We start from the raw sequence: 115343 nt of genomic DNA, 5'->3' as shown, positions 1-115343 counted from the left end.
GATCTCGTTTAGATGGAAAACTTGATTGTACGTTGGAGGAGCACATTTACAAGACTCGTGAAGCGTATATTGAAAAGTTAAAAACAAATGTTATGCAGCATGAGAAAGAAGGGAAAATTCCTTTCTCGGAAAAAATCGATCAGTTAATTACACATAAAATTTTAGGACTTCCAATCTTTTTAGCAGTTATGTTTTTTATTTTTCAGGTTACGTTTACGTGGATTGGTACACCTTTATCTGATATGCTTGATGGATTTTTTGGCGGACAACTTACTGATTGGGTTACAGCTGGGCTCACAAGTGTTGGGGCTTCTGACTTTATTCAAGCACTCGTTACAGAAGGTATTATTGCTGGTGTTGGTGCGGTATTAGTATTCGTTCCACAAATCTTTGCACTATTCTTCTTCATTTCATTATTAGAAGACTCAGGATATATGGCACGAATTGCAGTTGTTATGGATAGAATTATGGAGTTTTTCGGTTTAAACGGAAAAGCATTTATTCCGATGATTATCGGCTTTGGATGTAACGTTCCAGGTATTATGGCAGCGAGAACGATTGAACAAGAAAAAGAAAGGTTACTTACAGTTCTTGTAACACCGTTTATGTCTTGTTCGGCACGTTTACCTGTATATGCATTATTTGCGGGAGTTTTCTTCCCTCATAGTCAGGCGACTGTTGTGTTCTCTTTATATATCGCAGGGATTGTTCTTGCATTACTCGTTACAAAAATTATGTCTCTTACTATTTTAAAAGCAGAAAAATCTATTTTTGTAATTGAGCTACCACCTTACCGTGTGCCGCAAGCGAAAACGTTATGGCTCAGCACGTGGGAGAAAGGTAAAGGATTTGTTCGTAAAGCGGGTACATTCATCTTCGGTGGTTCTGTTGTCATTTGGTTATTAAACTATGCAGGTCCATCAGGATTTGGTGTTGATATGGGAGACAGTTTCTTAGCGATGATTGGTGGATTTATTGCACCACTTTTTGCACCGCTCGGTTTTGGAACGTGGCAAGCTGCGGCATCCCTTTTAACAGGATTTTTAGCGAAAGAAGTTGTCGTTTCTACGATGGCAATTATTTATGCGGTTAAAGAAGATGTGCTAGGAAATGTAATGGGAGCACATTATACTGCGCTATCAGCCTATGCATTTATGTTCTTTATTTTATTATATGTTCCGTGCTTAGCGACAGTAGCTGTTATTAAACGTGAAACAGGATCGATGAAATGGACAGTTTTCTCTGTCGTTTATCCGCTCGTTGTTGCTTATGTATTAACGCTCATTATATACCAAGTTGGGTCCTTACTCGGATTCTAGAAGGAGATGTATCGCGGTGATGGTCAATATTATAATTGGAGCTATCATTTTTGGTTATGCAGCATATACGTTAGTTAATTTTGTAAAGAGAAGTAAAAAGGGAAAATGCGCAGCATGCTCTTTAAGTAAGTCATGTCAGTCGCAAACTTGTAGTCCAGATATGGAGCAAATTGCTCAGAAATAGAAAAAAGCTTTGCGAAATTCGCAAAGCTTTTTTATTATTTCTTAATTTTTACAAGTTGTGCTCCTTCTACACCATTTTTTCCAGGGAATTCTTTACTAGGGTCTTTATCAAATTTTAATACCCCCACAGATTTTTCTTCACCTTTTACATTGCCGTAAGTTGCATCATCAACAATCGCGAACATATCTGCATATGCACGGCCACTACCGATAATTGTGTTGCCTTCATATTTTAATTTCGCGCCATCAATTGTAGCATTTTCTACTTTATTTTTTGCGAATAACACACCTTGTTCTGTTGTTACAGCTGGTAATTTATCAAGTGGTTTCGTGTCGTCTTTTTCATCAACTTTTTGTAGTAATTCTTTCTTAACAAGTTCTTCACCAGTTTTCTTATCCATTACAAGAACCTTTTTATCTTCTAGCGTTGTAAGCTTCATTTTGTATACATCTTTTTCTTTTACTTCTTTTTTATTTTTATCTGCAATTTGCTGAACTTGCTCTTCTGTTCCGTATAATACAAAGCCGTTCGCTTTTTCTCCTAATAAAGAACAACCTGATAATGCTCCGAATGAAATTGCTGCTGCTAACCCGATTCCTACTAATTTTTTCATGATGATGTCTCCTTTTTATATGTTTTATAGTAAATACAGTTTTTGTATTAGTCCTTACAGTATGAGAAGCTTTTTTGCTATTCCGTTGCTTCTGGTATTAGTGTATAAGAAATATTGAAACGTAACTATCGAGTTAGCTTACAGTAACATTACAATTATGTAATTTAGTGAAATCGCGCAAAAATAAGTTGATTTTGGAGGCAGAAATAATAAGGATATAGTAGGAATACAATATTATATCTGGAATGTCATATTATATTAGTTGTATTTTGGAAATAACATGTAAGGACATCTTAGTTTTGTTATAATAAACACATAGGTTGTAAAAATGAATATTCTTACTGAAAAGGGAGATTTTTAATTTTCCAAGTAGTGAATTTGAAATATGAGGTATATCATAGGAGGAATTTGGATGTCTGTATTTAAACGATTAAGAGATTTAACAATGTCGAATGTGTATTCATTAATTGAAAAAGCTGAAGATCCAGTTAAGATGACGGATCAATATTTACGCGATATGCAAGCGGATGTACAAGAAGCTGAGAAAAGTGTAGCAGCTCAAATTGCACTTGAGAAGAAATTCAAAATATTATTTGAAGAGCAAGAAGCACTTGTGAAAAAACGTGAAGAGCAAGCTCATATGGCTGTTCAAGCAAGCAATCTTGACCTTGCGCGTCGAGCTCTTGAAGAAAAACAAAATGCAGAGCAAAAGATGAATGAGTATAAAGCGAGCTATGAGCAAAACAAAGCAGCTGCTGATAACCTTCGTCTTAAGCTAGAAGAAATGCGTAAGCAATTAACAGAGCTGAAAAATAAACGTGAAACACTTGTTGCACGTGTAAATGCAGCGAAAGCACAAAAGAATATTAATCAGGCGATGTCTGGATTTGATTCAAATTCAGCAAAAGCTGGTTTAAGCCGTATGGAAGAGAAAGCACTTCAATTAGAGGCTGAAGCAGAAGCAAGCGGTGAAATTTACAAGAAAGAAAAGTCGTTAGATGATGAATTCGCAAGCTTAAACAAAAATTCTGTTGTTGACGATGAATTAGCTCGTATTATGAAGCAGTACGAGAAATAATATAGAATAGACAAAGAAACCGACATGTCTGAAGAGAATTCATGTCGGTTTTCTATTACTTTTTTAGAGGAGGTTTTGTAATGACGTGGATGAATGTTTTAGCTATGCTTGTATGGACTGGAGCGAGTGCGGTACTTTTATTTGCAATTATGTGGGTTGATTCGATTTTTACAAAATACAATGATTTAAAAGAAATGAAAAATGGAAATACAGCAGTGACAACGCGTTTCGTTATGAAATTATTTGCGCAAGGGTACATTTTATCTCAATCTATAACGAAAGCGAATGACTTATGGCAAGCGCTTCTTGCCTCAGCAGTTTCATTCGTTATTTTATTAATTGTAGAAATGTTCATTGAGTTTGTGTTAAAGAAAATGTCTGGTTTAGATTTAGAAGAAGGAACGAAAGAAGGCAGCTTAGCACATGCGTTGTTAGCTGGTTCATTACATATCGTTGGTGCACTTATTTTAGGTGCTTGTTTATAAAGAGAAAAGGAGGGGTAGATTGTGAGTTTATTTAAACGTATTAAAAATATAATGAAGAGTCCGGAGCCGCCGAAGCCAGAAAAGAGTCTTTTAACGTTGGCTCCTGGCGATATGATTGAAGTCTCGTTAGTCATGTACGAATTAACTGGGAAAACGAGCATGCATTCTCGCAAGGAGATTATTTTAACTTTGCAGGATGGGAAAGATATTCGTTATTTGAAAATTGAAGACCGTGAAAATACGTATTACAAATTGTATACACCGATTGATGGTCGTTTAGATTCAATCGATGAAATTCCGACGACAATCGAAATGGATGATATAGAGTATCATATGGAAGAACAATATAATGGACGTGTTGTTGTAATGGGGAAAACACCATTCGCTGCTTCGGAGGAACAGTACGTATGGGAATTCCAATCTGATAACCGCAAATTATTACGTGTTGAATGGCAAAATGGTCGCACAATGATGTATGAGGGAGAAGTAATTATTCCTGCTGATGTACAAATCATAAGAGCAACATAAGGGGGGCGTAATCATGTCAAACCGATTGTTTACCATGATTAAATCGTTCGTGATCCCTATACTTGCTATCGTTACATTACTTGTTATTGCCGGTTATGCTTTATCGGGCTGTCAAAGTGGTCAGGCGAAGTCAATTCAGGACCGTTACCCACTAGAGTCTGTCGCAAAGGATGGTAAACAAGAATCTTACGTGTATAGGGCCGCCAATCGGTCAGTTCCTGAAGTTGCAAAGGAACTTATAGCCGAAAGGAAACCGAAGCAAGCATCTAAAGAAGACGAAAATCAAATGTTCCTCGTTTATTCTGATAAAATGTATAATTTACAAAAGGATAAAGAGAAACCATCTGATACGTTAATTGAAATAAGCAATGAAGAATTTGTCCGTCAAAATTACCAACCATCCTTCTTACAAGGATATATCATGGGGAGTATATTAAACGATATATTCGGTTCACGCAAATCATCATACGGTGAGTATCGCGGATATAATGACAGACAAAATCATAAACCGGTGATCCCGGAAAGACCACCTACGAAAGAGGAAAAGAAAACCCCGCCTCCAATTACGAAGGAAGGGAAAGGATCTATTATTAAGCGAGGCGATAATGTAGATCCGAAATCATCTGTAGGTGATAAAGGAAGTATTACGGAAAAAGGAAGTAAAACGACGCCACCGCCTTCTACCGGAAGCAAAGGGAAAATTACGAAAAACCCGGGTGGCTCGAGTGGATCTGATGTGAAGCCGAAATCATCCATTAAAACCCCACCAAAGAATACGTCGCCCCCGAAAACAAGGGTTGGCGGTTCAGGGAAAATTATGAAGAGAAGATAGTATAGAGACTGAAAAGTGGAATTTGCTTTTCGGTCTTTTTATTATGGGAATTAATCCCTTATAGCTGGTACAATTAAGTTATAAGGAGGAGATTATTATGAGTATATATAAAAGGTTTAGTTTGATTATGTTCCTCGTCTTATTCCTCAGTTTGTTTATTAGCACAACGATGAAATTTCACTTTATCCCGCATTAACGGGCAGTTGATCTCCCACCTCAAAATTCGGCTGGAGCAAAGAAGTTAGGTGGGAGATCAACTGCCCGTAAACGCCCGATTGGTTCAACTAATAATCAGTGGGGGATGAACAAAACCCCCACTGATTATAGTTTCACTTTATAGTAGGTATTCTATGGATACTGTGTACATGTACTCTCTTTCTATATGTTCTGCTTCGCTTTCAGCATGAAGTGCCCGCCTTTCAAAAGTACGTCGATTGGATTAAAAGCGGGGGAAGATGGGGGGAGTAAAATATATCAACGGTTTTTCGATTATATCTATCGTAGCTCAAAATATATCAACGATTCGAAAAGGAATATCGATTTACCAACTTCATAATAAAAAGAGGCTGCACCAATATTTTGGCACACCCTCTTTTTTCATAATGATTAATGAATATCACGTTTCTTAAAGTTACCGCCTTTTACTTCAGCTACGTCATAAACTGTAATAAAGGCATTAGGATCGATTTCATTAATCAGGTCCTTCATTTTACTTTCTTCTAAACGGTTAATTACACAAGAAATTTCTTTGAATTTCTCTCTTGAATAACCACCGTATACTTCGTTATACGTTGCGCTTCGGCCTAAACGATCGCGAATTGTTTCTACCATTAATTCAGGCTCTTTCGTGATGATTTTAAATGTTTTCGAACCACTTAAACCAACTTCAACGATATGAATCACTTTCGAAGCGATAAAGTAAGCAATTGCCGAAAGGATAGCCCCTTGAAGACCAAATACTGTTGAAACAAAAATAAAGACAAACATATTTAAGAATAAAATAAGGTCACTTGTTCCAAAAGGTAACTTACGAGAAAGTAATACAGCTAGCATATCGATTCCATCTAATGCGCCGCCGTTACGTAAGGCTAGTCCCATACCAAAACCGATAATAATACCACCAACAACTGTAACGAGTAGTGTATCGCCCTCAATAATTGTTGGTACTCCGTGCATGAGAACGGTACCTACTGCTAGCGAAGCAATCCCGATAATAGAATAAATTGCAAAGCTTTTACCGATTTGTTTATATCCTAACCAAACGAAAGGGATGTTAACGACTGCGATTAGAAGTCCTAATGGTAACCCGAATAATCTTGAACTAACGATACTTAAACCAGTTACACCACCGTCTGATACGTTGTTTGGAATTAATACGGCTTCTAATCCGTACGCTGTGATAAATGCCCCAATAATAATCATCAAAGCTTTTGAAGCGATTTTCAGCTTATTGGGCTTGTTTTTCATAATTTTCTCCATATAATTTCCTCGTTTCAAACTAGTTTCGTATTTGTTACATAATTCACATCTAAATTTCATTCTAACATTTTATTTGAAAAAATTCTCCTTTAATGGATGTATGCAGGGAATATTATCACCATATTACCAGTAAAATATTTTTGGAATTCGTATGAAAAATCCCATCCGTTCAAAGGATGGGAGGTTGTTAAGAAAATATAAAACTAACTACTGTTAGCAATAAAGAGAATCCTAAAATAGTTCCGCACACTTTCATATGTCGTTTACGTCCCATAACGACGATTGCAACATATTCGCGAATCATTGCATTAGGCCAGTAATAAAATGCAGTTTTTGATCCAATTCCTTGGCTATTAAGACCAGCTTGTCTTGCATATATACCGGCGCGGAAAAGGTGGAAATTATTCGTTGTAAAAATACTTCTATACTTCCCTTCAGGTTTTAAAGAATCCATAATTTCTTTAGAGAACGACATATTTTGATATGTGTTTACAGAGCGATTTTCTTGCACTGTGTGTTCAAGCGGAATTCCTTTTTCAACCGCATAATTTTGCATCGCTTCTGCTTCAGGAAGCCCTTCATCTGGACCTTGTCCGCCAGAGAAAATGATTGTCGGCGGTATAGTAATAGCTGCTTGTTTCCAATAAAAGTCGATAGCTTTATTAATACGACTTGCAAGTAACGGCGGCACTTTGTCATTAATTAAGCCGCTACCAAGAACGATGATGAAATCTTGATTACGTCTCGGTCTATTGAATTGGTATAGAAAATAAGCGCTTAAGAAGTTAGATAAATGTATAAAGAAATACATAGTTATAAGAGAAATCGCAGCAAAAATAAATTGAAAGTGTGTTGAGACTAAACTTGCTGGATTTATGATAGGGAGTAGCATAAAGAATAAAATCCCTAAAGCTGCAATTAAAGTTAAAGAGTTTGTAAAGCGTCTTCCTTCACGCTGCATCAAGATTCTCGCATTAAGAAATAGCCCAAACATTAAAGCGACTATAGCAAAAGGTATCATTACAATTAGCGCTATCATGGGAATAATAACGATAAAATGTAAAGCGTTATTACCAGATACAAACGAGACGGCTGCACAAAATAATAGAAAAGAACAGAAAAAGGCATTAAATAAAAAGCCATTTATTATTTTCCGTGGATCTTTTAAGTAAGAGATAAGAAAAATAATAAACAATATAAGAGGAATAATTCCAAAATACATAAATATAATACACCTCAATTTTTATAATGTTTTATTGCACCCCTAATACTACATGATTTTGAAGTTATTAATAATAAAAATAACGATTTAGAATTTTCTTAATAAACGATATAGATAAATATAGTAAAATGTATTCAAATCGATATATTAAAAGTAAGATGGTTGAAGAGGCACTCTGTAGAGTGTCTTTTTCTTTGAAATATGTAATTTTGCATATTTTGTTCCTTTTTAATGAAAGAGGATTAAAATATAAATTGTGGATACACGCTATAAAGCAGAATTGTATACAAACATTTACCTCTACTCTTTTTGTATCTAACAATCTTGTAACGATTCATGATTCTGTTTTCTAGTGTGTGTTTACGAAAAGTGGGATGGGCGTCTTATTAAAAGGCGCCTTTTTATTGTTTAGTATAGATAGTTATCACTGTTAATATAGTGGAAAATATCTATACTAAACATTAGCAATCTTCCGTATAAAGATTATCAATTTACTATATATTCCAGCGGTGTTAAGCTACATATGAAAGGCTTTCTTTTTCAAAATATTACCCCTAATAAATTTTGAAAGAGTCAACTGTCTCCAAAATTGCCATTTGTGCTTAGCAAAAAAAGAATCCTTCGGGGTTCTTTTTTTGTATTCGAAAGAATATGACAAAATGAATTTATATAATTTGTTATATTGTTAAATGGTTATTATGGAAAAGAGAAGGAGACTTAAGTATGGGATTTAAAAAATTACTTTTAACAGGTGCAATTGTTGCAACTACAGCATTTACTTCAATTGGGACAGCGCAGGCAAGTATAGAGTTTAAAGATGTTCCAAACAATCATTGGTCGTATAAGGCAATTATGGACTTAGCAAATAAAAACATTGTTGCTGGATATGGAAATGGGATTTTTGGATTTGGTGATGATGTAACTCGTGAGCAAGTTGCAGCCCTTATGTTCCGTCAATTAAAGCCAGCAGTAAAAGAACAGTATAATAATCCTTATAAAGATGTTACTGATCGTTCGACTCAGTTTAAAAAAGAGATTCTTGCTTTAACAGAGATCGGTGTATTCGCTGGAGATGACACAGGGAACTTTAGGCCGAAAGATTCGTTAACTCGCGATGAAATGGCACAAATTTTAACAAAAGGGTTTCAATTGCAAATTAGAGGGGATCATAATTTCCCGGATGTAGATAGAAATGGATGGGCGAATCCTGCGATTACTGCAGTTAAATCAAATTATATTACAGCTGGAACTGGTGATGGTAAATTCGCACCTAGAATGCATGTAAGTCGTGAGCAATACGTTTAGTTCTTATATAACGCGACATTACCGCTTGAAGAAAGACCAGGAGCAAGACAAGAACAACCACAACCAGAGGTGAAGCCGGAACAAAAGCCAGAACCAAAACGCTTTGCTAACTGTAAAGAAGCAAATGATGCTGGAGTTTACGATATTACAAGAGATAGTCCGTATTACGGTAAGCATTTAGATCGTGATGGCGATGGAATTGCTTGTGAGAGAAAGAAGAGCGGTAAATAAGAAAAAAGCACTCAGCCTGAGTGCTTTTTTCTTATTCACACATGCTATTTTTTTAGGCGATTCTCATAGAATGGGAGTAACGAAATGAAAGTAGGTGATAAAATGCCAGCTATTGTGGAAGGGGTTATTATTGAGAACTGTAATGGGACAATTAACTTAGGTGATAAATATAACGTACATCCAATTGAAAAAACGAAAGCTTATAATGGATCGGGATCTTCAAATACCGGATTAAATGTGAGGACATTCAGTGGTATTAGTACGGCAGATGTAACGGATAACGATGTGTATGACCAAGTAATTCAATCTACGTTATAATTTTTATATGTAAAATTGCATAAAATGATGTGCTTGCCCTGTGATACAATTTAGTTGTGAGCTGTTAGTGATTCTTCTTTATCATAGTTGTTAGATTAGAAATGTAACATCTTATCGAAAATCATACGTAAAATAAAAAAGACACTTCGCTCGAAGTGTCTTTTTTATTTTAGTGATATCCTTTAGCAGAGTCTTTATGAATTTTATTTTTAAATATGCTGTAGCTCCAAAGCTGATATCCAATAACGATTGGTACCATGACGATTGCAACGAAGAACATAATTTTTAAGTTTAATTGACTACCAGCTGCGTTGTATAACGTTGTACTATAAGCGTCGTTAATACGAGATGGTAACATTCTTGGGAACATACCTGCAAAACCAGTTGTCATAAACATTGCGATTGTTAAGCAAACGAATGTGAATGCAAGGCCGATTTTATGTTTGTACACCATAATAAGTGTGAGTACACTCATTAACATTGCAAGTACTGGAAGAATGAATAGTACAGGATATTCCGTGAAGTTTTGGAATAAATTTGTACGATTTGCAGTTGCGACATAGAAGATAGCTAAAATGATAGCAGCTGCCATTGAAAATGGTCTTGCAATTTTATAAGCACGATCAGATACTTCGCCAGTTGTTTTAATCATAATCCAAAGGGCACCAGATACGACGAATATAGCAGTGAAGAAAAGACCACCTAAAATACCATAATGGTTTAGTAAGCTAAGTAAAGTTCCTTCATAACCATCTTTTCCGATTTGCAGCCCGTAATACAGGTTAGCGAATGTAACACCGAATAAGAAGGCGATTAGGAAACTACCAATTGTAAATGCCCATTTACAAGTTTTTTGCCAAATTGGTGAATCGTCTTTATGCATAAATTCAAGTCCAGCGGCACGAGCAAATAGTGCAAGTAATACTAAAAATAGTGGTGTATATAGGTAGCTAAACATATTTGCATATGTGACTGGAAAGGCAGCAAATGTTGCACCACCAGCTGTAATTAACCATACTTCATTACCACCCCAGAACGGGCCGATAGCTTCTTGTAATTGATTTCGTTCTTGTCGGTCTTTCGCAACGAATGGGAAAATCATTCCGTTACCGAGTGCGTAGCCATCAAGAATGAAGTACACTGTCCAAATTACGCCCCATAAACCGAACCAGATAATTGCAAGCATATCATGAGACATGAGCTGTACCTCCTTCAGTAGCAGGTTCTTCTAATGCAGCGGGTCCTTTTTTCGCGAACTTCAGCATTAAGTATACGTCTGCAATTAAGAGTAAAGTGTAGAACAATATTAAACTAATTAATGAGAACCAAATTTGTGGAACTGATATAGGTGACACGGATTCTGCTGTACGCATTAGTTTATAAACTGTCCACGGTTGACGACCTACTTCAGCAACAATCCAGCCAGCATTAATCGCAATGTACGGAAGTAAGACAGACCACATTGTAATTTTTAAATAACGTTTTGAGTTTTCTAGTTTTCCTTTTCGGTTTAAATAGAAACCGTACCAAGTTAATGCCATAAAGAGCATGCCAAGTGCAACCATTAAGCGGAAGCTATAATACACGAGGTTAACATTTGGGCGTTCATCTTTCGGAATATCTTTTAAACCAACAATTTCTCCATCAAATGAGTTTGTATAGAAGAAACTTCCGAGCTTTGGAATAGTAAGTAGTTCAAAGTTCTTTTCATTTTTCACATCAGGAATTTGAATGATTGAGAAACCTTGTCCTTTTCCAGTGTCCCAAACAGCTTCCATTGCAGCTCCTTTTGCTGGTTGATACTTAGCCGCTGATACACCAGATTGATGGCCCATAAATGGTGTAATTGTTGCTGCGAATAACCCTAACATTAAGCCAAACTTAAATGATTTTTTGAAGAATTCCACTTCGTTTTTACGTAGTAAGTGATATGCACTAATTGCCATAACGAAGAAAGCACCGACAATATAACAACCAATTACAGTATGGAAGAACATGTTCCACGCATATGGATTTGTAACAAGTGCCCAGAAATCATTTAATTCAGCGCGGCCGTTACGTACGACGTAGCCAACAGGATTTTGCATAAAGCCGTTTGCTGTAATAATCCAAAGGGCGGAAATATTTGTTCCAAGTGCAACCATCCACATACAGAAAGCACGGAACTTTGGTGAGATTTTGTCTTTACCGAATAACCATATTCCCATGAAAGTAGATTCTAAGAAGAAGGCAACGAGTGCTTCGATTGCGAGAGGTGATCCGAAAATATCTCCCATATATTTGGAGTACTCAGACCAGTTTGTTCCAAATTGGAATTCCATCGTAATCCCAGTTATAATCCCCATTACGAAGTTAATTGTAAAAAGTTTTCCCCAGAAATTTGCCATTTTGCGGTATGTTGGATTCAATGTGCGGGCGTATTGAGTTTCCATACATGCTACTAAAATAACAAGTCCGATTGTCAAAGGTACAAATAAAAAGTGATAAAAAATAGTAATTGCAAATTGAAAACGACTTAGTAACAGAACGTCGGACATAATAAATATTCACTCCTTTTTTACATTATCTACAATCAGTTTATAGTGAAAAAACGTTTAAAGTATGTGAGACTTGTTACAAAGGTGTGTGTATATTTTGAAAGAATTATGTCGATTATCTGAAAACATCCTATTTTTACTATAAAGCAATATCCTTTTTGAGTTTTTCAAATTTTGGTACACTATATATGTAGTGTAAATGAGAGAAAAGAGGGTTCTTTACTATGAAGTCATTAGAAGAGATTTTACAATACAATGAAAAATTTGTTGAAGAGAAAAAATACGAAGAGTATGAAACAGGGAAATTTCCAAACAAAAAGATGGTAATTATCTCTTGTATGGATACTCGTCTTGTTGAATTATTACCGAAAGCAATGAATATGCGTAACGGTGATGTGAAAATTATTAAAGTAGCAGGTGCTGTTATTTCACATCCATTCGGAAGTATTATGCGTAGTATTTTAGTCGCTGTATATGAGCTTGGAGCTGACGAAGTATGTGTTGTCGGTCATCATGATTGTGGTATGGCAAAAATTCAAGCAAGCAGTACAATTGAGAAAATGAAAGAGCGCGGCGTAACAGAAGAGAAATTAGATACACTTCGTTATTCTGGAATCGATTTAGAAAGATTCCTACAAGGGTTCTCTAGTGTAGAAGAAAGTGTAGAACATAGTGTGTCAATACTTCGCAACCATCCGTTACTTCCGGAAGAAGTTCCTGTTCACGGTCTTGTTATAGATCCTGACACAGGAAAATTAGATTTAGTTGTAAATGGTTACGACAATTAAGAATTTACTTTGTCATCCTTTTTATCTGGGACAGGATCAAATCCCCCTGGATGGAAAGGGTGGCATTTTAATATACGCTTGCATGTAAGCCAAAATCCTTTCAGAGCACCATGTTTTTGAAATGCTTCTAATCCATAATGAGAGCAAGTTGGGTAAAAGCGGCACGTTGGTGGTGTCATCGGAGAAATGAACTTTTGATAAAAGCGTATAATGCCAATAAAAATCTGTTTCATAATGGTCTCCTTTTCAGCATAGTCTTAAAGTATTATAGCACGACTGTACATAATACTTTACTAATGTCGATTTCCGTTATATCATATTGGATATAACGGAATTAAATTAAAAGCGGGAGAGATGTTGTATGCCATCAGTAGAAAGCTTTGAATTAGATCATACGATTGTAAAGGCGCCTTATGTAAGACATTGCGGAGTTCACAACGTAGGTAGTGACGGTATTGTAAATAAATTCGATATTCGTTTTTGCCAACCGAATAAACAAGCAATGAAACCAGATGTTATTCATACGTTAGAGCATTTATTAGCATTTAATTTACGTAAATATATTGATCGTTATCCGCATTTTGATATTATCGATATTTCACCAATGGGCTGCCAAACAGGGTATTACCTTGTAGTAAGCGGGACACCGACAGTTCGTGAAATCATTGATTTATTAGAACTAACATTAAAAGATGCGGTTCAAATTACAGAAATTCCAGCTGCAAATGAAACACAGTGTGGCCAAGCGAAGCTTCACGACTTAGAAGGAGCACAACGCTTAATGAACTTCTGGCTAAGCCAAGATAAAGATGAACTTGAGAAAGTGTTTGGATAAAGAAAAACTGCCTGTGAAAGGGCAGTTTTTTTATTTTGTTAAGAGAAAACTTGCTCTTCTTTTTATGAAAGTATACTAGACACCCCAACATATAAAATAAAGGCAGAACCGAGAAAATAAACAAATGCTTTTGCTTTTTGCTGCTCTTTTATTTCATCAATTCCAAAAAGGATAAACATAATACTTAAAAGGATAAATACGAATGGTAAAAGCATAGGGAGGTTTGCAAAGAGGTTAAGTAGAGCGAGAACGAGGGCAATAGTAGCTATTATAATTCGAATGTTTTTTAACATATAATCCTCCTTTAAATAGACAAATTAACGAAGTATTTCTGAGATACCTAGATATAAAACTGCTGCACCGACTAAAAAAGCGAGCGTACTACTTACTTTTTTATGTTCCATCATTTCCTCTATACTTACAATGAAAGCCATACCGCCTAAAAAGATAAACATATAAGGCATAATTCCTCTATTTCCAGCAATAAAACCATAGATTGCTATAGTTAAAGCGATAAGTGAAAAAGTAATTCGAACTCCTTTTAGCATAAAGAACCCTCCTTCTATTTTATGTATGTAATGATGAGAACAATCCAAGAGAATGCTCCAGCAACAATACAAATAAATCCGGTTCCTGAATCCTTCTTTTTTATTTGCTCAATTGCGATGAGAAACATTAAAGCTCCTAATAGAAATTGTGAAAGTGGTAGAAAGTTATTTTGACCTGTCAGTAAACTAATAGCGGATATGATGATGACACTGAGTGCGATTAAAATGCGTAGTATATTATGAATGCTCTTTACTGCTTTTTGTATAAGGGGTATCTTCTGGTTTATCAATCGAATGTTTGTAAGAATAGCCTTTATTAATCGTCATAACGGAGAGTACTAATATGATCAGTACGATTATAATGCCGATAATTAATATTTTGAGCATGAAATCCCTCCTTTTCTTTATTTTACATAATTTTGTAATTGATGAAAACAATAGAAATTAAAAGGATGAAAGAAGGGTGTTACATGGAGAATAAAAAAACATATTATATATCAGTTGGAAATGGTCAAATTTCACAAGTGAAGACGGCGGATACGTATAATTTTGAAATTTATGCAAATGACGAAGAGATTACGGAGTTAAGAGAGTATTTTGATAAAGCGTATGAAGAGGACTTAGGTTCGTATGTACGCTCCCACGTTCCATTCGTTGAGTATCATCACGATTCGAATAATGATCGATATGATGAACAACTACAAAAAGCATATAAAATGATTTATGATCTAGGGAATCATGAAACGAAAGAATTAGTCGCACAAATGGGAATAATCAATGGATTGTAATTGGATAATATTATGCAGAAAAGCGAGAATATGCTACAATTTGTGGTAGGAAAAACTTGTAATCATCAATAGGGGAGTAATGGCATGTACAAATTTAAAGATTATTACCACAACACTGTACAATTATCGTTTGAACGTTACCCATTTTCTCCTGAGCCAAAGCATGTTTGGGTTGTATGCCGGTACGGGGATCAATGGTTATTAACGCATCATTTACGCCGTGGTCTTGAATTTCCAGGTGGTAAAGTAGAACTCGGGGAAACACCGGAAGAAGCGGCAGTTCGAGAAGTTCATGAGGAAACCGGCGGCATAGTTTCTGATTTAACTTACTTAGGGCAATACAAAGTATCCGGAAAAGACAAAATAATCATTAAAAACATTTATTTTGCAACAATTAGTGCGGTAGAGCAACATACGCATTACGAAGAAACGAAAGGGTCTGTGTTATTAAAAGACATTCCTGATAATATTAAAACTGATAGAAAATTTAGCTTTATTATGCGCGATGATGTATTAGCGCGTACGATGAAACATATAGAAGAAATCGGCTGTTTTACGAAGTAAAGTGGCCGGTTTCTTTTTTTATGTTCAAAATGTAAATATATCTTTATATTATTTTGGGTATATTATACAATTTTGTAAAGATATATTTACATTTTAGGAGGTGAAAAGGTGGATAACAGAAAAGAAACAACTGTCTCTGTTTCGATGGTTAAATTAAATGTTTATTCATTTTTTATAATATTCGCTCTGGCGATTGGAATTAGTTATTTACATGCGCTTTTTTCAGGCGAGTTTCAAATTGAAATTACATTGCCGATTATGTTTCTTTTGATTATTGGAATGATTATTCTCGTTTGTATTCATGAGGCAATACATTTAATTGGATTTCGTTATATCGGAGGTGTTCCGTGGAGTGAACTAAAATGGGGCGTCAATTGGAAATTAGGTGCTGCATATGCTCATTCTAAACAGGTGATTACAGTAAGGCAAATGAAGACAGTGTTAATGCTTCCGTTTTTACCAACTGGAATTTTACCAATTGTATTGGGATTAGCTATGAATCTGGAGCCACTCTCATTTTTAGGGATTCTACTAACAGCAGGTTGTATCGGTGACATTGCTTTATATCAAAAAGTTTCAAAATTTCCAGATGATGCGCTAGTGATAGATCATCCGAGTAAACCGCAGTTTACAGTTTATGAGTAAAGCAGTCCAAAGAACCTCTCTTCCGTAGAGTGGTTCTTTGGACTGCTTTATGTTTTTTTTATTTCCACCTCTAAAAACGAAAGCACCTCTAATAAATCATCCACGACACGTGAATGTTCAAAGTCACCCCAAAATGAATCTCTCTTCCAAACGCCAAGAATCCCTACTTGTTCAGAACCAAGCACATCATTTTCTGGATGGTCCCCAACGTAAAGGCATTCTTCTGCTTTTACGTTTAGCTTTTGTAAAGCCCGTTCGAAAATCTCAGGGTGAGGCTTTTTAATTCCTTCTGCTTCTGAAACAAGAATCGTGCTTGTATACGTATGTATGTTTAGTGCTCGAAGGTTGCTCATCTGAAATTTAGTAAAGCCGTTTGTAATAATACCAATTTTAATGTTTCGCTGTTTTAATTGTTGAAGTAGTTCATGCATGTTTTGGAAAGGAATACAATGATGTTGGAAGTTTGTAATGTAGTCGTGCAGCAGTTGCTCTTGCGTTAAAGTGGTAATGTTGTATTCGCAAAGGAGAGTGGAATATACTTTATCTTTCCACGTGTAACCATTATTGTCGAGTTCGAGAAAACGAGAGCAATACTCGAATTTTTCTATGTTTATCAAATGAAAGGCGAAGCGATTATATTGATCACGAATAAATTGCTCTAGAGATTGGCGACGATCTAATAGTGTTCCATCTAAGTCAAATAAGATTGCTCGAATCATGGGAAACCTCCATACAGCTTTTATAATTAATTATCGCATATTCGTTAAAAAATGATTATGATATTTTTGTAGAATGGAATAATGGAGGTGCGTATGAAGAAACTGTATGGCAAGTTAATGTGTTTTATGATTTCAACGGGCTTAGTAGCTGGATGTGATATGTCGGAGCAAACTTCGAAAAGAGAGAAAAAAGATGTGTGCGAAACGACAGAAGAATGCATACAAATAGGTGATAAAACACTTCAAAAAGTATATAAAAAGATAGATGGACTTTCAGAACTTGAAGTACTAGAGGATTATGATTTAGAAGGACATTCAAGTAACGATATGAAAGAAGCAGAAATGAAAAAAAAGGATGATGAAAATTATTTCTTTTTAGCTTCTTATTATATCGATGGTGATGAAATTGTAGATCCTTATTTCGATAAACTAGATCGCAAACGATTGAATAAGGCTTTTGCGGAGGATAAGGACGCGAAAGAAGAAGTATTAAAGCAACGTCAAGATAGGGATTATCATGAATCGTTATGGGAGATGTATAGCACGCTTATTCCTGCTAAGTATCGCACTGACATAAAAGAGTTTGATATGGTAACAGATGGATACGATGGAATTGTGGCTCATGTTATGCCGAGTATGGAGTATCCGAAAGAGTGGACCATTAGTTTAGATACGCTTGATTCTGCAGTAAATATCGATCAAGTGATGAAAACATTAATACATGAGACGGCTCACGTATTAACGCTGGGACATAAACAAATACCAGTAAATGAAAAGTACTTAAAGGCTTTTGAAGAAGATAAAGATATTTCATCATACCAAAATAAATGTAAATCTCTTTTCTTACAAGAAGGATGTGCGAAGGAGAGCTCTTATATAAATCAATTTTATAATTCTTTCTGGAAACCAATTGACCAGGAGTGGACAGAAAAGAAAGTGGAAGAAAGCGAAGAAGCTCAAATTGAATTTTTTAAGGAAAAGCATGGTGAGTTTGTTTCACTGTATGGGACGACAAATGTGGCAGAGGATATTGCGGATACATTTACAGCGTTTATTTTACAAGATTCAAAAAAGGTGAAAGAAGGAACAGAATTAAAATATAAAAAAATTATCTTCTTCTATCAATTCCCCGAGCTTGTAAAAATGAGAGCGGAAGTGTTAGCGGGATTATATGATGTTTCGAAAACGATAGAACAACCAAGTGGACACTAATGCGAATTATGTGTTCGATATATTTTAGCCAAGGGAAAACGTGAAGAATTATAGTTCTTTGCGTTTCTTTATGTTGATAAAATTGAAAATTCTGTCTTTTTTTAAAAAAGAAGAAGGAACTGAATCATTAAAATAGAATTAGTATAAAAACGTCACAAATTAGACACAATTATAATGCGCATAGTATAGGGGCTATAAGTTTACTCTCGAGGAGGTAATGAAACGTATGAAAACGATTCTTGCTGTTGCTGGTCTCATTTGGGTAATGTCTCACGGTTTTCCGATTTTTGAAGGAGAGCAAATTCGTAGTGCATTAAATAAAGAGTTTAATGATTATCATATTATTGATCGAAAAGATAATGTCGTTACGGTGCGTGTGAAAGATTGTTTCCATACAGTTACGGTTGCTAATGGGAATATTGCAGACGATTCGAAAATGTGTGATAAAAGGTAAGAGAAAGAAGCTGACTCTAGCATATCGCTCTAAGTCAGCTTTTTTTTCGTTTTCCAATAAGGAGTTTTTCAAATGCCTCGACAAATACATACATAAGAGTTGCGAGGACGCAAGTGAGCATTACACTGAGCAAGACGAGTGTGAAGTTAAAGACTTGGAATCCATAGCTAATTAAATAGCCAAGTCCTTGTTTAGAAACGAGGAGTTCCCCGAAAATAACACCGACCCATGATAAGCCAACATTTACTTTTAACGTTGAAATAATTGCAGGGAAAGATGAAGGGAGAATAACGTGCTTATAGCATTGCCATTTATTTGCGCCAAATGTGTCCATGACCTTAATATAGTTGGAATCGACTTCTTGAAATGCGCTGTAAATAACGAGAATGGTAATGATGATGGAGATGATTACCCCCATTGCGATAGAGGATGAAATATTTGGACCGAAAATAACAATGATGATTGGACCGAGTGCAACTTTTGGCATTGCATTTAGGACGACGAGATAAGGATCAAGTACGCGGGCCAAAAGTGGCATCCACCAAAGGAGAGTAGCAATAATAGCTCCGAGTAAGGTTCCGAGAATGAAGCCTACTCCTGTTTCAAGTAATGTCGTCCATATGTGGACCCAAAGTGAACCGTCAATCCATTTCGTTAAAAAGAGATCCCAAATACTTGAAGGAGAGCTAAAGAGTAAAGGATCAATCCATTCTTTTTTACTAGCTATTTCCCATATTGCAAAGAAAAGAACAAGAAGTACAAGTTGTAAAGAGCGAGCTAACCATGCATGTTGTCTTTCTTTTTTTCGAAACTGTTCATGTAGTTGTTTTATATTATCCAAGTCGTTCCAGCTCCTTCCATATTTCTTGGAAGAGGGATGGGAAGTCATGGTGGTGGCGTGCTTCTAACGGCGATAAGGAACGGATACTTTCTGGGACGATGAATGTTTTTGCGATTTTTCCAGGGTTCGCCTGCAGTAAATAAATACGATCACTCATCGCAATTGCTTCTTCAATATCATGTGTCACAAGTAAGGATGTTTTCTTATAGTTACGTAGTAATGTGAAGACGAGATCTTCTAGTTTTAATTTTGTTTGATAATCAAGAGCGGAAAATGGTTCATCTAACAATAAAATTTTTGGGTCGGTCGCTAATGTTCGAACGAGTGCAGCACGTTGGCGCATACCACCGGATAGTTCACGAGGGTATTGCTGTTCTATATCATATAGGCCGACTTGTTTTAAAAGCTTTAATGTATGTTCTTTCGTATTTTCATCATAAACCTTCCGAATATGAAGTCCGAGCATAATATTTTCTTCAATTGTTTTCCACGGAAACAAGTAATCTTGCTGGAGCATATAGCCCATAGAGGGGGTCTTAGTTGTAATCGGTTCACCATCTAAAAATACGATACCTTCAATTGGATCAAGTAGCCCTGCGATGATGGAGAGGAGCGTTGTTTTTCCGCAACCACTTGGACCAAGGATTGAAATAAATTCGCCTTCTTCTACTTGCAAACTCATATCTTCAAGAATAAGTTTGGCATTTTCTTTTGCAAAAAAGCAGTGAGAAACGTTACGTATTTGTAAAAAGCTCATACACTTCGCCTCTATTTCTTAATAACGCTTTCGGCAATTTTTGTATTGACGAGCGCTTCATGTGGAACTTCTTTTTGTAATTCACCAGATTCTTTCATAATCGTTTGGAGTTGTTTCCATTCTACATCATCTAATAATGGATTTGTCGCATATGAATGTTGTTTTTTGTAGCGTTCAATTACTTTTACTGAAATGTCTTTTGAAGTGTCTTTAAATAGTGGTGAAACGGCATCGGCAATCTCTTCTGGACTATGTGTATCAACCCATTGCTGCGCTTTATATAGTGCGCGCGTGAATTTTTCTGCAGCAGCTTTATCTTTCTTTAAGAAACTTTCTTTTGCCATAAACGTTGTATAAGGGACAGTACCAGATTCAGCTCCGAAAGACGCGACGATATAACCTTTTCCTTCTTTTTCAAGTATACTTGCAGTCGGTTCAAAGAGCTGTACAAATTCTCCCGTACCAGATGCAAAGGCATTTGCAATATTAGCAAACTCGATATTTTGAATTAAGTTCGTATCTTTGCGAGGGTCAATGCCATTTTTCTTTAAAACGTATTCACCAACCATTTGCGGCATGCCGCCTTTACGCTGTCCTAAAAACGTAACGCCTTTTACGTCGTTCCAATTAAAAGAGTCTAATTTTTTACGGGAAACTAAAAATGTACCATCTGTTTGTGTAAGCTGCGCAAAATTAATGACAGGATCTTTTGCTCCTTGTTGATGAACATAAATAGACGTTTCTGAACCAACGAGAGCAATATCAATTCCGCCAGATAAAAGGGTGGTCATCGTTTTATCTCCGCCAGCTGTTGTTTGTAAGTCAATATTTAAGCCTTCATCTTTAAAAAATCCTTTTTCAATTCCAACATATAATGGTGCGTAGAAAAGAGAGTGTGTAACTTCGCCAACGCGAATTTTTTGAGCTTGTTTTTTCGTACTTTCCTTTGTACTACTACAAGCAGCGAATGTGAAAACAGCTAGTAACATGATGCAAAAAACGGTTATTAATTTTTTCACTATATGACACCTCCTAGAAGTCAATCTACAAGCATAATATGTAGGTAAGTGCCCATATGTGAGTATAGATAGCAGGAATTTTTCGGGTAATAAAGAAGTACAAATATAAGGGGTGATAAAATGGATTACGAATACGATGATAGCGTACATTTACATCTTGATTATTTCGGAACTGAATGTGATATGGAATCGATTGCTTATAAAAGGAAGCATGAAGACGTGTGGGATGTGTATTTTAATTTTGGAGTATACGGTCTTCAGAAAGAGGAGATAGAGACAGGTCGGTTTATGGACGAATATGCTGGTTATTACGTTTTTTCTGTACATGCTCGTGATTTGAGCTGGGAGTTTGGAAGTGCTCAGTTTGAGGAATGGGTTTTGAAGAACCATATAGTAGAAAGAACGCTTCAAAAATAGGGAGGAATTTTGTGTTTGAATTTCTCATCTTATTGCTTATTTGTGTAATTGGAATTTACATCATGCAAGTGCTCACTTACCGATTCGCAAAGAAAAATATTCATAAATATAAGGAAATGAAATGGATTCATATGTGGCTAGACATGACTATGAAAAAGGGTCCGAGATTAGATTTGTTTGATTTTGTACTTATAGTAATCGTAAGTATCATATGGAAAATATGGATGCTTCCTCCTGTATAGTAAACATGCTAATCATCGTATCCTAATAAATAACGAAAAGAACCTGTCATATGACAGGTTCTTTTCTATTTGTAGCATGTAGTGTTACATGGAAAATCCAATGTATACGACAAATTACGACAAAGGGGTTTATACATATTTGTTATTCTATTAAAGGTCATTATTTGTAATGTATATATAGGAGGGTTTTTTAATGTTAAAGAAATTATTATTATTTTTGCTTATGAGCTTATGTGTAGTGGTTTTAACAGCTTGTAAAGATGAAGAGGAAAAGCTGAAAGCATCGGAAGAACAGAAAATAGATGAGAAGAAAGTTGAAGAAGATAAGAAGGTAGAAGAGCAGCAAAAAGCAGAGGAAGAAAAACGTAAGCAAGAAGAGCAGCAAAGAGTAGAAGAAAAACGTAAGCAAGAAGAGCAGCAAAGGGTAGAGGAAGAAAAACGTAAGCAAGAAGAGCAGCAAAGAGTAGAAGAAGAAAAACGTAAGCAAGAAGAGCAGCAAAGAGTAGAAGAAGAAAAACGTAAGCAAGAAGAGCAGCAAAGAGTAGAGCAAGAAAAACGTAAGCAAGAAGAGCAGCAAAGAGTAGAGCAAGAAAAACGTAAGCAAGAAGAGCAACAGAAGATTCAGCAACAACAGTCTGCACAACAAGAGAGAACAAAAAAACAAGAAAAAACAACAGAAGCAACAGGTGGGAAACCGACAAGATCACAAATTTCGGTTGGTTCACATGTAGTTATTCAATTGGATAAAGATTATAGTAAAACAGTGAGTGGTGTTGTGAAAGATATTTTAACAAACACAGAAACACATACGTACGGAATTAAAGTTCGATTACAAGATGGACAAATTGGCCGTGTTCAAAGTGTTGGATAAATAAAAAAGAGGTCGTCCATCTTTGGACGACCTCTTTTTTATTATGCTTGGTTAGTGCGGAAAAATGGAAGCTTCTGCACAGCGTAAACTAACCCATATGCAAGAATTAAGCACATAAGAGGGTTAATGAAAAATCCGTAGCGATTAATCGCTAAGAATAAGTTTGAGAAGATGATGTAAATAACAGAACTTGCTACTAGCATCATAACGCGCTTATGCTTAAATGAATTTAGCATGAAGCAGAAACTGCTCAAGAATGTGCCTATGATAAAGACTCTATGACACATTTGCATAAATTTATGAATATGGTATTGGTCTACAGCAGGAGCTGTTTTGAATAATTCAATTGTTTTACCAACAGTGAACCACGAGAACCAATATGTGAAGTCCGTTTTAAATCCATTTTTGATTAAATCTTTTGCGTATGCATTTTTATCCTCTAAGCCCTGGGCTTTCATTTGGTTAACTACATTTTCATAGCCAATTTTGTTAAATGGATCTGCACCGGCAATTAATGGGTCCGCACCTTGGGTTGAGAATAAAATAAATTGATTGAACGCTAAATAGTTACGAACAACCCAGGCACCGATAATAAAGAACGGGCCAATGAGCCATAATAATCCAATTCGAATTGAGTCTTTAAATCCATATGTGAACAAGACGACAAGAACAGGAATGAGCATCATTGGAGCTGGATTTGGGCGGAACATAAGTAAAATGGAAACGACAATTCCAAACCATATATGGAATTTTGCTTTATTGTATTTCCATGCGAGAACAAATACATACACGCTTAACGATAATAAGAATATTGAAGGAACTTCTGTTAGTAATGTACGGAAGTATGTATAGTTACTTGGATACATAGCATATAAAATACTTGCGACAATTCCATAAATATTCTTTTCAAATAACTCTTTCCCTATTAAGAATACTAATAACACTGTGCCGAGGTTCAGTATCATATTAATAACAGTTGCCACGTAATAGTAAGGAAGTGATGTAACATCAGAAATAATCATAGCGCCAGCTAATAATAGCGGCTGACCTGGTGTGATGTATGCATTTTTTCCAGGAACTTCACTAGGCTCCAAATAAACATATCCGAAGACACCGTGTTTTAGTAACTGTTCAGCTGTTAACGAATAGTTGAACGCATCATTTGCACCATATGTTACTTTGACTACCTCTCCATTTAATCCTGGTTGTTTTACTAGACAAAAAACGTGCAACAGGAAAGAAAGCGCCAAAATTACATATACCGCTTTAGGCAAATTTTTAAACTTATTTAACAAAAATGAGCAGCTCCTTTTTTATTAATTCTTTCTTATTTTCATGATAAAACCATATTAGTATTAAGGTTTTCCAAAACATAGTTATTATGTCATAAAGTGGAATTAAGGAATTTGGTTTTTTAAGAATAGATAGTTGGTATTCCAAAATTAAACTGTTGATTAAGGGAGAATTAAGAAACTACAGTTATAGTAGAATCCAGCGTGAAGACGAAATGCATGAAGTATGTTATCTTAATAGAAACTGTTTTTACGGTGCGGGGTGAAATTAATAAACAGAAAAGAGGGAATGAATTGAGGTGTAATTTTTCATTTCATCAGCCAAGAAGAAATATATTAATTTCAGCGATGTTAAGTGGCCTAGTAACCCTATATGTAATACCCACACTTTTCTTGATTTTAAAATATTTTAGTTTAGATACGATGAAAGATATGTTAAATCAAAAAATTGTCTTAAGTATAATGACAATTTTGCTGTGGATTTTACTATTGTATGTTGCGCATTTGAATAAAGATATTGTTAATAAATTCAAACGGATTATTAGGATTTATATTAGAATGTTTTTAGTAGCGCATGTGGTTACTTTGCTTTTTATTTTCACGCAAAATAATATGAATCTCGTAAATACACTGAATTGGGTTTACAATTATAACGCACAGTTTATATTTAGTTTAATTGTAATTTATGCGATATATGTTTTGGTGTATAACGTGCTTGGGAAAGTTTTTTTGAGTACTATTTTGACAAGCATTTTGCTAATCATTTTGGTTATTGTAAATCACTTCAAAATTGTTTTTAGGGGAGACCCACTATATCCTTCTGATTTTACACAGATTGGACATATGCAATCTGTTATACCAATGGTGATGGATTATTTTAGTTGGGGTTATATTCTTCTCGTTATTGTAAGTGTTGTTGTCTGTATTTTGGCGGGTATGTATATAAGGAAATATATTCAAAATGTAAAAGTTCATGCAGGCGTACGAGTTCTATTTATAATAGGATCCGTTTTTGTTTTATATGCGTATGGTAATTTTACGAATACGTTTATGAATAAATGGTTTCAAAAGTCGGGCATAGAGTTCGTTTTGTGGAATCAACATGAAAATTATGCTTTGAATGGTTTTGTGCTAGGCTTTATAAGTAATTTAGATACGACAGTCATTGAAAAGCCGAAAGATTATTCAAAAGAAAATATGCTTCAAATAGCAAACGATATAAAAAAACAATATAGCAGCAATATAGGGGCGCAGAAGCAAAAAGAGAAACCAAATATTATTTTTGTAATGAGCGAGTCGTTTTGGGATCCAACGAAATTAACGAATCTTTCCTTTAGTGAAGATCCTTTACCGAATTTGCATCATTATATAGAAAATTTTCCTGGTGGACAGACTATTTCTCCTACATTTGGAGGAAATACTGCGAACGTTGAATTTGAGGCGTTAACGAGTTATTCAATGAGCTTGTTAAAGCCAGGATCTATACCATATCAGCAAGCCGTTACAAGTAAGATAGAAGTTCCATCTATTCCTCGAGCGCTGAAAAAAGAGGGGTATTACACAAGCGCTATTCATTCGTTCGGTCGCTCATTCTTTAAACGGGATGATGTATATAAAGTGTTAGGGTTTGATAAGTTTAATGCACAAGATACGATGGAAAATGTAGAAGTTGATGGAGATTATATTAGCGATTTATCTATGAGTAAAGAGATAATAGCTGAATTAGAGAAGCAAAAGAAACCTACGTTTGTTCATGCAGTTACGATGCAAAATCATTTTCCATTTACAGAAGGAAGATTTGGTGAAAATCAAATAGAGATTAGTGGATTAGAAAATGAAGAGTCGAAGGCTGAATTAGAGACTTATACAGAAGGGTTAAGACGTTCAGATGAAGCTCTTCAATATTTAATAGAGGAGCTAGATAATTTAGATAGACCTACATTATTAGTATTCTTTGGGGACCATCTCCCATCACTAGGAACAAATAAATCTCTTTATAAAGAGACTGGTTATATAACAAATGAAAAAACGCCAAGTGAACGATTAGCGATGGCGCAAACGCCGTTATTAATGTATGCAAATTTTGATATGCCAAATGACAATTTAGGTTTAGTAAGTCCAATCTATTTTTCAAATCTTGTCTTTGATTATGCTGGATTAAATAAGGTACCGTTCTATCAATTTTTATCGAAGTTATATGAAGAAATTCCCGTACTTCGTGATGAATTGAAGATAGGAAAAGACGGAGAAGCAATAAAAAGTTTAACAGAAAAACAAAAAGAAATGCTAAAGCAATATGAGTTTATTCAATATGACTTACTCATCGGAAAGCAATATAGTAAGGATATATTATTTAAATAGGCGACAAAAAAGAACTTGTATACGATACAAGTTCTTTTTTCATAGTATTTAACGGGATAACCAGACAAGCTAGGTTTAGGGAGTATTACTTGTACATTTAGTATAAATTAAAATAGAGTCGTTTTAATAATTGATTTGTGAGAAGTGTGTGAATTTTTCATCTAGTATATAATTGGACAATTTGTTTAATTTTAATAGAATCAGTTCCAGATTTATTATTAGTTTTTAGTTTACAATTATTTGTTGTGTGGATTTATAAACAAACAGGATTTCGAGTGGTTAGTATTTATGCGTTTAACGATGAGCGTGTTTGTTTTTTACCTATTCTTTGTATGACTATTGTTCCAACTCTTCATTTTTTCCGCATTATCGTTTTATTTTTAATGGAAGAGAAGAATAAGTCATATGTGGAATTTGCTCGTGCAAAAGGTAGTTAAGAAAAAAGAATTTGCCGTAAGGGCAAATTCTTTTTTTACTGTAAAGGAACTATGAATTTAAAAATTTTATCAGTTCCTTATTTAATTCATCCGTTTGATCGATTGGAGAGCCGTGGCCACTATTTGTAAGAGGATATAGTTCAGAGTTTTTAATTCGCTCTTTTGTTAGCTCAGCACTTTTATAAGGGATGAGTTGGTCGTGAACACCGTGGAATATTTTTGTTGGGACGTTAATTTTACTTAAGTCCTTCGTTACGTCTTCGTTTGCAGCGGCTTGCAAAATTTTGATGAGAGCATAAGAAGCGGACTGCATACCGAGATAAGAAAACCATTCTAACGTGGCAGCTCCTAAGTTTCTATTAAAAAATGATAAAGATACATCACTTAGAAACTTAGGTAAATTTACATACATTTGAGCAATCAGAGCATCTGCTTGTTCTTTCGGTACGCCGTAAGGGGATTCTTGGTTTTTCACGAAAGAAGGAGAGACAGCATCCACTAATGCAAGTTTGGAAATACGACGTCCATTATATCGTGACATATACCGAATAGAGAGAGCGCCACCGACTGAGAAGCCGACTAACGTAGCATTTTCTATTTGAAGTGCATCTAATACAATTGCGATATCATCAGCTAAACGATCATAAGTGTAACCAGTCCATGGTTTATCAGACTGTCCGTTTCCTCGTATATCCATGGCGATGCAGCGGAAACCATGTTGTGGTAAGATATTAAATTGATATTGGTACATTTGATGATTTAAAGGCCAGCCATGAACGAAGAAGACAGGTTTACTTCCAGGGCCTGGGTTAATATCCTCAACAAAAATGTGTACATCTTTTTCCACTGTAACGAACATGATGTATCCTCCTCATGCATTTTAGTAGGCTCTCTCCCAAAATCGCTGTTTTGTCATTGCCTGAATAAATTCATTCGCAAGTAAGGTAGGATTTTGTTCTGTTATAACGCCAGGTTTTCCTTCGATGTTTAAAGATTGAACAATAGTAGTTCCATTTTGGAAAGCGCCAATTGGCTTAAAGTGATTATACGATTCTACGACGAATGAACTTGCCTTGTTAAGAAAATGATCATTAATATTTCCGCCAATAAGAAGTAGCCCATCATAAAGAAGTGGTGATCCTGTTAAGAAAGTATCATTCACTTCCCACTGTCCATTTTGAGAGCCTTGCACAAAACCTAATCGTTCGGAAATAATAACGGGCTGAAGACCGGCTTGTTTGAATTGATTTATAATATATTGTGCGTTTTGACCGTCATATCCGTTTGCGACAATGACGCCTACTCGTAATGTATTTGGGCTGAATGTTGTATGTTCCATACTTAGTGCTGGTGAGGATTTTGTAACATTTGATTCTTGAACATTTGGTACTGTTGCCCCGACTGCTTCAGCTACTAAAGTAGCTAATTCCGTACTTATATGACCAATCATACCTACGACTTGTTGGCGAACTGATTTACTTTTTACTTTTCCTAATTCAAAGGAAAAGGCCTGCATAATATGGATTTTTTCGACGTGGCTCATACTATTCCAAAATAAACGGGCTTGTGAGAAATGGTCTTTAAAACTAGCGGCTGTCTCTCTTGTTTTATGTCCAGAAACAGTAGAAGGATATGTAACGAAACCGCCTTTCGTACCAGGTACAGTAAAGGGAGAGTTATTAGCTAAAGAGTTATTATGGTAAGCGACTTTTCCTTTATCAATTATATATTTAGACGCACCATCTCTTTGATTGTTATGAAAAGGACATACCGGACGATTAATCGGTAACTCTTGATAGTTTGTACCGACGCGGGCTAATTGTGTATCTGTATAAGAAAAGAGTCTACCTTGTAAGAGAGGATCATTTGTAAAATCGATACCGCGGACGATGCTTCCAGGGTGCAGTGCGACTTGTTCTGTTTCCGCAAATACGTTATCAACGTTTCGGTTTAACGTCATTTTTCCGATGATCTTAACAGGGAAGTCTTCTTCCGGCCAAATTTTTGTTGCATCTAATATATCGAAATCGTATTTAAATTCATCCTCTTCTTCTAAAATTTGAACGCCAAGTTCGTACTCAGGGTAGTTTCCGGCATTAATATTTTCCCATAAATCACGGCGATGATAATCTGGATCAGCGCCGCCTAGTTTTTGAGCTTCATCCCAAATTAACGAGTGAACGCCAAGCTTTGGCTTCCAGTGGAATTTTACGAATCGTGACTTCCCATGTTTATTAACTAAACGAAATGTATGAACGCCGAACCCTTGCATCATTCGAAAACTTCTCGGAATTGCGCGATCCGACATAATCCACATCATCATCGCAGCTGATTCTTGATTATTGGCGATAAAGTCCCAAAAAGTATCGTGTGCTGTTTGTCCTTGGGGAATCTCATTATGTGGCTCTGGTTTAAGAGCATGAATAAGATCCGGAAATTTAATACCATCTTGAATGAAGAAAATCGGAATGTTATTACCCACTAAATCGAAATTTCCTTCCTCTGTATAAAACTTAACAGCGAATCCTCGTACATCTCGGTTCGTTTCATTTGCACCTTTTGATCCAGCAACTTCAGAAAAACGAATAAAAATAGGTGTCTTTTTAGATGGGTCTTGTAAAAAATGAGCCATTGTTAAGTCTTCTAAAGAATCATATAGCTCAAAAACACCATGTGCTCCGTAACCGCGGGCATGAACGACTCTTTCAGGAATTCGTTCACGGTCAAAATGAGCGAGTTTTTCTCGCATCAGGAAATCTTCTAAAAGTGTAGGACCACGATCGCCGGCGGTTAAAGAGTTTTCATCATTTGAAATTTTGACACCCGTATTCGTTGTCATCTCTTTTCCTTCATTGTTTTTCGTAAAGGATTGTAACTGTTCTATCTTCTTATTTTCACGACCGTCCATATAAAGCACCTCCCATATTATACGTATTATTGTTCATGGTTTTTATGCTTACATATGGTGTGGGAAGTATATTATCTATGGATTGATTTTCCTCATTTGTTCAATTTATCTTTGTTTGTCTATGAAAATCATTTATTATAATAAATGGTATTCTTTTGAAGGGGTGTTGAAGTGGAGGAGAGTTTTCTATCAGCTAAAGAAGAAAAGAAAAACGCTAAGATTTTCTTATGGGTAATACATGTTATTTTAATTGTATACGAGGTTGCATACGCGATTATATTAGAAGATACAATGCCTTTAGGAAATTGGCATAAAGGGATATGGAAGCTTGCATATATTATGGCTATATTAGGTATTAGTGTTTACTTATTTGAGAGAGAAAAAGCATATTTAGTTAAATATACATATTTATTTGCATACATGATCGCAGAGACTTTTAATATTGGATGGTATGCTTTTCATAATAGAATAGCATTTGATGAGGGGAATGTAATTGAATATATTCTTATTTTCTTCGTACCGATCTTTTTGAGTAAAAGATATTTATTTGTCTTAGCGCCATTCCTTATAGGGAAATATATGATATACCTATTTGTATTTGGAGAACTTAACCTGTTTATGTCTCTTGTTATAAATATGGTGTTACTTTTCGTGTCATTTATTATTTTAAATCGATTTTTACAATATCTTTCAGCAGTAAAGGGACGTATTGCAGAGGCAAGTCAGTCACAAAAATTGGCGGTTATCGGAAAAATGGCAGCGACAGTCGGACATGAAATTAAAAACCCACTTGCTTCATTAAAAGGGTTCACGCAATTACAAAAAGAGAAACACGAAAAAGATGCAACATATGAACAAATGATTCTCGAAATCGAAAATATGAATAATATGATTAGTGAATTAATGGAGGTTGCTACATGTAAACCTTCTGTTTATGAAAAACACATTGTAAGTGATGTTTTAGTACAAACGGTAGAAAACATGCGCGGAAAAATGAACGAGTTAAATATAAATTGCACCTTTAATGAAGAACAAAATAGAAGTGAAATTGAATGTGATAAACGCAAATTAAAAGGAGTATTTTTGTATGTTATTAAAAATGCTTTAGAGGCAATGGAACATGGCGGAACATTAAAAATACAAGTTGAAAATAAAAAAAGAGATTATGTAATAGTAAGTATAGTAGATAGTGGTTTTGGGATAAAAAAGGATAATTTAGGACGAGTTAAGGATGCTTTTTATACAACGAAGCAAGATAGAATTGGATTAGGTCTTACGGTAGCAGAGCGAATTGTGACAGATCATCTTGGAGAATTACACATTTCTAGTGAAGTAAAGAAAGGAACGAGAGTAGAAATACTGCTCCCGAAAAAATGTGAGCGCAATGTGACACAAGATTAAGAGGTGTTGTTAAAGGAGTTATCATATGGAAAAAGGCAATATATTTGAAAAAGAAGAGATAAAGGCATTAATAATATTTTTAAGCTTATTCTTCGTTATATTTTTTGCGTATGATTTTGCTGAAAAAGCTATTGTCCTTTTATCAGATAAAAATCAAAAACTAGCAGATGCTTTTGGAGAAGGATTAGGTTTATGGCTATATAGTTTGATGGTTGGATTATTCTTTATAGGACTTTATTTTATGAAATGGAAAAAGCCGTATATTGTGAAGTATATTATTTTAATTGGCTATAATATATTGGATTTTATTAATAACTTCATTATTTATTACGGAAGTGATGCGGAATTTGATGGCGGGAATATAGTAGAAGGATTCTTTATTTTATTTGCACCGATATTTGTGAATAAGAGGTACTTTTGGTTAGTTGCCGGAACTATTGTTGGAAAATATGCACTTATGGGATTCGTTGTTCAATCCTTTATTGTTCTTATCCCAATAGCATTATATAGCGTGTTTGTTATTATATGTTGGATTATATTTTTAAGATTCCAATCTTACGTTCGTACACTTGAAATGATGGATAAAGAAATACGAAATGTAGAGAAATTAGCAATGGTTGGGAAAATGGCGACAGTAATTGGCGATAAGATTAGAAGACCGTTAGAAAAATTGAAAAAACTTGTGAATAAGCAAGCGAAAAAATATCCAGAAGATAAAATTTATAGTGAAATTATGAGACAGGAAGTAGAGCGAATTCATACAATTGCTACAGAACTAAATGGGTTTGAGAAATCTAAATCGGTAGAATCCGAAACGCATAATATTAAAGAAATCATCTCTTATGTTATCAGGGTTATGGAAAAGCCAGCTTTAGAACAAGGGATAAAAATGCATGCTATTTATAGTAAAGATATACCATCAATTACATGTGAGGAAAAACGATTGAAACAAGTATTTTTTAATTTAATAAAAAATGCGATTGAAGCAATGTCAGTTGGCGGAACTATTACTGTAAAAGTTATAGTGGAAGATGTGATCATTGTTCAAATTATAGATGAGGGATGCGGCATTCCGAAAGATAAAATTCCGAAGCTAAATGAAGCTTTTTACACAACGAAAGAAACTGGAACAGGCTTAGGATTAGTAGTTACGGAAAAAATTATTAAAGATCACCACGGTAAATTGAACTTTGAAAGTGAAGTTGGAGTTGGAACGACTGTTGAGATTATGTTGCCGATTTAATTATAGTTGGATATTTTAAAAAGGGGAAATCACTTTCTTTAGAGTGATTTCCCTTTTCTTTTATCGCCTGCAAATATTTTGATGGAATTGGAATAAATCCTCGCCCTGATTTTCCGAGTGGATCACCGCATTCCATCACGAGTGGATGGTGCAATGAATTTTTCAAGAACATCATCTGTTGGGAAGACAGCTAAAAATACTGTATTTACATTTTCAGCACCTCGTATCATAAGACCGTTAAATAGCTCCACAAAATTTGCTTCGAAAAATTGTTGCCATGGAAATTGGATTTGATCATAATTTTTCAATTTGGAATAAATGATTAAGTGATTGTTCTATTTCTTTTAAGACTGGCATGTTTGGTAATCCTCCTTAAGATAGTTCTTACTTTGTTAGTTGTTTTTGTTTTTTTATGGAAAAATAAGAAGCGGATAGGAAACAAATAAAACCTAGAATCCAGCCAATAGAAGGAGAATAGGGAAGTATATGTTGTAATACCATTCCGCTAGAAATAAAAAAGCTACCTAATAGACCTAAGAAAATGAGATATCGTTGTAGTTTGAACATCAGTGATACAACCTCCTTTATCAAATACATTGTATAGTAGTCTTAATTTTCTGTATATAAGTTTTAAGAAAAATGGTGGTACAATATATAAATGATACGAGAAGAGAGGGTGTAGATTCACGCATGTACGTTACTGTAACAGAAGCAGCATATAAAAAGATTATGGATACGATTCCAAGTGAAGCTAAATATATAAAGTTATTTTATGATAATGAAGGTTGCGGTTGTGTCATGAGCGGGATTATTGATTTAGTAGCCGTTTCAGAGAAAGATGAGCGCGATGTAGATGTTGAATCGAGTATACTAAACTTTATTGCAGATCGCACAAAGCTTGTATTTATGGATGATAAGTTAACAGTTGATTGGCATGAAGTTGGAGGGACTTTTCAGTTGAAGAGCCCAAGCCAGTTTTATAACCCGAATATGAAGTTACATGTTCGAGTATAATGAAGAGAGAGGGAGTATATAATATGCTCCTTTTTCTTATGGATTTTTTCACATAATGAAATGTACATCTAATTGAATTTTCTGTATAATTCTCTTTGCGGAGGGGATTGCGCATGAAAAGATGGGGAATTGAGTTATTAATTTTAAGTGTCGTTATTATCTGGGGGATTAACTATACGATTGCGAAATATGGACTTTTAGAATTTACAGCGATTGAGTTTACTGCAGTTCGAATGATGGCAGCAGCACCACTATTATTATTACTTACGTTCTTTATTGAAAAGTCACTTTATATGGAGCGAAAAGATATACCAAGATTAATCATTGTTAGCACGGTAGGTATTGTACTGTATCAAACGCTATTCATGGAAACGGTACAATATACATCGGCTACAAATGCCTCTTTACTCATTTCTATTTCACCTATTTTTACAACTTTATTTTCGATTTTCTTGAAACAAGAAAAATTTTCTTCTCGAAAGTTAGTTGGTTCCATGATTGCCTTTTTTGGTGCTACATTAGTTTTAGTAGCGGGGCATTCACTCGCTAGTTCTTTCTACGGAAATGGGATTGGACTGATTACATCAATATGTTGGGGACTTTATCCTGTATTAGCAGGGCCGCTTATTAAAAAATACTCAGCATTACGTGTTACTGCATGGTCGACATTAGTTGGAGCGGTTCCGCTCTTATTGTTAAGTGGTCCACATGTATTTGTAATGCCATTTCACATTACACAAGGGATGACATGGTTTGCCTTGCTGTATTCTATTTTCTTCGTGACTGTATTCGGTTTAGTGATGTGGTATATTGGTGTTCAAAAAATTGGAGCATCACATACGATGGTATATATGTATATTACGCCGCTCGTTGCTGTCTTATTTGCTGCAGTATGGGCAAATGAATATGTATCGTTACAACAAATTATCGGTGGAATTATCATTTTCTTCGGTCTATGGTTTGTAAAATCAGAGAAAGTAGAAGCTCATTCTATCGTGCAAGAACCTATATCAAAATAGGAAAACAGATCACTTATGATCTGCTTTCCTATTTTTTTATTTTTGGTAAGAAGATGAGAAACAAGATAGCCGTAATAAGTGGAATTAAATTAAGAAAAGGAATGCGGAAGAGTGTAATTAGAATAATTCCTGGAAGAAGAACACCGAGGACAGCATAGAAAATACTATGTTTTTTCGTGTACCAATATAATGAAAGTCCAATAAGTGCAGGAACAATGAGATGAATGAGAGCCATTAAAAAATAAATCATTAGACGCCCCCTTTATTTATGTGCTTATTACATCATATCCGTATGTTCATAGATTGATATCACTTTTTTCATAATTGGACGAAAATGTTTTGAAAAACGTCACATTTATGAGGGATTCTATATTAGAAATCTTGTATAATATTATTTTCTAAAAGCATTTTAACAACATAAACATACAGTTTATGTTGTTTTTAATTTGAATGAAATAGATTCATAAATGAATTTGTAAGTAGTATGGACTCGTTGTTCATTAATGAACAACGAGTTATATAGCTTTTGTTGGATAAATAAAAACCATTGAAGAGGAGTACAGCATGATTAGTATGTCACTGAGGTCGTTTAAAATTCAAATGTATTATTTGCTAGGCGCAATGTTAATAGGCTGGGCAATGACACCTTTTTCAGCACATTTTTTAGGTGCAGGCATTGGACTTATTGTAAGTATGTATTGCGTTTGGATTTTAGGAAGGCGTATCGAAAAGCTTGGAGATAGTATTGTAAAGAAAACGAAGGCACCGACACTTGGTATGTTTAATCGCTACGCAGCGGCGATCCTTGGTGCAATTATTATGTACGAAATTGAGCACCATATGGTTATGTGGGCATTTGCAGTTGGGATTATGGGTGGTTATTTCTTAATCGTTATTAATTTAGGTTATTATAGTATGAAGGATGAAGAAGAATTAACAAAAAGCTAAAAAAGATAAAAAGATAAAAAGCCTCTTTTTAGATGGAATAGAGGATCTGGCTGTGGATTGTATGTGGGTAAATAAAAGAATATATAGAAAGAAGCTTACGCGAAAGACGTAAGCTTCTTTTTTATGTAAGTATGTGTAACCAAGCCGCATTGGGTTTTGTCGGTGAGTACGCGAAACTTTTGGCTACACGATACTTATTCATATGAGTAAAGGGTTATTGCAACAGAAAGTTTATATATTAAGCGATTGGACCGCCTAAGTTAATAATAGCTTCAGAAACGCTATCGAATTTTTTGAAGTTTTCTTTAAATTCGTTTGCAAGCTCAATTGCTTTCGCTTTGTAAGCATCTTTATCAGCCCAAGTTTGTTCAGGCATTAATACTTCATCAGGTACACCTGGAACATGACGAGGTACTTCAAGGCCAAAGATGTCGTGTTTTGCAGTTTCAGCTTTAGCAAGTTCACCGCTTAGTGCTGCTTGAATCATTGCACGAGTGTAACCTAAGTTCATACGTTTACCAACGCCGTATTCGCCACCAGTCCAGCCAGTGTTTACTAAGAATACTTTCGCATCATGTTTCTCGATTTTTTCACCAAGCATTTCAGCATAACGAGATGCATCAAGCGGTAAGAACGGTGAACCGAAGCAAGTAGAGAATGTAGCTTGCGGAGATGTAACACCGCGCTCTGTTCCTGCTAGCTTACTAGTGTAACCGCTTAAGAAATGGTACATAGCTTGCTCTTTTGATAACTTACTGATTGGAGGCAATACGCCAGATGCATCAGCAGTTAAGAAAATAATTGTATTTGGATGTCCTGCAACACTTGGCAGTACGATATTGTCAATCGCATGCATAGGGTATGCAGCACGTGTATTTTCTGTTAAAGTAGTATCGTTATAGTCAGCGATGCGTGTTTGACCATCAATGACAACGTTTTCTAAAACTGAACCAAATTTGATTGCATCGAAGATTTGTGGTTCTTTCTCATGAGAAAGGTTTACACATTTTGCATAGCAACCGCCTTCAATATTGAATACGCCGTTATCAGACCAACCGTGCTCATCGTCACCGATTAATTTACGGTTTGGATCAGCAGATAATGTTGTTTTGCCTGTTCCAGATAAACCGAAGAATAGTGCTACGTCGCCTTCTTCGCCTACGTTTGAAGAGCAGTGCATAGAAAGAATGTCTTGTTCAGGTAGTAAGAAGTTCATAATAGAGAAGATTGATTTTTTCATTTCTCCAGCGTATTCTGTACCACCGATTAGTACGATACGTTTTTCAAATGAAACCATAATGAATGCTTCAGAATTTGTACCGTCAATTGCTGGATCTGCTTTGAAGTTTGGTGCAGAAACAATTGTGAACTCTGATTCGTGAGTTGCTAATTCTTCTTCATTTGGACGAATAAATAATTGATGTACGAACAAATTATGCCATGCATATTCGTTAACAACTTGAATTGGTAGGCGATAGTTGCGATCAGCGCCAGCAAATCCTTTGAAGATGAATAACTCTTCTTTTTCTTTTAAGTATTCTAAAACTTTTATATATAATTTATTAAAATGTTCTTCAGAGATCGGTTGGTTCACGGCTCCCCAAGCAATTTTGTCAGCAACCGATGCTTCCTTCACAATAAATTTATCCTTAGGAGAACGTCCTGTGTATTTTCCTGTTGAAGCAGAAACGGCACCAGTAGAAGTTAATTTCCCTTCGTTTCGCATTAATACTTTTTCCACTAATTGCGGAACACTTAATTGAATCTGTGCATTGCTTCCGTTCAATAATTCATGTAAACCAATTTGGACATTCACAGTACTCATATTTATATACCATCCTTTTCATTTAATGAAATATTTCTCGTAATCCCCATCAATAGTATAACACAATTATATAAATAATGTATACTATTTATTTATTTTTGTTTGTGTGAATGTATCATTTCCCTATTAATATTTCATTCTATGGGTATTGAGAAAAACTTTCAGGAAAATGTGAATATTAATTGACAAATGAATATCATTTCTTTAGTATAGGTTGGGACGGATACTCTCTTATCCCGAGCTGGCGGAGGGACAGGCCCGATGAAGCCCAGCAACCTCACTTGTAGTGGTAAATACAGGTGAATAGGTGCTAAAACCTGTGCGAGGCTAACGGTCTCGAACGATAAGAGCAAAGGGCAAAAAGCAGTATGCAAGTAGCAAATTAAACCTTTCCTCTATGTTAAGTAGGAAAGGTTTTTCTGTATGCTTGTGTGGGAGAATAAATGTATGTCGCAGTTTGTGGCAAATTAAGGATGAGTTCCGTACAATATATACAATTACTGTAGGGAGGTTTACCACATGACAAAAAAACGTCATCTGTTCACATCTGAGTCTGTAACTGAAGGACATCCAGATAAAATTTGTGACCAAATTTCTGATTCAATTTTAGATGCGATCTTAGCAAAGGACGCAAATGCACGTGTAGCTTGTGAAACAACTGTAACAACTGGTTTAGTATTGGTAGCGGGGGAAATTACGACTTCTACTTACGTAGATATTCCAAAAATCGTTCGTGAAACAATTCAAGGCATTGGTTACACACGCGCAAAATACGGATTCGATGCAGAAACTTGTGCAGTTTTAACATCTATCGATGAGCAATCTGCTGACATCGCTATGGGTGTTGACCAAGCATTAGAAGCACGCGAAGGTCAAATGACTGACGCTGAGATTGAGGCAATTGGTGCGGGAGACCAAGGTTTAATGTTTGGCTTCGCATGTAATGAAACACAAGAATTAATGCCACTTCCAATCTCGCTTGCTCACAAATTAGCTCGTCGTTTAACTGAAGTACGTAAAGATGACACATTATCATACTTACGTCCGGATGGAAAAACGCAAGTTACAGTTGAGTATGATGAAAATGGTAAACCTGTACGTGTGGATACAATTGTAATTTCTACACAACATCATCCAGATGTTACGTGGGAAGAAATCGATCGCGATTTAAAAGAGCACGTAATTAAAGCTGTAGTTCCAGCAGAATTAATGGATGGAGAAACGAAATTCTTCATTAACCCAACTGGCCGCTTCGTAATTGGTGGACCACAAGGTGATGCTGGTTTAACAGGACGTAAAATCATCGTTGATACTTACGGTGGATACGCTCGCCATGGCGGCGGTGCATTCTCTGGTAAAGATGCAACGAAAGTTGACCGTTCTGCAGCATATGCAGCTCGTTATGTTGCGAAAAACATCGTAGCAGCTGGTCTTGCTGACAAAGCAGAAGTACAACTTGCATACGCAATTGGCGTAGCACAACCAGTATCAATTTCAGTTGATACATTAGGCACTGGTAAAGTATCTGAAGACGTATTAGTAGAACTAGTTCGTAACAACTTCGATCTTCGCCCAGCTGGTATTATTAAAATGCTAGACTTACGTCGCCCAATTTACAAACAAACAGCAGCTTACGGCCACTTCGGACGTACTGATGTAGATCTTACATGGGAACGTACAGACAAAGCAGCTACTTTAAAAGAGCAAGCTGGTCTATAATATATGAAAAAAAGCTTTGCGCGTGTCGCAAAGCTTTTTTTATTTGGTTTTATCCCGCATTAACGGGCAGTAAGCCTCCCACCTCAAAATTCGGCTGTAAAGCAAAAAAGTTAGGTAGGAGGCTAACTGCCCGTAAAAGCCCGATTGGTGAGGGCTAATAATCAGTGGGGAAGAACAAAATCCCCACTGATTAAAGTTTCACTTTATTTACTACTTGAATGCAAGAACTACAATAAACTTCCCCGTCTAGCTCAATATACTTCTTCATATTTGTCATACCACTTGCCGGAAATGGCATATGAATCCATGATTTTTCATACGTTTGTATTTCCTTTTTACATGATTTACAAAGGATGGGTTTCTTATGGAACATAGACGGTCAGCCTTTCAGTTGACGCGCTTTTCCTGCGCAAAAAGCACTGCTCAGTAAAAATAGCGTTGCGAATATAATACTCACTAATGTAGCGTATGGAATCGCTCCTTTTAGAGAAAAACCGACAGTGATGGAAGCAACAAATAAGAGGATGAATGTTGTTGTTAATTTTTTGTATAGTTCCATAGTGAGTGAACCTCCAAATTATTTTGTAATTTAAAATGAAATCTACTATGTAGAAAATATAAGGGGATTTAAAGAGTAGCTAATGGTGTGTAGTCCAGGCGTATAAGAAAGTATATTTTCCTTTTTGTGGTCGTATATACTTATATTGTATCACGGTGCATCATTGGCTTCATACATAATTGTGTAAAGATATGTATGATAAAATGAAGAAAAGTCTTTAGGAAAGGAAAGATGAAAAATGAGTGTAACTGAACATAAAAAACAAGCTCCAAAAGAAGTACGCTGTAAGATTGTAACGATTTCCGATACACGTACGGAAGAGACGGATAAGAGCGGACAACTATTACATGAATTATTAAAAGAAGCAGGACATAAAGTGACCTCTTATGAAATTGTGAAAGATGATAAAGAAAGTATTCAGCAGGCTGTGTTAGCTGGTTATCATAGGGAAGATGTTGATGTCGTGCTAACGAATGGCGGAACTGGTATTACGAAACGTGATGTAACGATTGAGGCAGTGTCAGTGTTATTAGATAAAGAAATTGTTGGATTTGGTGAGTTGTTCCGTATGATAAGTTACTTAGAAGATATCGGAAGTAGTGCGATGTTAAGTAGAGCAATCGGTGGTACAATCGGGCGTAAAGTTGTCTTTTCGATGCCAGGGTCTAGCGGAGCGGTTCGTCTTGCGATGAACAAGTTAATTTTACCGGAATTAGGTCATATTACATTTGAGTTGCATCGTCAATGAAAATTGCAGGAATTGTATTAGCTGGCGGACAGTCTAGTCGTTTCGGAGAACCGAAAGCATTGGCGATTTGGAAGGGAACTACTTTTGTTGAGCATATTGTGCAAGTAATGGAAAGTATTTTGCAAGATGTTGTTGTTATTAGTCATACTGATATAAAAGAGAGAGTAGAGCAATTAGTACAAGTTCCAGTTATAGAAGATATGTCGCACTATAAAGGAAATGGGCCACTTGCTGGAATAGTGTCAGGAATGGAATACATAGATTCAGATTGGTATATTATCATGCCTTGTGATGCACCGAACGTTTCAAATGAATGGATTACCATTTTATTAGAGCAAACGAGCGATGAATATGATGCTGTTGTCCCTATTATTAATGGAAGAAAACAACCGTTACTTGCAGCGTATAATAACCGCGTGAAAGAAAAGATTTATGCTTTGCTTCAAGAAGAAAAAAGAAGTATGGGCCAGCTTTTATCACAATGTAATGTGAAATATATTGCTGGTGAAGATGTACAAGCGAATGTAGATTGGTTTATAAATGTGAATACGAAAGAAGAATATGTGCAGGCTCAAAAAGACCTTTCAAATGAATGAAAGGTTTTTTGATATACAGAAATTGGAGAACAATTGCTGTATAAAGGTATGTGAGTAAGTTGATTTTAAGGGGATTTCGTGAACTAACCGCCACTTAACGTCCTAAAGGAGTGTTTGAAGTGAGGGCTTCTCGGTTAATCATTACTTCTGATAGCTAACGAATTCGTCCTAAGACAGCCGAGCTAACTCCCTTGTTCCAAAGGTTATTTTATTACAATTTATGCTGACGCTAAAAGACGTATTGCTTCATTTTTGATATTGATGGCTGAGTTATAATCTCTATCGAGATTTACACCGCATATACAAGAATAGATTCTTTCAGACAATGTCAGACTTTTCACATTTCCACAGCTACTACATGTTTTTGTTGATGGAAACCATTTGTCTATTTTCACAAGTTGTTTTCCTTGTTCGTTTAGTTTATAAGTTAAGAAAGAAGTGAACATACCCCACCCATTATCAGCGACACTTTTTCCAAAATGAAGTGCTTGCGATATTCCTTTCATGTTTAGATCTTCAATAGCTACAACATCAAAATTGGCAGCTAACTTTTTAGACTCATGATGAAGAAAATTCTTACGTTGGTTAGCTACTTTCTCATGTAACGTAGCTACACGAATACGTTGTTTATTCCAACGTTCAGAACCTTTATTGCGTCTTGATAATACTCGTTGCGCCTTTGTTAATCGGTCTAACATGTTACGATAGAACTTAGGATAATTGGCTTTCTCATCCTCAGAACTGACGTATAATCCATCCATTGCAAAGTCTAATCCAACAACTGTTTCTACTTCTTTTTGTACAATCTCTTTTTCGTATTCAGTCAAGATTGACACATAGTATTTACCAGTAGGTGTCATAGAAATCGTACAAGACTTGATCATATAATCTTGTGGTATCTCTCTATGTTTTTTGATACGTACCATTTTCAGTTTTGGCAATTTGATATGACCATTAAGCAACAGAATATTACCGTTTACTACATTCGTTGTATAAGACTTTCTGTCCTTTTTACTTTTGAATGTTGGGAAGTTATTTTGACCACTAAAGAAATTCTTATATGCAGTTTGCAAGTGTAGTTGAGCATTTGCCAAAGCTAATGAATCAACTTCTTTTAACCACTCAAATTCTGCTTTATATTTCGCAGGGGTTGGAGGCTTTTGTTTCTTTAGTTGTTCCTTATCATCTTTGTATTTTTCGTACGCTTCTTTTCGCTCAGCTAACATTCTATTGTACACGAAACGTACACAACCGAAGGTTTTACGTATAAGATTTGCTTGTTCTTCTGTTGGATACAACCGGAATTTATATGCTTTATTCTGCTTTGTCATATCATTTCACCTCACTTTTTACCTTGATTTTCAATATGTTTCTTTACTACGTCTATTGGCGAACTACCAGTAGTTAGTAAGCAAAAACTTCTTGACCAAAACATTTCTTTCTAAAGTTTTTTTCACTTGTGGAAAGTCTTTCTTGATTAGTTGAGAACTTGCACTTTTATAAGCATTAATAAATTTTGTCATTTCTTTTTAAGCGAGTAATTCTGATGCGGTGTGCTGAAGGACTGTTTCATATTGGTCAAGTAAGCCACGAAGGATCTCATCCCAGCTTTTTGATTTAGCATAAGACGAAGCTGCTATGCCCATTTGCATAAGTTGATCTTCATTTTGCAATAAAAAATGGATGGAGGATAGAAAGGAATCTATATCTTTTGGTGGACAAAGAATTCCCGTTTTTCCATCTGTAATAATATTTTTAACCCCGCCACTATTTGCTCCGATGACAGGTGTACCGCATGCAAATGATTCAAGTACGACATTTCCGAACGTTTCAGTAGCTGATGGAAATACCATCATATGAGAACAAGCATATGCTTCAGCTAAATCCTTACCTTGTAAATATCCAGTAAAAGTGACATTTGTTTTCGGAACAGCTTCACGCAAATTTGTTGCTAGAGGACCGTCTCCTGCGATGAGCCAATGAATGTCGTTTCGAGTATGCGCTGTTTGCACGATAAGGTGTTGCAACGTATCAATATCTTTTTCAGGGGCAATCCGTCCAACATAGGAAAGGACATACTTTGCTGTAATATTATATTTTTTTCGGAATAGGTCTGTATTGTAAGATGGATGAAAGAGTGTGCAATCTACACCCCGTCCCCATATGGAGAGGGCCTGAAAGCCTTTATTTTTTAGTTGGTGTAACGTTTCAAAAGAAGGAACGAAATTTTTTTGCATATGACTATGAAACCATTTTAAATAGTTCCAAAGCATATTAGAGAGAAATTCAATTTTGTAATAGCGTAAATAAGCATCGAAATCAGTATGATAAGAACCGACAACTGGGATGTTTAACTTTTTTGCATAATACAATCCACAAAGTCCCATGTTGAAAGGTGTGGCAATGTGAATAATGTCAGGTTTAAAGGAAAGAAGTTCTCGTTTAATGCGCGGAGTAGGAAAAGAAAAGCGGCATTCTGGATATAATATTGTTAACGGGATACTTCTCATCTTGTTCACATTAGCTACGAAATTATCTTCAGCTGTATGCTGAGGGGCGAAAACAGAATAGGCGATCTTTTCTTTCTGAAAGTAACGTGTTAATCGTTCTAGTGTTTTCGCAACCCCGTTGACTTGTGGCGTAAAAGTATCGGTAAAAATGGCGACTCTCATCATATCACTCCTTTATGTGAAAAGTGGGATGAATTGATAAAAAGAGATGATGCCAGAGCAAGTGCCGAGGCACATGCCTACAAATACATCTGACGGATAATGAAGCCCTAAATAAATACGGGAAATACCGACGCATAATGCTAACGGTAATAGAAAAGCAAGCAAGTTTGGATTATAGCAAATAAATGGAATGAGGACAGAGAAAACAGCCGTTGTATGTCCGGATGGAAAAGAATGATCTTTTAATGGATGAACTGGATATTTCGCATCCTGAATTGTTAAATAAGGGCGTTTTCGTGGATACCATCTTTTTAATATTTGCACAGGAATATGGCTAATTGTTAAAGAAATAGCAGTTGCAATTGCAGCTTGATGCAAATTCCCTGTTGCGAAAATTAAAAAGAATAGGGTAAGTGCAATGGAAAAACTTGCACCACCGATATGGGTAATATTGCTGAAAAAGATGTTTAATGTTTTTTGATCAAAGTAGCGATTAATTCCTTTGAAGATGTAACATTCTATTTTATATAGTCCACTGACCTTCATGAGATTTTTCCTCCCTCTACATATATATGGAGTTATTAACTTCTATTTTAATAAGATTTTATTGAGGGGATAATAAGGTTTTGTAAAGAAAAAGTTAGATTTTTTCATAAAAAAAGCTGCCAGTCTTATGGCAGCGATAAAATCACTTTTGTAACGATTTATAATATTGTCCTTTTTCAACGTATTGTGTGCGGATACGTTCCATATCTTTACGGTCTTCTTCTGTTAATTCGCGAATGACCTTCGCAGGGCGACCGAAAGCTAACGTATTAGGAGGGATTTTCTTTCCTTGTGAAACGAGACTACCAGCACCGATAAAGGCTCCTTCACCAATTTCAGCACCATCTAATATAATAGATCCCATTCCAATTAAAGCATCGTTTTTAATATGACAGCTATGTAAAATAACTTGATGCCCAACTGTAACATCGTTTTCTAAAATAAGAGGGTACTGCGGGCTTTGATGAAGTGTACATTGGTCTTGTACATTTACTCGGTCTCCAATGATTGTTGGTGACACATCGCCGCGTATGACTGTATTAAACCAAATACTTGATTCCTCACCAATGGAAACATCGCCTGTAATGGTAACATAGTCAGCGATAAAAGCACTACTCGCAATTTTCGGATTTTTTTCTTTGTAAGGGTATATCATGTAAAGCCTTCCTTTCCTAGAGACTAGTTTTAGTGTATCAAATTATGAGAAAGAGTGAAATGGAGGAGGTCCGTATGTGGAATTATGAAGCAGAGGAAGCGAAAGCTGTAGTCGTTATCGTGCACGGCGCAATGGAATATCACGGACGTTACGAAGCTATAGCGGAAATGTGGAATCATATCGGCTACCACGTTGTGATGGGAGACCTTCCATCACATGGAACGACTTCGAGAAATAGAGGACATATTGATTCATTTGATGAATACATAGAGGAAGTTAAATTATGGGTGAAAGAGGCAAGGAAGTATCGATTACCTATTTTTATATTTGGTCATAGTATGGGTGGTCTTATTGTCATTCGTATGATGCAAGAAACGAAGAGAGAAGATGTAGATGGTATTATTTTAAGTTCACCATGTTTAGGTGTATTAACTGGACCTTCTGCTCCGCTTCGAGCTGCCTCAAAAATATTAAATGTTGTTACTCCAAAATTGCAATTTGCAACGAATCTTACAGTGGAAATGTCAACTCGTAATCATGAAGTGAGAGATGCGATGGAGAATGATTCATTGTTCTTGCGCAAAGTATCAGTACGTTGGTATAGTGAATTGATTAAGTCTATCGAAATTGCGCATAAAAAAATAGGCGATTTTCCAGACGTTCCACTCTTGCTAATGCAGGCTTGTGAGGATAAACTTGTAGATAAAACACGTGTCCGTACTTGGTTTGATAATGTTAAAATAAGTGATAAGGCTTTTAAAGAATGGCCGAATTGTTATCATGAGTTATTAAATGAGTATGAGCGTGATGAAATTTTGAATTATATTCAGTCATTTACTGAAATACGCATCAATAACATAATAGAAACAAATAAGTAAATTATTTGTACATTGAATAGAGGAGATGAAGGAAGAAGTGAACGTACCGAGTAATCCCATAACGCTCATGGCGAAAGTATACCGTGATGTGTTTCCGGTAGTACACCATGAGCTAGCGATGTGGAAAGAGCGTGCCTACCATATTCCGAATGACGAGCTTCATAGTCAGGCAATCGCAAGTATTGAGAATAAAACGTTTCATTGCGAGGGCGGTGGCATTTTAGCGCTACTAGCAAATGAACACCGAGAGGAATGTATTCGTTTTATCGTAGCTTATCAAACGATTAGCGACTATTTAGATAATTTATGTGATCGTAGTACATCACTTGACCCGAAAGACTTTGCGGCTCTTCATGAGTCGATGGTAATGGCATTAAGCCCTGAAGTTGAAGGGGGCGGTAACTATTATCGTTATCGTGATGATCAAGATGATGGTGGTTATTTAGATGAGCTTGTTGAAACATGTCAGGATGTTTTAAAGAAAACGAAGCATTATGATAAAATTGCTCCAATTCTTCATGAACTTGCTTGTTATTATTGTGATTTGCAAATTCATAAACACGTGAAGTTAGAAGAAAGAGAACCACGCTTAAAAACATGGTTTGAAGCACATAAAGAAAACTTACCAGAGATGAGTTGGTTTGAATTTTCAGCATGTGCCGGTTCGACGCTTGGAATTTTCTGTCTTGTCGCATATGCATTTCATGATGAATTACATGATGAAGATATTGCGAAAATTAGACAAGGGTATTTTCCATACGTACAAGGACTTCACATTTTACTTGATTATTTCATCGATCAAGAAGAAGACCGTATCGGCGGGGATTTGAATTTCTGTAGTTATTATGAAAACGAGCAAGCTATATTAGATCGTATGAAACATTTTGTAGAAGAAGCAGAGAAGAGCATTGGTGATTTACCTCATGCGAAGTTTCATCGTCTCATAAGCCGAGGGTTACTTGGTATTTATTTATCAGATCAAAAAGTATCAGCACAAAAGAATATGCACAAAATGGCACGGCGCATTGTAAAATACGGAGGGCTCACTTCACGATTCTTCTACTGGAACGGGAAGATGTACCGAAAGAAAATGGCGCAGTGATGAAAAAAACCACTCATGTTGAGTGGTTTTTTTATTATGATCGTATTTGTGAAAATATGTATATGAGAAGTTCAATCGCGAAAATAACTAAAACAGATAGTCCGAATAAAGGCATGACAGCGCCTAGTATAACCATCATGATAAAGAAAACGAATGTGCTTTTCTTATCTCTTTGCTTAGGAGGTGCTGCTAATTTTCCTTTCGGTTTTCTCGCTAACCACATTTTTACTCCGTAATAAATAAGAAGTAATAAAGATAACGTCGTTAGTAAGCATAATATTTTATTTGGCCATCCGAATAAATGTCCTTCGTGAAGCGGGATACCGTAAGTAAACCATTGTGCAAATAATCCATAATCACGATAGTCCGTTTTCGAAATGAGTTCTCCGCTATATTGATCAAAGTAAGCTGTTATTTCTTCATTTGGTGCCACATCCATACCCGTAATACCAGAACCACTTGATTTCGAAATAGTGAATACACCTTTCGGATCAGTCGGTAGTGAGATAACGTATGGCTTCTTTATTTCAATTCCTTTTTGTAATTCATCAACTGAAATTGCTTTTGGTTCATTTGAGTTTGATTCCGGAGGAGCTTCTTTTCTTGTTGCCCAGGGTAATTCTTTTACCTTTGATTCAGGTGGTGCCATATACAATTTCGGATATCCGATTGATTCATTCGACGCTGCGATTTTATAAATTTGGTTACCCATAAATCCTGACCAAGGTAAACCTGATGCAACTAAAAGAACGAGAGGAATTGTAAATATAATACCGATAATAGAATGACGTCGTTTTGCCTTTTCTCGCTTATTGGATGCTGGTGTGTTTTTGAATTGGCGTATACTCATATACAACCCAGTTACAATTAAAAAGATTGTCCAGCACGCTGCAAGTTCTACAATATAATTGACGACAGTGCCACCGACTAAAAGGGAACTATGTAATTCCCGCATTATATTGGCAAACGTTTCAGCTGCATTTTGATCCCCAACAATTTGATTATTGCTATCTAAATACACAAATTTTTGCTTTCCTGTATATTCATTTGCAATAGTGAGCCTCGTATTATAATCCCCATTAAACTCACTAATTTTCGCCACACTATAATGTGGATATTTTTTCTCTGTTAAGAAAAGCGAATCAGACATCGAAATAGACTCTGTTTGGGCGCTCTTCCCAAAATATAAATCTTTATAGATGAAATCTTCAACTTCTTCCCGAAATAAATACCCAATTCCGCTCAATGACAAAGTAATAAGAAGCGGCGTAATAAAAAGCCCGGCGTAAAAATGCCACCTCCAAAAAATATAATGAAGCGAACGATTTACTTTCATACTTCAGTTCCCCTAACCTTCCCTATATGAATAGATTACTCATCTAATATAGCGAGATTAAGTGTGATTACTTTGAAAGAATTGTGAAAAAAGTTAAAAGTTTTGGTTGTTTTTATCAAACATAAAACACATTTTAAAAAGGATGTGTTCTATGTTTATGAAGACTTTTTTATATTTGATGCATAGATCCTAACAACTGCTTTCGCAAGACATTGAGCGGAATCAACAAAGTCCTCACTCACCACCACATTCAAATCGGTACATGCGATAATAGCGGTATCTACTTCGTCTTTTAACTGTAAAACGAGCAGACTCCATAATTTACGAGCTTCCTCAATTTCTCCGCCTTTAATATAAGTAATAATTTGATTAATCATTTCTTGCCATTGTTCATTATGAATGTACTCTATATCACGTTTTGTAATTCCATCTTGGTAAATACTTGCTTGAACAGTCGCTTCTGTTGCAAGAAGAGCGACTCTTTTTGTATTTTCAGGAATTGCTTTTAACGTCTCATCGACTATATTCAAAATAGGAATGGTAATAGAACGTTGTAATTCCTCGAAATAAAGATGCGCTGTATTACATGGCATTGCGATGAAATCTACACCAGTACTTTCAAGTTTTTGCGCTCCTTCAATAATCGCTTTTTTCATCGCCGCATGATCAATAGGGCGATCCATATAAAACGGTGTTGGGCACGAATAAATCATCATATGAGGAAAGTCTATATCATGCTTTGCTCCATATATTGTTTGGCACTCTGCTACAACTGTATCGACGAATGGTCCGGTTGATTTTGGACCCATTCCTGCTAGTATTCCAATCATTGTTTAGTCCCCTTTAATAGTCTATACATTGATTATATAGGAGAATAAGAAAAAGACGTGCAGTGAGTGCACGTCTTTTTCTGTCATGTTGTGTCGAATAATAGATATATCGATAAAATCGTCGATATATTTGAACTTATGACCAATATAATTGAAAAATCGTTGATATATTATCGCTTCTCAATCGCCACAATAAATGGTGGGTTATTTTGCTGGTTAATGAAGCCGTATCGCAAAACGTGAGCTTGTTTTTGGTCGAGTTCTTCTGCAAATTTGAGAACAGCGTCGCGTTCTACTTGTCCTTCTGGATGTCCGTGGTAAATGACAAGGACGATGATACCTTCAGGTGCCATTACTTCTAATAATTGCTCGATCGCCGAGATTGTTGAGTTCGGTTTTGTAACGATATGCTTGTCACCACCAGGAAGGTAACCTAAGTTGAAAATAGCGCCTGTTACTTTTCCTTTTGCGTCTTCTGGTAATACGGGTAAGAGTGTGTCGTGACTGTCGTGAACTAAAACAGTACGTTCGAAAAGTTCCTTTTCTTTTAGGTGGATAGTAGAGCTTTCAATTGCCTCTTTTTGAATATCAAATCCAAATACTTTTCCACTATCTCCAACGATTTCAGCTAGGAAGCAAGTATCATGTCCATTGCCGAGCGTTGCATCTACAGCGTAATCGCCTTCTTTTACTGCTGTTTGCAGCAGCGAGCGAGCAAACGGTAATACACGTTCTAATTTCATTTTTGTTTCTCCTCATTTGCATATTTTCCTTGCCAGCTTCCGCGGCGTACAAATTCTGCATCGATGGAATTTAATACTTCCCATTTATTTAAGCTCCACATTGGGCCAATCATTAAATCAGGCGGACCGTCACCTGTGATGCGGTGCACAATTACATCTTCTGGAATAATTTCAAGTTGGTCAACAACGAGACTTACGTAATCTTCAAGAGAAAGGAACTCGAGTTGTCCTTTTTCATATTGCTTCACCATTGGCGTTCCTTTTAATAAATGAAGTAAATGAATTTTAATTCCTTGTACGTCAAGCTTCGCTACTTCACGAGTTGTTTCCATCATCATGTCGTAATCTTCAAGTGGAAGACCGTTAATAATATGAGAGCAAACTCTAATGCCATGTTTGCGTAATTTATTTACGCCTTCCACATAAGATGGATAATCGTGAGCACGGTTAATAAGATTTGCAGTGCGTTCATGAACAGTTTGTAGTCCGAGTTCAACCCAAAGGTACGTACGTTTATTTAAGTCCGCTAAATATTCAACGACATCGTCTGGTAAACAATCTGGACGAGTTGCGATAGAAAGACCGACAACGTCTTTTTCTGCTAGAAGCGGTTCGAATTTTTCTTTTAACACTTCAAGTGGTGCATGTGTATTTGTGTAAGCCTGAAAATAAGCGATACATTTTCCGTCTTTCCACTTTGAGTGCATTTTTTCTTTCATTTCATGATATTGCGTTATAACATCATCGCGGCGATCGCCAGCGAAGTCACCAGATCCAGCAGCACTACAAAACGTGCAACCACCGTAAGCAACCGTACCGTCACGGTTCGGGCAATCGAAGCCAGCATCTAATGAAACTTTAAAGATTTTTTCACCAAATTCATTTCGTAAGTGGTAATTCCATGTATGATAACGTTTATTGTCGTTTGTATATGGAAAAGGGTTTTGAACCTTCATTACTTTCCCTCCTAAGACGAGTCAAAATAAAGTGAAACTTTAATCAGTGGGGGATGTTCCCCCCACTGATTATTAGCCCTCACGAATCGGGCGTTTACGGGCAGTTGAGCTCCCACCTACCTTTTTTATTTCATCCAAATTTTGAGGTAGAGGTCTTACTGCCCGTTAATGCGGGATGAAACAAAATCCATTATAACATACTCATAAGGTTCATATGGAAGGGACACACTAAAAGGGAATTGAAGCAAGGAGGGACAATTATGGCAGAGCGTCAATCACTTGAAGAGTATATTACACAGGCAGAACAAGCGGTGGAATATGCGAAAGAACAATTAGACCAAGGCATGAGACAGGAGCATTACAATACGATGGAGTATTCGGATGCTCAGTTGCAATTAGAACAAGCATATAATGAATTACAAACGATGCAGCAACATGCGAATGATGAGCAGCGTGAGCAGTTAAATAGAGCACGTATGGCAATTCGCCAATTGCAACATCAAATGATTATTACACCGCACTAATAAGGAGTGAATGTAATGGCGAAACGTTCAGATCAAAACAATCCAGAGCAAAAAACGCAAAACGGACATAACGCTGAATTTTCGAATGAACTTGATCCAGTTGTTCAAGTGAAACAGCGTAATAGTAAAAAAGGACAACCTCAAAGATCAAAGCAATCAGAGTAAACCAGGTCGCATTATGACCTGGTTTTATTTTGCCTCGTGATTGGTGCGGGCTAATCAAGGGGCAAAATAATACTGATTAAAGCTTCAATTCATTATATGACAATAATGTAAGATTCCTGTAAGGTTTGCCGATAGTTACGATTGTCTTTTTCCAGTAGAGTAAGGGAGGATTTAATTTTGGACAAGGAGTTGTATTATGGGGAACAATATTACAAACAAACGAATTGATGAGTTAGATTACATTCGTGGCTTCGCATTACTGGGTATTATTTTAGTAAATATTCTTGCACTACTGAATATTAAAGTTCCAGATCCTAGTACAGTGGATGCAAGTTATCAAAGGTTTCTATACTTATTTGTAGAAGGTCGTTTCTTCTCAATCTTTTCATTCTTATTTGGAGTAGGATTCTATATCTTCATTACAAGAGCAATTGCGAAAGGGAAGAATGGATATGTTCTATTTCTACGCCGCTTAGTTGCACTATTTATTTTTGGTTTGATTCATCAAATGTTTCAGCCTGGGGAAGCACTAGCGTTATACGCAATTTGTGGATTAGTCACTTTACCATTTTATAAAGTGAAGAAGCAAATAAATTTAGTAATCGGTCTTATTCTTACGATAGTTTTTAGTATTATGGCAGCTAAGGAATTATTACCATTAGGTTTAATTTTATTAGGTCTTGCTGCAGGACAGTACAAAGTATTTGAAAATCTTTCAGCGAAAATAAAGCAAGTCGCTATTTTTACAGGAGTTATGTTTGTTTTAAGTGTGATAGCTTTATGGTATCAATATGGGCACGTTCCTGCTAATCCATTTGTAAATATGATACTTATGAATGAGGATGGGACAATGGATACTGCAAGCCAATTTTTAAAAATTGGTGTTACAGTTGGACCAGTAATTTCAGCTTTCTATGTTGGAGCATTAATTTTATTACTTCAACTAAAAACAGTTCAAACATTGTTAGCGCCGCTGAAATACTACGGTCGTATGGCTTTAACAAATTATATCGGACAAACTGCAATGATTTTAATTGCAGGCAGTGTATTTAACTTTGCAGGAAACTTAACGTACATGCAGACGCTATATGTGTGTATCGCAATTTATGCAATTCAAATTATTTTCAGTGTGATTTGGATGAAAATCTTTAAAATGGGTCCATTAGAATGGATTTGGCGTGTTATTACGTATTGGACGGTAACGCCTTTAAAGAAATAAAGACAGAAATGGGCTGTTCCGCTTGTGGAACAGTCTATTTTTTTGTCAGTTTTTTGCGGTAAATCGCTAATGAAATTTTACCTACTAATGAAGAAAATGAATTTGTTTTTAAAAGGATAAAAGCTAAGCTTACACGCTCACCTTTTTTATATTACAAAAGTGTAAGGTAATTGTAATGTTAATAAATAGCAGTTCACCTCCAAAAGGCGCAAAATAGGTAATGGAAAAACAAGCGTAGGAGGATATATATGACGAAACCAGTTGTAGACGTGAAAAATGTTCAAAAAGTGTACGGTAAAAAAGGTGAGAACCAATCACATGCGTTAAAAGGTGTTTCATTCTCAATTCAAGAGGGTGAATTTGTTGGTATTATGGGACCATCTGGTTCTGGTAAAACGACATTATTAAATGTAATTTCAACGCTTGATAAGGCGACAGGCGGCGTTGTTGAAATTGCGGGTACGGACATTACGAAAATGAAGCAAGGTGAGCTTTCTGATTTCCGTTCGCAAAAGTTAGGATTCATTTTCCAAGACTTCAACTTATTAGAGAACTTATCTATTTATGAGAACATTGCACTTCCACTTTCACTTCAAGGTGTTTCATCACGTAATATTGGACCGAAAGTAGAGAAAGTAGCGGATATGTTAGGGATTACAGAAATTCTTCAAAAGTATCCAACTGAAGTATCCGGTGGACAGAAACAGCGTTCAGCAGCAGCACGCGCACTAGTGCATGAGCCGGCAATTATTTTAGGAGACGAGCCAACAGGAGCTCTTGATTCGAAAAATGCAGCAAGTTTACTTGATGCGATGACAAACTTAAATGAAGAACAAGGCGTATCTATTATGATGGTTACGCATGATCCATATAGTGCAAGTTACTGTCAGCGTATTTTATTCATTCAAGATGGTGAGCTATATAAAGAAATTCATCGCGGTGGTACGCGTGAAGAGTTCTACAAAGAAATTTTAGATGTACTTGCAGATTTAGGTACACAAAAAGCGTAAGAAAGGAGGTTCCAGTATGTTATTTAAACTTTCCATGTCGGGGCTGAAGAGTAAGCTGAAAGATTATATCGTCTTACTTGTTGGTCTTGTCATGTCTATCTCAATTTTTTATATGTTCCAAACGTTAGCGCTGAATAAAGCGTTTATCGAATCCAATTCTGTTATTAAGTCTATTGGTTTCGTATTCCAAGCAGGTTCATTTTTATTAGCAATTATAACGTTCTTCTACATTTTATATGCAAACTCTTTCTTATTATCTCTTCGTCAAAAAGAGTTTGGTATGTACATGATGTTAGGTGCAAAAAAGCATAAAGTTACATTACTTATGTTTATTGAAACGATTGTATTAGGTGCTGCGTCTCTTGCGATTGGACTTACAGTTGGTGTAGGACTTGCAGAAGGTATCGGACAGTTATTAATGAAACAATTAGAATTTGCTGGTGAAGGCTATAAGGCATTTTATCTACCATCTATGACTGTTACTTGCATTTTCTTCTTTGCATTATTTGTATTATCAGCAATTATGAACAGTATTAAGTTATCACGTATTTCAGTACTGCAACTTGTACATGCAGATGCACAAACAGAACGTGTTGCGGTAAAAGGAAAAATGACAGGTGTCGTTGCAATCCTTGCTGTTATTTTATTAGGAATTGGCTATGCATCAATGATTTACATGGAAAAACTAAGAGAAATGGGAATCCTTATTGCATTAATTACAACAACAACTGGTACTTACATGCTATTTGGATCACTTCTCCCAGTTATCATTAGAAAGTTAAAGAGTAATAAAAAGCGTAGTGAAAAAGGACTTAATGCTTTTACGTTTGCACAATTAAATTTCCGTATTAATAGCTTAACGAAAGTACTTGCAACGGTAGCGATGTTAGTTGCTCTTGGAGCGGGTGCAATTTCAGGTGGTATGGCGTTTAAAAATAACGTTATAAAAATGGTTGATGGTTTAGTAATATATGATTCAGTTATTCATAACCCAACAGCTGAAGAAAAGAAAATTTTAGATGGTATTACATTTAAAGAGAAAAATGAATATCGTTACAAAGTTGATAATAAATACGTTTATTATGTAAAAGAAGATTTAGAGAAAAAACCTCCTTTCGTACAAGATACAAAACAGATGGAAAGTATGAAGGATTTAGGAAAAACAAAGAAAGTTTCCGAGGAACTACCAGTAGGTGCAGTTTCTAGAGAAATGAATGAAAAAGATGCGAGTGCTAAAGAACTTCCAGAAGAATGGAACGAGGCTTTCAGAACAATTCAGCCATTTTATCTATATGAAGATCATGCAATTAAAATTGTAGATCAGAAAATGTACGATACTGTAAATGGTAAAGAAGGAATCGTAGTTACTGGAAAAACAGACGATTTTGTAGCATACACAAAAGAATGGAAAAAACTTGACGAGTTGCAGCTAGTTAAATATAAAAATGTAAAAGCTGAAAGATTAGATAGTAAATATCAATCTTACAATGGATTCTACGGCATTGCGAGTGGAACAGTATTTATGGGATTCTTCCTTGGAATTGCGTTCTTAGCAATGATGGCAAGTTGTTTAATGTTTAAAATTCTTTCAGGTGCATCAAAAGATATTACGCGTTATCAAATGCTTCGCAAAATCGGTGTGCGCCGTGAGTTATTAACGAAATCGATTTATAAAGAATTATTCTTAGTATTCTTATTCCCAGCAATTGTGGGGATCGCTCACGTATTAGTTGGTATGAATATTTTCGGATTTATTTTAATGGATCCTTACTTCCGTATTTGGGTACCAATCGTAATTTTCGTAGTTATTTATGCGATTTATTACTTCATTACAGTTCAATTGTATAAAGGAATTGTTCTTCCAAAAGAAGATTAATAGGTAAAAAGCCGAGTGAAAGTGCTCGGCTTTTTGTATTCTCAGAAAAAACACTTTTATGTTACTAAAATATATAATATAATGCAAGTAAGTAACATAATATAAAAGTATCAGCAGCTAAAAAATGAAAGGAGGAATCCAATCTGTAGAAAGAAGCTGAATCTGTATCCCCCTATTTCTTTTCTAACCACAACGTATTTGTACAATCATAAATTTCCAAATGAAAAATTGTCGTAAGAGTATATTGTGAAAATAATGGATAATACATGGAAATCTCATAGCATGATAAGGTAAAATGGACAGGATAATGAGAAAATTACCGTTCATAAGATGAGGAGATACATGTATGGAAGTTGTAGAGGCATTAAAAGATATAAACCAAATTGAGGCTATGAAAAAGTATTTAAAAGAGCACTCGCAGCGAGATTATCTTTTATTCGTTATTGGAATTAACACTGGATTAAAAATTACAGAACTACTGAACATTAAATTTGAAGATGTATTAAATGAAGATGGAACTGTTAAAGAATTTTATTCTCTTCCTGTGAAAGATGAAAAGTTTAAACAAGATATTTATGTAAATTCAAAAGTAAAAGAGGCGCTTTTAGCGTACGTACAATCTTTTGACATTCAAAGAGAAAACTACGTATTTCAATCTAATAAAACGACAAATTCAATCTCACGCCAACAAGCATATCGTGTTATCCATAGCGCAGCTGAAGCGGTTGGGATTGTTGGAAAGATTGGAACGAATTCAATGCGAAAAACATTTGGATTTCATGCGTACAAAAGAGGAATAGCGATTGCGCTATTGCAAAAGCATTTTCATCACGCAACTCCATCAGAGACGCTCAAGTATTTAGGAATCTCAAAAGATGAGAAGTTTAAAACAGAGATTGATGTAGATTTGTAAAAGCCGTAACTAAAAACTTTAGGAGGCGGAAAATATGAATATTAGAGAGAGTGAACTACCGGGCATTGGATGTAAATTCGAAGTGATAACAAAAGGTAATGAAAAAATGGTTATCGTTATTCATGATGATGGCCGAAGAGAAATGTATCATTTTGATGCGGATCACGATGAGAGTATTTCAAGCATTTCTCTTCGTGATTCTGAAGCGAGACAAATTGCGGCTATATTAGGCGGAATGGTATATAGGCCGCAAGCGCTAGACACAATTGAGATGGCTTTTGAAGGATTATCAATTGAATGGTTTAAGGTGGAGAATAATGCACCAGTAGTACAACAAACAATTGGTAGCTTACATGTCAGAAAAACGTATAACGTAACGATTATTGCTATTTTGAAAAAGAATATGAAGAAGTTCTTTAATCCAGGCCCAGATTCTATCATTGAAGCTGGCGATATGCTCGTATTATCGGGCGAAAGACATGAAGTGAAAAGAATCATTAAGGAATTACTTTCGGCAGGAGGTGATTCCTAATCGATGGATACTTTAATTTTGGAAGTTGGAACTGCGTTAGTATTAGTAGCTTTTGCAGCTATCCTCGCTGCAAAGTTAAAGTTTTCGATTATTCCGTTTCTCATTATACTCGGTATGCTAGTGGGGCCTCATGCCCCAGATTTAGGACTTATCGATTTAAGGTTTATTGAAAGCGGAGAAGTTATTTCCTTCCTCGGCCGTGTAGGCGTCATATTCCTCCTATTTTATTTAGGCTTAGAATTCTCAATAAAAAAATTAATTAAATCAGGAAAGTCGATTGCTTTTGGGGGTAGTGTTCATATATCGCTTAATTTCATATTAGGTTTACTTTATGGATATATAATGGGTTTCCCCTTATTAGAAACATTAATTATTGCTGGAATCATTACAATCTCATCGAGTGCAATTGTTGCAAAAGTAATTGTTGATGTAAGAAGATCTGGTAATAAAGAGACAGAACTCATTTTAGGGATCATTATGTTTGATGATATCTTTTTAGCTGTATATTTATCAGTCGTTTCAGGATTAGTACTCGGAGGTGCAACATCATTTGTAGGTGCTCTTACATCCGTACTAATCGCAGTAGGATATATGTTACTATTCTTTGTAATCGCTAGAAAAGCTACGCCGTTCCTAAATAAAGTATTAGATATTTCGTCAAACGAAATTTTTATTATCGTAATATTCGCTATTTTATTCTTTGTAGCAGGATTTTCAGAAACAATTCATGTTGCTGAGGCAATTGGAGCATTATTGTTAGGACTCGTCTTTTCTGAAACAGAGCATAGTGATCGGATTGAGCATCTCGTCGTTCCATTTCGTGACTTCTTTGGAGCCATATTCTTTTTCAGTTTCGGTTTAAGTATAGATCCGTTTTCACTTGGAGGAGCAGTGTGGTTGGCATTAGGAGCAGTTTTCATTACGCTCATCGGTAATTTTACAGCTGGAATGATTGCAGGGCGTAAAGCCGGGTTATCGCATAAGGCTTCTGCGAATATCGGTTTAACACTTATATCACGTGGGGAATTCTCCATTATTGTCGCGAATCTCGGAATAGCGGGTGGCTTAATGGCAACGATTAAACCATTCTCAGCTTTATATGTTTTAATATTGGCGTCGTTAGGGCCATTATTAACGAAGGAGTCTGGGAGAATATACTCTCTACTAGACAAAATATTTAAATGGAGTGCGAAAGAAAGTGCAAAACGTAAAAAGGAAGTTGGATAACCTTCCGCGAGGGAACGATTCCATTATTTATAGATTAATATTTTACAAAGACGATTAGAATACATTCTAATCGTCTTTGTGCTATTATCTGAATTTCATCAACTATTAATCAGTTGCCTTCCTATTTAAAAACGACTACAATTTTACTGTTATATATATGAACGAAAAAAAGAGAATAGGAGGGGAGACTATGCCAAGGAAAGTATGGCTATTAGTAGCTGGGATGATTATTAATGTCACGGGTGCTTCTTTTTTATGGCCTTTTAATACAATTTACTTACATGATAGTTTAGGGAAATCTTTATCAGTAGCCGGAATGGTATTAATGATCAACTCGCTTACTGGTGTAATCGGAAACTTGCTCGGCGGTGTTTTATTTGATAAATGGGGCGGTTATAAATCAATTTTAGTAGGGATTGTCATTACACTTGTATCGATTTTAGGTCTTGTATTTTTCCATGGTTGGCCATTATATGTTGTGTGGCTAGCATTAATCGGATTCGGTTCTGGAATGGTGTTTCCATCGATGTATGCGATGGTCGGTACGGTTTGGCCAGAAGGCGGGAGACGAGCGTTCAATGCAATGTATGTTGGACAAAACGTTGGGATTGCAATTGGAACAGCGTGCGGTGGATTAGTTGCGTCTTATCGTTTTGATTATATTTTCTTAGCGAACTTTATTTTATATTTTATTTTCTTCTTAATTGCGTTTATTGGATTTCGTGGTATGGAAGCAAAAAAAGAGCAAGAGGTACAAAAAGAAGCCGAAACGAAAAAAGGTTGGTCACTTACACCTGGCTTCAAAGCGCTTCTAATCGTATGTGTAGCATATGCTTTATGCTGGGTTACATACGTACAGTGGCAAGGGGCAATTGCGACTCATATGCGAGAATTAGATATTAGCCTCCGCCATTATAGTTTATTATGGACGATAAACGGAGCGATGATTGTTTGTGCGCAGCCACTTGTTAGTATGTTAATTCGCTGGATGAAGCGTTCTTTAAAACAACAAATTATGATTGGAATCGTCATTTTTGCGGCGTCGTTTATTGTTTTAAGCCAAGCGCAGCAATTTACGATGTTTCTCATTGCGATGGTGACATTAACAATTGGTGAATTATTCGTATGGCCGGCAGTTCCGACCATCGCAAATATACTTGCACCGAAAGATAAGCTAGGATTTTATCAAGGTGTTGTAAATAGCGCAGCGACTGTAGGGAAAATGTTCGGACCGGTCGTTGGCGGAGCGATTGTTGACTTATACAATATGGAAGTATTGTTTATTGCGATCATGGTAATGCTTGTAGTAGCGCTTATAGCAACGAGTATTTATGATAGACGAGTAAAAGTAGAAGAAACAGTTGAAGAAAAAATTGCAGTTTAGTTTGACGGAACATGCAACATGTTTTAGAATATATTTAAATAAATAGTAATAAAATATCCTTTGGAACAAGGGAGTTAGCTCGGCTGTCCTAAGACGAATTCGTTAGTTAGCAAGAGTAACGATTAACCGAGAAGCCCTCGCTTCAAGTAAGCTCTTAAGAGATACTAAGTGGTGGGTAGTTCACATTAACTCATATTTGTAATAACAGTGAGAAGGAGTAGTAGTAATAGAAGCTGGTTTAGAGAGTTGACGGTCGGTGCAAGTCAATCCACGTTTCGTTATGAACTCGCCTTTGAGTTGCAGTTGTGAAATCATTAGTAGCAATTGCCGTTAATCCACGTTACGGATCTAAGCGAATGTATTTATTACATTAATTTAGGGTGGTACCGCGGGAATCTATAACCTCTCGTCCCTTTCTAGGGATGAGAGGTTTTTTGTATTTTGGGCGGTGAAAATAAATAGAATTTCAAGGAGGGTATCTCATGAGCTTTAATCATCAAGAAATTGAGAAGAAGTGGCAAGGGCATTGGGAAGAGAATAAAACATTCCGTACGCCAGATGAAACAGAAAAACCAAAATTTTATGCACTAGATATGTTCCCATATCCATCAGGTGCAGGCTTACACGTAGGTCATCCAGAAGGTTATACAGCGACAGATATTTTATCTCGTATGAAGCGTATGCAAGGATATAACGTTCTTCATCCAATGGGATGGGATGCATTCGGTCTTCCAGCAGAGCAATATGCACTTGATACTGGGAACAGCCCGGCTGAATTTACAGAGCTTAATATTAATACGTTCCGTAATCAAATTAAAGCATTAGGCTTCTCTTACGATTGGGATCGTGAAGTAAATACAACAGATCCAACCTACTACAAGTGGACACAATGGATCTTCCTAAAACTATTTGAAAAAGGTTTAGCTTACGTTGATGAAGTACCTGTAAACTGGTGCCCAGCACTTGGTACAGTACTTGCAAACGAAGAAATCATTGACGGTAAGAGTGAGCGCGGTGGACATCCAGTTGAGCGTCGTCCGATGAGACAGTGGATGTTAAAAATTACAGCTTACGGAGATCGTCTATTAGAAGATCTAGATGAGCTTAATTGGCCAGAAAGCTTAAAAGACATGCAACGTAACTGGATCGGCCGTTCTGAAGGTGCAGAAGTACACTTCAACATCGACGGTACAGATGAGAAGTTCACAGTTTTCACAACGCGTCCTGATACACTATTTGGAGCAAGCTACTGTGTACTGGCTCCAGAGCATGCACTTGTTGCTAACATTACAATACCAGAACAAAAAGAAGCTGTAGAAGCTTACATTAACTCTGTTAAAATGAAGAGCGATTTAGAGCGTACAGAACTTGCGAAAGAAAAAACTGGTGTATTTACTGGTGCTTACGCAGTTAACCCAGTAAACGGTGAGAAATTACCAATCTGGATCGCTGATTATGTTCTTGCAACTTACGGAACAGGTGCTGTAATGGCAGTTCCAGCTCACGATGAGCGTGACTATGAATTCGCATCAACGTTCAATCTTCCAATGAAGGAAGTTGTAAAAGGCGGAGACATTTCGAAAGAAGCATATACAGGTGATGGTGCGCACGTAAACTCAGCATTCCTTGATGGTTTAAATAAAGAAGAAGCAATTGTAAAAATGATTGAGTGGCTTGAAGTAACAAGCGCAGGAAATCAAAAAGTAACGTACCGTCTACGTGACTGGTTATTTAGTCGCCAACGTTACTGGGGTGAGCCAATTCCAGTAATCCATTGGGAAGATGGTACAATGACAGCTGTGAAAGAAGAAGAATTACCATTAGTTCTTCCGAAAACAGAGAATATTCGTCCTTCAGGTACAGGTGAATCACCACTTGCAAACATTGAAGAGTGGGTAAATGTTGTTGATCCTGAAACTGGTAAAAAAGGTCGTCGTGAAACAAATACAATGCCACAATGGGCTGGTAGCTGCTGGTACTACCTACGCTACATCGATCCAAACAACAGCGAAGCACTTGTAGACCCTGAAAAAGTAAAACAATGGCTTCCAGTTGATATTTATATCGGTGGAGCAGAGCACGCTGTACTTCACTTACTATATGCTCGTTTCTGGCATAAAGTATTATATGATATCGGTGTAGTTCCAACGAAAGAACCGTTCCAACAATTATTCAACCAAGGTATGATCTTAGGTGAAAACAACGAGAAAATGAGTAAATCAAAAGGTAACGTTGTAAATCCTGATGATATCGTAGCAAGCCACGGTGCAGATACACTTCGTCTATACGAAATGTTCATGGGACCATTAGATGCTTCAATCGCTTGGTCTGAAAATGGTCTTGACGGAGCTCGTCGCTTCCTAGACCGCGTATGGCGCCTATTCATTCAAGAGAATGGTGAATTAAGTGAGAAAATTACTGATGCACCAAACAAAGATCTTGAAAAAGCTTACCACCAAACAGTGAAGAAAGTAACAGAAGACTATGCAGAGCTTCGCTTCAACACAGCGATTTCTCAAATGATGGTATTCATCAACGATGCATACAAAGCTGAAACACTTCCGAAAGAATATGTAGAAGGTTTCGTAAAAATGATTGCACCAGTTGCACCTCACATCGGGGAAGAACTATGGAGCAAACTTGGATACAGTGAAACAATCACATATGCAAGCTGGCCAACATTTGATGAGTCTAAACTTGTAGAAGATGAAGTTGAAATCGTTGTTCAAATTATGGGCAAAGTTCGCACAAAACTAACAATGAGTAAAGACGCATCAAAAGAAGAAATGGAACAACTTGCACTTGAGGCAATCAAAGAACAAATTGAAGGAAAAACAGTTCGTAAAGTAATTGTTGTTCCTGGAAAACTTGTTAACGTTGTTGCAAACTAATTAATTATTAATAAAAGCTCAGAGCGTTTATGCTCTGAGCTTTTTTGCGTGAAAAATAAGCTCAGGATCACCTTCATCTAAGTTTTCGATCATTCCACTACGCATAAATCCACTTGCTTTAAAAACTTTTTGCATATTTGTATTCGATTTGTTCGTTGAAGAAAATATTTTTTGAGTAGGAGAATGTCTTAACATATATGAGATTAATGAGCTTGCATGACCTTGTCTTCTTTTCGTTGGCGAAACAATGATTAATGAGAGGAAAGTATAACCAAAGAAATTTGTATCGTATGTTAGAAAACCAGAAATGGAATTGTCCTCTTTTGCAATGATGCAGGTTCCTTCATCAATAGCGTGTTTAATATAATCTCGTCTACTATCGTCTCCGATCACATCAATATCTATATGTACGATTGAATCTAAATCGTCGATGGAAGCTTTTGCTACGTTCTCCAACGAAAACGCCTCCTTTTAAAAAATAATCAGTTAATTTAGTTTATCATGAATGAAGAACGAAGAAAAAGGCGCGGAATTCCCATATAGACAAACACCTATTCTTCTATAGAAAATATGATAAAAAAGGTAGGTTAAATTGAACAGAAGAGGTGAAAGGAATGAAAGGGATGGACAATAATGCACCACATGGCTTCTTCGGAGGTGGATCGGATAGTTATGGACAAATGATGTTCATGGGAGGAGATGGTCAACACGGATATGGCGGAATCCCAAGTTGGATGGGAGGAGCAGCTGGAGGATTTCCGACGTCAGTGGCGGGTGTACAAACAGGATTTCCAACGTCAGTAGCTGGAGCGCAAACAGGATTTCCGGCACTAGTAGGAGGTGCACAAGGAGGAGTTCCTGTAGGTATGCCAACTACATTCCCATCTTTCGTTGGCGGTGTACAAACAGGATTTCCTGTACCTGGCGTTGGTGTTGTAGCAGGTGGGATCGGCGGATTCCCTCAAGGTGTTCACGGTCATCATGTGCATCATGAGCATCACGGCCATCACGGTCATCATCAACACCACGGTCATCATCAACACCACGGCCATCATCAGCATCACGGCCACCACGGTCATCATCAACAACAAGTACATCATCATGGTCATCATCAAATTCATCCGCAGGCTGTCCTTTATCAAACTCATCAAAGTCATCATCATGGTCACCAAGGCCAGCATCAACACCATGGTCATCATGGTCACCAAGGCCAGCATCAACACCACGGTCATCATGGTCACCAAGGCCAGCATCAACACCACGGCCACCATCAGCAACAAGTACATCACCAAGGTCATCATCAAATTCACCCGCAGGCTGTCCTTTATCAAACTCATCAAGGTCAACACCATCACCAAGGCCAACACCATCACCAAGGCCAACACCATCACCAAGGCCAACAGCATCATCAAGGTCAACATCATCACCAAGGTCAACACCAACATCAAGGTCAACAACAATACCAACAGTATCAGCAGCAACAACAGCCTTGGGCAGGTGGAATTGGGGCAGGAACGGCAGCAGGAGCAGCAGCAGCTACTGCAGGAGCAGCAGGACACGCGGGACACGTGGGTCATTAATAGACCAAAGGAAAAAAAACATAATAAAAAACTGCTAGGAGATCCTAGCAGTTTTTTTCCGCCTCTTGACGTTGGCGTTCAATTTCCGCACGAAGTTGTGGTTCCGGTGCTTGCCATCCTTCTGGTTTCATAATTTTGCCGTCGCCCTCGCGGAATCGAGGCTTTCCATCAGGGAATAGTTTTGCCATGTTAGCATTGTTTACAATTTCGAATCCTTTATCTGGACGTACGCCCATTTCTGCAAACGTTCCGAATGCAAAGTAAATAAGGTCAATAAGTGCATCATATTGATCTTCAACAGTTGTTGCTTCTAGAAATTCTTCTAGCTCTTCTTGCATAAAGCTAGCACGAATTTTTGCACGCTCTTCTGTTAGTTTTGTTGGAGTACTTGTCACAGGATGTCCGAATTCTTCATGCATTTTTGCAACAAGTTCGTATCCTTTATCTAAACCTTTTTCGTTTGTCATGTTGTTTCATCCTTTCTTACGTTATGCCGAATTTTATTGTAACATAAGGTAGTTATTAAATAAAAAGAACATCTTATGAGAAATAAGATGTTCGCTCGTTATTCTTCTTTCTTAATTAAAACGGATAAAATAAGATCGATGCCAAACATTCCGATGAGTAGCATTGGTATAACTACAAGTAAATAACGTGTGAAAGAAACATTTTTTAAGTATGTATGAGCAAATAAAAAGACGCCGAGAAATAAAATACCGTTTAAAATAGGCTTTACTAACTTTTTAGACATAAGCTCCCCCGTAAATATCTTTTCTCTCTATAGTAGTAATAAAAAACTCCTCTCTCCGTTGTATCACGCCAGAGAGAGGAGTTCAATCATTAACTTATTCAATTACACCAGAATTTGTAATATTAACGGTGTATTTTACTTTAATAGGGACATCTTTGTACATTTTTTTCCACTCTTCTAATTTAAATGGACGATAATGTTGTCTATATTTTGCTCCGAGTCCAAGAGGATCAACATTTAGAGATTTAAATTGTTTAATTAGTTTTGTAGCTTTTGCATCTAATTGTTTCTCAATTGCTTTCGCTATTTTTTGCGTGTTCTTTTCATTTTCTAAGTTGAATTTTCGAGATAATTCTTGAATACGAGCTTCCATTTTTACATGAATATAGAAAGAAGGTTTTCCGTTTTTTATGTTTACTTCATAGGTAGGAACGGAACGGATGTTATTAATCATTGCATAGCCAGGATTGGTTTTAAATTCATGTGAATCTAAGCGGTGCTTTTCTAGTAGTCCTTTAAAAACAAACATATCGTGGTAATTAATTGTTCCGACTAACTTATCCTTTTTTAAGAGACCGATACCAGTAATTCTTATTTTATCTCCATGTTTTTTCAGGATAGGCATATAAGAATCTTGTCCCTCACGGTAGTACCGAAAGGCGCCAAAATATAAATTGTCAGTTGGTAAAGGGCCAGTTTTCATATTATGTTCTAACATTTTTTTTATATAAATTGCAACATTATAAGATGTACTATATTTTCCTTTAAATAGTTCAGTACCACTGCCTTCTAATAGTCCCACATAAAGTGAGTTACCAATATTCACATCACGAATTAATGTGTCAAAGGAAGTTGATAATCCTTTTTTAGCAATTTTTGTTGTGAATAAGGCAATACGCATTTGACCGCTTGCGAACGGTTGCGAAGATTCTAAAGATGTATCTGCCTTTACTTGTTTTACTGCGTTTCCTGTTCCTTCATAAACTTGAACTTTATTTCCCTTTTTTTGTATGGGACAAACAAATGTAACTTTTACTTTATTATCTTTTGCTGTATCGAAGGCAGTTCCTTGAATGAGTTGAACATCATCGATAATATTTTTTTGTAAGCAACCAGTTAGACTAAAGGTGCTGATGCAAATAAGAAGTATTAATTTTCTTTTGATTTTGTCCATTTTCTTTTCACCCACACAATAATAAATAGAATTGGGATGTACACATATATAAGCCAAAAACTAACTTTAGATACATTGCTAATAAAATCATTAATATCATGCCTGTTCGTTAAAAGTTGTGAAACAACTAAGGTGATGAGTATAAAGGCGATTAAAATGCCACGTTGTTTAACGCGAAAGATTTCATGAGTTCCTCTAGTAGCGGCCCATAAAGGTAGAATAAAGCTCGTAACAATAACGAGAGCATAAGCGGAAATAGCAATATACTCAAGTCGCTCTATAAAAGGAAGCTTAATAACTTGTGTCATTGAAAGTTGAGACCAAATTGTTTTGAGTAGTTGTTTTTCACTAAAGAAAGTAAAAGCGAGAATAGTACTAAATAAATATAAGCAGTTAGAAAATAATGCCCCATATTGTGCGAATTTATGGGACTTCTTTGGCTCTTTAACAAACGGATACACCATAAGAAAAATTTCAAACCCTGTCATACTATAAATAGATAGTTTGGCCGCTTTCAAAATATCGGTAAAAGAATGTGAAAACATCGGAAGTAAATTACCCCAATGCGAGAATTTTAAAAGGAAGAGACTTAGAAAAAGATATCCTAAAGTTCCACCAACAGAAATGACACAAATTCCTGTAATGACGCGGAAGCCTGATGAAATAATGTAATAACTTATTAAACATATAAAGAATGTGAGCATCCAGGTGGACGCACTAGGAAACATCCACACTTGAATAATTTCGACATATGTTCTAATGACCGAGAGACTCACAATAAAAAAATAAGCCATAAAGATGATACTAATACCATTTCCAATCCATTTTCCAAATGTTTGCCGATGTAAATCAATTAAATTTCCGTTTGTTTCTTTTAATAAGAAATACATCATCCATATAAGAATATGGATACCGATTCCTGTAATTAAAACTCCCATCCAGCCGTCGTATCCAGCGGCTTTTGCAATAATTCGAGCGAATCCGAGAACACCAGCACCAAACTGTGCACTGTGAATTAAGAAGAAAACAAAGATAGGAGATATTTGATATTTTTCTTGAACTTTACTCATCAATGCACCTCATTTCTTAATCATCAAAATCCGATCTATGTTTTGTTGAAATTCCTTTTGCTGACTTTTTCACATGCTGTGGTCTCGCTTGTACATCTCTTGTATCAATCATCGTTAATGGAAAACGAATCCATGAATCTTTCATTGATTGTTGTCTAGTTGGATAAAAAAGTGCGTACGGTTTACGTAAAGAAGTTAGCCTGAAAAGATGGGTAAATAAAAAGATAAATCCAAGAGATATACCGAAGAGCCCACCTATTTCTGCAAATGCAAGAAATGGGAAACGTAGTAATCGAACAGCGTTACCCATTTTATAAATCGGTGTAATGAAGGAAGCGAGTGCTGATAAGGCAACGATAATTAATAAAATATTACTCGTTAAACCAGCTTGTACAGATGCTTGCCCAATTACAATACCGCCTACAATACCGAGCGTTTGTCCGACCTTCATAGGTAATCGAGCGCCAGCTTCTCTTAATAAATCAATCGCAAGTTCCAAGAAAAGTGCTTCTATTAAAGGTGGAAATGGTACTTGAGCCCTTGATAAAATCAATGTTTCAAGTAAGTCACTCGGAACTAATTCATAATGATAATTCAAAACTGCAACGTATAATGGAGTTGCACAAATTGAGAATAGAACAGCGAGCAATCTTAAAATCCTTGAGAATGTAGCGTATAACCAAGAAACGTTATAGTCTTCTGGTGAAATGAAAAAATCGAAATATGATACAGGAGTTAAAAGGACACTTGGAGAACCATCAACAAAAATAGCGATTTTGCCATCAATAAGTGCCTTTGTAACTCTGTCAGTACGCTCTGTATTTATATAGAGCGGGAAAATGGATTTTTCACCCATTAACTCTTGTATATAGGCGCTGTCATTAATTTGATCGTACTCGAGAGCACGTAATGATTCTTCTAGAAACTCTACGTTATCTTTTTCTGCAAGGTTGTCTAAATACATCATCACAACCTTTGTTTTTGAAAACTCTCCAATAATCATCTCTTTTGTTTGTAACTCTAAAACAGGAAGGCGTTTACGGACTAAATTAATATTTGTATCAATAGCTTCTACAAAACCTTCTTGCGGACCGATAACTGTTGATTCATTTAATGGAGGGCTTGGTGCCCGATAAGTATCAATTGCAATATTTGCAAGCATACACTTTTGATCTTGCTGATTTAATTGAATAATTGCATGTCCTTTTAAAACCATGTCCTCAATTTTTTGTAAGTCGTTCGTAATTGTAATACCGCTCATCGGAATATGTTCTTTTAATTCTTCTAATGGAGTGCAAGGACGTTCCATTAGAGTAGGCATTAAATACTTTTGCAATTTCTCACCATCAAGTGAAGGGCGATAGTAAGAAATCCAATAAGGCATCGTTTCATCGTCAGATGTGTGGTAATTAACAAAATCACTAGACTGTTTCAGCTTCTCTATTAAATCTTGTAGAGAATGAATATGATCATTTTCTGGTTTGCTAAAGTCATAAATGCTGTTACTTCCTGAGGTTTGCTGCTTGTTTTGAGAAGAATCCTCTTGTTTAGAATTTTGTTGTTTGTTTTGAGAAGTATCATCTTGCTTAGAATTTTGCTGTTTACTTTGAGAATTATCCTCTTGCTTAGAGTTTTGCTGCTTGTTTTGAGAAGAATCCTCTTGCTTAGAATTTTGCTGCTTGCTTTGAGAATTATCCTCTTGCTTAGAGTTTTGCTGCTTGTTTTGAGAAGAATCCTCTTGCTTAGAATTTTGCTGCTTGTTTTGAGAAGAATCATCTTGTTTAGAATTTTGCTGTTTGTCTTGAGAATTATCGTCTTGTTTAGAATTTTGCTGTTTGTCTTGAGAATTATCGTCTTGTTTAGAATTTTGCTGCTTGTTTTGAGAAGAATCATCTTGTTTAGAATTTTGCTGTTTGTCTTGAGAATTATCGTCTTGTTTAGAATTTTGCTGCTTGTTTTGAGAAGAATCCTCTTGTTTAGAATTTTGCTGCTTGTTTTGAGAATTATCATCTTGCTTAGAATTTTGTTGTTTGTTTTGAGAAGAATCATCTTGTTTAGAACTTTGCTGTTTGTCTTGAGAATTATCGTCTTGTTTAGAATTTTGCTGCTTGTTTTGAGAAGAATCATCTTGTTTAGAATTTTGCTGTTTGTCTTGAGAAGAATCACCTTGTTTAGAACTTTGTTGTTTGTCTTGAGAATTATCATCTTGCTTAGAATTTTGCTGCTTGTTTTGAGAAGAATCCTCAGTTTGTTCCGTACTTTTTGGCTCGCCATTCTTATCTTTGTTATGTTCCTTTTGATCATCTGGCTGTTGTTTCGAATCATCTGTCTCTTTTGTATTTGAGTTTTTTTTCTTACGTAACCAATTCCAAATCATATGTATGCCCTCTTTGATCTTGTAATATAGTGCTATTTTGTGGCTAATTTTGTATATTATTCATTTATTTATGAAAAGAAGGAGGAGATTGGTTTGTATAGAAAAAATCCTTTAGTAAGCAGTTCATAATATGATGGGAAGAAGGTGAGTCTATGCAAATTGTAAAAAAGGAGAAATTTGTTTTAAAAGAGTTTGTGTTTGAAAATGGTAGGGAAATTCCTGTTCAAATGGGGTATGAGACGTATGGTGCTTTAAATAGAGAAAGATCAAATGCGATTTTGGTTTGTCACTATTTTAGTGCAACAAGTCATGCGGCAGGAAAATATACAGAGCATGATGAGGAAGCTGGTTGGTGGGATGGATTAATTGGACCTGGGAAAGCAATTGATACAAATAAATATTTCGTTATATGTACTGATAACCTTTGTAATGTACAGGTGAAGAACCCCTACGTAATTACAACGGGACCAAAATCGATAAATCCGGTGACTGGCTTTGAGTATGCGATGGATTTTCCAGTCTTCACATTTTTAGATGTAGCACGCATGCAATATGAGTTAATAACAGATATGGGGATTTCTAGGTTACATGCTGTAATGGGACCGTCGGCAGGTGGGATGATTGCGCAGCAATGGGCTGTTCACTATCCTCATATGGTAGAGCGAGTGATTGGAGTTATTACTAATCCACAAAATCCAATTATAACGTCGGGAAATGTAGCGCAAAATGCGATTGAAGCAATTCAGCTTGATCCAAACTGGAAAGGTGGAAAGTACGGAGAGGAACAACCAACGAAGGGTCTTCATTTAGCAAATCGAATGATGTTTATGAATGCGTTTGATGAACATTTTTATGAAATGGCATTCCCGCGGAACAGTATAGAAATGGCACCTTATCAGGAATTTTCTGCATTAACATCATTTGAGAAAGAAATTAATAAAGTGACATGCAAAAGTATAAATTTAGTAGATGCAAATTCGTGGATGTACACTGCGAAAGCAGTCTTATTACATGATATTGCGCATGGATTTTCTTCTTTAGAAGAGGCTCTTTCTAATATAGAAGCGAATGTACTCATGATTCCGTGCAAACAAGATTTACTTCAGCCACCTCGTTATAATTATAAAATGGTAGACATTTTGCAAAAACAGAGGAAATATGCAGAAGTGTATGAGATAGAAAGTATAAATGGGCATATGGCTGGGGCATTAGATGTTCATTTGTTTGAAAAGAAAGTTTACGAGTTTTTAAATCGGAAAGTATCTAGTTTTGTGTAGGAAATAATTAATGTGGAAAGGTGCATGATTTATAGTAGGCACCTTTTTTTACATGATTTGCAGACGGAAAATATATGAAGCGACTGATAAACCGAAGAAAGCTATACTAAGTAATAGAAATAAGAATGACATTTCTTGAGGGGATTTTATCTTTTTATTATTTTTCATACTAAGAGCAATAACTGCAAAAACTAAGAAAATGATGCCCATAATGAAAAGAAAAAGTGTCATTTTAACTGGCTCCTTTCATCAAACAAGTATATTGAGGATACAATGCGCCAGTTATGTTTGTAAAGAATAAGTTTTGCGGGGAAATTGAGAAATAAATGTTCCATTCTTTGCGTTCCTTCCTTCGCATGCTAAAATTGATGAGAAATGATTGTTTAAAGAAGAAACTGAAGGTTTTATTGTATATAAGGAGGAACTACATATGACAGAAGTAAAAACAATTACTACAGAAGAAGTGCAAGAGCGTTTAGAAAATGGAGAAACATTATTTTTAGTAGATGTAAGGGAAGATGAAGAAGTTGCGGCAGGGAAAATTCCGGAAGCTGTACATATTAAAATGGGCGATATTCCAAATAAAGTAGATTTCTTTGAGAAAGAGAATGAATATATCTTTATTTGCCGTTCGGGAATGCGTAGTGAAAATGTATGCCATTATTTAAATGAGCAAGGATTTAAAACAGTGAATATGGTTGGCGGTATGCTTCAATATGAAGGTGAAACGAAATAGTTAATTGTTAAAAACTTGAAACGAGTCTGTTTCAAGTTTTTTTCTTTTGCATACAGTATACAAAAGGGGGAGGCGAAATGGGAATTAACATGCGTAAAGTAAAAATTATAAATAATACAGGAGCTGTTAATGTTGGCGACTGTTATGATATCTCACCTTTAGCTGTGGCAAAAATATATGCTGGTGCTGGAGGATCGAGTGCGGCTGTTTTTTTAAATGGGAAACGACAGCCAGAAGCTGTGATTAGAACATCAGTGTTTCTTCCGCCATTAGCGACGAGTACACGTACATTAGGTGCATAAAGGAAAGGTAGAGTGTAAGTATGCCTGCACGTATTAAAGAATTTATTATCGTTAATAATACTGGGAATATATTTACAGGGGATAATTTGAGTGATACTTCATTTACTGCTTCGAAATCGTATAGTGGTTCAATGGGGTGCACTTGGATTGACGTTGTTACAGTAATAGGGACGGAGACGAAGCTTTGTTTACAACCGGGAGATTCGGTGACGACAACCTATACACGAGGTACCCCTGCTGGTACTGTAACGGGAACAAATATGGGGCAAGGTGCAAATGTGTCGAGTATATCGCAAGCTGTCCCTAATACAGATAATATGGATTCAGTTGCTGGACTCCCTTAAGGAATTAAGGGAGTTTTTATTATTTAGAATAAAAATAGTCTTTGAGATTGTTTTTGTAAATACATATTAAGAAGAGGTTTGTTTAAAGTAAAAAAGATGGTGTGTAGGTGGTGAAAGTGTGAAAGAGCGCGATAGACAAAATTCATTAAACTCTAATTTCAGAATTTCACCGAATCTTATTGGACCTACTTTTCCTCCCGTTCCAACGGGATTTACTGGCATTGGGATTACTGGTCCAACCGGTCCACAAGGCCCGACTGGCCCACAAGGACGAAGGGGATTTCAAGGTCCGATGGGGGAGATGGGCCCGACAGGACCTCAAGGAGTGCAAGGGATTCAAGGACCAGCTGGACAAATGGGTGCAACAGGACCAGAAGGACAGCAGGGACCACAAGGATTAAGGGGACCACAGGGAGAAACTGGAGCGGCAGGACCTCAAGGAGTGCAAGGGTTACAAGGTCCAATTGGTCCGACCGGAGCGACTGGGGCACAAGGTATACAGGGGATGCAGGGATTACAGGGGCCGATTGGAGCTACCGGGCCAGAGGGACCTCAAGGAATTCAAGGAGTGCAAGGGGTACCGGGTGCAACAGGTTCACAAGGAATACAAGGAGCTCAAGGGATACAAGGCCCACAAGGACCGAGTGGAAATACGGGAGCAACAGGAGCGACTGGTCAGGGGATTAGTGGTCCGACTGGAATAACAGGTCCAACAGGGATAACTGGCCCATCTGGAGGACCTCCAGGTCCGACTGGAGCAACTGGTGCGACAGGGCCAGGAGGTGGACCGAGTGGAAGTACAGGTGCGACGGGAGCGACTGGAAATACTGGAGTAACTGGAAGTGCGGGAGTGACTGGAAATACAGGTCCGACTGGAAGTACAGGAGAAACAGGAGCACAGGGCCTGCAAGGAATACAAGGGGTTCAAGGGCGAATTGGACCAACGGGTCCAGAAGGTCCGCAAGGTATTCAAGGTATTCCAGGTCCGACAGGAGTAACTGGTGAACAAGGAATCCAAGGGGTTCAGGGAATTCAAGGGATAACGGGGGCAACTGGAGATCAAGGTCCGCAAGGTATACAAGGGGCCGTAGGACCTCAAGGTATAACAGGAGCAACAGGAGATCAAGGCCCACAAGGAATACAAGGGGTACCTGGTCCAACCGGGGACACAGGCTCACAAGGAGTCCAAGGAATTCAAGGGCCAATGGGTGATATAGGACCAACAGGCCCAGAAGGCCCAGAAGGACTTCAGGGTCCGCAAGGAATACAAGGAGTGCCAGGACCAGCTGGAGCAACAGGTCCAGAGGGCCCACAAGGAATCCAAGGAATTCAAGGACCAATAGGAGTAACAGGTCCAGAAGGTCCACAAGGCATTCAGGGAATACAAGGGGTTCAAGGTATAACAGGAGCAACCGGAGCACAAGGAGCAACTGGAGTTCAAGGTGTTCAAGGGAATATAGGAGCAACAGGTCCAGAGGGCCCGCAAGGAGTGCAAGGTACTCAAGGGGATATAGGTCCAACAGGTCCAATGGGTCCACAGGGAATTCAAGGAATCCAAGGAATTCAAGGACCGACGGGTACGCAAGGGGTGCAAGGCCCACAAGGAATTCAAGGAATCCAAGGGCCGACAGGAGTAACTGGAGATACGGGTACAACAGGGGCGACAGGGGAAGGGACTACAGGAGCAACTGGAGTAACTGGTCCAACAGGTGTAACTGGTCCATCAGGAGGACCAGCCGGACCGACTGGCCCAACAGGTCCATCAGGTCCGACGGGAGTGACAGGTCCATCCGGTGGACCACCTGGCCCGACTGGAGCAACCGGTTCGACAGGAATAACAGGAGATACTGGGGCGACGGGCTCAACTGGAGTGACAGGAGCAACAGGAGAAACGGGAGCAACCGGAGTTACGGGTTTACAAGGACCACAAGGAATTCAAGGAGTGCAAGGAGACATAGGCCCAACCGGTCCGCAAGGTGTTCAAGGTCCACAAGGGATCCAAGGTATAACTGGAGCAACGGGAGATCAAGGGCCGCAAGGAATTCAAGGCCCGCAAGGAATCCAAGGTCCAACCGGTCCTCAAGGAATCCAAGGAGGTCAAGGCCCACAAGGGATACAAGGGGCAACAGGTGCAACCGGAGCACAAGGCCCACAGGGAATTCAAGGGATACAAGGAGTGCAAGGTCCGACTGGTCCACAAGGCCCAACCGGAATACAAGGTGTGCAAGGAGAAATAGGTCCAACAGGTCCGCAAGGTGTGCAAGGTTTACAAGGTCCACAAGGTCCACAAGGCCCAACCGGGGACACGGGTCCAACAGGAGCGCAAGGCCCACAAGGAATTCAAGGTCCAACGGGAGCAACAGGAGCGACAGGTTCACAAGGAATTCAAGGTCCAACGGGGGCAACAGGAGCGACAGGTTCACAAGGAATCCAAGGTCCAACGGGAGCAACAGGAGCCACTGGAGCGACCGGGGTGACTGGAGTTAGTACAACTGCAACGTATGCATTTGCGAATAATACATCAGGAACCGCTATTTCCGTTTTATTAGGCGGTACGAATATCCCATTACCGAACAATCAAAATATTGGACCAGGAATAACTGTTAGTGGTGGAAATACTGTATTTACAGTTGCGAATGCAGGGAATTATTATATAGCCTATACAATTAATTTAACGGCAGGATTACTTGTAAGTTCTCGTATAACTGTAAATGGCAGTCCGCTTGCGGGAACGATAAACTCCCCGGCAGTGGCTACTGGTTCATTTAGTGCACCAATAATTGCTAACTTGCCTGCTGGAGCTGCTATTAGTCTGCAGTTATTTGGATTAGTTGCAATAGCTACATTATCTACAACAACGCCAGGAGCTACTCTAACTATTATTAGATTAAGTTAATAAGCAAAAAAACCTTGGAACTTTTATGTTTCAAGGTTTTTTTATCTCGTTACTTGTAGATAGTCTAATTGGTTAGTAAAGTTTCACTTTATTCACCTTAGCAAAAACATCGCAGTTCGAAAATATATTATAATAGAATGAAAAGAGAGAAATTTGGCAGAAAGGGAGAGTGGCGATGCAGGAGAAGGTTAAAGATTTTTTCGGACGCCCACTTCAAGATTTACGCATCTCTGTCATTGATCGTTGTAATTTACGGTGTACGTATTGTATGCCAGCGGAAGTGTTTGGTCCTGATTATGCTTTTTTGAAAGATGAGTTTTTACTGACATTTGATGAAATAGAGCGATTAGCAAAAGTATTTGTTAGCATCGGTGTACGGAAAATTAGACTTACTGGTGGCGAACCCTTGCTCCGTAAGGACTTAACAAAACTTATCGAACGTCTCGTGAAAATTGACGGTTTAGTAGATATAGGATTAACGACAAATGCGATTCATTTAACGAAGCAAGCGAAGGCGTTAAAAGAAGCTGGGTTACACCGAGTAAATGTTAGTTTGGATGCGATAGATGATAATGTGTTCCGCGCAATTAATGGCCGGAATATGAATACGAAGCCAGTGTTAAAAGGAATTATGGCAGCGAAAGAAGCAGGCCTTGAAGTGAAAGTAAATATGGTTGTGAAAAAAGGAATGAATGATCATCAAGTACTTCCGGTTGCTACGTATTTTAAAGAACAAGGAATCACGCTTAGATTTATTGAGTTTATGGATGTTGGCAGTACGAATGGATGGAATTTTGATCAAGTTATTACGAAACGAGAATTAATTGATATGATTCATGGGGTGCATCCAATTGAGCCAGCTGAAGCTCATTATTTTGGTGAGGTTGCGAAGCGGTATCGATACGTTGGAACGAATGTAGAGGTTGGTTTTATTACCTCCGTTTCTGAGTCATTTTGTTCTTCTTGTACGAGAGCAAGAATTTCAGCAGATGGAAAGTTTTATACTTGCTTGTTTGCGACAGAAGGAATGGATTTAAGGAAACTTCTCAGGGAAAACCTTTCGGATAATGAGTTATTAAAAGCTATACAATATGTATGGGAGAATAGAAAAGATCGATATTCAGATGAACGGACAGAAGAAAGTGCGAAGAATCGTCCGAAAATTGAAATGTCTTATATAGGAGGATAAGAAAGGGGGATGTCGTATGCAAGAGCGATATTCAAGACAAATATTATTTTCTGGTGTTGGGGAAGAAGGGCAACGGAAAATAAGAGGGAAGCACGTGCTCGTCATCGGTGCTGGTGCGCTCGGAGCAGCGAATGCAGAAGCAATTGTTAGAGCAGGTGTTGGAAAAATAACAATTGCGGATCGTGATTATGTAGAATGGAGTAATTTACAAAGGCAACAATTATATACAGAAGAAGATGCAAAGCATTATAAGCCGAAAGCGATAGCGGCAGCAGAACATTTAAAGGCAATTAATTCCGAAGTAGAAATTGTACCGGTTGTGACTGATGTAACGGTGCAAGAAATGGAAGAGTTAATTAAAGGTGTAGATTTAATATTAGATGCGACAGATAATTTTGAAACGCGCCTTCTTATTAATGATATATCGCAGATGTATAACGTTCCGTGGATATACGGAGGATGCGTTGGAAGCTACGGAGTAACTTATACAATCTTGCCAGGAAAAACGCCGTGTTTTCGATGTTTAATGGAGCATCCAGCGAGCGGAGCGACATGTGATACGGCCGGTATTATACAGCCAGCAGTGCAATTAGTAGTTGCACATCAAATAACGGAAGCCTTGAAAATATTAGTAGAAGATTTTGAGGCACTTCGTGAAACGATGCTATCATTTGATCTTTGGAATAATCAACAGATGGCATTTAAAGTGAATAGGCAGAAAAAGGATACATGTTTATCCTGTGGAAAGTTACGTACATATCCGAGTTTAACATTTGAAGCACAAACGAAAACAGAAGTATTATGTGGGCGAAATACAGTTCAAATCCGTCCAGGTGTGCGTCAAGGTTTTAATTTAGAAGAAATTAAAAAGCGCTTACAAAAAAGTGTGGATGTAAAAGCAACGCCGTATTTATTATCATTTCCAGTGGAAGAATATCGTTTTGTTTTATTTACAGATGGCAGGGCGTTTATTCATGGTACGAATGATATAAATGTTGCGAAACGACTATATGCAAGATATATAGGTTGAACCTAAAGGGGAATCCTTTAGGTTCAAATGGAAAAGGTAGGATTAAGAATTTCTAATATAATCTCCATTTTTTCCGCCCGTTTTTTCAAGTAAGTACGTTTCGCCAATAATCATACCCTTATCAACGGCTTTACACATGTCATATACAGTAAGAGCGGTAGCGGAAGCAGCTGTTAAAGCTTCCATCTCAACGCCGGTACTACCTTCTGTTTTAACTTTTACTTCAATAAGTAGCCGATATTGTTCTTCTGACTGTTTCCAATCGAAAGAGACATCAACACCTTTTAATAATAAAGGATGGCACATTGGGATAATATCAGAAGTACGTTTTGCAGCCATAATACCTGCGATTTGTGCGACGGCTAATACGTCACCTTTACCAATTTCGTTGCGTGAGATTTTATCAAAAATTTCTTTTGTAACGAGAATGCTAGAGCATGCTATTGCTGTTCGAACGGTTATTTTTTTGTCACTTATATCAACCATTTTAGCGCGTCCTTGGTCGTTGAAATGTGTGAATGAAGACATGGAATTCCTCCTTGAAGTAATTGCGATTTAATATATAAAGTGTAATCGAGATTAGATATTTTGCAAATATGAGGTGAGAAACAATGGTAGAAAAACGAATCCCGATTCAAGTTGCTGAGGCAGTGGCGCGGGTTATGAAATATGCTAAGCATGGTGAAGTAGAAGAAGTTTCTATTACAGAAAGTTATGGGAGGATTCTTGGGGAGGATGTTGTCTCAGATCACGATGTTCCTCACTTTGATCGTTCTCCTTACGATGGTTTCGCAATTCGAGCAGAAGATACGAAGGAAGCGGGTCAAGAGCATCCGATTGAATTTGAAGTAATAGGAGAGATCGGAGCAGGATCTGTTTTTACAGAAGAAGTAGGGGCTTTTCAGGCGGTTCGTATTATGACAGGAGCAGCTATTCCAGAAGATTGCAATGCAGTCGTAATGCTAGAACTGACGGAAGGATTCGAGAGGAACGAAAGTACATATATGAAGTTAAAACGTCCTTTCCAAAACGGTGACAATGTGTCATTTAAAGGAGAAGATATAAAACAAAATCAAGTCCTCGTTAAGAAAGGTGTTGTAATCAATCCAGGTGTTGCCGCATTATTAGCGACGTTTGGATATAGCACTGTGAAAGTTGTAAAACAGCCTGTTGTCGGTATTGTAACGACAGGAAGTGAATTACTAGAAGTGCATGAGGCGTTAGAGCCAGGGAAAATTAGAAATAGTAACTCTTACATGATTGCCGCTCAAATTATGAAAGCTGGCGGGAAAGTGCGTTACTATGGACAACTTGCCGATGAGTTAGATGCATGTTTTACAGCTGTTAAATCAGCGATGGATGAGGTTGATATTTTAATTACAACGGGCGGTGTTTCAGTAGGGGATTACGACTATTTGCCAGCTATTTATGAAAGGTTACAGGCGAATGTACTCTTTAATAAAATAGCGATGAGACCGGGGAGTGTAACGACAGTAGCTGAAGTTGATGGAAAGCTACTCTTTGGTTTATCAGGTAATCCGTCAGCTTGTTATGTAGGTTTCGAATTATTTGTGCATCCAATTATGAAAACGTATTTGCATGTGAAGGAGCCTCACGTATATAGAACTGATGCTATTTTACAAAAAGATTTCCCGAAACCAAATCCGTTTACTCGTTTTGTAAGAGCAAAAGCGAGTATTGTTAATGGGGCACTACAAGCGATGCCAGTCGGTTTAGATAAATCGAGTGCGGTCTCTTCACTTGCGGATGCAAATGCTTTTATCGTGCTGCCTGGAGGAACGAGAGGATTTGAAGCAGGAATGAAAGTGTCTGTATTATTGTTAGAATGCTCTGAGGGAAGTGATTGGCCGTGGACAAAGCCTCTTCAATCTTACAAATAGTAGGGTATCAAAATAGCGGGAAAACAACACTTGTAGAGAAGATGGTGCATGCATTAACTGAAAGAGAAATGAAGGTTGCTACAATTAAACATCATGGTCACGGGGGCTTTCCTGAAGTAGCGCAAAAAGATAGTGAAAGACACAGAAAAGCTGGTGCTGTAGTAAGTAGTGTAGAAGGTGCTGGATTACTATCTTTGTCCTCTTTGCGAGATGAATGGTCCTTGCAAGAAATTATCCGCTTGTACGAATTTTTTGAAGTAGATACGATTTTAATAGAGGGCTATAAAGCTGAGAACTATCCGAAAGTAGTGTTACTTCGTTCTGCGGAAGACGCTGAACTTTTACATAAAGTAGAAAATATAGCGGCAGTTATTACGTGGTATGATGCTTCGTCAAATGTACGAGAAGAATATAAAGTATTTCATATAACAGAAGAAAAATTGTATATAGACTGGTTTTTACAAACGGCTAGGGGTGCAAAATGATAAATACGTATTATGAAGTAATTGATACAGAAATCTCGATTGAAGAGGTGACAAAGAAAGTAGTTCGCCGTGAATGTGGTGCTGTTACAACATTTATCGGGACAGTTAGGGAGTTTACGAAAGGGCGTCGTACACTATACTTAGAGTATGTAGCTTATAAGACGATGGCAGAAAAGATGCTACAGAAAATTGGGTCAGAAGTGAAGGAGAAGTGGCCCGGTACACATGTTGCGATTACGCATCGCATCGGCACGCTGCAAATTTCTGATATAGCGGTTGTTGTTGCTGTATCAACGCCTCATCGCAAAGAGGCTTATGAAGCGAATGAATATATTATGGAGCGTATTAAGCAAATTGTTCCAATTTGGAAAAAGGAGTTTTGGGAAGATGGTGACTCATGGATTGGTGACCAATTAGAAAAAACACCATATCCAGCAGGAGAGCCTGGGAAGGAGTTATAAATATGATTCGAGTATTGTTATTTGCGAACTTGCAAGAAGAAGCAGGAACGAGTGAATTACAAATAGAGAAAGAAAATATTACGGTTGCAGAGTTAAAAGATATTGTTGCGAAAGAATATAATGTACCAGTGTCAGCGCCAATTATGGTTGCGATTAATGAAGAGTACGCAAATGAAGATGACACGATACACACTGGTGATGTAGTTGCACTAATACCACCAGTGAGTGGTGGTTAATATTGGATTTATGCTATAAAAAACGACTTTCCTAAATAGGGAAAGTCGTTTTTTTACGGCATTTTGGAGAACACTATCTCATAGGAAAAGGAGGAAGTTATGAAAAAGATATGTGTAATGATTGCAATGATATGTTCTGTTTTTTTCTTTTCTCCAAGCAATTCTTTGGCAAAAGAATCGACGGAACAGCTTTTAGAAAGTGCGTTACTGAATCGATATTACTCGGTTATAAGGCAAGTGACAGAAGATCAATATGAATGTGACTCAGTTACAAATATAAAGCGTCTAGGCAAGAAAGATGAGTTTGTTCCTAGGTTTGAAGTTACGATACAATTTCTTACATTTCAAGGGGCACATAATCCGCCGAATGATAAAGTTACACTTACTTTGGAAGACAATTTAGATCACATAAAGATAAAGAAAGTGGAGCGAGAAAAGAATGTTTCTGGTGCTATTGTAGAAAAGATTTGTGCACGAAAAAACGAAAAAATAAAAGCTCACTCTAATGATTTAGAGCGATAACCTATGACATTTTGTAGAGAAAGGTAATGAGCGATGGATATACTTTTAGCGATTTTACCAGCTATATTTTGGGGGAGTATTGTGCTATTTAACGTGAAACTGGGCGGGGGACCGTATAGTCAAACGCTCGGTACAACGTTCGGTGCACTTATCTTCTCAATTGTCGTTTATATTTTTATGAAGCCGGTATTAACTCCGACCGTTATTGGAGTTGGAATTGTATCTGGCTTATTTTGGGCACTTGGTCAAGCGAATCAATTAAAAAGTATTGATTTAATGGGTGTTTCTAGAACGATGCCGATTTCAACAGGGCTTCAATTAGTCGCGACAACATTATTTGGGGTTATCGTGTTTCATGAATGGTCAACGACGATATCGGTCGTTCTTGGAGTTTTGGCGCTCGTTTGTATTATTATCGGGGTTATTTTAACATCGCTTCAAAGTAAAGAAGAGAAGAATGCAGAGCAAGCAGGAAATTTTAAAAAAGGAATTGTTATTTTATTAATTTCAACAGTCGGTTATTTAGTTTACGTAGTAGTTATCCGGTTATTTAACGTGAACGGTTGGTCGGCTTTATTACCACAAGCGGTCGGTATGGTATTAGGCGGGATTTTACTCACATTTAAACATCATCCATTCAATAAATATGCGATTCGAAATATTCTTCCAGGATTGATTTGGGCAGCTGGAAATATGTTTTTATTCATTTCGCAGCCAAGAGTTGGGGTCGCAACAAGTTTTTCCCTTTCACAAATGGGAATTATTATTTCGACGCTTGGCGGGATTTTTATATTAGGTGAAAGGAAAACGAAGCGTCAATTAATTGGGATTGTTATTGGTATCGTTTTTATCATTGCAGCTGGAATTATGCTGGGGATTGCGAAAAGTTAAGGAGGTATTAAAATGTATAGTGATTTAGAAGGGAAAGTCGTCGTTATTACAGGATCAGCAACTGGTCTTGGAAGAGCCATGGGAGTAAGATTTGCTAAAGAGAAGGCGAAAGTTGTTATTAACTATCGCTCCAGAGAGTCAGAAGCGAACGATGTATTAGAAGAAATAAAAAAGGTAGGCGGGGAAGCGGTTGCTGTAAAAGGTGATGTGACGGTCGAGGCAGATGTTGTGAATCTCATTCAATCTGCTGTGAAAGAGTTTGGTACGCTCGACGTTATGATTAATAATGCAGGGATAGAAAACGCGGTACCGTCGCATGAAATGCCGTTAGAGGATTGGAATAAAGTAATTCATACAAATTTAACAGGTGCTTTTTTAGGAAGTCGTGAAGCGATTAAATATTTTGTGGAACACGATATTAAAGGTTCGGTTATTAATATGTCTAGTGTTCATGAGAAAATCCCATGGCCATTATTTGTGCATTATGCGGCTAGTAAGGGGGGGATTAAGCTTATGACAGAAACGTTAGCGTTAGAATATGCACCAAAAGGTATTCGGGTAAATAATATTGGGCCTGGTGCAATTAATACGCCAATTAATGCTGAAAAATTTGCTGACCCGAAAAAACGTGACGACGTAGAAAGTATGATTCCGATGGGTTACATTGGAAAACCTGAAGAAATCGCAGCAGTAGCAACGTGGCTCGCTTCAGCAGAAGCAAGTTACGTAACCGGAATTACGTTATTTGCAGATGGTGGAATGACTTTATACCCATCGTTTCAAGCGGGGCGTGGGTAATATGAAAGGCCAAAGAGATTTAACTCTTTGGCCTTTTTTAAGCAAAAAAAATAGCGGTCGGCTATTTTTAAAATTAATGATTGATTGTATCTTGAAGAAATTCTGTTGCTTGATGTTCTGAAACATTCTGTACAAGTGCAACTTCACTAATAACCATTTTACGCGCATTATCTAGCATTTGTTTTTCGCTCGCATTTAATGCTCTTTCTTTATTGCGACGAAGTAAATCACGAACAACTTCTGCACTAGCTTGAAGTTTGCCGTTTTTCATTTTTTCCATATTCATTGTATATCTTTGTTTCCAAGAGAGTGAGGGGTCTGATTCCCCATGATGAAATTCAAGAAGTATACCATCTAACGTACCTTTATCGACGATGTAACGTATACCGGATTTTTGTAATTGATTCATTGGAAGCATTACTTGCATATCTTTACTAATGATACGTATAACACAATATTGACGCGTAGTGCCTAATATTTCTTTCTCTTCAATTGCTTCGATGATACCTGCACCGTGCATTGGATAAACGATTTTATCACCAATTTGAAACAAATCATCCACCTCCATATGTGGTAACCACTTTTAATGATAACATACGAGGGTAAAAATGTCAAATTTTATATATTATCACATCTGATATGATGTAGTCAATATATAAAAGTCGTTTTTTTGCTCTTATAAGTTGAATAAATAGGGGGAATTTTTTTAGAAAAATAGTACAGGCGCAGAAAGAGGGCATATCCACTTATTTTTAAGCATAAAATATAAAATCGCTAATACAATATACCTAAATCCGTTCTTTGCAAGGGAGGGAGAGAAGGTGGGGCGCACAATTAGAATTGATATTACAAATAAAGTTGTAGCTAAATTTAGGCAAGATTATTTGGAATTATATACGAGTAAGTTTATGATAGGTAAGTTTTATGTCTATACTGAAGATAAACAATATGTGTTAGAAGACGGATATATATATGAAGATGGAAAGTTTTATCGCATCATAGATACGCACCGTGGCACTAAACAAGCGGCGGAGGGCTGCGATCTAGGATGGTGTTAACATGATTCGTGTGAAAGTGTTTGATGAAAGTCATGAAAAAGACTTAGAAGACGCTGTAAATGTATTTTTGAAAAAAATTGATGATAGTAACTTTGTAGATATTAAGTACCAAGTCGGTGTTTCTATTAACGATGACGAAAACCAAATTTATTGTTTTTCAGCAATGATCGTTTATAAAGCATAAAAAAGAGCTGGGTGAGCCAGCTCTTTTTTATGTTTTATGTTGGGACAACATGTGTCGGTAATACGTTCATAATAGATTGAGTTGTGCCTAATTTCTTTGTCGCTAAAAGAGGCGCCCCTGTTTCATGGTTTTGGGCATCTGTACACATACCAAGGTGATAACGATCACCTAAAAATGGATCAATATAAAAACCGTTTTTAAAAACTTTATCATTCGGGTGTTTTTCATGGTGAATTTCAGAACAGTTAATGCAATAGAACATAGCTTTCATCTCCTTTTTATTTTGTTTAAAAAAGTGGGGAGGTAGTCATTTCGCTCCTAAGGAAATGTTGAGGAGAAGAGAAATAACTACCTACCCAAATGGCGGGCATACTCCTTCTGATTTTTACATATCTCGTGTATTGTCCCCGAGGGAAGGAGGAGAGACGAAGTACAGATGAGATAAGTTAGGCGCTTCTCTCAATAGGAGTGATAGAGTTTCGTATTGAGGGAATTTTCTATTTTTCATTGCCTTTGTGAGTATATTATGAAGGAATGGTGAGAGGGTGTTTGTCCTGTTGAAAAAATGTTGAGAATTTCTCAACAGTGAAAAAGAGTCTTTCTTGACATAAAACCAAAAGGTGTTATATTGTTAATGTGAAACTAAAAGGTGTTATATTTTAATGCCGAATAAAGGAGATATAAAATGGAACAACAAAATACATTAAATGATATTAAACAAACAATCGTTTTTAACGCGCCTATTAAAAAAGTATGGAATGTAGTATCGACTGCAGAAGGAATTGCGTCATGGTTTATGCCAAATGATTTCGAATTGGCGGTAGGACATGAGTTTCATGTGCAATCACCTTTCGGACCATCACCATGTAAAGTGTTAGAGATTGATGAGCCGAATTATTTATCTTTCTCATGGGACACAGATGGCTGGGTTGTTTCATTTAATTTGAAAGACCTAGGAGATAATAAAACAGAATTTACGTTAATTCACGGCGGCTGGAAACATCCTGATGAAATCCTTCCGAAAGCGAATGCGAAGAGCTCTATTATTCGCGATAGAATGAATGGTGGCTGGGTAGCGATTGTAAATGAAAAACTGAAAAAGGTTGTCGAAGGTTAAGTGTCCTCGTCAGCAGCGAAATATGATGTATTTCAAGCAATTGCTGATCCAACCCGCCGAGAAGTGTTACGGTTATTAAGTGATAAAGAGTTACCAATTTCAAAAATAACGGATCATTTTCCGATGAGCCGTACTGCAGTTGTAAAGCACCTTCATATTCTTTCAGAAGCGAATTTAGTGAGTGGAAGAAAGAGTGGAAGAGAGAAGATATATCGTTTGCACCCAGAACCATTAGAGGAATTACAGCAGTGGCTCTCGTACTATGAACGATTTTGGGATAATAAATTGTCCGTGCTTAAACATATTGTGGAGAATGAAGAGTAGATTTTATGCAAAAAGGATGACCAAAATGGTCATCCTTTTTTTATTGTTCACTTGTTTGTTTAGCTGGCTTTAATAGGATCCAAGCGATAATTAATGTGAATACCGCTAATACGAAAGTGCTCATATAAATGACGTGTACACTTGATGCTAATGCGGATTGTGACTCAGTTGCTACGTTTGCTGTAGCCCCTCCATGTCCGCCAGAAGAAACAAGATCAAGGTTTTTAATGCCACGTGCATGAATCATCGTATTAAAGATCGTTCCGAAGATTGCAGCACCTAGTGTTTGACTAAATGTATTAATAAATGTATTTAAACCAACTGCCGTTCCGCGCGTATGGGCCGGTACAGCTGCTTGAATTGTTACCATGTAAATTGGTGTAACAAGACCCATTCCTAAGCCGAATAATCCGACTGCAACATAAATAAGGAATGATGGTGAATCTGTTGATAATGTAAATAATAAGAAAGTAGCAACTGATAAAATGCTAGCTCCAAGTAAAATAATTTGTTTCGTTTGTAACTTGCCAACTAAGTTACCGGAGAACATAGCACCGAATGTCCACATAACAGGAATCGGCATTAAAATGAGTCCAGCCTCTGTCGCATTTTTTCCTAAAACACCTTGGCTCCAAATTGGAAGATACACTGTAATACTAATAATCATTGCGCCAGCAATAAGTGTTAGTATGTTTATTGTAGATAATGTACGGTTAGAGAAAAGTGCTAGCGGAATTAATGGCTCCGGAGACTTTTTCTCGATGTATAAGAAAATAATGAATGAAACAGCGGCAAAGATTAATAGGCCGATAATTGAAATGTCTCCCCAGTTTTGCTTACTGCTACCTGTTAATAATGCGTATAGTAAAGCAATTGTACTTAATGAGAAAACTGTCGCACCAAGATAGTCGATATGTTGCTTAGCGGTGGACTTAACAGATTCCTTATAAGAAGTGGCAAACATTAAGCAAGCGATAATTCCAAAAGGAACGTTTAAGAAGAAAATATAGCGCCAAGAAAGAGAATCAACTAAAAATCCACCTACTAACGGCCCAATAACACCAGATACACCCCAAACGGCACTCATCCAGCCTTGTGCTTTCGCGCGGTCTTTCGCTTCGCTATATAGATCTCCAATAATCGTCATTGTGATCGGCATAACAGCACCAGCCCCTATACCTTGAAGAGCACGGAAGAAGATTAATTGTTCCATTGATGTAACGACTCCGCAAAGTGCAGAACCGATTAAGAAGATTGTTGCTCCGATGAGCAGAACTTTTTTACGGCCGAATAAATCAGCTAGCTTTCCGTATATTGGAGTCGAAACAGCTGTTGCAAGCATATAGATTGCATATACCCAACTAACAAGTTCGACACCTGACAAATCACTCGTTATACGAGGGATCGCTGTACTAACAATCGTTCCTTCTACCGCAGAAAGAAACGTCATTAGCATTAAAGACATCATGACTTTTTTTCTCATTTGTTTTCCCCTTACCCTTTTTCGAATATTCAACAATATAAAATATAAAGGTACTAAGGTATATAAAGCAACAAAAAAGCAATGGGAAGTTAGGAGGAAGGGATATTTTTGAAGAAACGGTCGATATATTTAAAGTATCGCCAATATAATTTCGTGTACTGCTTTGCTATTTCAACATACTAAAAAAAGAAACAGGAGTCCCTGTTTCTTTTTTTAGTATTGCATTTTCGCATTTTGTCCTGCTGTTGTTCCGGCAATTCGGCCAGTAACAAGGGCAGATGTAATGTTATAGCCGCCAGTATAACCGTGAATATCAAGAACTTCTCCGCAGAAGTATAAACCATTCGTGAATTTCGAAGCCATTTCTTTCGGGTTAATTTCTTTAACGGATACCCCTCCGCCAGTAACGAATGCTTTTTCAATTGACTGCGTACCATTTACATGGACGGTAAATTCTTTAAAGTCTTTCACAAGTGCGCGAATCTTCTCATGAGAAACTTGTCCAGCTTGTTCGCTACCGTCAATTTCATTTTTTTCTAATAAGAATAGGAAGTAACGTTCAGGAACATAGCCTTTTAAAACGTTTTTAATTCCTTTTTTCGGATCTTCTTTCATTTGTTTCAGCATGCGCTGGAACAGTTGCTCACTATTTTCTTCTGGCAATGCATCGATACTCATGTGCACTGTGTTCGTTTTAAACTTTTTCATCGCTTTCACAACGAATTGGCTACAGCGAAGAGCAGCAGGACCAGATAGGCCGAAGTGAGTGAAAAGCATGTCCATTTTATGAGAAATGATAACTTTTCCTTTCGGGTTTAATACACTTAAGTTTACATCTCGTAAAGCAAGACCTTGTAATGTGCGGTCACGAATAAACGGTTCGTTTGAAAGAATTGGTACTTCTGTTGGGAAAAGTTCTGTAATTGTATGCCCAGCTTTTTCAGCCCAAGCGTATCCGTCTCCAGTAGAACCAGTTTGAGGAACAGATTTTCCGCCAACAGCGATAACGACGTGATTCGTTTCTAACACTTCACCTGTTTGCAGAATAACAGCCTTCGTTTGACCGTTTTCATACTCAATCGTTTCGACAGGCGTATTCGTACGTATTTTCACACCTAAGTCTTTTAAGCGTGTTAACAGTGCATCTACAACAGATTGCGCTTTATTTGATACTGGGAACATGCGGCCATGATCCTCTTCTTTCAGTTGTACACCGAGATTTTCGAAGAATGTAATAATATCTTCATTACTGAAAATAGAAAAAGCACTGTATAAGAAGCGACCATTTCCAGGTATATGTTTAACGATTTCATCAAGTGGTAGACGGTTCGTTACGTTACAACGACCACCACCAGAAATCGCAAGTTTACGTCCTAGTTTATTTCCCTTATCAAGAAGTAAGACGCTTGCGCCTTCTTCAGCAGCACCGATTGCAGCCATTAGCCCTGAAGGACCGCCGCCGATGACAATAACATCATAATGCATAATATATCGACCTCATTTTCTACATTTCCTGCCTAAAAGAATAGCATGTTTTCCCTTAAAAGAAAAATAGAGTGAAGTACTGCTTAAGAGGAGAATTGTGGTACAATACAAAAGTTAGAGTTCAGCATTATCGTGCTATTTATGGGCAATAAGACTACTATCTTAAGATTTATGAGAAGTAAAGAGGAAGTTAAAAAGGTCCGTAAATGCTCGAATGATTAGTAGGAGGGGAGTCTCCCACTAATTATAGTTTCACTTTATCCCGCTATTTGTGGGCAGTAAAACTCCCACCTCAAAATTCGGCTAGAGCAAAGAAGTTAGGTGGGAGATAAACTGCCCGTAAAAGCCCGATTGGTGCGGGCTAATAATCAGTGGGGGATGAAAAAAACCCCCACTAATTATAGTTTCACTTTATGTAGATGTAGGAGGATTTTCGTATGTCCGATTCAAAATTTCTGCGCGGAACGCTTATTGTGACGTTAGGGACATTTTTAGTAAAGTTCTTAGGCATGATTTACGTTTTTCCGTTTCATGCATTAGTAGGCACAGAAGGCGGAACGCTCTATACATATGGATACATTCCATATACGATATTTTTAAGTATCGCAACGGCAGGAGTGCCGCTTGCTGTTTCTAAGTTTGTTTCCAAATATAATGCCCTTGGAGATTATAAAACGAGCCGGAGAATGTTCCGCTCGGGAATGGTTATGATGATAGTAACAGGAGTTCTTTCCTTCTTAGTACTGTACATGACCGCACCATTATTTGCAGAAGCAATGCTTGGTAAACAAAGTTTACAAAATAAGATAGAAGAAGTTACGACGATTATTCGCCTCGTAAGTTTTGCGCTTATTGTTGTGCCGGCAGCAAGTTTGATTCGTGGTTATTTCCAAGGCCACCAATCGATGGGACCGACTACGGTTTCACAAATTATTGAGCAAATTATTCGTATCGTCTTTTTATTAGCGGGTAGTTTCATCGTTATTAAAGTACTTGGCGGTACAGTAGCAACGGCAGTTGGGGTTGCTACATTCGCTGCGTTCGTTTCAGCAGTTGGAGCACTTGGCGTATTAATTTGGTACTGGTTAAAACGTAAAAAATATTTGGATCAATATTTAATTGAGCAAACTGTACCAGAATCGACGGTAAGTACCGCTCAATTGTTTAAAGAGTTGTTTGCATATGCAATCCCTTACGTTGTAATTGGATTAACAATTCCTTTATATCAACAAATTGATACATTGACATTTAACTCTATTATGCAGGCGATTGGTCAAGGAGATATCGCAGAGCGAGCACTCGGTATTTTCACGATGTGGACGCATAAATTAATTATGATTCCAGTATCACTTGCAACAGCGTTTAGTTTAACGCTCGTGCCAGCGATTACAAAGTCGTTTACTGAAAAGCAATACCGTTATTTGAAATTACAAATTACACAAACATTCCAGGCGAATATGTTTTTAACATTGCCAGCAGTTGTCGGTATTTCTACACTTGCATATCCGATTTACACTGCTTTCTACGATTCAGACCCACTAGGTGGACAAGTATTAATGTGGTATGCGCCAGTTGCATTGTTATTCGCTTTATTCACAGTAACAGCAGCAATTCTGCAAGGGATTAACCAGCAGAAACATGCGATTGTTGCGCTTGTGATGGGTGTTATTTTGAAATTTGCATGTAACGTAATCTTTATTCGTTATTTCGGTACAGTTGGGGCGATTTTGGCTACTGCAGTCGGCTTCTTAGCTTCCGTATGGTATACGAATAGACAAATTAAAAAACACGCACACTATTCATTTGGTGTTGTATATAAGAGAACATTCCAAATTGCAGTCTTAACACTTGTAATGGTTATTGCTGTAAAACTATCACAATGGCTTCTATCCTTCATGATTTCGCCTGATGGCCGTATTGGTGCTCTTATTACAGTTGCGATTTGTGCAGGTATTGGTGGTCTTGTTTACGGATTGGTGGCGATTCGCACAGGAGTACTAGAAAGAGTATTTGGCGGAGAAGCTTTAGAGAAAATCCAGCGTAAACTTGGTAGTAGATTCAAAATAAAGTTGAAATCAAAAGGGGCGTAAATACGTCCCCTTTTCTATGATAAATAAAGAAGGTGAAGAACATGAGATTAGATAAATTATTAGCGAATATGGGACATGGAAGTAGAAAAGAAGTAAAGAAATTACTGAAAGACGGCGTTGTGAAGATTGATGGAACGCCAGTGAAAGATGCGAAGTTTCATGTGAATGTAGAAGAGCAAGAGGTTATGATTCACGGTGAAGTTGTGGAATATAAAGAGTTTGTTTATTTAATGATGCATAAACCACAAGGTGTTATTTCAGCGACAGAAGATGATAACCACGAAACAGTAATAGATTTATTAGAATTAGAAGATGCGATTTTTGATCCATTCCCTGTTGGAAGGCTCGATATTGATACAGAAGGTTTCTTATTAATCACAAATGATGGGAAGTTAACGCATCAACTATTATCTCCGAAAAAGCATGTGCCAAAAAAATATTATGCACACATTTCAGGCGTTGTAACGGAAGAGGATGTAATAGAATTCGCTAAAGGTGTTATTTTAGAAGATGGCTATGAAACGAAGCCAGGCAAACTTACAATTTTAAAAAGTGATGATATTTCCGAAATTGAGCTTGTTATTACAGAAGGAAAATTCCATCAAGTGAAGCGTATGTTTGAAGCAGTAGGGAAAAAAGTAGTGTATTTAAAGAGAACAGAGATGGGACCTTTAGTGTTAGACGAAGAGTTAGAACTTGGGCAATATCGTGAATTAACAGATGAAGAAGTAGAAATGTTAAAGACGTATCAAGTAGATAACGAAAATTGACACTCCCACCCCTAAAGGGGCAAGCTGACTAACGTCAGTGGGATTCTTGCTACCAAAGGCGAAGTCCATTTCTGGTATCGCTGACGTGCAAGATTGCGGTGTGCCATCACCACTCTCACGACAGACCATATAGGTTCGTGAGCTACGGTACTATCACCATACCGTACAGATTCGTGTTCAGGTGTTTTAGCGTCTTGTTCTTGACGACACATATCATTTTACCGATAGCATGAATTCGGCTATCGAACTCCCTATGATATCTTGTTTTCAAGGAACACATTGTCGTTTTAAAGACTTGTACTTGTCTATAGTTTAATTATAACCAACACACAACTGTTTTTCTATGAAAAAGCGATCCTTTCATCCCATGCCTAAAGGCAGACTAAAGTCCGATATGGGCTTTCCCGTATCGCAAAATCTGTAACGCCAATTTCAAAGTATAGAAAAGACCCCTTTCTAATGAGTTAGAAAGGGGTATGTATTTATTTACATACAATTATTTTTTATTATGAGGTCATTCTCACTTTCTTTCCTGTCGTTGTCCACTTGCCGCGGCAAGGGCTATACACGAGTTCATTAAACTGCAACACATTTAGATCACGTTGTATTGTTCGCGGTGTGATCCCGAACTCATCTACAAGGTCTTTCGTTGTTACCGTACCGTTTTCATTGATGTACATATAAATCGATTTAATGCGTGTTAGCATACGAGTAGTTGTAGGTTTCAAGAGAAAACCGCTCCTCTACTAGTTTTTTTGACCCCATTCAGGAAAGAAGGTCGTTACTACCATTGTACTCTACATGATAAAATTCATGCTTTAATCTACTTAAATTTTACAAAAGTTTAACAAATATTCATATAGAAAAATATTGGTAGTTGACATTATATATTTGGTCAGTCAACTAACTCATAAATTTCTACGTAAAACGCCAAATTCCTGCAAATTTTTTTGAGAAAATAAAAGAAAAACTAATGAGAAATATCTGAAATATTACAATTGTTCGTCATTAGGTTTTCATGTATGGCATAAGAGATTTTCGTTTGCTATGATGAAAGAGACAATATAGTGAAGGATGGATGCGTGATGTCAACGATTAATTGGACAGAAGAAGTTACAAAACGAAAAGATGATTTAATTCGTGATACACAACAATTTTTACAAATTAAAAGTGTATGGGAAGAAGAATCTGCGAAAGAGGGCGCACCATTCGGTGAAGGTGTAGAAGAAGCTTTATCTTTCATGTTACATAAAGGAGAAGCAGAAGGTTTCACTTCTAAAAATTTAGAAGGATATGCAGGTCATCTTGAAATGGGACAAGGAGAAGAGTTAGTAGGTATTCTTTGTCACGTTGATGTTGTACCAGAAGGAGACGGCTGGACAACTCCTGCGTATAGTGCGGATATTCGCGACGGGAAGATTTTTGCACGTGGTGCAATTGATGATAAAGGGCCGACGATGGCAGCTTATTATGCGATGAAAATCGTTAAAGAATTGGGCTTACCTCTTTCAAAACGTGTTCGTATGATTTTAGGAACAGATGAGGAAAGTAATTGGAAGTGTGTAGATCATTATTTTAAAAATGAAGAAATGCCAACAATCGGTTTTGCGCCGGATGCAGATTTTCCGATTATTAATGCGGAAAAAGGAATTTCTGACATACAAGTTGTGCAAAGTGGTGGCGAAGAGAAAGAAGGCACATTTAAGCTTATTTCATTTGAGTCAGGTCGTCGTTTAAATATGGTTCCTGATTTTGCAGAAGCAGTTATTACAGGAGAAGATGTAAATACACTTACAGTAGCATATGAAGAGTATTTACAAACTGCTAAAAAAATAGGTAAAGCAATTGTAGAAGGAAAGACGGTGACGTTGCAAATCAAAGGGATTTCAGCTCACGGATCTACTCCGGAAAAGGGAGAAAATGCAGGTTTATTATTGGTAAACTTCTTAACGAAAGTTTCTCTTGATGGAAAAGGGGCTTCATTTGCCTCGTTTGTAACAGAAACATTTACAGGTGATATTATGGGAGAAAAAGCTGGTATTTCTTATAAAGACGATATTAGCGGGCCGTTAACAGTGAATGTTGGTCGCTTGTCTTACTCGCAAGAAAACGGTGGTAATTTAGGATTAAATGTACGCTATCCAGTTACAACTAACTTTGAAGAAATGATTGCAAAGTTAAAAGAATATGTTGGTACTCATGGATTTGAAGTAGCGGATTATTCTAACTCTCGCCCGCATCACGTTGACAAAGATCATACGTTAATTCGTACTTTACAACGTGTATATGAAGAACAAACTGGTGAAAAAGCTGAATTGTTAGCAATTGGCGGTGGTACTTATGCTCGTTCATTGAAAGCTGGCGTTGCATTTGGCCCGTTATTCCCAGGAAAAGAAGAACTTGCGCATCAAAAAGATGAGTACATTGAAATTGAAGATTTATTAAAAGCGACAGCGATTTATGCTCAGGCAATTCATGAATTAGCGAAATAAAAGATATTTAAATAATGACCGCTCTCTACTTTAGAGGGCGGATTCTTTTTAGCTGAATGAGATAAGGAAGAAAAGCAACAATAACATAAAGGAGACGATGTAGATGGTGCCGCATTATTTTGTCGCAGTAACTTTACCACGTCATATAAAAGAAATTCTTTCTAATTATAAAGAGGAAATGAAGGATGAATTACCATTTCGCTCGTGGGTACATGAAGAAGACTATCATATTACCCTTTCATTTTTAGGAAGTGCGACAGAGGAACAGTTAGAAGGAATAAAGAATGGATTACAAACACTTACAGAAAAAACGGAATTATCGTTCACGTTACAAGGACTTTCTACATTCGGACAGGTGGACCAGCCGCGTATATTTTGGGCGGGGATAAGTGATAATCAAGATTTGTTTACTTTACAAAAGCAAGTGCATACAATTTGTGAAGAAAATGGCTTCTCTCTAGATACACGTCCTTATCATCCACATATTACTGTTGCGCGTAAATGGGTAGGAGAAAAAGTGTTTGATCTGACAAATGTAAAAGAGTTACCTGTAACATCATTTCAAGCAGATACGATTACTTTGTATGAATCTCACGTTAAGGAAACGCCGAAGTATAAATCGATTACTGAAATAAAACTACAAAAATAGAATGTATGAAAACGTTTTTTATACAGGTGAATATACTATAGGGAATAATGTGTTACTGTATAGAGCTTCGCTGATAAGAAAAACCTTATCATTTGCAGCTCGTTTCATTTTAACTTTAAGAATGATGGTGATTTTTTATGTTGAAAGTAAAACGTCCATTTGATGCCTATTTAGATGAAATGAATAAAATTACAATTTTACTCCCGCATGCGTATGGAACAAGCCGGACATTTCGTTTACAAGAAGGAAGCAATGTGAAAGAGTTACCGATTGTTCATACTATTGCTCTTCCAGATGCAACGAAGTATGAATGCTTTATAGAAGAGCCGATAGATGTGGGGAAGTATTATACAGTACGGGATGAACGGAATGAAGAAACAGATTTACAAATAGGCGCTGTGATTCGAACAGTAGTTTTCGATGAAAAATATTATTACGAAGGTACCGACTTAGGTGCTGTGTATACAAAAGAAGAAACAATATTTAAAGTATGGGCTCCGACTGCAAGGCTTGCGAAAGTACGGATTTATAAAAGTGATAAAGAATATATTGATTATGAAATGTACAGAGAAGAAAACGGAGTATGGATTCATACATTACAAGGTGATCATGATGGAGCACGATATACATTCCTTGTTTGTATTAATTTAATATGGAACGAAGCGGTTGACCCTTATGCAAAGTCTGCGACGATAAATGGAAAATACGGCGTCGTTATCGATTTGGAAAAAATGAATGTGACAAAACGAGTAGAATTATCACCATTACAGTCAATGACAGATGCCATATTGTATGAACTGCATATTCGTGACGCTACTATTCACCCAAACAGTGGGGTGAATAAGAAAGGAACATATAAAGGGCTAATGGAAGAGGAGACAGTAGGGCGAAATGGGACATTAACAGGATTGTCTCATATAAAAGATTTAGGCGTTACACATGTTGAACTATTACCTTTACATTGTTTTGGTGGTATAGATGAAGTGAATCCTGCTTCCGCATATAATTGGGGCTACAATCCGTTATATTACAATATACCAACAGGATTTTATGTTACAAACCTTTCTGATCCATATAACAGGATAGTAGAGTGTAAACAACTAATTGAAACATTTCATGATCACGGCATTCGAGTGATTATAGATGTTGTATATAATCATGTTTATGAAAGAGAATTATCATCATTTGAGAAGCTTGTCCCGGGATATTATTTTCGTCATGGGGAAGACGGTATGCCTTCTAATGGGACGGGAGTTGGAAATGATATAGCATCTGAACGGAAAATGATGAGGAAATTTATTATAGAATCTGTTTTATATTGGCTTACTGAATACAATGTTGATGGATTCCGATTTGATTTAATGGGAATTTTAGATGTTGAAACGATGAATGAATTAGAAAAAGAAGTACGAAAAATAAAGCAGGATGCGCTGTTATTAGGTGAAGGATGGGATTTGCAAACACCGCTTCCTCTTGAAGAGAAAGCGACGTTAAATAATGCGAATAAAATGCCATGTATCGCACAGTTTAATGATCAATTTCGTGATGGAATAAAAGGAAGTACTTTTAATATAAATAAACGTGGCTTTGCATTTGGTGGGCATGTAGACTGTAATCATTTGCAGTATATAGTAGCTGGTAGCCTTTTAAGTATGAAAGAAACAGGATTGTTCCTAGAGCCAGTACAAAGCATCAACTATGTAGAATGTCATGACAATATGACGATGTGGGATAAACTAGTGCAAAGTAATCCAGAATCAGAAGAAATTTTGAAAAGGCGTCATCGTTTAGCAACTGCAATGGTTATTCTTTCACAAGGGATTCCTTTCTTACATGCGGGGCAAGAGTTTTATCGTACGAAGCAAGGGAACGAAAATAGCTATAATGCAAATGATGAAATTAATCAATTAGATTGGGATCAAAAAGAGAAAGAGATGGAGACCGTTAACTATATAAAAGGGTTAATTGCGATTCGCAAAGGGCACGGGGCATTCCGATTACAAAATGTAGACCTTATAAAAAAGCATATGACTTTTTTGCAAACATCTACAGAAGTACTGGCATACCACCTAGAGCATGTAGAATTATTTGGACCGTGGAAAGAGATTGTAGTTTTATTTAATAGCGGTTTGGAAGCTAAAACGGTGCAGCTTCCAAAAGAAGAAACGTGGCATGTGTTAGTAAACGAAAAGCAAGCGAAAATAGAGCCAATTTCTTCATTTAGAGGAAAGGAACTTCAATTGGCTCCAATTAGCACGTATATATTGGCGATAATGTGACAAATCGCTACTTGACGATGAGAATGTAATAAATGTAGAATTGACAAAGGTGACGATTTTCATAAGTTGTCATTCTATGATTGATTTTGTAAAATAAACTAGAAGAACAGGTGATTTATCCTGTTTTCGGCTTATGCCAAGTTTTTTCATTCAAATACAGTAAAATATATGAATCCACAACATGTGTAGAAATGTTGCGGTTTTTCTTTTCATAACTATAAAAGATAAGGATTTGTTAACGGGTAATGAATATGGAATGGTTGGAACAATTATTAGGAAAAGAGTGGAGTCTTATACCGGCTGGTGGAGTAACGGGCGATGCATATATTGCGCAAAACGGACAACAAAAGTTATTTTTAAAGCGGAATACATCGCCCTTTTTAGCGGTATTGTCAGCAGAAGGAATTGTTCCAAAATTACTTTGGACAAGAAGGGTAACGAACGGTGATGTAATTTCTGCTCAAAAATGGCTTCCGGGACAGAAGTTAGAGCCAGAGGATATGAAACTAGAACGTGTTGCGAAACTTTTGAAAAAAATACACTCCTCTAAAGCGCTTGTGCAGATGATTCAAAGGCTAGGAAAGCAGCCGCTTCATGCGCAAGAGTTATTACAACAATTACAGCTCGTTTTAAGAGGAGATATAAGAGTTGATGAAACAATTCAGCAAGGTCTTCAATATTTAACGGAGTCATTAAAAGATATTGAGTACAATGAATTCGTTGTATGCCATTGTGATGTAAACCATAACAATTGGATATTGTCGGACGAAGATGAATTGTTTTTAATTGATTGGGATGGGGCTGTTATTGCTGACCCAGCTTTAGATCTTGGTATGTTATTATATTGGTATATTCCGCGCCACGAATGGAGTGAGTGGCTCGGATATTATGAGATTGAACTAGATGAATCATTGCTTAGGCGTATGAGATGGTATGTGATAGCACAAACGATTTTATCTATGCAATGGCACACAACAAAAAAGCAGCAAGCAGAAGCTAAATATTGGCATCAATATTTACAGCAACTACTTGCTTCAGAATAATACTTAAGAAAAATTGTCCATTCCAGCAATCCACTGAGTAAGTTGTTCTTGATTATTGGAAATATGGTTGTCCAAATTAGAGGAAGATTTACCCGATTGACTATAAGAATATACATCGTTTAGCATTACTTTAGTGTCACTACTTATACTATCGTTTGCGAGTAACGATTGAATGAGTCGCTCTAATTGCTCGCATTCAGAAACTGTCCCGCAGCAATCACTTTGATGGTTGATTAAAATATCTTTTAATACTTCTAATTGATGCTGTTGATTAATTGGCATGAACGGATCATCCTTTCGAGTGTTTTTCTCTCCCTAGAAATGTAAGAGAAAAAGCTGTTTCGTCATGGAATGTTTAATGCTTTATGTAGTTTTTATCAAAATGGTACATCTTATACTTGAAAGAAACGGACCGAGTGCTCGTACGTACTTGGTTTTTTGTTTGATAGATTGATTAAAACAGAAAGAAGGAATTTTTCCTTTAAAATAGTTTTGTAAAGAGAGGGAGACATCTATGCGTTTAAGACATAAGCCTTATGCAATGGATCGAATTAATGAGTATTCACATATCGTAATTGGAAACCCAGAGGAGAGTGCTGGTAACTGGAAAGAAATATTTGGAAATGAACAGCCAATTCATATTGAAGTAGGTACAGGACGTGGCCGCTTCATGTATGATATGGCAAAAGCAAATCCGCATATTAACTATATTGGAATTGAAAAATTCACAAGTGTTGTTGTAGATGCACTTGATAAATTAATTGAAGAAGAAGTACCGAACTTAAAGTTAATTAATAAAGATGCTGAAGATTTAACAGTTTTCTTTGCGAAAGGTGAAATTGACCGCGTTTATTTAAACTTCTCAGATCCATGGCCGAAGAATCGTCATACGAAGCGTCGTTTAACGTATAAAACATTTTTACGCAATTATGAAGAAGTGTTAGTAGATGGCGGAGAAATTCATTTCAAAACTGATAACCAAGGTTTATTTGAATATTCTATTATGAGTATGGCTGAGTATGGTATGTTATTAACTTACCTTAGCCTAGATCTTCATAATAGTGATTATGAAGGAAACATTATGACAGAATACGAAGAGAAATTTTCTAGTAAAGGTCATCGTATTTATCGAGTTGAAGCAAAATATCGTACGGAGCCTATGCAGTAATGCATAGGTTTTTTATATGAAAAATAATCGGAATATTATGTTAAAATTAAATAGAAAAGGGGGATGGGATATGGAACAGTTACAAATTGGAAATATAAAAGTGATGTGGCTAAAAGGTGGGAATACACATTTAGATGGAGGCGCGATGTTTGGAGTTGTGCCAAAAGTACTTTGGTCACGAAAATATAAACATAATGATACAAATCATATTTATTTACGAACAGATCCGTTACTCTTACAAACGAAAGAAGGAAACATGCTTATTGATTCAGGGATAGGGAATGGTAAATTGAATGAGAAAATGAAGCGGAATCAAGGTGTAACAGAAGAATCATCAGTTAAGGAATCTTTAGAAAAATTGGGACTGCATAATGAAGATATTCATTACGTCTTAATGACGCATCTTCACTTTGACCATGCATCTGGTTTAACAAAATGGGAGGGAAATCGCCTTGTTCCGGCGTTTCCGAACGCAACGATTTATGTAAGTGAGACTGAATGGAATGAAATGAAAAATCCGAATGTTAGATCGCGTAATACATATTGGAAGGAAAATTGGGAGCCAATCGTTGATAAGATTGTTACGTTCAGGCAAGAAATAGAAATTACGGATGAAATAAAGATGGTGCATACGGGTGGTCATAGTGATGGACATGCTGTTGTCGTCCTTGAAAGTCAGGGTGAAACGATGCTTCATTTAGCGGACATTTTACCGACGCATGCACATCAAAATGTATTATGGGTAATGGCATACGATGACTATCCAATGACATCGATTGAACATAAACAAAAGTGGATGAAGTATGGTGCTGAAAAAGAGGCGTGGTTTACTTTTTATCATGATGCATATTACCGTGCAGTAAAGTGGAATGAGGAAGGGCATATAGTGGAGAAGATAGAGAGAAAAACAAATATAGAAGCTTAATATTAATAAGAGGAAGGTGTCCAAAAATATTTATTGGAACAATCTCCACTTATTATGTATTGCTGTTATTATCAGCTTTTGTTGGTAATTCTAAAAAAAAAGAGGTTCACCTAATGGGAAACCTCTTTTTATGCTGCTATAACCTCTAAAACAGTACCTGTTTTAGCATCAACTAAAAATTCAAATCGTTCTTGTATTTCATCTAACATCGTTGTAAGACCGCCGCGATAAACTTCGTACGCGACATCATATTTTTCAAATGCCTCCGGAACCATATGTACCCAAGAGCCAGTAATTTCACCTTTATGACTTAATGCTTGTTTCACCATTTTCAATGCTTTTTCTGAAGAAATATGGGATTGTTCTTGTACTTTGTTTGCAACGAAATAACCAGCTGCGAACCCAACGCCAAGACCTGTGACTAAACCTTTCCAGCTCATATATTCACCTCAATTCTGTAAAATAAAAATAGTGTACCAATAATAATTATAATGCAAATGCAACTAAAAAAGAAGAAACTAGAAACATTTCGAAAATTTCGTTACAATAAAAGAGGTATTCTACTAAGGTTTGAAAGAAGGGGACTTCGTGAATAAAGAGACATTACAATTATTTCGTACGTTAACAGAATTACAAGGTGCATCAGGTTTTGAACATGATGTGCGCAGTTTTATGAAGCAAGAATTAAGCAAATATGCTGATGAGATTGTGCAAGACGGTTTAGGTAGCGTATTTGGTCTGAAAAAAGGGGACGAAACTGGCCCGCGCGTTCTTGTAGCAGGTCATATGGATGAAGTAGGTTTCATGGTTACGCAAATTACGAAAAATGGGATGCTTCGTTTTCAAACGTTAGGTGGCTGGTGGAGCCAAGTACTATTAGCTCAGCGTGTACAAGTTATGACGAAGAATGGTCCTGTTATTGGGGTTGTTGGTTCCATTCCTCCTCATTTATTAAGTGATGCGCAACGTGCAAAACCGATGGATATAAAAAATATGTTAATTGATATAGGTGCAGATAGTTATGAAGATGCGATTGAAATTGGCATAAAGCCAGGGCAACAAATCGTTCCAATCTGCCCATTCACGCCAATGGCAAATGAAAAGAAAATTATGGCGAAAGCTTGGGACAACCGCTATGGATGTGGCCTTGCTATCGAATTGCTAAAGGAATTAAAAGATGAAACATTACCAAACACATTATACTCTGGTGCGACTGTACAAGAAGAAGTAGGTCTTCGCGGAGCGCAAACTGCTGCAAATATGATTCAACCAGATATTTTCTATGCGCTTGATGCAAGTCCAGCAAATGATGCATCTGGTGATAAGACGCAGTTCGGTCAATTAGGAAAAGGCGCTCTTCTTCGTATTTATGACCGTACAATGGTAACACATAGAGGAATGCGCGAATTCATTTTAGATACAGCAGAAACACATAACATTCCGTACCAATACTTTATTTCACAAGGTGGTACAGATGCGGGCCGTGTACATACAAGTAACTCAGGTATCCCATCAGCAGTAATTGGTGTTTGTGCACGCTACATTCATACACATGCTTCTATCTTACATGTTGATGATTATGCGGCAGCGAAGGAATTAATTACGAAGCTTGTGAGAGCGACGGACAAAACGACGTTAGAGACAATTAAGAATAACGCGTAAAGAGGAAGGGTGAAAAACCCTTCTTTTTTTAGGTTGAATAGATGACCCAGCGATGAATGGGAGCGGTCAGTGCCTAGTTGGTGCTCGAATGATGTATTAAGACCTTGGATAGGAAGAGAGAGGGACCAGCGATGAATGGGAGCGGTCAGTGCCTAGTTGATGCTCGAATGATGTATTAAGACCTTGGATAGGAAGAGAGAGGAAGGCTGTTTTTGGAAAACCTTTTCTTTTTTTAGGTGGGAGAGATGACACAGAGATGCGTGTGTGCGGTCAGGCGCACTACGGTATAAATCTCAGTCATGAAGACTGATTTGGTGTTCGAGGCTAGTATTAGGATAGAATGATGAATTTATATAGAGGTGAATGAAATGAAGGTAGTAGTTGGATCGAAGAATAAGACGAAGGTTGGGGCTGTGGAGAAGGTTTGGGAAGATGCTGAAATTACATCTCTTTCTGTTCCATCAGGAGTAGCAAATCAGCCTTTTTCAGATGAAGAGACGATGCAAGGAGCAGTAAATAGAGCGAAGAGAGCATTGCAGGAAGGTGCAGCTCATATCGGTATTGGGCTAGAAGGCGGCGTTATGAAAACGGAGCATGGGTTATTTATGTGTAACTGGGGTGCTTTAGCGACGATTGAAGGTAAAACATTTGTTGCGGGCGGGGCGCGTATTAAGTTACCAGACGATTTTTTAGCACCGCTTGAAGAAGGAAAAGAGCTAAGTGAAGTGATGGAAGAGTTTGTAGAGCGAAAAGATATTCGTAGTCACGAAGGTGCTATCGGTATTTTTACAGATGATTATGTCGACCGAACGGAATTATTTGTACACGTTGTTAAGTTACTTGTTGGGCAATATAAGTATGATGAAAAGCAAGCATAAACCTTGCACCATGCGCGATGTATGGTAGTATAAAGAAAAGATTATAGTGTGAAAAAGTGCACTCGTTAGAGGAGGAAATATAGATGAAATCATTAGAAAGCATGGAACAATTCCAAGAATTAAAAAATGAAGAGAATGTAGTCTTCATGTTCTCAGCAGAATGGTGCCCAGATTGCCGTTTCGTTGATCCATTTATGCCAGAAGTAGAAGAGAAGTATAGTGATTTCTCATTTTACTATGTAGATCGTGATGAGTTTATTGATTTATGCGTGAAAGTAGACGTATTTGGCATTCCAAGCTTTGTAGCGTACAATAAAGGTGAAGAAACTGGACGCTATGTAAATAAAGATCGTAAAACACAAGAGCAAATCGAAGAGTTTATTGAAGGTTTAAAATAAGACAATTAGCCAATTGAATTGTAAAAACAACCTCTACCTTCGCGGGGGAGGTTATTTTTTTGGAAGGGAGGAAAAAGAGATGAAAATGACAAGTAAAAAGATGAAAGACGAGTTAATGAAGAAATTATCTCGACCAGAATGGGACTGTCATTATGATAGCGAGAAAGAAGTTCTTCGTATTGAACAAACAGACTCGAAAAAAGGTATTAACGTATCACTTCCAGGAGTAGTTGCAAAATGGGAAGTGAACAAAGAAAAAGCAATTGAAGAGGTCGCTTATTACGTACAAGAAGCGCTAATTGCAATGCATAAAGAAGAAAATAGCACGGCGAAAATTTTACCTGTTATTCGCTCTACTTCTTTCCCGAAACAATCAGAAGAAGGAAATCCGTTTATTATGACGGACCATACGGCGGAAACACGTATTTACTATGCGCTAGATTCTAATAAAACATATCGATTAATTGATGAGCGCCTATTGCAAAAATTAGAGCTTACAGAGGAACAAGTACGTGAAATGGCATTATTTAATGCTCGCTCATTAGGCTATGAATTTAAGCAGGAGACAGTGGCAGGTAATACATTCTACTTTTTAAACACAAATGATGGATACGATGCGAGTCGTATTTTAAACGAATCGTTACTACACTCGATGCGTGAAAAGATCTCTGGTGATATGGTTGTTGCAGTTCCTCACCAAGATGTATTAATTATTGCTGATATCGTCAACGAAATCGGTTATGATATTATTGCACAAATGACAATGAAATTTTTTGCCGAAGGGCATGTTCCGATTACATCACTTTCATTCGTATATGAAGATGGGGACTTCGAACCAATCTTTATTTTAGCGAAGAATCGGAAGAAGACAGATGGAAAAGAGAAAGGATGAACGAAGTGAACGTTTTTTACAACCTTGAAGGAATTGGTGACACTTTAATTGTTACCTTACAAGATATTACTTTAGAAAACCGTACATTTGACCGCAAAGGAGATGTTGCTCGCGTATACGATCGTGAAAGCAACGTAACAGCAGGATTCAACATCTTTAATGCGTCTTCTTATGTAGAAGTAACAGACAACGGAAACGTTACATTAACGAAAGAGTTTGTTGAAAAAATTAACGGAATTTTAGTGAAGAATGGCTTTGAAGAAAAAGTAGAAGCTGATTTCACGCCGAAATTTGTTGTAGGCTATGTAGCTGAAAAAGAGAAGCATCCAAATGCTGATAAATTAAACATTTGTACAGTAGAAATCGGTACAGAAACATTACAAATCGTATGTGGTGCACCAAACGTTGATGCAGGACAAAAAGTTGTTGTTGCAAAAATCGGTGCTGTAATGCCAAGTGGTATGTTAATTAAACCAGCTGAACTTCGCGGTGTTCCTTCTTCTGGAATGATTTGCTCTGCACGTGAGTTAGAGCTTCCAGATGCTCCAGAAGAAAAAGGTATTCTTGTATTAGAAGATAGCTTTGAAGTTGGACAAGAATTTAAATTTTAATTGATGTTAGAAAAAGTAGTCTCGCATATGTGAGGCTATTTTTTTTTGTGCGAAATTCCTAGCATTGTAACGTTTCCTCTCAAAATCTATATTGTATTTCAAAAATGGATTAGGTAAAATTTAGAAAAAAGAAGGGGGTAGACGTATGAAACAACAACCAAAAATTGCAGAACTTCTGAAACGAATTGAAACTTCAAAACAGCAAGATATCGAACTAGGTTCCTATGAAATATATGTGTTTAGCGAAAATGAATTAGAAAAAGGACAAATCGGTTATCGATATGATAAACATAAAAATTCATTAATAAGTGAAGAAAGTGGAAAATGGAAAGAGGAATGGATTGTTATCGGATATGAAACGGATATGGGGGATCCTGTTTTCGTAAATGTAGCTGATGATGCTTATCTAGTCTATACCGCAGAGCGTGGTACAGAAACGTGGCAACCCGTTCATATTGGAAATATGGATGAAATTATAAAACAATTATAAGAAAAACTTTGAGCCCGGTGCAAAGTGATAGGAGAGAAAAATGAAGTATATAAAAATAATGAGCGCTATTGCAGTCATTGGAATATATATGGGAGGTTGTTCGCAAGAAGAGCCGAAAAAAGAAACAACATCTTCTATACAAGAAAAAAACAAAGATAATAAGGAAGACGCACCGGTAGAAAAGCAGCAAGAAGAACAAGAAAAGAAAGAACAGCCGCAAGCAATTCAAACGAATGAGCAAGTGGAACATAAGCAGGAGGAAGTGCCGGCCGAGGAAAAGAAAGAGGAAACTACGCCGCTGCAGCCAACTGAGCAACCAGTACAAAATAATGAACAAAAAGTAGAGAGTAATGAAAAACAAGAAAAGTTTCTCGTCGTTATTGATCCAGGGCATCAACAAAAAGCGAATTTAAATTTAGAGGCAATTGGTCCAGGAGCAACTACGCAAAAATATAAAGTAACAGACGGAACAGCGGGAGTTGTAACGAAAAAGAGGGAATCAGTTCTTGTATTAGAGATGGCTTTTATATTGAAAGAAAAACTGGAAGCAAAAGGTATACAAGTATTGATGACGAGAACGTCACATGAGGTTGATATAAGTAATAAGGAACGAGCAACATTCGCGAATGATCATAAAGCGAATTTATTTTTACGCCTTCACGCAGATGGTTCTGAAAATCCAAATCAAAGTGGATTTGCTGTATTGACACCGGCAGAAGGAAGTCCGTATACGAAAGAGATTTATGCTGAAAGTCTTCAAATCTCTCAAACGATAGTAAATAAAATGAGAGAGAATCATCAAGTGAAAGTAAATGGAATTAAATTTCGGGATGATCTTTCTGGATTTAATTGGTCAAAAGTTCCAGGAGTACTATTAGAACTTGGATTTATGTCAAACCCTGAAGAAGACAAAAAATTATCTGACCCACAGTATGTAAATTCTTTATTGCAAAGTGTAACGGATAGTGTGGATGAATATCGGAAGGGTAAAGATTAAACGAGGTCTTACATGTAAGACCTCGTTTTTCTATATGAAAAACAATCGTGAATTAGAATATTATGGATAAAACTAATATGCTTAATTTTACCTGCACTTTTTGCCGAATGCTGATACAATAAAGGATGTTACTATTTAGTAGAAAGAGTGGTAAACATGTTAGATTGGATGAAAAAGCTGTTTAACAAAGAGGAAGAAAAAACAGTGATGAATAAAGAAGTACCGGCACAAATTGAAAGTCAGCCGAAAATTCCTCGTGTAAACCACTACACTGAAGCAAGAGAAGCACAAATGGCAAGTCGGAATGCAGGGAAATGTCGTTTTCCATTAATACCAGATAATGGCTTCGATGAGGAGGATGTAAGAGAACTGCCTAACTTTGAAGAACAACCTATTCAAAGAGGAGCATATGAAGAACAGCCTACTCAAAGAGGAATAAAAGTGGAAAGAAGCAGACGACCGTATGTGGAAACAGAAGCACCTACATATGAGGAACCGGAATTGCAATATGAACCGGAACCAGAGCCTGTCGTAAAAAAAGCATTCGTACCGTCGCAAGAAAGTAACCGTAGACCATTTCGTCCAACAGAAATGATTTCTCCGATTTATGGATATAACCGTCCTTCAGTAGAAACGAAGGTTGTGCAGGAGGAAGAAAAGGTAAGAGAAGATCTTGAAATATCTGTTGAAGGAAAAGCTGTTGTTGACGCATGGTTAGAGAAAAAGGGATATACATTATCTGACTTTTCGGGAGTTCTACAAGGAAGTTCATCTGTTAAGAACGGAGTGAACGAACGAAGTAATAAAGTAGAAGAAAAATCGGTTGTGGATACATGGTTAGAGAAAAACGGTTACGAAGTTGAACGTCAAGCCCCTTCATTAGAAGAAAGCCTAAGTGATGATTTGCTTCATAAAACAGTAGGACAGCATGTGGAAAAAGAGGCTACAATTGTACAAGCCTTGAAGCAGGAGCAAGATGTAGTGGCGTTATCATCTACAGAAGATAACGAAGAAACTTTACAAGAAGAGTCAATAGATTCTAAAGTAGAGCATGTGTATTCGATATTAACAGAAGAAAATGAATGTAATACAGAAATAGAAGAAACTGTTGCTGAAGTTGCAGCAAATCAAGTCGAAGAAGAAACATTAGACGATGTAGTGATTGTAAAAGCAGATGAAAAGCTTGAAGAAACAATTACTATAGAAATACCAGATGCTTTTGAAGAAGAAGCTAAGGAAGCAGAAGAAGTTGTGGAATTAGAGAAATCTGAGGAAGCGACAGAAGAAGTTGTGGAATTAGAGAAATCTGAGGAAGCGACAGAAGAAGTTGTGGAATTAGAGAAACCTGAGGAAGCAGCAGAAGAAGTTGTGGAATTAGAGAAATCTGAGGAAGCGACAGAAGAAGTTGTGGAATTAGAGAAATCTGAGGAAGCGACAGAAGAAGTTGTGGAATTAGAGAAATCTGAGGAAGCAGCAGAAGAAGTTGTGGAATTAGAGAAACCTGAGGAAGCGACAGAAGAAGTTGTGGAATTAGAAGAAACTGAGGAAGCGACAGAAGAAGTTGTGGAATTAGAAGAAACTAAGGAAGCGACAGAAGAAGTTGCAGAATTAGAGAAATCTGAGGAAGCGACAGAAGAAGTTGTGGAATTAGAAGAAACTGAGGAAGCGACAGAAGAAGTTGTGGAATTAGAAGAAACTAAGGAAGCGGCAGAAGAAGTTATGGAATTAGAGAAATCTGAGGAAGTGACAGAAGAAGTTGTGGAATTAGAAGAAACTAAGGAAGCGAAAGAAGAAGTTGTGGAATTAGAGAAACCTGAGGAAGCAGCAGAAGAAGTTGCAGAATTAGAGGAAGCTGAGGAAGCAGCAGAAGAAGTTGCAGAATTAGAGGAAGCTGAGGAAGCAGCAGAAGAAGTTGCAGAATTAGAAGAAGCTAAGGAAGCGACAGAAGAAGTTGTGGAATTAGAGAAATCTGAGGAAGCGAAAGAAGAAGTTGTGGAATTAGAAGAAACTGAGGAAGCGAAAGAAGAAGTTGTGGAATTAGAAGAAACTAAGGAAGCGACAGAAGAAGTTGCAGAATTAGAGAAATCTGAGGAAGCGACAGAAGAAGTTGTGGAATTAGAAGAAGCTAAGGAAGCGACAGAGGAAGTTGTGGAATTAGAAGAAACTAAGGAAGCAGAAGAAGTTGTGGAATTAGAGAAATCTGAGGAAGCGACAGAAGAAGTTGCGGAGTTAGAGGGTACTAAGGAAGAAGAACCAATTTCTCATGAAACAGTAATTGAAGAAACGATGAATACAGATTTAGTGGAAAATACACCAGTTGCAGAGCAACCAGTGATTTCTCAACAAGAAACAATTACGTTCAAGGAAGAAAGTGAAGTATTCGTACCAGTTTCAGAAACGGATGAGCAAACAAAGAAAGATGTTCAAAACTTTGCGAACGTTTTAATTGAAGAAGCGGAAGAAAAGAAGCAAGTTGCTGAAGAACAGCCTGCTTTACAAATAGAAGAACCGAAACGTGAGAAAAAACGTCATGTCCCATTTAATGTTGTCATGTTAAAGCAGGATAGAAAGAAATTAATGGAAAGACATGCGGCAAGAACGAACGTAATGCAATCAACTGTCAGTGAACGAGTGGAAGAAAAGCCAGTGCAGCAAGTGGTAGTAGAACCACAAGCAGAAGAAAAGCCAATGCAGCAAATGGTAGTAGACCCGAAAGTGGAAGAAAAACCAGTGCAGCAAGTGGTAGTAGACCCGCAAGTGGAAGAAAAGCCAATGCAGCAAGTGGTAGTAGAACCACAAGCAGAAGAAAAGCCAATGCAGCAAGTGGTAGTAGACCCGAAAGTGGAAGAAAAACCAGTGCAGCAAATGGTAGTAGACCCGCAAGTGGAAGAAAAACCAGTGCAGCAAGTGGTAGTAGACCCGCAAGTGGAAGAAAAGCCAATGCAGCAAGTGGTAGTAGAACCACAAGCAGAAGAAAAGCCAATGCAGCAAGTGGTAGTAGACCCGAAAGTGGAAGAAAAACCAGTGCAGCAAATGGTAGTAGACCCGCAAGTGGAAGAAAAACCAGTGCAGCAAGTGGTAGTAGACCCGCAAGTGGAAGAAAAACCAGTGCAGCAAGTGGTAGTAGACCCGCAAGTGGAAGAAAAACCAGTGCAGCAAGTGGTAGTAGAACCACAAGTGGAAGAAAAACCAATGCAGCAAGTGGTAGTGGAAGCTCAAGTGGAAGAAAAACCGATGCAGCAAGTAGTGGTGGCTGGACAAGTACAAGAGTCAATTTCAAGTACGGAAGTACAAGAGAAAGCATATGTTGTAAATCAAAAAGAGAATGATATGCGCAACGTACTACAAGCGCCACCGAAGTATGAACTTCCGCCATTAACGTTGTTGTCAATTCCACAGCAGGCAGCATTAGATAATACGGAGTGGCTAGAAGAACAGGAAGAATTATTAAATACGACATTTAATAATTTCCATGTTGGAGCACATGTTATTAATGTGTCACAAGGTCCGGCGGTAACTCGTTTTGAAGTACAACCAGACCCAGGTGTGAAAGTAAATAAAATTACAAATTTAAGTGATGATATTAAGTTAAGTTTAGCTGCGAAAGATATTCGAATTGAAGCGCCAATTCCAGGGAAGAGTGCAATTGGAATTGAAGTTCCAAACAAGGAAAGTAAGCCAGTATTCCTGCGTGAAATTTTAAGAAGTCCTGTATTTACAAAGAGTGAATCACCGCTTACAGTTGCGCTGGGGCTTGATATTTCAGGTGATCCAATTGTAACGGATATTCGAAAAATGCCACATGGACTTATTGCGGGTGCAACTGGTTCAGGGAAAAGTGTGTGCATTAACGCGATTTTAACGAGTATTTTATATAAAGCGAAGCCGCATGAAGTGAAGTTGATACTAATTGATCCGAAGATGGTTGAGCTTGCACCATACAATTCTGTTCCACATCTTGTAGCACCTGTTATTACTGACGTAAAAGCAGCTACAGCTGCGTTAAAGTGGGCGGTTGAAGAGATGGAACGTCGTTATGAATTGTTTGCTCATGCTGGTGCTCGTGATTTAACTCGTTACAATACGATTGTAAGTGGTAGAGAAATCCCAGGTGAGACATTACCTTATATTGTAATTGTCATTGACGAGTTAGCGGACTTAATGATGGTTGCTCCTGGTGATGTGGAGGAAGCGATTTGTCGTATTGCACAAAAAGCTCGTGCTTGTGGTATTCACTTATTAGTTGCGACGCAGCGTCCATCTGTAGACGTTATTACAGGTTTAATTAAATCAAACATTCCAACGCGTATTGCGTTTACAGTATCATCTCAAGTTGATTCGCGTACGATTATCGATATTGGGGGCGCGGAGAAGTTACTTGGTCGTGGTGATATGCTATTTTTAGGAAACGGCACATCTAAACCAGTTCGTGTACAAGGTGTATACGTATCAGATGATGAGATTGAAAGAACAGTTGATCATGTGAAAAAGCAAATGAAGCCAAACTACTTATTTAAGCAAGAGGATTTATTAGCAAAATCAGAGCAGAGTGAGTCTGAAGATGAACTATTTTTTGATGCATGTCAATTTGTTGTAGAGCAAGGGGGAGCATCCACATCTTCTGTACAGAGAAAATTCCGCATAGGTTATAATCGCGCGGCACGTCTAATTGAAGAGATGGAGTCGCAAGGGATTATTTCTGAAGGAAGAGGAACGAAACCGAGAGATGTCCTTATTTCTGAGGATGAATTCGCTGCTATGCAGGAAACAAATGTATAGGAAACGGTTTTGCTGTATACTAATAGAAAATGTTGGATAGTAAAGTAGGGAGTAAAGCGACATGAAAGAAATTGAATTAAAATTAAAAGGTGAAATAAATCGACTAACAAATAAAACATTTAAATTTGATGAACGTGTTGGAGAAGGCTGGTTCTCTGCCGTTTACTTTTTAAAAACTAGAGAAATTATTGAAGAATTTCGCCCCAAAAGTGTTGTAACAATGCAGTTTTTTCAAAAAGAACATGCAGTTCTTTGCGGAGCAGATGAGGTAATCGCATTGCTACAAACATTTGCCAAAAATCCTGAGGAATTAGAAATTCATTCTTTAAAGGATGGCGATAATATTAGTCCGTTTGAAACAGTTTTAACAATTCATGGTCCTTATGAATACTTCGGCTTTTTAGAAGGTGTAATTGATGGGATTTTAGCTCGTCGTACATCAGTTGCGACAAACGTATATAACGTTGTCCAAGCTGCACGTAGTGTAGATAAAGAAAAACCGGTTATTTTCATGGGAGATCGTGACGATCATTATACGCAACAAGCTGGTGACGGCTATGCGGCATACATCGGAGGTATGAGCGCGCAAGCGACGCATGCAATGAATGAATGGTGGGGCAGAAGTGGTATGGGGACGATGCCTCACGCTTTAATTCAAATGTTTAATGGTGATGTTGTTGAAGCTGCAAAGGCATATCATAAAAAATTCCCAGAAGATGAATTAGTCGTACTAATTGATTATAACAATGATGTCATTACAGATGCACTTCGCGTAGCGCGTGAATTTGGATCAACATTAAAAGGTGTACGTGTCGATACGTCTCGCACAATGATTGATCAATACTTCATTCGTCACCCAGAAGTACTTGGAACATTCGATCCACGTGGTGTAAATCCATCACTTGTATTTGCACTTCGTAAGGCTCTTGATGAGGAAGGGTTCCAACATGTAGATATCGTTGTAACTGGTGGGTTTGATGAGAAGCGTATTCGTGAATTTGAAGCTCAAAATGTTCCTGTCGATATATACGGAGTAGGAAGTAGCTTATTAAAAATGAATATTGGTTTTACTGGTGATAACGTAGAATTAAATGGAAAACCAGAAGCAAAAGCTGGTCGTAAATACCGTCCAAATTCACGTCTAGAGCGTGTTCAATTAGAAACAAAAGAAGATATGTAAAAGCGAGAAAAACTGATAGGTGATTGACCCTATCAGTTTTTCTGTTATCATAGTATAGCGGCTTGTTTTTTGCTATAATAAATGTGTTATGGACATAAAAGAAGTACGTACGAGTTTATCACTGATAAGTGAATATAAAAAGAAATTCACCGCATCAGAAATGTATGATGATTACCAAAATAAGAAAAGATTCATATACTGTCTTATAGATAGGCCGTTGTATTAGTTCGAAATGTTGGAGGTTCTTTAAGATGACAGTTTACCATTTTGTAGGAATTAAAGGAACAGGAATGAGTTCATTAGCACAAATTCTTCATGACATGAAGCATACTGTTCAAGGGTCTGATTATGAAAAGCGTTTCTTTACACAAACAGCATTGGAAAAGCGTGGTATTTCCATCCTTCCTTTTGATAAGAATAATATTAAAGAAGGACAAGTGATTATCGCAGGAAATGCATTTCCTGATACGCATGAAGAAATCGTAGCAGCAAAAGAATTAAATATCCCAGTACATCGTTACCATCACTTCTTAGGTGATCTTATGAATCAGTACACAAGTGTTGCTGTAACTGGTGCACATGGAAAAACATCAACAACTGGTTTGTTAGCCCATGTAATGCAAGGTGCACACCCAACATCATACCTTATTGGAGATGGAACGGGGCATGGGGTAGAAAATAGTAAGTATTTTGTATTTGAAGCTTGTGAGTATCGTCGTCATTTCTTGTCTTACTATCCAGACTATGCAATCATGACAAATATCGATTTCGATCACCCAGATTACTTTGCAGACATCAATGATGTATTTAATGCATTCCAAGAGATGGCATTGCAAGTGAAAAAAGGTATTATTGCATGTGGTGATGATGAAGAACTTCAAAAAGTTCAAGCGAAAGTACCTGTTATTTTCTATGGATTTGGAGAAGATAATGATTTCCAAGCACGTAACATTCAAAAGAGAACTGATGGTACTATATTCGATGTATTCGTTCGTAATACGTATTATGACACGTTCAAAATTACAGGATACGGCGATCACAGCGTATTAAATGCATTAGCAGTAATCGCGCTTTGCCATTATGAAAACGTTGATGTAGAAGCAGTTAAGCATCAGCTAACAACTTTTGAAGGCGTAAAACGTCGCTTTAATGAAAAGCCAATGGGAGAACAAGTTATCATTGATGACTATGCACACCATCCGACAGAAATTAATGCAACGATTGAAGCAGCTCGTCAAAAACATCCAGAGCGTGAAGTTGTCGCTGTATTCCAACCACATACATTCTCACGTACAGAGAAATTTTTAGATGAGTTCGCGGAAAGCTTAAGTAAAGCTGACCAAGTATACTTATGTGATATTTTCGGATCAGCACGTGAAAACAAAGGTGAATTAACAATTGAAGATCTGCAAAAACGTATCGATGGCGCAGAACTAATTACAGATACAACAACGGATGTGTTAAAGAAACATAAAAACGGCGTTCTTATTTTCATGGGCGCAGGTGACATCCAAAAATTCGAAGCAGCTTACGTAAAAGAAGTTCAAGTTGCAGAGAAGTAATAGAAAAGACGCATAGCTTGGCTGTGCGTCTTTTTTTGTTGTGTTCGATTTTTATTTATGTATTGACCTAGAGTTAGCTCTAGGTTGTAAGATGAATATGTAAAAAAAGGGGGAGAAAACATGTATAAAATCGGTGAAGTAGCAGAGCTAACAGGGATGGGTATTCATACTTTGCGCTATTATGAGAAACTAGGTTTATTGCCACCACCAATGCGAAATAGTGGTATTCGTCAGTATACAGAAGGTGATGTGCGCCTGTTAAAATTTTTATATTCATTAAAGCAAACTGGAATGTCTTTAGAAGAGATGGCTGAGTTTGCAAGTGACGGATGTATTATAGAGGAGATTAGACAGCGGGAAGAGGAAGTACCTGCGAAAATAAAAAAGAGGATTTCAATTTTAACAACACACTTAGATCGTTTAAGGGAACAGCAGGAGCAATTGCAAAAAGTAGTTTTGTTAACAGAGGAGAAGTTAGAAATTTATTATGGTTTTCTAGAAGAGAAAAACTCGGAGGCCAACAATGAAGAATAAAGTATACGCTCAGTTACTAGGGTTTGCGATTTTCACTGGTGGAACATTTAATGCTTCGAAATATGCGGTGCAATATTTCGAAGCGATTCATATAGCGGCATGGCGTTTTGGGATTGCTGCATTTGTGATGTTATGTCTGTTAAAAATACGAAAAGATTTTGAGGTGGAGGTATGGAGGCAGAATAGGGCTTATTACCTTTTGCTAGGTATTGTTGGTGTATTTGGTTTTAACTTCTTTTTCTTTTTAGGTATGAAGCATACAGAAGCTATTAATGGTGCACTTATTATGGCGACGAATCCGCTCGTTACGACGCTGTTAGCAAGTGTTATTTTACGAGAAAAAATTATAAAGCGCCAAGGTATTGGAATGTTACTTGCATTACTTGGTGTTGTTTTTGTACTTACACAAGGTTCGTTTACAATACTACAAAGCCTATCATTTTCAAAAGGGGATTTTTATATTTTATTAGGGAATATTTGCTGGGCGTTATACGGTGTACTAGGCAGAAGGTTTATTAAAACTGGTAGCCCAATACAAACTACGACATATACGATGACGATTGGTGCTCTTGCCTTTATTGTGATATCTGTCACTCAAAAAAGTATAGTACCAGTTTTAGAAATTCCTTTGTTAGCTTGGGGAGCGATTCTCTTTATGGCAATTGGAATGAGTGTGCTCGGTTACTTATGGTGGAATAATGGAATTGCTCAAATTGGGGCAGCAAGGACATCTTTATTTTTTAATTTAGTGCCTGTTGTTACAATGATTATTTCTTTTATTGAAGGAGTAAATGTAACACCCGCACAATCTGTAGGAATGATATTAGTTGTTACGGGAGTATTATATTCTTCTGGTTTTATACAAATAAAACCGAAAAAAGTGTGAATATTTAACATTTTGTATCTGTAAGTGTTAGAATAATAAGAAAAATAAAAAGGGGCTAAAAAAACATGTTCACACTCCGAGTAGATGACGAAATCGAATTACAACTATTAGAAAAACATCATAAAGAGGGACTATATGAATTAATAGATCAAAATCGTAATCATTTAAGAAGATGGCTTCCGTGGGTAGATGGGACGAAATCAGCTGATGCGTATAATGAGATTTTTCCGATGTGGTTAAAGAAATTTGCAGAGGGAGATGGGTTTGAGGCTGGTATACGCTATAAAGGAAAGCTCGTTGGGATGGTAGGTATTCATCCGGTGAGCTGGGGTAAGAAAGCTACGAGTCTTGGATATTATCTTGCAGAAGATGCTGGCGCGAAAGGTATTATGACGCGAAGTGTGAAGACTGTGCTTCATTATGCATTTGATAATTTAAAGCTGAATAAAATTGAAATTCGTTGCGGTGTTGAAAATGCGAAAAGCCGTGCGATTCCAGAACGTTTAGGTTTTAAATTAGATGGTATTTTAAGAGATGAAGAATGGATATATGATCATTTCCAAGATATCGCTGTGTATAGTTTACTAGCTTCAGAATGGAAGAAGATTCGATGAACGAGAAGTTACGCATTATTCCGTATGAAAGTACGTTTCAAGATGAAGTAGTAGATCTTATCGTTCATATTCAGCAAAAAGAGTACAATGTCCCTATTACGAAAGAAGAGCAGCCGGACTTACTAGAAATAGAAACGTTCTATCAAAGGGACAACGGAAATTTTTGGGTAGCAACTTATGATGGGAAAGTAGTTGGAACCGTAGCTTTATTAGATATTGGAAAGCATCAAGTAGCGCTAAGAAAAATGTTCGTGAAGAAAGAGTTCCGCGGAAAAGAATGGGGCGCATCATATACGCTACTTCAAACGGCAATTTCTTGGGCGAAAGAAAAGAACTTGAAAGACATTTATTTAGGAACAACAGTGAAATTTTTAGCAGCGCATCGCTTTTATGAAAAGAATAATTTCCAAAGT

At 37.1% G+C, this 115343-nt stretch carries 125 protein-coding genes, 3 pseudogenes, 1 riboswitch and 1 other annotated feature (2 of these 130 running past the window's edge); of the genes and pseudogenes, 81 read left to right on the top strand and 47 right to left on the bottom strand.

What is annotated here, in order from left to right:
- On the top strand, positions 1–1319 hold the 3' portion of the coding sequence (gene feoB, locus MKY70_RS24990; protein WP_341025953.1) for a ferrous iron transport protein B. It extends 670 nt beyond the left edge of the window; the window shows 1319 of its 1989 coding nt (coding positions 671–1989); its start codon lies beyond the left edge, outside the window; its stop codon occupies positions 1317–1319.
- Between the two features lie 16 nt (positions 1320–1335).
- Entirely contained in the window at positions 1336–1503 is a 168-nt protein-coding gene (locus MKY70_RS24985; protein ID WP_033708410.1) for a FeoB-associated Cys-rich membrane protein, read from the top strand.
- Positions 1504–1537: 34 nt separating this feature from the next.
- On the opposite strand, the gene MKY70_RS24980 is transcribed toward MKY70_RS24985, so the two are convergent.
- Positions 1538–2116: a lipoprotein BA_5634 family protein gene (locus tag MKY70_RS24980; RefSeq protein ID WP_088031464.1), complete on the bottom strand. Its 579-nt coding sequence runs from the start codon at positions 2114–2116 to the stop codon at positions 1538–1540.
- Between the two features lie 412 nt (positions 2117–2528).
- Between MKY70_RS24980 and MKY70_RS24975 the strand changes: the two genes are divergently transcribed.
- The 4 genes from MKY70_RS24975 to MKY70_RS24960 all read left to right on the top strand — a co-directional run bounded on the left by MKY70_RS24975 (position 2529) and on the right by MKY70_RS24960 (position 5039).
- On the top strand, positions 2529–3194 hold the full coding sequence (locus MKY70_RS24975; protein ID WP_002015754.1) for a PspA/IM30 family protein: 666 nt from the start codon (positions 2529–2531) through the stop codon (positions 3192–3194).
- A gap of 80 nt (positions 3195–3274) precedes the next feature.
- The gene (locus MKY70_RS24970; protein WP_002015753.1) at positions 3275–3679 is read left to right on the top strand and encodes a DUF350 domain-containing protein; all 405 of its coding nucleotides are present in this window, start codon (positions 3275–3277) and stop codon (positions 3677–3679) included.
- A 21-nt stretch (positions 3680–3700) separates the two neighbouring features.
- The gene (locus MKY70_RS24965; protein WP_002015752.1) at positions 3701–4207 is read left to right on the top strand and encodes a DUF4178 domain-containing protein; all 507 of its coding nucleotides are present in this window, start codon (positions 3701–3703) and stop codon (positions 4205–4207) included.
- Between the two features lie 13 nt (positions 4208–4220).
- A complete protein-coding gene (locus MKY70_RS24960; protein ID WP_341025949.1) occupies positions 4221–5039 on the top strand; it encodes a DUF4247 domain-containing protein in 819 nt (272 codons plus the stop codon).
- A gap of 606 nt (positions 5040–5645) precedes the next feature.
- Here the strand turns inward: MKY70_RS24960 and MKY70_RS24955 are convergent.
- Both MKY70_RS24955 and MKY70_RS24950 read right to left on the bottom strand, forming a co-directional pair.
- Positions 5646–6518, bottom strand: coding sequence for a YitT family protein (locus MKY70_RS24955; RefSeq protein WP_341025948.1), 873 nt, complete (start codon positions 6516–6518; stop codon positions 5646–5648).
- 187 nt (positions 6519–6705) lie between these two features.
- Entirely contained in the window at positions 6706–7740 is a 1035-nt protein-coding gene (locus MKY70_RS24950; protein ID WP_113734038.1) for a YdcF family protein, read from the bottom strand.
- Positions 7741–8463: 723 nt separating this feature from the next.
- Here MKY70_RS24950 and MKY70_RS24945 point away from each other — a divergent pair.
- Positions 8464–9276: pseudogene (locus MKY70_RS24945) on the top strand (S-layer homology domain-containing protein).
- An 84-nt stretch (positions 9277–9360) separates the two neighbouring features.
- Positions 9361–9594, top strand: a complete 234-nt coding sequence (locus MKY70_RS24940) for a spore germination protein (protein WP_002015747.1) — start codon at positions 9361–9363, stop codon at positions 9592–9594.
- A gap of 169 nt (positions 9595–9763) precedes the next feature.
- Here MKY70_RS24940 and cydB read toward each other — a convergent pair whose 3' ends face one another.
- A complete protein-coding gene (cydB, locus tag MKY70_RS24935) occupies positions 9764–10792 on the bottom strand; it encodes a cytochrome d ubiquinol oxidase subunit II (protein WP_002129586.1) in 1029 nt (342 codons plus the stop codon).
- A complete protein-coding gene (cydA, locus tag MKY70_RS24930) occupies positions 10782–12131 on the bottom strand; it encodes a cytochrome ubiquinol oxidase subunit I (protein ID WP_149191016.1) in 1350 nt (449 codons plus the stop codon). Before cydA ends, cydB begins: the two co-directional genes overlap by 11 nt.
- A 224-nt stretch (positions 12132–12355) precedes the next feature.
- On the opposite strand from cydA, the gene MKY70_RS24925 reads away from it, so the two are divergent.
- Positions 12356–12919, top strand: coding sequence for a beta-class carbonic anhydrase (locus MKY70_RS24925; RefSeq protein WP_002015742.1), 564 nt, complete (start codon positions 12356–12358; stop codon positions 12917–12919).
- On the opposite strand, the gene yidD is transcribed toward MKY70_RS24925, so the two are convergent.
- Complete coding sequence (yidD, locus tag MKY70_RS24920; protein ID WP_000809334.1) at positions 12916–13152, bottom strand: membrane protein insertion efficiency factor YidD; 237 nt, start codon at positions 13150–13152, stop codon at positions 12916–12918. The genes MKY70_RS24925 and yidD overlap by 4 nt on opposite strands.
- A 128-nt stretch (positions 13153–13280) precedes the next feature.
- On the opposite strand from yidD, the gene luxS reads away from it, so the two are divergent.
- A complete protein-coding gene (gene luxS, locus MKY70_RS24915) occupies positions 13281–13754 on the top strand; it encodes an S-ribosylhomocysteine lyase LuxS (RefSeq protein ID WP_001141371.1) in 474 nt (157 codons plus the stop codon).
- A gap of 62 nt (positions 13755–13816) precedes the next feature.
- Here the strand turns inward: luxS and MKY70_RS24910 are convergent, their stop codons facing one another.
- Genes MKY70_RS24910 through ytzI form a run of 4 tightly spaced genes read right to left on the bottom strand, consistent with a single transcriptional unit; the run spans position 13817 to position 14689 of the window.
- Entirely contained in the window at positions 13817–14047 is a 231-nt protein-coding gene (locus tag MKY70_RS24910) for a YczI family protein (RefSeq protein ID WP_341025944.1), read from the bottom strand.
- Positions 14048–14071: 24 nt separating this feature from the next.
- Positions 14072–14302 carry a YczI family protein gene (locus MKY70_RS24905; protein ID WP_341025943.1) on the bottom strand — a complete coding sequence of 77 codons (231 nt, stop codon included), beginning with the start codon at positions 14300–14302 and terminating at the stop codon, positions 14072–14074.
- A 14-nt stretch (positions 14303–14316) separates the two neighbouring features.
- Positions 14317–14547: a YczI family protein gene (locus MKY70_RS24900; protein WP_050567928.1), complete on the bottom strand. Its 231-nt coding sequence runs from the start codon at positions 14545–14547 to the stop codon at positions 14317–14319.
- Positions 14540–14689 carry a YtzI protein gene (gene ytzI / locus MKY70_RS24895; protein WP_341025942.1) on the bottom strand — a complete coding sequence of 50 codons (150 nt, stop codon included), beginning with the start codon at positions 14687–14689 and terminating at the stop codon, positions 14540–14542. Before ytzI ends, MKY70_RS24900 begins: the two co-directional genes overlap by 8 nt.
- Positions 14690–14772: 83 nt before the next feature.
- On the opposite strand from ytzI, the gene MKY70_RS24890 reads away from it, so the two are divergent.
- The 3 genes from MKY70_RS24890 to MKY70_RS24880 all read left to right on the top strand — a co-directional run bounded on the left by MKY70_RS24890 (position 14773) and on the right by MKY70_RS24880 (position 16299).
- A complete protein-coding gene (locus MKY70_RS24890) occupies positions 14773–15090 on the top strand; it encodes a hydrolase (protein WP_341025941.1) in 318 nt (105 codons plus the stop codon).
- 84 nt (positions 15091–15174) lie between these two features.
- Positions 15175–15654, top strand: a complete 480-nt coding sequence (gene mutTA / locus MKY70_RS24885; RefSeq protein WP_002015736.1) for an antimutator 8-oxo-(dGTP/GTP)ase — start codon at positions 15175–15177, stop codon at positions 15652–15654.
- Positions 15655–15762: 108 nt separating this feature from the next.
- Positions 15763–16299: a DUF3267 domain-containing protein gene (locus MKY70_RS24880; protein WP_341025940.1), complete on the top strand. Its 537-nt coding sequence runs from the start codon at positions 15763–15765 to the stop codon at positions 16297–16299.
- 47 nt (positions 16300–16346) lie between these two features.
- Here the strand turns inward: MKY70_RS24880 and MKY70_RS24875 are convergent, their stop codons facing one another.
- Complete coding sequence (locus tag MKY70_RS24875; RefSeq protein WP_341025939.1) at positions 16347–17018, bottom strand: HAD family hydrolase; 672 nt, start codon at positions 17016–17018, stop codon at positions 16347–16349.
- A gap of 93 nt (positions 17019–17111) precedes the next feature.
- On the opposite strand from MKY70_RS24875, the gene MKY70_RS24870 reads away from it, so the two are divergent.
- Positions 17112–18230, top strand: coding sequence for a recombinase family protein (locus tag MKY70_RS24870; RefSeq protein ID WP_341025938.1), 1119 nt, complete (start codon positions 17112–17114; stop codon positions 18228–18230).
- Between the two features lie 226 nt (positions 18231–18456).
- Positions 18457–18684 carry a hypothetical protein gene (locus tag MKY70_RS24865; RefSeq protein WP_002129567.1) on the top strand — a complete coding sequence of 76 codons (228 nt, stop codon included), beginning with the start codon at positions 18457–18459 and terminating at the stop codon, positions 18682–18684.
- 34 nt (positions 18685–18718) lie between these two features.
- On the opposite strand, the gene MKY70_RS24860 is transcribed toward MKY70_RS24865, so the two are convergent.
- Genes MKY70_RS24860 through MKY70_RS24850 form a run of 3 tightly spaced genes read right to left on the bottom strand, consistent with a single transcriptional unit; the run spans position 18719 to position 21301 of the window.
- Complete coding sequence (locus MKY70_RS24860) at positions 18719–19525, bottom strand: ABC transporter permease (protein ID WP_341025937.1); 807 nt, start codon at positions 19523–19525, stop codon at positions 18719–18721.
- The gene (locus MKY70_RS24855; RefSeq protein WP_002034467.1) at positions 19518–20282 is read right to left on the bottom strand and encodes an ABC transporter ATP-binding protein; all 765 of its coding nucleotides are present in this window, start codon (positions 20280–20282) and stop codon (positions 19518–19520) included. Before MKY70_RS24855 ends, MKY70_RS24860 begins: the two co-directional genes overlap by 8 nt.
- Before the next feature lie 11 nt (positions 20283–20293).
- A complete protein-coding gene (locus tag MKY70_RS24850; protein ID WP_140152360.1) occupies positions 20294–21301 on the bottom strand; it encodes an ABC transporter substrate-binding protein in 1008 nt (335 codons plus the stop codon).
- A gap of 120 nt (positions 21302–21421) precedes the next feature.
- On the opposite strand from MKY70_RS24850, the gene MKY70_RS24845 reads away from it, so the two are divergent.
- From MKY70_RS24845 to MKY70_RS24835, 3 genes are all read left to right on the top strand, one after another.
- On the top strand, positions 21422–21718 hold the full coding sequence (locus tag MKY70_RS24845) for a DUF3986 family protein (protein WP_002034469.1): 297 nt from the start codon (positions 21422–21424) through the stop codon (positions 21716–21718).
- Between the two features lie 11 nt (positions 21719–21729).
- A complete protein-coding gene (locus tag MKY70_RS24840; protein ID WP_341025935.1) occupies positions 21730–21960 on the top strand; it encodes a hypothetical protein in 231 nt (76 codons plus the stop codon).
- A gap of 193 nt (positions 21961–22153) precedes the next feature.
- Complete coding sequence (locus MKY70_RS24835; RefSeq protein ID WP_341025934.1) at positions 22154–22831, top strand: YwbE family protein; 678 nt, start codon at positions 22154–22156, stop codon at positions 22829–22831.
- Between the two features lie 41 nt (positions 22832–22872).
- Here the strand turns inward: MKY70_RS24835 and MKY70_RS24830 are convergent, their stop codons facing one another.
- A complete protein-coding gene (locus MKY70_RS24830) occupies positions 22873–24126 on the bottom strand; it encodes a glycosyltransferase family 39 protein (protein ID WP_088032182.1) in 1254 nt (417 codons plus the stop codon).
- A 291-nt stretch (positions 24127–24417) separates the two neighbouring features.
- Here MKY70_RS24830 and MKY70_RS24825 point away from each other — a divergent pair, with 291 nt between their 5' ends.
- Positions 24418–26484 carry an LTA synthase family protein gene (locus MKY70_RS24825; protein WP_341025932.1) on the top strand — a complete coding sequence of 689 codons (2067 nt, stop codon included), beginning with the start codon at positions 24418–24420 and terminating at the stop codon, positions 26482–26484.
- A 245-nt stretch (positions 26485–26729) separates the two neighbouring features.
- Entirely contained in the window at positions 26730–26921 is a 192-nt protein-coding gene (locus MKY70_RS24820; protein ID WP_341074617.1) for a peptide ABC transporter permease, read from the top strand.
- 49 nt (positions 26922–26970) lie between these two features.
- Here MKY70_RS24820 and MKY70_RS24815 read toward each other — a convergent pair whose 3' ends face one another.
- Complete coding sequence (locus tag MKY70_RS24815; RefSeq protein ID WP_341025929.1) at positions 26971–27780, bottom strand: alpha/beta fold hydrolase; 810 nt, start codon at positions 27778–27780, stop codon at positions 26971–26973.
- Positions 27781–27801: 21 nt separating this feature from the next.
- Positions 27802–29829, bottom strand: a complete 2028-nt coding sequence (locus MKY70_RS24810; protein WP_060750079.1) for a catalase — start codon at positions 29827–29829, stop codon at positions 27802–27804.
- Between the two features lie 171 nt (positions 29830–30000).
- Here MKY70_RS24810 and MKY70_RS24805 point away from each other — a divergent pair, with 171 nt between their 5' ends.
- Together MKY70_RS24805 and MKY70_RS24800 are read left to right on the top strand one after the other, a co-directional pair.
- Positions 30001–31230, top strand: a complete 1230-nt coding sequence (locus MKY70_RS24805; protein WP_088032188.1) for an ATP-binding protein — start codon at positions 30001–30003, stop codon at positions 31228–31230.
- Between the two features lie 25 nt (positions 31231–31255).
- Positions 31256–32473, top strand: a complete 1218-nt coding sequence (locus MKY70_RS24800; RefSeq protein ID WP_088032190.1) for an ATP-binding protein — start codon at positions 31256–31258, stop codon at positions 32471–32473.
- Positions 32474–32525: 52 nt separating this feature from the next.
- Here the strand turns inward: MKY70_RS24800 and MKY70_RS24795 are convergent.
- Together MKY70_RS24795 and MKY70_RS24790 are read right to left on the bottom strand one after the other, a co-directional pair.
- Positions 32526–32830 (bottom strand): annotated as a pseudogene (locus MKY70_RS24795) (Nif3-like dinuclear metal center hexameric protein); the annotation flags it as partial.
- A 27-nt stretch (positions 32831–32857) separates the two neighbouring features.
- Positions 32858–33040 carry a hypothetical protein gene (locus tag MKY70_RS24790; protein ID WP_002034443.1) on the bottom strand — a complete coding sequence of 61 codons (183 nt, stop codon included), beginning with the start codon at positions 33038–33040 and terminating at the stop codon, positions 32858–32860.
- A 123-nt stretch (positions 33041–33163) separates the two neighbouring features.
- Between MKY70_RS24790 and MKY70_RS24785 the strand changes: the two genes are divergently transcribed.
- Both MKY70_RS24785 and MKY70_RS24780 read left to right on the top strand, forming a co-directional pair.
- Positions 33164–33487 carry an iron-sulfur cluster biosynthesis family protein gene (locus MKY70_RS24785; protein ID WP_131246941.1) on the top strand — a complete coding sequence of 108 codons (324 nt, stop codon included), beginning with the start codon at positions 33164–33166 and terminating at the stop codon, positions 33485–33487.
- A 113-nt stretch (positions 33488–33600) separates the two neighbouring features.
- Complete coding sequence (locus MKY70_RS24780; RefSeq protein ID WP_131246892.1) at positions 33601–34506, top strand: DMT family transporter; 906 nt, start codon at positions 33601–33603, stop codon at positions 34504–34506.
- A 28-nt stretch (positions 34507–34534) separates the two neighbouring features.
- Here the strand turns inward: MKY70_RS24780 and MKY70_RS24775 are convergent, their stop codons facing one another.
- Entirely contained in the window at positions 34535–34756 is a 222-nt protein-coding gene (locus MKY70_RS24775) for a hypothetical protein (protein ID WP_002123250.1), read from the bottom strand.
- A 314-nt stretch (positions 34757–35070) separates the two neighbouring features.
- Here MKY70_RS24775 and MKY70_RS24770 point away from each other — a divergent pair, with 314 nt between their 5' ends.
- Positions 35071–35454, top strand: a complete 384-nt coding sequence (locus tag MKY70_RS24770; RefSeq protein ID WP_088032196.1) for an ATP synthase subunit I — start codon at positions 35071–35073, stop codon at positions 35452–35454.
- A 238-nt stretch (positions 35455–35692) separates the two neighbouring features.
- Here the strand turns inward: MKY70_RS24770 and pckA are convergent, their stop codons facing one another.
- Positions 35693–37279 carry a phosphoenolpyruvate carboxykinase (ATP) gene (pckA, locus tag MKY70_RS24765; protein ID WP_002089118.1) on the bottom strand — a complete coding sequence of 529 codons (1587 nt, stop codon included), beginning with the start codon at positions 37277–37279 and terminating at the stop codon, positions 35693–35695.
- 228 nt (positions 37280–37507) lie between these two features.
- Positions 37508–37629: riboswitch (SAM riboswitch) on the top strand.
- A gap of 169 nt (positions 37630–37798) precedes the next feature.
- Here pckA and metK point away from each other — a divergent pair.
- The gene (gene metK / locus MKY70_RS24760; RefSeq protein ID WP_002015707.1) at positions 37799–38998 is read left to right on the top strand and encodes a methionine adenosyltransferase; all 1200 of its coding nucleotides are present in this window, start codon (positions 37799–37801) and stop codon (positions 38996–38998) included.
- Positions 38999–39188: 190 nt separating this feature from the next.
- On the opposite strand, the gene MKY70_RS24755 is transcribed toward metK, so the two are convergent.
- Positions 39189–39371, bottom strand: a complete 183-nt coding sequence (locus MKY70_RS24755; protein ID WP_341025923.1) for a hypothetical protein — start codon at positions 39369–39371, stop codon at positions 39189–39191.
- A gap of 6 nt (positions 39372–39377) precedes the next feature.
- Positions 39378–39557, bottom strand: coding sequence for a hypothetical protein (locus MKY70_RS24750; RefSeq protein WP_002067722.1), 180 nt, complete (start codon positions 39555–39557; stop codon positions 39378–39380).
- Between the two features lie 238 nt (positions 39558–39795).
- Between MKY70_RS24750 and MKY70_RS24745 the strand changes: the two genes are divergently transcribed.
- Both MKY70_RS24745 and MKY70_RS24740 read left to right on the top strand, forming a co-directional pair.
- A complete protein-coding gene (locus MKY70_RS24745; RefSeq protein ID WP_002034407.1) occupies positions 39796–40305 on the top strand; it encodes a MogA/MoaB family molybdenum cofactor biosynthesis protein in 510 nt (169 codons plus the stop codon).
- Entirely contained in the window at positions 40302–40901 is a 600-nt protein-coding gene (locus MKY70_RS24740; RefSeq protein WP_113734054.1) for a molybdenum cofactor guanylyltransferase, read from the top strand. The genes MKY70_RS24745 and MKY70_RS24740 overlap by 4 nt, the downstream gene beginning before the upstream one ends.
- Before the next feature lie 218 nt (positions 40902–41119).
- Here MKY70_RS24740 and MKY70_RS24735 read toward each other — a convergent pair whose 3' ends face one another.
- The 5 genes and pseudogenes from MKY70_RS24735 to MKY70_RS24715 all read right to left on the bottom strand — a co-directional run bounded on the left by MKY70_RS24735 (position 41120) and on the right by MKY70_RS24715 (position 44774).
- The gene (locus tag MKY70_RS24735) at positions 41120–42232 is read right to left on the bottom strand and encodes an RNA-guided endonuclease TnpB family protein (protein ID WP_002184793.1); all 1113 of its coding nucleotides are present in this window, start codon (positions 42230–42232) and stop codon (positions 41120–41122) included.
- 11 nt (positions 42233–42243) lie between these two features.
- Positions 42244–42427, bottom strand: a pseudogene (locus MKY70_RS24730) (IS200/IS605 family transposase); the annotation flags it as partial.
- Positions 42428–42430: 3 nt separating this feature from the next.
- The gene (locus tag MKY70_RS24725) at positions 42431–43573 is read right to left on the bottom strand and encodes a glycosyltransferase family 4 protein (protein ID WP_341025919.1); all 1143 of its coding nucleotides are present in this window, start codon (positions 43571–43573) and stop codon (positions 42431–42433) included.
- Positions 43574–43585: 12 nt separating this feature from the next.
- Positions 43586–44119, bottom strand: a complete 534-nt coding sequence (locus MKY70_RS24720; RefSeq protein ID WP_002067733.1) for a phosphatase PAP2 family protein — start codon at positions 44117–44119, stop codon at positions 43586–43588.
- A gap of 142 nt (positions 44120–44261) precedes the next feature.
- Positions 44262–44774 (bottom strand): gamma carbonic anhydrase, encoded by a 513-nt coding sequence (locus MKY70_RS24715; protein WP_088032209.1) that lies wholly within the window; start codon positions 44772–44774, stop codon positions 44262–44264.
- A 74-nt stretch (positions 44775–44848) separates the two neighbouring features.
- Between MKY70_RS24715 and MKY70_RS24710 the strand changes: the two genes are divergently transcribed.
- Both MKY70_RS24710 and MKY70_RS24705 read left to right on the top strand, forming a co-directional pair.
- Positions 44849–45652, top strand: a complete 804-nt coding sequence (locus MKY70_RS24710) for an alpha/beta hydrolase (RefSeq protein WP_088032211.1) — start codon at positions 44849–44851, stop codon at positions 45650–45652.
- Between the two features lie 37 nt (positions 45653–45689).
- A complete protein-coding gene (locus tag MKY70_RS24705; protein ID WP_016102926.1) occupies positions 45690–46754 on the top strand; it encodes a tetraprenyl-beta-curcumene synthase family protein in 1065 nt (354 codons plus the stop codon).
- A gap of 34 nt (positions 46755–46788) precedes the next feature.
- On the opposite strand, the gene MKY70_RS24700 is transcribed toward MKY70_RS24705, so the two are convergent.
- The 4 genes from MKY70_RS24700 to MKY70_RS24685 form a co-directional block, all read right to left on the bottom strand.
- Positions 46789–48090: a PepSY-associated TM helix domain-containing protein gene (locus MKY70_RS24700; RefSeq protein ID WP_341025916.1), complete on the bottom strand. Its 1302-nt coding sequence runs from the start codon at positions 48088–48090 to the stop codon at positions 46789–46791.
- Positions 48091–48245: 155 nt separating this feature from the next.
- On the bottom strand, positions 48246–48920 hold the full coding sequence (locus MKY70_RS24695; protein ID WP_341025914.1) for an aspartate/glutamate racemase family protein: 675 nt from the start codon (positions 48918–48920) through the stop codon (positions 48246–48248).
- Between the two features lie 170 nt (positions 48921–49090).
- Positions 49091–49663 (bottom strand): class I SAM-dependent methyltransferase, encoded by a 573-nt coding sequence (locus tag MKY70_RS24690; protein ID WP_088032223.1) that lies wholly within the window; start codon positions 49661–49663, stop codon positions 49091–49093.
- Entirely contained in the window at positions 49660–50619 is a 960-nt protein-coding gene (locus tag MKY70_RS24685; RefSeq protein WP_002167527.1) for a TIGR01212 family radical SAM protein, read from the bottom strand. Before MKY70_RS24685 ends, MKY70_RS24690 begins: the two co-directional genes overlap by 4 nt.
- Before the next feature lie 260 nt (positions 50620–50879).
- Between MKY70_RS24685 and MKY70_RS24680 the strand changes: the two genes are divergently transcribed.
- From MKY70_RS24680 to leuS, 10 genes are all read left to right on the top strand, one after another.
- Complete coding sequence (locus tag MKY70_RS24680; RefSeq protein ID WP_088032225.1) at positions 50880–51143, top strand: YtzC family protein; 264 nt, start codon at positions 50880–50882, stop codon at positions 51141–51143.
- Positions 51144–51158: 15 nt separating this feature from the next.
- The gene (locus MKY70_RS24675; protein WP_001129345.1) at positions 51159–51308 is read left to right on the top strand and encodes a hypothetical protein; all 150 of its coding nucleotides are present in this window, start codon (positions 51159–51161) and stop codon (positions 51306–51308) included.
- A 196-nt stretch (positions 51309–51504) separates the two neighbouring features.
- Entirely contained in the window at positions 51505–52527 is a 1023-nt protein-coding gene (locus MKY70_RS24670) for a DUF418 domain-containing protein (protein WP_088032227.1), read from the top strand.
- Positions 52528–52775: 248 nt separating this feature from the next.
- Complete coding sequence (locus MKY70_RS24665; RefSeq protein ID WP_002129519.1) at positions 52776–53537, top strand: ABC transporter ATP-binding protein; 762 nt, start codon at positions 52776–52778, stop codon at positions 53535–53537.
- Positions 53538–53553: 16 nt separating this feature from the next.
- A complete protein-coding gene (locus MKY70_RS24660) occupies positions 53554–55413 on the top strand; it encodes an FtsX-like permease family protein (protein ID WP_044443967.1) in 1860 nt (619 codons plus the stop codon).
- A 346-nt stretch (positions 55414–55759) separates the two neighbouring features.
- On the top strand, positions 55760–56326 hold the full coding sequence (locus MKY70_RS24655) for a tyrosine-type recombinase/integrase (RefSeq protein ID WP_088032228.1): 567 nt from the start codon (positions 55760–55762) through the stop codon (positions 56324–56326).
- Between the two features lie 34 nt (positions 56327–56360).
- Entirely contained in the window at positions 56361–56858 is a 498-nt protein-coding gene (locus MKY70_RS24650) for a cation:proton antiporter regulatory subunit (RefSeq protein WP_060750062.1), read from the top strand.
- A gap of 3 nt (positions 56859–56861) precedes the next feature.
- Positions 56862–58085 (top strand): cation:proton antiporter, encoded by a 1224-nt coding sequence (locus tag MKY70_RS24645; protein WP_341025912.1) that lies wholly within the window; start codon positions 56862–56864, stop codon positions 58083–58085.
- A gap of 190 nt (positions 58086–58275) precedes the next feature.
- Positions 58276–59469 (top strand): MDR family MFS transporter, encoded by a 1194-nt coding sequence (locus MKY70_RS24640; RefSeq protein ID WP_002167529.1) that lies wholly within the window; start codon positions 58276–58278, stop codon positions 59467–59469.
- Between the two features lie 198 nt (positions 59470–59667).
- Positions 59668–59886: a binding site (T-box leader), on the top strand.
- 65 nt (positions 59887–59951) lie between these two features.
- The gene (gene leuS, locus MKY70_RS24635) at positions 59952–62360 is read left to right on the top strand and encodes a leucine--tRNA ligase (RefSeq protein ID WP_016102930.1); all 2409 of its coding nucleotides are present in this window, start codon (positions 59952–59954) and stop codon (positions 62358–62360) included.
- A 27-nt stretch (positions 62361–62387) separates the two neighbouring features.
- Here leuS and MKY70_RS24630 read toward each other — a convergent pair whose 3' ends face one another.
- Positions 62388–62816: a GNAT family N-acetyltransferase gene (locus MKY70_RS24630; RefSeq protein ID WP_088032230.1), complete on the bottom strand. Its 429-nt coding sequence runs from the start codon at positions 62814–62816 to the stop codon at positions 62388–62390.
- 158 nt (positions 62817–62974) lie between these two features.
- Between MKY70_RS24630 and MKY70_RS24625 the strand changes: the two genes are divergently transcribed.
- Positions 62975–63940, top strand: a complete 966-nt coding sequence (locus tag MKY70_RS24625) for a VrrB protein (RefSeq protein ID WP_341025908.1) — start codon at positions 62975–62977, stop codon at positions 63938–63940.
- Between the two features lie 44 nt (positions 63941–63984).
- Here the strand turns inward: MKY70_RS24625 and MKY70_RS24620 are convergent, their stop codons facing one another.
- The 5 genes from MKY70_RS24620 to MKY70_RS24600 form a co-directional block, all read right to left on the bottom strand.
- Entirely contained in the window at positions 63985–64407 is a 423-nt protein-coding gene (locus tag MKY70_RS24620) for a haloacid dehalogenase (RefSeq protein ID WP_002034433.1), read from the bottom strand.
- A gap of 98 nt (positions 64408–64505) precedes the next feature.
- Positions 64506–64691, bottom strand: coding sequence for a hypothetical protein (locus MKY70_RS24615; protein WP_002129504.1), 186 nt, complete (start codon positions 64689–64691; stop codon positions 64506–64508).
- A gap of 94 nt (positions 64692–64785) precedes the next feature.
- Positions 64786–65865 carry a Ger(x)C family spore germination protein gene (locus MKY70_RS24610; protein ID WP_088032232.1) on the bottom strand — a complete coding sequence of 360 codons (1080 nt, stop codon included), beginning with the start codon at positions 65863–65865 and terminating at the stop codon, positions 64786–64788.
- Positions 65841–66935 (bottom strand): spore germination protein, encoded by a 1095-nt coding sequence (locus MKY70_RS24605; protein ID WP_341025906.1) that lies wholly within the window; start codon positions 66933–66935, stop codon positions 65841–65843. Before MKY70_RS24605 ends, MKY70_RS24610 begins: the two co-directional genes overlap by 25 nt.
- Positions 66936–66951: 16 nt before the next feature.
- Positions 66952–69312: a spore germination protein gene (locus tag MKY70_RS24600; RefSeq protein ID WP_341074616.1), complete on the bottom strand. Its 2361-nt coding sequence runs from the start codon at positions 69310–69312 to the stop codon at positions 66952–66954.
- A gap of 152 nt (positions 69313–69464) precedes the next feature.
- Here MKY70_RS24600 and MKY70_RS24595 point away from each other — a divergent pair, with 152 nt between their 5' ends.
- The gene (locus tag MKY70_RS24595; RefSeq protein ID WP_341025903.1) at positions 69465–70589 is read left to right on the top strand and encodes an alpha/beta fold hydrolase; all 1125 of its coding nucleotides are present in this window, start codon (positions 69465–69467) and stop codon (positions 70587–70589) included.
- A 48-nt stretch (positions 70590–70637) separates the two neighbouring features.
- On the opposite strand, the gene MKY70_RS24590 is transcribed toward MKY70_RS24595, so the two are convergent.
- The gene (locus tag MKY70_RS24590; protein WP_002015640.1) at positions 70638–70820 is read right to left on the bottom strand and encodes a hypothetical protein; all 183 of its coding nucleotides are present in this window, start codon (positions 70818–70820) and stop codon (positions 70638–70640) included.
- Between the two features lie 199 nt (positions 70821–71019).
- Here MKY70_RS24590 and MKY70_RS24585 point away from each other — a divergent pair, with 199 nt between their 5' ends.
- The 6 genes from MKY70_RS24585 (at position 71020) to MKY70_RS24560 (ending at position 77086) form a co-directional block, all read left to right on the top strand.
- Positions 71020–71325 (top strand): rhodanese-like domain-containing protein, encoded by a 306-nt coding sequence (locus tag MKY70_RS24585; RefSeq protein ID WP_000141214.1) that lies wholly within the window; start codon positions 71020–71022, stop codon positions 71323–71325.
- 77 nt (positions 71326–71402) lie between these two features.
- Entirely contained in the window at positions 71403–71627 is a 225-nt protein-coding gene (locus tag MKY70_RS24580; protein WP_000512595.1) for a spore germination protein, read from the top strand.
- Positions 71628–71647: 20 nt separating this feature from the next.
- Positions 71648–71971 carry a hypothetical protein gene (locus MKY70_RS24575; protein ID WP_002067673.1) on the top strand — a complete coding sequence of 108 codons (324 nt, stop codon included), beginning with the start codon at positions 71648–71650 and terminating at the stop codon, positions 71969–71971.
- 118 nt (positions 71972–72089) lie between these two features.
- Positions 72090–74867 carry a BclA-related collagen-like exosporium protein gene (locus MKY70_RS24570; protein ID WP_341025901.1) on the top strand — a complete coding sequence of 926 codons (2778 nt, stop codon included), beginning with the start codon at positions 72090–72092 and terminating at the stop codon, positions 74865–74867.
- A 175-nt stretch (positions 74868–75042) separates the two neighbouring features.
- Complete coding sequence (gene moaA, locus MKY70_RS24565) at positions 75043–76056, top strand: GTP 3',8-cyclase MoaA (protein WP_060750864.1); 1014 nt, start codon at positions 75043–75045, stop codon at positions 76054–76056.
- A 16-nt stretch (positions 76057–76072) separates the two neighbouring features.
- The gene (locus MKY70_RS24560) at positions 76073–77086 is read left to right on the top strand and encodes a molybdopterin-synthase adenylyltransferase MoeB (protein WP_341025899.1); all 1014 of its coding nucleotides are present in this window, start codon (positions 76073–76075) and stop codon (positions 77084–77086) included.
- Positions 77087–77128: 42 nt separating this feature from the next.
- On the opposite strand, the gene moaC is transcribed toward MKY70_RS24560, so the two are convergent.
- Positions 77129–77614, bottom strand: a complete 486-nt coding sequence (gene moaC / locus MKY70_RS24555; RefSeq protein ID WP_002129484.1) for a cyclic pyranopterin monophosphate synthase MoaC — start codon at positions 77612–77614, stop codon at positions 77129–77131.
- Positions 77615–77697: 83 nt separating this feature from the next.
- On the opposite strand from moaC, the gene MKY70_RS24550 reads away from it, so the two are divergent.
- From MKY70_RS24550 to MKY70_RS24520, 7 genes are all read left to right on the top strand, one after another.
- Complete coding sequence (locus tag MKY70_RS24550; protein WP_088032241.1) at positions 77698–78987, top strand: molybdopterin molybdotransferase MoeA; 1290 nt, start codon at positions 77698–77700, stop codon at positions 78985–78987.
- Entirely contained in the window at positions 78951–79472 is a 522-nt protein-coding gene (gene mobB / locus MKY70_RS24545) for a molybdopterin-guanine dinucleotide biosynthesis protein B (protein WP_002164943.1), read from the top strand. Before MKY70_RS24550 ends, mobB begins: the two co-directional genes overlap by 37 nt.
- Entirely contained in the window at positions 79469–79933 is a 465-nt protein-coding gene (gene moaE / locus MKY70_RS24540; RefSeq protein ID WP_002129479.1) for a molybdopterin synthase catalytic subunit MoaE, read from the top strand. Before mobB ends, moaE begins: the two co-directional genes overlap by 4 nt.
- Before the next feature lie 2 nt (positions 79934–79935).
- Positions 79936–80169, top strand: a complete 234-nt coding sequence (gene moaD / locus MKY70_RS24535; RefSeq protein WP_002089064.1) for a molybdopterin converting factor subunit 1 — start codon at positions 79936–79938, stop codon at positions 80167–80169.
- Positions 80170–80268: 99 nt separating this feature from the next.
- Positions 80269–80691, top strand: coding sequence for a DUF3888 domain-containing protein (locus tag MKY70_RS24530; RefSeq protein ID WP_002089063.1), 423 nt, complete (start codon positions 80269–80271; stop codon positions 80689–80691).
- Between the two features lie 33 nt (positions 80692–80724).
- Entirely contained in the window at positions 80725–81582 is an 858-nt protein-coding gene (gene glcU / locus MKY70_RS24525; RefSeq protein ID WP_341025897.1) for a glucose uptake protein GlcU, read from the top strand.
- Between the two features lie 12 nt (positions 81583–81594).
- Positions 81595–82380 carry a glucose 1-dehydrogenase gene (locus MKY70_RS24520; protein ID WP_113734080.1) on the top strand — a complete coding sequence of 262 codons (786 nt, stop codon included), beginning with the start codon at positions 81595–81597 and terminating at the stop codon, positions 82378–82380.
- A gap of 73 nt (positions 82381–82453) precedes the next feature.
- Here MKY70_RS24520 and MKY70_RS24515 read toward each other — a convergent pair whose 3' ends face one another.
- Entirely contained in the window at positions 82454–82948 is a 495-nt protein-coding gene (locus MKY70_RS24515; RefSeq protein WP_088032244.1) for a CarD family transcriptional regulator, read from the bottom strand.
- A 253-nt stretch (positions 82949–83201) separates the two neighbouring features.
- Here MKY70_RS24515 and MKY70_RS24510 point away from each other — a divergent pair, with 253 nt between their 5' ends.
- On the top strand, positions 83202–83438 hold the full coding sequence (locus tag MKY70_RS24510; protein ID WP_341025895.1) for a DUF2553 family protein: 237 nt from the start codon (positions 83202–83204) through the stop codon (positions 83436–83438).
- Position 83439: 1 nt separating this feature from the next.
- A complete protein-coding gene (locus MKY70_RS24505; RefSeq protein ID WP_000621751.1) occupies positions 83440–83622 on the top strand; it encodes a sporulation protein Cse60 in 183 nt (60 codons plus the stop codon).
- A 34-nt stretch (positions 83623–83656) separates the two neighbouring features.
- Here MKY70_RS24505 and MKY70_RS24500 read toward each other — a convergent pair whose 3' ends face one another.
- Positions 83657–83884, bottom strand: coding sequence for a DUF3973 domain-containing protein (locus tag MKY70_RS24500; RefSeq protein ID WP_002129470.1), 228 nt, complete (start codon positions 83882–83884; stop codon positions 83657–83659).
- 423 nt (positions 83885–84307) lie between these two features.
- On the opposite strand from MKY70_RS24500, the gene MKY70_RS24495 reads away from it, so the two are divergent.
- Positions 84308–84739, top strand: a complete 432-nt coding sequence (locus MKY70_RS24495) for an SRPBCC family protein (RefSeq protein WP_088032248.1) — start codon at positions 84308–84310, stop codon at positions 84737–84739.
- A complete protein-coding gene (locus MKY70_RS24490; protein ID WP_002015665.1) occupies positions 84740–85063 on the top strand; it encodes an ArsR/SmtB family transcription factor in 324 nt (107 codons plus the stop codon).
- Between the two features lie 40 nt (positions 85064–85103).
- Here MKY70_RS24490 and MKY70_RS24485 read toward each other — a convergent pair whose 3' ends face one another.
- Both MKY70_RS24485 and MKY70_RS24480 read right to left on the bottom strand, forming a co-directional pair.
- On the bottom strand, positions 85104–86546 hold the full coding sequence (locus MKY70_RS24485; RefSeq protein ID WP_088032250.1) for an MDR family MFS transporter: 1443 nt from the start codon (positions 86544–86546) through the stop codon (positions 85104–85106).
- 213 nt (positions 86547–86759) lie between these two features.
- Positions 86760–88031 (bottom strand): BaiN/RdsA family NAD(P)/FAD-dependent oxidoreductase, encoded by a 1272-nt coding sequence (locus MKY70_RS24480; RefSeq protein ID WP_002034390.1) that lies wholly within the window; start codon positions 88029–88031, stop codon positions 86760–86762.
- Positions 88032–88468: 437 nt separating this feature from the next.
- Here MKY70_RS24480 and MKY70_RS24475 point away from each other — a divergent pair, with 437 nt between their 5' ends.
- Together MKY70_RS24475 and MKY70_RS24470 are read left to right on the top strand one after the other, a co-directional pair.
- Positions 88469–90121 (top strand): putative polysaccharide biosynthesis protein, encoded by a 1653-nt coding sequence (locus MKY70_RS24475; RefSeq protein ID WP_044444004.1) that lies wholly within the window; start codon positions 88469–88471, stop codon positions 90119–90121.
- A gap of 41 nt (positions 90122–90162) precedes the next feature.
- A complete protein-coding gene (locus MKY70_RS24470; RefSeq protein ID WP_060750858.1) occupies positions 90163–90891 on the top strand; it encodes a pseudouridine synthase in 729 nt (242 codons plus the stop codon).
- A gap of 506 nt (positions 90892–91397) precedes the next feature.
- Here the strand turns inward: MKY70_RS24470 and MKY70_RS24465 are convergent.
- Positions 91398–91619, bottom strand: coding sequence for a DeoR family transcriptional regulator (locus MKY70_RS24465; protein WP_000805512.1), 222 nt, complete (start codon positions 91617–91619; stop codon positions 91398–91400).
- A gap of 357 nt (positions 91620–91976) precedes the next feature.
- On the opposite strand from MKY70_RS24465, the gene pepV reads away from it, so the two are divergent.
- From pepV to MKY70_RS24445, 4 genes are all read left to right on the top strand, one after another.
- Positions 91977–93383 carry a dipeptidase PepV gene (pepV, locus tag MKY70_RS24460; RefSeq protein WP_341025894.1) on the top strand — a complete coding sequence of 469 codons (1407 nt, stop codon included), beginning with the start codon at positions 91977–91979 and terminating at the stop codon, positions 93381–93383.
- A gap of 103 nt (positions 93384–93486) precedes the next feature.
- Positions 93487–94032 carry an RNA 2',3'-cyclic phosphodiesterase gene (gene thpR, locus MKY70_RS24455; protein ID WP_002067707.1) on the top strand — a complete coding sequence of 182 codons (546 nt, stop codon included), beginning with the start codon at positions 93487–93489 and terminating at the stop codon, positions 94030–94032.
- Positions 94033–94169: 137 nt separating this feature from the next.
- Positions 94170–96311, top strand: a complete 2142-nt coding sequence (gene pulA, locus MKY70_RS24450) for a type I pullulanase (RefSeq protein WP_341025893.1) — start codon at positions 94170–94172, stop codon at positions 96309–96311.
- 245 nt (positions 96312–96556) lie between these two features.
- Complete coding sequence (locus tag MKY70_RS24445) at positions 96557–97354, top strand: phosphotransferase family protein (RefSeq protein WP_131246861.1); 798 nt, start codon at positions 96557–96559, stop codon at positions 97352–97354.
- A 3-nt stretch (positions 97355–97357) separates the two neighbouring features.
- Here the strand turns inward: MKY70_RS24445 and MKY70_RS24440 are convergent, their stop codons facing one another.
- Entirely contained in the window at positions 97358–97636 is a 279-nt protein-coding gene (locus MKY70_RS24440; protein ID WP_002015625.1) for a YtzH-like family protein, read from the bottom strand.
- Between the two features lie 232 nt (positions 97637–97868).
- On the opposite strand from MKY70_RS24440, the gene trmB reads away from it, so the two are divergent.
- Positions 97869–98522 carry a tRNA (guanosine(46)-N7)-methyltransferase TrmB gene (gene trmB / locus MKY70_RS24435; protein WP_002015624.1) on the top strand — a complete coding sequence of 218 codons (654 nt, stop codon included), beginning with the start codon at positions 97869–97871 and terminating at the stop codon, positions 98520–98522.
- A gap of 70 nt (positions 98523–98592) precedes the next feature.
- Positions 98593–99447, top strand: coding sequence for a YtnP family quorum-quenching lactonase (locus MKY70_RS24430; RefSeq protein WP_445662068.1), 855 nt, complete (start codon positions 98593–98595; stop codon positions 99445–99447).
- Between the two features lie 128 nt (positions 99448–99575).
- Here the strand turns inward: MKY70_RS24430 and MKY70_RS24425 are convergent, their stop codons facing one another.
- The gene (locus MKY70_RS24425) at positions 99576–99887 is read right to left on the bottom strand and encodes a PepSY domain-containing protein (protein ID WP_002015622.1); all 312 of its coding nucleotides are present in this window, start codon (positions 99885–99887) and stop codon (positions 99576–99578) included.
- Positions 99888–100035: 148 nt separating this feature from the next.
- Between MKY70_RS24425 and MKY70_RS24420 the strand changes: the two genes are divergently transcribed.
- The 14 genes from MKY70_RS24420 to MKY70_RS24355 all read left to right on the top strand — a co-directional run.
- Positions 100036–101109 (top strand): M42 family metallopeptidase, encoded by a 1074-nt coding sequence (locus MKY70_RS24420; protein ID WP_002089046.1) that lies wholly within the window; start codon positions 100036–100038, stop codon positions 101107–101109.
- A gap of 368 nt (positions 101110–101477) precedes the next feature.
- On the top strand, positions 101478–101987 hold the full coding sequence (locus MKY70_RS24415; protein WP_002089045.1) for a DUF84 family protein: 510 nt from the start codon (positions 101478–101480) through the stop codon (positions 101985–101987).
- A gap of 83 nt (positions 101988–102070) precedes the next feature.
- Entirely contained in the window at positions 102071–102385 is a 315-nt protein-coding gene (locus tag MKY70_RS24410; RefSeq protein ID WP_002015619.1) for a thioredoxin family protein, read from the top strand.
- Positions 102386–102464: 79 nt separating this feature from the next.
- Positions 102465–103277, top strand: coding sequence for a DUF1444 domain-containing protein (locus tag MKY70_RS24405; RefSeq protein ID WP_002089043.1), 813 nt, complete (start codon positions 102465–102467; stop codon positions 103275–103277).
- Entirely contained in the window at positions 103274–103888 is a 615-nt protein-coding gene (gene ytpR / locus MKY70_RS24400) for a YtpR family tRNA-binding protein (RefSeq protein ID WP_088032257.1), read from the top strand. The genes MKY70_RS24405 and ytpR overlap by 4 nt, the downstream gene beginning before the upstream one ends.
- 145 nt (positions 103889–104033) lie before the next feature.
- Positions 104034–104378 carry a hypothetical protein gene (locus MKY70_RS24395; protein ID WP_002015616.1) on the top strand — a complete coding sequence of 115 codons (345 nt, stop codon included), beginning with the start codon at positions 104034–104036 and terminating at the stop codon, positions 104376–104378.
- A 40-nt stretch (positions 104379–104418) separates the two neighbouring features.
- Positions 104419–105375 (top strand): N-acetylmuramoyl-L-alanine amidase, encoded by a 957-nt coding sequence (locus MKY70_RS24390; protein ID WP_002015615.1) that lies wholly within the window; start codon positions 104419–104421, stop codon positions 105373–105375.
- A 156-nt stretch (positions 105376–105531) separates the two neighbouring features.
- Positions 105532–110154 (top strand): DNA translocase FtsK, encoded by a 4623-nt coding sequence (locus MKY70_RS24385; protein ID WP_341074615.1) that lies wholly within the window; start codon positions 105532–105534, stop codon positions 110152–110154.
- A 61-nt stretch (positions 110155–110215) separates the two neighbouring features.
- A complete protein-coding gene (locus MKY70_RS24380) occupies positions 110216–111334 on the top strand; it encodes a nicotinate phosphoribosyltransferase (protein WP_002015597.1) in 1119 nt (372 codons plus the stop codon).
- A 251-nt stretch (positions 111335–111585) separates the two neighbouring features.
- Entirely contained in the window at positions 111586–112896 is a 1311-nt protein-coding gene (gene murC, locus MKY70_RS24375; RefSeq protein ID WP_002015598.1) for a UDP-N-acetylmuramate--L-alanine ligase, read from the top strand.
- Between the two features lie 120 nt (positions 112897–113016).
- On the top strand, positions 113017–113430 hold the full coding sequence (locus tag MKY70_RS24370) for a MerR family transcriptional regulator (RefSeq protein WP_088032260.1): 414 nt from the start codon (positions 113017–113019) through the stop codon (positions 113428–113430).
- On the top strand, positions 113420–114316 hold the full coding sequence (locus MKY70_RS24365) for a DMT family transporter (protein ID WP_088032261.1): 897 nt from the start codon (positions 113420–113422) through the stop codon (positions 114314–114316). Before MKY70_RS24370 ends, MKY70_RS24365 begins: the two co-directional genes overlap by 11 nt.
- Positions 114317–114381: 65 nt before the next feature.
- On the top strand, positions 114382–114930 hold the full coding sequence (locus tag MKY70_RS24360) for a GNAT family N-acetyltransferase (protein ID WP_002034364.1): 549 nt from the start codon (positions 114382–114384) through the stop codon (positions 114928–114930).
- A protein-coding gene (locus MKY70_RS24355; RefSeq protein ID WP_088032262.1) for a GNAT family N-acetyltransferase crosses the window boundary here: on the top strand, positions 114927–115343 show its 5' portion. It continues 75 nt past the right edge of the window; the window shows 417 of its 492 coding nt (coding positions 1–417); it begins with the start codon at positions 114927–114929; its stop codon lies beyond the right edge, outside the window. Before MKY70_RS24360 ends, MKY70_RS24355 begins: the two co-directional genes overlap by 4 nt.

This window comes from Bacillus sp. FSL R9-9492 (assembly GCF_038007365.1).
GTDB lineage: Bacteria > Bacillota > Bacilli > Bacillales > Bacillaceae_G > Bacillus_A > Bacillus_A mycoides.
This window is presented reverse-complemented; position numbering and strand designations above follow the sequence as displayed.

Coding starts and splice junctions, on each gene's coding strand:
- MKY70_RS24980 (WP_088031464.1), bottom strand. CDS start 2,116: ATGAAAAAATTAGTAGGAATCGGGTTAGCAGCAGCAATTTCATTCGGA.
- MKY70_RS24975 (WP_002015754.1), top strand. CDS start 2,529: ATGTCTGTATTTAAACGATTAAGAGATTTAACAATGTCGAATGTGTAT.
- MKY70_RS24970 (WP_002015753.1), top strand. CDS start 3,275: ATGACGTGGATGAATGTTTTAGCTATGCTTGTATGGACTGGAGCGAGT.
- MKY70_RS24960 (WP_341025949.1), top strand. CDS start 4,221: ATGTCAAACCGATTGTTTACCATGATTAAATCGTTCGTGATCCCTATA.
- MKY70_RS24955 (WP_341025948.1), bottom strand. CDS start 6,518: ATGGAGAAAATTATGAAAAACAAGCCCAATAAGCTGAAAATCGCTTCA.
- MKY70_RS24950 (WP_113734038.1), bottom strand. CDS start 7,740: ATGTATTTTGGAATTATTCCTCTTATATTGTTTATTATTTTTCTTATC.
- MKY70_RS24940 (WP_002015747.1), top strand. CDS start 9,361: ATGAAAGTAGGTGATAAAATGCCAGCTATTGTGGAAGGGGTTATTATT.
- cydB (WP_002129586.1), bottom strand. CDS start 10,792: ATGTCTCATGATATGCTTGCAATTATCTGGTTCGGTTTATGGGGCGTA.
- cydA (WP_149191016.1), bottom strand. CDS start 12,131: ATGTCCGACGTTCTGTTACTAAGTCGTTTTCAATTTGCAATTACTATT.
- MKY70_RS24925 (WP_002015742.1), top strand. CDS start 12,356: ATGAAGTCATTAGAAGAGATTTTACAATACAATGAAAAATTTGTTGAA.
- yidD (WP_000809334.1), bottom strand. CDS start 13,152: ATGAAACAGATTTTTATTGGCATTATACGCTTTTATCAAAAGTTCATT.
- luxS (WP_001141371.1), top strand. CDS start 13,281: ATGCCATCAGTAGAAAGCTTTGAATTAGATCATACGATTGTAAAGGCG.
- MKY70_RS24910 (WP_341025944.1), bottom strand. CDS start 14,047: ATGTTAAAAAACATTCGAATTATAATAGCTACTATTGCCCTCGTTCTC.
- MKY70_RS24905 (WP_341025943.1), bottom strand. CDS start 14,302: ATGCTAAAAGGAGTTCGAATTACTTTTTCACTTATCGCTTTAACTATA.
- ytzI (WP_341025942.1), bottom strand. CDS start 14,689: ATGCTCAAAATATTAATTATCGGCATTATAATCGTACTGATCATATTA.
- MKY70_RS24890 (WP_341025941.1), top strand. CDS start 14,773: ATGGAGAATAAAAAAACATATTATATATCAGTTGGAAATGGTCAAATT.
- mutTA (WP_002015736.1), top strand. CDS start 15,175: ATGTACAAATTTAAAGATTATTACCACAACACTGTACAATTATCGTTT.
- MKY70_RS24875 (WP_341025939.1), bottom strand. CDS start 17,018: ATGATTCGAGCAATCTTATTTGACTTAGATGGAACACTATTAGATCGT.
- MKY70_RS24870 (WP_341025938.1), top strand. CDS start 17,112: ATGAAGAAACTGTATGGCAAGTTAATGTGTTTTATGATTTCAACGGGC.
- MKY70_RS24865 (WP_002129567.1), top strand. CDS start 18,457: ATGAAAACGATTCTTGCTGTTGCTGGTCTCATTTGGGTAATGTCTCAC.
- MKY70_RS24855 (WP_002034467.1), bottom strand. CDS start 20,282: ATGAGCTTTTTACAAATACGTAACGTTTCTCACTGCTTTTTTGCAAAA.
- MKY70_RS24845 (WP_002034469.1), top strand. CDS start 21,422: ATGGATTACGAATACGATGATAGCGTACATTTACATCTTGATTATTTC.
- MKY70_RS24835 (WP_341025934.1), top strand. CDS start 22,154: ATGTTAAAGAAATTATTATTATTTTTGCTTATGAGCTTATGTGTAGTG.
- MKY70_RS24815 (WP_341025929.1), bottom strand. CDS start 27,780: ATGTTCGTTACAGTGGAAAAAGATGTACACATTTTTGTTGAGGATATT.
- MKY70_RS24810 (WP_060750079.1), bottom strand. CDS start 29,829: ATGGACGGTCGTGAAAATAAGAAGATAGAACAGTTACAATCCTTTACG.
- MKY70_RS24800 (WP_088032190.1), top strand. CDS start 31,256: ATGGAAAAAGGCAATATATTTGAAAAAGAAGAGATAAAGGCATTAATA.
- MKY70_RS24790 (WP_002034443.1), bottom strand. CDS start 33,040: ATGTTCAAACTACAACGATATCTCATTTTCTTAGGTCTATTAGGTAGC.
- MKY70_RS24785 (WP_131246941.1), top strand. CDS start 33,164: ATGTACGTTACTGTAACAGAAGCAGCATATAAAAAGATTATGGATACG.
- MKY70_RS24780 (WP_131246892.1), top strand. CDS start 33,601: ATGAAAAGATGGGGAATTGAGTTATTAATTTTAAGTGTCGTTATTATC.
- MKY70_RS24775 (WP_002123250.1), bottom strand. CDS start 34,756: ATGATTTATTTTTTAATGGCTCTCATTCATCTCATTGTTCCTGCACTT.
- MKY70_RS24770 (WP_088032196.1), top strand. CDS start 35,071: ATGATTAGTATGTCACTGAGGTCGTTTAAAATTCAAATGTATTATTTG.
- pckA (WP_002089118.1), bottom strand. CDS start 37,279: ATGAGTACTGTGAATGTCCAAATTGGTTTACATGAATTATTGAACGGA.
- metK (WP_002015707.1), top strand. CDS start 37,799: ATGACAAAAAAACGTCATCTGTTCACATCTGAGTCTGTAACTGAAGGA.
- MKY70_RS24755 (WP_341025923.1), bottom strand. CDS start 39,371: ATGTTCCATAAGAAACCCATCCTTTGTAAATCATGTAAAAAGGAAATA.
- MKY70_RS24750 (WP_002067722.1), bottom strand. CDS start 39,557: ATGGAACTATACAAAAAATTAACAACAACATTCATCCTCTTATTTGTT.
- MKY70_RS24745 (WP_002034407.1), top strand. CDS start 39,796: ATGAGTGTAACTGAACATAAAAAACAAGCTCCAAAAGAAGTACGCTGT.
- MKY70_RS24740 (WP_113734054.1), top strand. CDS start 40,302: ATGAAAATTGCAGGAATTGTATTAGCTGGCGGACAGTCTAGTCGTTTC.
- MKY70_RS24735 (WP_002184793.1), bottom strand. CDS start 42,232: ATGACAAAGCAGAATAAAGCATATAAATTCCGGTTGTATCCAACAGAA.
- MKY70_RS24725 (WP_341025919.1), bottom strand. CDS start 43,573: ATGAGAGTCGCCATTTTTACCGATACTTTTACGCCACAAGTCAACGGG.
- MKY70_RS24720 (WP_002067733.1), bottom strand. CDS start 44,119: ATGAAGGTCAGTGGACTATATAAAATAGAATGTTACATCTTCAAAGGA.
- MKY70_RS24715 (WP_088032209.1), bottom strand. CDS start 44,774: ATGATATACCCTTACAAAGAAAAAAATCCGAAAATTGCGAGTAGTGCT.
- MKY70_RS24710 (WP_088032211.1), top strand. CDS start 44,849: ATGTGGAATTATGAAGCAGAGGAAGCGAAAGCTGTAGTCGTTATCGTG.
- MKY70_RS24700 (WP_341025916.1), bottom strand. CDS start 48,090: ATGAAAGTAAATCGTTCGCTTCATTATATTTTTTGGAGGTGGCATTTT.
- MKY70_RS24695 (WP_341025914.1), bottom strand. CDS start 48,920: ATGATTGGAATACTAGCAGGAATGGGTCCAAAATCAACCGGACCATTC.
- MKY70_RS24690 (WP_088032223.1), bottom strand. CDS start 49,663: ATGAAATTAGAACGTGTATTACCGTTTGCTCGCTCGCTGCTGCAAACA.
- MKY70_RS24685 (WP_002167527.1), bottom strand. CDS start 50,619: ATGAAGGTTCAAAACCCTTTTCCATATACAAACGACAATAAACGTTAT.
- MKY70_RS24680 (WP_088032225.1), top strand. CDS start 50,880: ATGGCAGAGCGTCAATCACTTGAAGAGTATATTACACAGGCAGAACAA.
- MKY70_RS24675 (WP_001129345.1), top strand. CDS start 51,159: ATGGCGAAACGTTCAGATCAAAACAATCCAGAGCAAAAAACGCAAAAC.
- MKY70_RS24670 (WP_088032227.1), top strand. CDS start 51,505: ATGGGGAACAATATTACAAACAAACGAATTGATGAGTTAGATTACATT.
- MKY70_RS24665 (WP_002129519.1), top strand. CDS start 52,776: ATGACGAAACCAGTTGTAGACGTGAAAAATGTTCAAAAAGTGTACGGT.
- MKY70_RS24660 (WP_044443967.1), top strand. CDS start 53,554: ATGTTATTTAAACTTTCCATGTCGGGGCTGAAGAGTAAGCTGAAAGAT.
- MKY70_RS24655 (WP_088032228.1), top strand. CDS start 55,760: ATGGAAGTTGTAGAGGCATTAAAAGATATAAACCAAATTGAGGCTATG.
- MKY70_RS24650 (WP_060750062.1), top strand. CDS start 56,361: ATGAATATTAGAGAGAGTGAACTACCGGGCATTGGATGTAAATTCGAA.
- MKY70_RS24645 (WP_341025912.1), top strand. CDS start 56,862: ATGGATACTTTAATTTTGGAAGTTGGAACTGCGTTAGTATTAGTAGCT.
- MKY70_RS24640 (WP_002167529.1), top strand. CDS start 58,276: ATGCCAAGGAAAGTATGGCTATTAGTAGCTGGGATGATTATTAATGTC.
- leuS (WP_016102930.1), top strand. CDS start 59,952: ATGAGCTTTAATCATCAAGAAATTGAGAAGAAGTGGCAAGGGCATTGG.
- MKY70_RS24625 (WP_341025908.1), top strand. CDS start 62,975: ATGAAAGGGATGGACAATAATGCACCACATGGCTTCTTCGGAGGTGGA.
- MKY70_RS24620 (WP_002034433.1), bottom strand. CDS start 64,407: ATGACAAACGAAAAAGGTTTAGATAAAGGATACGAACTTGTTGCAAAA.
- MKY70_RS24615 (WP_002129504.1), bottom strand. CDS start 64,691: ATGTCTAAAAAGTTAGTAAAGCCTATTTTAAACGGTATTTTATTTCTC.
- MKY70_RS24610 (WP_088032232.1), bottom strand. CDS start 65,865: ATGGACAAAATCAAAAGAAAATTAATACTTCTTATTTGCATCAGCACC.
- MKY70_RS24605 (WP_341025906.1), bottom strand. CDS start 66,935: ATGAGTAAAGTTCAAGAAAAATATCAAATATCTCCTATCTTTGTTTTC.
- MKY70_RS24600 (WP_341074616.1), bottom strand. CDS start 69,312: ATGATTTGGAATTGGTTACGTAAGAAAAAAAACTCAAATACAAAAGAG.
- MKY70_RS24595 (WP_341025903.1), top strand. CDS start 69,465: ATGCAAATTGTAAAAAAGGAGAAATTTGTTTTAAAAGAGTTTGTGTTT.
- MKY70_RS24590 (WP_002015640.1), bottom strand. CDS start 70,820: ATGACACTTTTTCTTTTCATTATGGGCATCATTTTCTTAGTTTTTGCA.
- MKY70_RS24585 (WP_000141214.1), top strand. CDS start 71,020: ATGACAGAAGTAAAAACAATTACTACAGAAGAAGTGCAAGAGCGTTTA.
- MKY70_RS24580 (WP_000512595.1), top strand. CDS start 71,403: ATGGGAATTAACATGCGTAAAGTAAAAATTATAAATAATACAGGAGCT.
- MKY70_RS24575 (WP_002067673.1), top strand. CDS start 71,648: ATGCCTGCACGTATTAAAGAATTTATTATCGTTAATAATACTGGGAAT.
- moaA (WP_060750864.1), top strand. CDS start 75,043: ATGCAGGAGAAGGTTAAAGATTTTTTCGGACGCCCACTTCAAGATTTA.
- MKY70_RS24560 (WP_341025899.1), top strand. CDS start 76,073: ATGCAAGAGCGATATTCAAGACAAATATTATTTTCTGGTGTTGGGGAA.
- moaC (WP_002129484.1), bottom strand. CDS start 77,614: ATGTCTTCATTCACACATTTCAACGACCAAGGACGCGCTAAAATGGTT.
- MKY70_RS24550 (WP_088032241.1), top strand. CDS start 77,698: ATGGTAGAAAAACGAATCCCGATTCAAGTTGCTGAGGCAGTGGCGCGG.
- moaE (WP_002129479.1), top strand. CDS start 79,469: ATGATAAATACGTATTATGAAGTAATTGATACAGAAATCTCGATTGAA.
- moaD (WP_002089064.1), top strand. CDS start 79,936: ATGATTCGAGTATTGTTATTTGCGAACTTGCAAGAAGAAGCAGGAACG.
- MKY70_RS24530 (WP_002089063.1), top strand. CDS start 80,269: ATGAAAAAGATATGTGTAATGATTGCAATGATATGTTCTGTTTTTTTC.
- glcU (WP_341025897.1), top strand. CDS start 80,725: ATGGATATACTTTTAGCGATTTTACCAGCTATATTTTGGGGGAGTATT.
- MKY70_RS24520 (WP_113734080.1), top strand. CDS start 81,595: ATGTATAGTGATTTAGAAGGGAAAGTCGTCGTTATTACAGGATCAGCA.
- MKY70_RS24515 (WP_088032244.1), bottom strand. CDS start 82,948: ATGGAGGTGGATGATTTGTTTCAAATTGGTGATAAAATCGTTTATCCA.
- MKY70_RS24505 (WP_000621751.1), top strand. CDS start 83,440: ATGATTCGTGTGAAAGTGTTTGATGAAAGTCATGAAAAAGACTTAGAA.
- MKY70_RS24500 (WP_002129470.1), bottom strand. CDS start 83,884: ATGTTCTATTGCATTAACTGTTCTGAAATTCACCATGAAAAACACCCG.
- MKY70_RS24495 (WP_088032248.1), top strand. CDS start 84,308: ATGGAACAACAAAATACATTAAATGATATTAAACAAACAATCGTTTTT.
- MKY70_RS24485 (WP_088032250.1), bottom strand. CDS start 86,546: ATGAGAAAAAAAGTCATGATGTCTTTAATGCTAATGACGTTTCTTTCT.
- MKY70_RS24480 (WP_002034390.1), bottom strand. CDS start 88,031: ATGCATTATGATGTTATTGTCATCGGCGGCGGTCCTTCAGGGCTAATG.
- MKY70_RS24475 (WP_044444004.1), top strand. CDS start 88,469: ATGTCCGATTCAAAATTTCTGCGCGGAACGCTTATTGTGACGTTAGGG.
- MKY70_RS24470 (WP_060750858.1), top strand. CDS start 90,163: ATGAGATTAGATAAATTATTAGCGAATATGGGACATGGAAGTAGAAAA.
- pepV (WP_341025894.1), top strand. CDS start 91,977: ATGTCAACGATTAATTGGACAGAAGAAGTTACAAAACGAAAAGATGAT.
- thpR (WP_002067707.1), top strand. CDS start 93,487: ATGGTGCCGCATTATTTTGTCGCAGTAACTTTACCACGTCATATAAAA.
- pulA (WP_341025893.1), top strand. CDS start 94,170: ATGTTGAAAGTAAAACGTCCATTTGATGCCTATTTAGATGAAATGAAT.
- MKY70_RS24445 (WP_131246861.1), top strand. CDS start 96,557: ATGAATATGGAATGGTTGGAACAATTATTAGGAAAAGAGTGGAGTCTT.
- MKY70_RS24440 (WP_002015625.1), bottom strand. CDS start 97,636: ATGCCAATTAATCAACAGCATCAATTAGAAGTATTAAAAGATATTTTA.
- trmB (WP_002015624.1), top strand. CDS start 97,869: ATGCGTTTAAGACATAAGCCTTATGCAATGGATCGAATTAATGAGTAT.
- MKY70_RS24430 (WP_445662068.1), top strand. CDS start 98,593: ATGGAACAGTTACAAATTGGAAATATAAAAGTGATGTGGCTAAAAGGT.
- MKY70_RS24425 (WP_002015622.1), bottom strand. CDS start 99,887: ATGAGCTGGAAAGGTTTAGTCACAGGTCTTGGCGTTGGGTTCGCAGCT.
- MKY70_RS24415 (WP_002089045.1), top strand. CDS start 101,478: ATGAAGGTAGTAGTTGGATCGAAGAATAAGACGAAGGTTGGGGCTGTG.
- MKY70_RS24410 (WP_002015619.1), top strand. CDS start 102,071: ATGAAATCATTAGAAAGCATGGAACAATTCCAAGAATTAAAAAATGAA.
- MKY70_RS24405 (WP_002089043.1), top strand. CDS start 102,465: ATGAAAATGACAAGTAAAAAGATGAAAGACGAGTTAATGAAGAAATTA.
- ytpR (WP_088032257.1), top strand. CDS start 103,274: ATGAACGAAGTGAACGTTTTTTACAACCTTGAAGGAATTGGTGACACT.
- MKY70_RS24395 (WP_002015616.1), top strand. CDS start 104,034: ATGAAACAACAACCAAAAATTGCAGAACTTCTGAAACGAATTGAAACT.
- MKY70_RS24390 (WP_002015615.1), top strand. CDS start 104,419: ATGAAGTATATAAAAATAATGAGCGCTATTGCAGTCATTGGAATATAT.
- MKY70_RS24385 (WP_341074615.1), top strand. CDS start 105,532: ATGTTAGATTGGATGAAAAAGCTGTTTAACAAAGAGGAAGAAAAAACA.
- MKY70_RS24380 (WP_002015597.1), top strand. CDS start 110,216: ATGAAAGAAATTGAATTAAAATTAAAAGGTGAAATAAATCGACTAACA.
- murC (WP_002015598.1), top strand. CDS start 111,586: ATGACAGTTTACCATTTTGTAGGAATTAAAGGAACAGGAATGAGTTCA.
- MKY70_RS24370 (WP_088032260.1), top strand. CDS start 113,017: ATGTATAAAATCGGTGAAGTAGCAGAGCTAACAGGGATGGGTATTCAT.
- MKY70_RS24365 (WP_088032261.1), top strand. CDS start 113,420: ATGAAGAATAAAGTATACGCTCAGTTACTAGGGTTTGCGATTTTCACT.
- MKY70_RS24360 (WP_002034364.1), top strand. CDS start 114,382: ATGTTCACACTCCGAGTAGATGACGAAATCGAATTACAACTATTAGAA.